Origin of the sequence: Nonomuraea endophytica, from assembly GCF_014203235.1 — a bacterium.
Classification (GTDB): domain Bacteria; phylum Actinomycetota; class Actinomycetes; order Streptosporangiales; family Streptosporangiaceae; genus Nonomuraea; species Nonomuraea endophytica.
Genome location: NZ_JACHIN010000027.1, coordinates 1 through 86900 on the forward strand (window position 1 = coordinate 1; position 86900 = coordinate 86900).

Consider the following 86900-nt stretch of genomic DNA (forward strand, 5'->3'; position numbering starts at 1 on the left):
TCCATCACGCTCGTCACGGCCGCCGCCAGCGCGGCGTCGGCCTCGGCCTGCGAGTCGCGCCAGTCCAGGCACCACCGGCGGTGGCGGACCCAGGAGGCGTAGGCACGCTGGTAGGGCTCGGCGAAGGAGCCCGGCCCGCCGCCGTAGGCCTGCTCGCGGACGACCTGGGCCAGGTCGAGGTCGGCCAGCGAGGTGGCGCCCGCGTCGAGTGCCGCGCGCACCGCCGCGCCGACCTCGCGGTGCGCGGTGCGGAACGGCACGCCGTCCCGGACCATCCGATTGGCCAGCGCGGTCGCGGTCGTGAAGCCGCCCGCCGCGCGGTCGGCCATCCGGTCGGCGTTGGGCCTGGCCCCGCCGACCACGACCTGGGCGAGCTGCACCGCCTGCTCGACGGCGGCCAGCCCCGGCCATACACACTCCATGGCCTCGGTGCCGACCTCGATCGTGTTGGTGAACGGCGTCGCCGCCATGGCCGAAGCCGCCCCGGCCCACGCGGCGATCGCCCGTCCCGGCTTGGCCTTGAGGTGTTCCAGCAGGAAGGCGTTGCGCTTTTGCGGCATGGCGGAGCTGCCTCCCACCAGCCGGTCGGGGAAGGCGATGAAGCCGAACTCGGCCGTGCTCCACAGCTGCAGGTCGGTGGCCAGCCTGCTGAGCACGACGCTCAGCCCGGCCGCCGAGGCCAGCATGCGCAGCACGGCGTCCCGGCTGGCCACGGCGTCGAGCGCGTGCCGGCTGGCGTCGATGTAGCCGAGCAGGCTCGCGGTGCGCGACGGGTCGATGGGCAGGTCAGTACCGGCGACGGCGCAGGCCCCGAGAGGGCAGATGTGCAACCCGCCTGCCGCGGCCGCCAGTGCGTCGATCTCCCTGCCCACCGCCCGCGCCACTCCCAGGAGGTAGTAGCCGTACGTGATCGGCATGGCCGCCTGGAAGTGCGTGTACACCGGCATGACCACCGGCTGGTGGGCGCGGGCCCGCGCCAGCAGGATCGCCTCCAGACGGATGGCCTGCTCGGCGAAGTCCAGCAGCCAGGCGCGGCACCGGAGCGAGGTGATGGTGGCCTTGAGGTCGTTGCGCGAGCGGCCGGTCTGCAGGACGCCGCCGACGTCGGGGCCGAGCCGCTCGATCAGGTATCCCTCGTACATCAGGTAGGCGCCTCGGGGGGCCGGGCGCTCGCTCAGGTCGCCGGGGTTCAGGCTCTCCAGGCAGCGCAGCAGGGCCGCCGCCGCCTTCCTGCCGATGAGCCGCCGCTCGGCGAGCATCACCAGGTGGGCCCGGTCCACCTTCATGATCATCGGGAGCTCGTCGGGGGCGGCGGTGCCGTACACGACCTGTCTGGTCCTGAGTCCGAGCTCGCCGAGTATGCGCCCGGCGTCGTTGTTCACGGCCCCACGACCTCGCCGTAGGAACGCCGTCCCCAGGCGAACCCGGTCCAGGCGGCGTCCGCCGCGGCGGCCAGGTCGACGATCTTGGGTTCGGCGGGCAGGAGGAGCCGGTCGTGGCGGTGCTCGGCCAGCCAGGCGTCGTCGTAGACGGTGTCCTGGTAGCGATAGCCCTCGTCCGGCATCATCACGACCGTGAGCGCGTCCGGGTTCTGCTGCGCCCACCAGCGCGCGGTCAGGTACGCGGCGCCGCTGGTCGGGCCCATGAACAGGGCGTGGCTCTGGTGGAGTTCGCGCGTGGCCTGGTAGGCGGCGGCCGCCGAGCACCAGTGCACGTCGTCGAAGACGCGGTGGTCGAGGTTGGCGGGCAGCACGCTCATGCCGAGCCCGCGCAGCTCCCGGTGTCCCTCGGGCTGGCCGAACAGCACGCTGCCGTGGGTGTCCACGCCGATGGCGCGGCAGTGCGGGTCGCTGCGGCGCAGGTGGGTGACGGTGCCGCACATCGAGCCGCCCGAGCCCACCGGCCCGACCACGCAGTCCACCCGGCCCAGCCGCTCGCGCAGCAGCTCCGAGACGATCGCGTAGGAGCGCGGGTTGTCCGGGTTCGTGTATTGCTCGGGGCAGAAGGAGTGCTCCAGCCCCGCGCGTACCTCGGCCAGCCGGTTGAGCCGCGCCGTCTGGAACCCGCCGGGCCCGTCGCCCGCCTCCTTGGGCACCCGGTCCACGACCGCGCCCAGGTCGGTGAGCCGCCGATACAGCCGCTCGTCGATCGCCGGATCGCTGACCAGCACGAGGCGGCGGTCGAGGTGCACCGCCTGCATCGCCAGCGCCAGCCCGAACGTGCCGGAGGTGGTCTCCACGATCACCGTGTCCGGCGTCAGCAGTCCCTGCTCGGCCGCCCGGCGCAGGATGTAGCGCGCCGGGATGAGCTTCATCAGCGTGAAGCACGCAGCCCACAGGTTCGGTCCCAGTCGTACCAGGCGGGGGTTCTGGTATGCCGCAGTCGCTTCGGTCAAGGCCGGCCTCCATCCCGTGATGAGGCCACTACGCCAAATGCCGCTATTGCCGCCCTATCGCCTGGCCATTGCACGACAGGCGATCTTCGTGAAACCCTGCACCGATGTCGCGCGCCTACTGGCAGCTGTGGACCTCATCCGGCCTGTCCAACCTCGCCGACGGCATACTCAAGGTCGCGCTGCCCCTGGTCGCGGTCCAGTTCACCCGCTCCCCCACGCTCGTGGCGGGCCTCGCCGTCGCCGTCACCCTGCCCTGGCTCGTGTGCGCGCTGCCGGTCGGCGCGCTCGTCGACCGCCTCGACCGCCGCCGCGCCATGCTCGCCGCCAACCTGGCGCGCGCCGTGCTCCTCGCCGCCGTGACCGCCGCCGTCCTGCTCGGCTGGGGCTCCATCTGGCTCCTGTACGGCGCCGCCTTCCTCATCGGCACCGCCGAGACCGTCTACGACACCGCGGCCCAGTCGATCGTCCCCCAGATCGTCCCCCGCGAGCGCCTCACCCAGGCCAACGGCCGCCTCTACGCCGCCGAGCTGACCGCCAACCAGTTCGTCGGCCCGCCGCTCGCCGGCCTGCTGGCGGCGGCCGCGGCGGCGCTCGCCTTCGCCACCCCCGCCGCCCTGTGGCTGCTGGCCGTCGCCGCCCTGTTCCTCGTGCGCGGCTCCTACCGGGTCGAGCGCGCCGAGCCCGCCACCCTGCGCGCCGACATCGCGGCCGGGCTGCGCTACCTGTGGCGGCAGAAGGTGCTGCGCCGGCTGGCGGTGCTGACCGGCCTGTTCAACTTCGCGAGCAACGCCACCTCGGCCGTCCTCGTCCTCTACGCCACGGGCCCGATGAACCTGCCGGAAGCCGGATACGGCCTGCTCCTGGGCACCATCGCCGCGGGCAGCCTGGTGGGCTCGCTGGCGGGGGCCTGGCTGGAGGGGCGGCTGGGCCGTACCAGGACACTCGTCGTGGCCCTGCTGGCCGGCGCGGTGCTCATCGGCGTCCCCGCGGCCACCACCAGCCCTTACCTCGTCGGCGCGGGCTTCTTCGTCGGCGGGATCGGCATCGTGGTGGCCAACGTGGTCATGGTCTCGCTCCGCCAGCGCATCACCCCGGACGCGATGCTGGGCCGGGTCAACAGCAGCTACCGGCTGATCGCGTGGGGCACGATGCCGCTGGGGGCGCTCGTGGGCGGCCTGCTGGCCCAGCAGATCGGCCTGCGGCCGCTGTTCGCCGTCATGGCGCTCGTCGCGCTGACCGGCCTGGCCTGTGTACGCGCCCTGGACACCTAGCCCCCAGCTCGCGGAGCGCGGCCTCGACACCTAGCCCTCCAGCTTGCGGAGCGCGGCCTCGACGCCTAGCCCTCCAGCTTGCGGAGCGCGGCCTCGATCCAGGTGTAGGCGATCGTCTGGTCCGCCGGCCAGGGCGTCTTCTGGATGATCGCCACCAGCTCCCACAGCCTGGCCGCCCGCGGATCGTGCTCGTCGAACACGCGCAGCATCTCCTCCCGGGTCTGCCCCATGGCCGTCAGAATCCGCTCGACGACCACCGCAGACTCGGCCGAGCCGGGCTCGACGCCGGCCCGCGCCGCGGCCAGCCCCTCCCGCATGACCTTGGTGTTGGTCTCCTGCCAGGACTCAAGGTCGATGTCCGCCTCCCAGAAGTCCTTGCTCTGGCTACGCAGGCTCTCCCGGTAGTCCTCGTCTGCCAGCAGGTCGGCCAGCTCCATCCAGGCGTCGAGCTGGGCGGTGGTCGGCTCCTCCGGCAGTTCGGGCAGCATGCAGTCGCGCATGTTGGCCAGCCACTCGTGCCGGGCCTCGATGCCGCCGCCCACCTCGTCGACGAACTCGTCGAGCAGCAGCCCCATCTCCGCCCCGCCGACCCGGCTGAGCGCGTGCAGCCTGCGCAGATCGTCCTCGGCCGGATCGCCCTCCTTGCCGAGCGTCGCCTTGAGCACCGCCCTGGTCCGCTGGAGCGATCTGAGCTGGGTCTCGACCGCCTTGAGGTGCAGGTCGAGCACGCTTCTCAACCGGCGCTCGCCGAGCGAGCGGATCGTGGCCAGATCGACCCCGATCTCCCTCAGCGTCCGGATCAGCTCCAGCCGGGCGCGGTCCTCGTCCCCATAGATCCGGTAGCCGGAGGCGGTCCGCTCCCGCTCGGGCAGCACGCCCGAGTCGGAGTAAAAGCGGATCGTCTTCACCGGCATGCCGGTCAGCTTCGACAGGCGGCCGATCGTGTACGTCATAATTCCCTTGAGTCTCCAGTTGCTGGAGACTTTAGCGTACCCGACATGGCGAAGAACAAGGTGACCAGAGTCGTCACCATGCACCTGGAGGCGGGCGGCGCTAACCCGGCGAGCGTCGGCAAGGACCTCGGCCCGCTCGGCATCAACCTCATGGAGTTCTGCCGGCAGTACAACGCGCAGACGCAGGATCGGCGCGGCTTCGTGATCCCCGCGGTCATCACCGTCTACGAGGACCGGTCGTTCGAGTTCGCCACCAAGCAGCCGACCACCGCCTCGCTGATCCGCCGCGTCACCGGCCTGGACGGCGGCAGCCCGCGCCCCGGTCACGTGAACGGCGGCTCGATCACCCGCGCCCAGCTCCGCGAGGTCGCCCAGGCCAAACTCCCCGACCTCAACACCTCCGACCTGGACCAAGCTGAGAAGATCATCGCGGGTACGGTCCGCTCCATGGGCCTCACGGTCCGCGACTAGGCCCTTCCTACGTTCCCATCGCGACGGCTAAGCCCTTCGTACAGTCCTGAGCAGGAAGACCACCACGACGGCCAGCACGAGCAGGACGGGGACGGCGAGAGCCGAGGTCAGCCGCAGCCCGTCGGCGAACGCCTCCCGGGCGAAGGCGGCGAGTTCGTCACCGGCCGGCCCGGGAAGCGACCGGGCCACGGCCAGGGCGGCCGGCAGTGTCTCCGCGGCGGCGGGCAGGTGGTCGGGGGCGACCGCCGTCATGCGGCCGTGGTAGACGGCGTTGACCAGGCTGCCGAGCAGGGCGATCCCCAGGGCGCCGCCCAGTTCCTGGATGGTCTCCCCGGCGGCGGCCGCCGCTCCTGCCTGCGGGGGCGGAGCGGCGCCCACGATCATGTCGATGCCCAGCCCCGACACCGGCATGAGCCCCGCGAACAGCAGAACAGACCCGGTCACGACGACCGGCAGCCCGGCCGCCGCGTCCGCCTGGGTGAGCACGGCGAACCCGGCGGCGGCGACCACCAGCCCGGTCCCGAAGATGTAGGCACGGTGGATCTTCGCCGCGAGCGCCGACGCGACGAAGATCGCCACGGTCCCCGCGATGACCAGCGGCAGCCCCCACAGCCCGGCCCTCAGCGGGGACAGGCCCAGCACCATCTGCATGTACTGCGCCATGAGGAACTGCGTGCCCAGCATGAAGATCACGGTGATGGTCAACGCGCTCAGCGAAACGGTGAAGGCCCGGTTGGCGAACAACGACAGATCCAGCAGCGGATCGGCCAGCCGCCGCTGCCGCAGTACGAACAAAAACCCGACGACCAGCCCCAGCACGACGGCGACCACGGGCACCGGCGCGAAGCCGTCCTTGGCCATCTCCTTGATGCCGTAGACCACCGCCAGCGCGGCCGTCAGCGACATCGCCGCGCTGGGCAGGTCCAGCCGGGCGGGCCGGGAATCGCGGTACTCGGGCAGCAGGATCGGGCCGAGCACCACCAGCAGCACCATGACGGGCACCGCCGCCAGGAACACCGATCCCCACCAGAAGTACTCCAGCATCACGCCGCCCACCAGCGGGCCCACGGCCCCGCCCGCCATGAAGCTGGCCATCCAGACGGTGATCGCCGTCGTACGCTGCCGTGGGTCGTGGAACATGACGCTGATCAGCGACAGGGTGGACGGGCCCAGCGCCGCCCCGGCGAGGCCGAGCAGCGCGCGGGCGGCGATCAGGGTCTCGGCGGTGGGCGCGTAGGCGGCCAGCACGGAGGCGGCCCCGAACGTGGCCGCCCCGACGAGCAGGACCCGCCGCCGCCCGACCCGGTCACCGAGCGCGCCCATGGGGATCAGCGCTCCGGCGATGAGGAAGCCGTAGATGTCGGTGATCCAGAGCAGTTGGGAGGCGCTGGGGTCGAGATCGGCGCTCAGGCGCGGCATGGCCAGGTGCAAAACGCTCATGTCGATCATCACGAGCATGGCCGGGAGCGCGAGGACGGCCAGACCCGCCCACTGCTTCCATCCAGCCCGTGCGGTCTCCTTGGATGTGTCAGGCATGGCCCAGACCCTAGGAACGGGGCTTACTCAAGGTAAGGACGTACCTGCGGGTAAGGCACCTGCTCCGAAGGTAGGAGACCTGGAAGCGCCCGGCATGCCCGGCCTGGCGAGTGACGCATTCAACAACGTTTTCGCCTCGGCCGCACCACCGAAGCCGCCGCCGCGTACGACGAGGCCATCGCCCTGGCCACCAACGACACCGAAAGAGCCTTCCTGCGCACCCGACGAGCACGCCTGACCTGAAAGGCACCAAAGACCATGAAGCTCACCACCACCACGATGCTCACCCTCGACGGCGTGATGCAGGGACTCGGCGCACCGGACGAGGACCGCAGAGGCGGATTCGAACGCGGCGGATGGCAGGCGCCGACCTGGGACGACGAGGCCGGAACGTTTCTGAACCAGGTCTACGAACGCGCCGACGCGTACCTGTTCGGCCGGTGGACCTACGAGGTCTTCGCCCGACACTGGGGCCCGATGACAGCCGGCCCCATCGCGATCGCCCTGAACAGCAAACCCAAATACGTGGCCTCGACCACCCTCACCGAAGCGAAATGGCCGACCACCACCATCCTGCCCACCGACCTAATAGCGAACCTGAAGGCCAGGCCAGGAGGCGAGCTGCAGGTGCACGGCAGCGGCACCCTGCTCCGCTGGCTCCTCGCCAACGAGCTCATAGACGAGATGAACCTGCTGATCAGCCCCGTGATCCTCGGCCAGGGCACCCGCCTGTTCCCCGACACCGGCCCGGACCTGGCCCTGGACCTGGTGGAATCACGCTCCACCCCAAAGGGAATCACCATCCAGACCTACCGCCCCAACGGCCGCCCGCAGTATGCAAGAGCCGACGCCTGAAACCCCGCTCTACTGCCCTTGCCTGCTCAACACCGCACGCCCCTCCCCATCGCCATAAGTGTAGTAAAGAGTTCCATTCGCCTGATATTTCAGCGTTACCAGATCGTCGTCGCACTGCTCGGTGGCCACGGTAAGACTTTCCTGGACCGAGAGTTTCCGCGATGAGACCTCAAAGAGCCGGACGACACCCGCACACTTGAGCGACTCGTAGCGGACTTTCCCCACGATCTGGCCAAGCCCACCCCGCCGAAGGAGAATCTCCACCGGAAATGGCGTATCCATGTCCTCGTCGTCGACCAGTCCGATCCACGTCCCGATGAAACGGTCCGGGACCGCCGCCGCACGAGGCTTGGCAACGCCCGCCCCCGGACTGGCAACCTCCATGGGTGTGGGGGACGGTTTACGCGCGTCCGCCCGCCCTATCTCATCACCCACCAGGCTCAACAGCGCGAAGACCGCCGAGAAGGCCCCGGCGGCAACTCCAGCGATCTTCAGCCAGGGCGGATCCCACGGCCGTTGCAGCCGTCTGCGTCTGCTCACGTAGCACCTCAAACACCGCTTCGTTAACGTGTCCGCACCCGAGCCAACCTAATACGAACCCACGTGACGCCTGATGCGTATGAGCAATCTCGCCCAGGACGTCAAGCGCCTGATGGGTGCCTACGTACACCAGATTCATCCCACGACTCAAGAAGCCCTCACCATTCCGGCACAGACCCAATTACCACTTACTCAAACCCGAAATCCCCGTGACTCATATGGACCTTGGTCACTACGGCGGCGCGTGCTGGATCCGGCTGAATGAACACGACAGTCGTCATACCCGACGAGAAGGCGTCAGCTGGACCGAGCGAAAGGCGCCCGCATGGCGGCAAGCTGTTCACGAGCAGCCCGCATTCCCTGAGCCCCGGCCCATCGGGCAGACGCGTCCAGAATCTCCCCGACTCGACTGTTCACCCTCGCGGAAGAGACAAACGGAATGGCCCGCGCCAGCTCATTCATCCGATCACCGGCGAACTCCACGTCGCCGGCCCGAAGCGTCGTGATGATCTGCCTGCCGAGATACTGAGCCCGAAACAACGGCGACCACTGACCGATCCGGTCCGCAGCATCCCCAAGGAGACGGTTGGCCTCATCGAACCGATCCAGCTGCCCCATCCCGATCGCCACGTCTCCGGCCATCGCCGCGGCCGCGAACGACCCCAGCCCGCTCACACCCAAGGCCCGATCCAGAGCCGTTCTAGCCTCGTCCGCACGCCCGGGGACAGCGGCCAAACAGCGCCCCAGCCGCATGTTCAGCGACGCCACCCGGCTCCCCGGCAACTCCCGCAGCCCCAGCCCTTTCCGCGCGAAGGCAGCCGCCCTCGCATGGTCCCCCCGCTCAAGACAGACGCGGCTCAAGGCATCGAAGGCCCGGGCCTGCCCGTCCACATCCGCCCCGAGAACCGCCATGTCAAGCGCGACTCGACCAGTGTGCTCAGCGTGCCCGGTCCTCCCCGCGTCATAAAGCACAAGCGTCGCCTGATACATCAGGTTGGAGATCGCCTGCTGAAGCCGGGCGCCCCGCACCCGCTCGACGAGTTCCCTGACCCGGTGGACATGCCCAAGGGCATTGGCCACCAGCGGCACACCACCCAGCTCATAACGCCCACGGGCCATGCTGTCGGCAAGGGTGTTCACATACGCCGCGTCCTCATAGGGATTCGCACTCGCCCTGCCACTCGGCACGAATATCACCGACGCCGCAGCGGTCAGAAATTCCCGACGCTCCACCGGCTCCTCCACTTCCGGCGACATCCGAACCTGCCAGCCGACCCGGGAAAGCAGCTCTATCGCCTTCCCCATGGTCGTGTCCTTCATTCCCCTGGACACATGAGAAACCCAGGTCTGAGATACCCCGAGCGCTTCGGCCAGCTGCGCTTGGGTCCATTGGCGCTGTTCCATGATCGCCTTCAGGGCGGCGGGGAGCGTGCGCACGTCCACGTTTTGAGCGTATAGCCGAGAGCAATGCGAATCCATCGCCCCATTGCTCTGAGCAATCGCCTTGCTGGCCCACCGAAAACGACTCTCCACCATGGGCCCGTAACAACCCTGCCCGCCAGCCGTCGAGGAGAGACCATGTCCGCAGACATGTGGAACATCGTGGGCAACACCATGGCGCGTCGCACCTACCAAGGCCGGGTCGTCGTCTTGACCTTGGGCAGAAGCCATCGCACCATCGAGCAGACGATCATGGAGTGGGAACAGCGGGAGCGCCAACGGCTGATTAGTGACCTGTCCGCCCTCGGCGACCTCGTGGACACCGCACTGAACCGGCTCCTATCGAGCGGCCCACGACCGGGTCAGGCCGGTGGGCGCGATCGCTTCAGACGGACGGGCCCACGCCGCTGACCTTCAGTGCCTTCTGTGGGCGAAAGCGCTTTGGGAAGGCAGCCCGAGCGGAGCGAGGTCCGGCGCGGGGTCGAGCCCCCGGCTCGACTGGAAGAGCGTGTGGAGCGAAGCGGAACTCCATGCCCTTAGCGGAGCGCGACTACAGGAGATCGGGTGGAATAGCCGGTTAGTGTGTGGAAGGCGTCGCTCAGGGTGTCCAGGAGGCGTTCTATGTGGGGCAATGCGACTGGGTCTGTGCTTTCCAGGGCCAGCCACCGTTCCTCGTCGCTTTCGCCGTACAACATGCTGGTCGCCGCGCGGAAGCGGAGCGCACTTGGGTCGTCGCCGAAGTGGTGGCCGCCCAATACCGCCACGCCTACCCGGTCCAACAGATGGCGTTCCAGGGTGGCTGAGTCTCGGATGCCCATCTTGGCCAGTCTGCCGCGGATGGGGGCGAAGTCCGGGTAGACGTAGAAGCCTCCTGTGGGTGGGCGGCTGGACGCGCCCGCGCCTGTCATCACCTCGTGTACCGCCCCTGCCACCGCTCCGTGCAGGCGGGTGCTGGCTGCCAAATGTCGTCTCAGCTCCGGTGGTTCCGACAGGGCGTATCGGGCCACCTCCTGCATCGGGCCGGCCAATGACGACCAGATCTCGCTGGCCAGCCCGATGACCCGGCTCTGCAGCGCCAGCCCGTCCACCGTGTCCGGGAAGCGGGCGAAGCCTATTCGCCATCCGCCCAGCGCCAGGCTCTTGCTCAGCCCGGAGGTCACTACGGTCCGGTCGGGGATGAACTCTGCCGGGCTGGTGATCGCGTCGCCGGGCGGGTGGACGATGTCGCGGTAGATCTCGTCGGAGATGACCAGCAGGTCCCAGTCGTCGGCGATCTCCGCCAGCCTGCGCACCACGGCGGCGGGCGCGTGTGTGCCGGTCGGGTTGTCGGGCAGGGTGAGCACGATGGAGCGGGGTCGCAGACCGGCTCGTCGTGCCGCCCGCAACGCGGGGACGAGCCGGTCCGGGTCGGGTACCCCACCGCACTGGGGCGGCACGGGCACGCCGACGACCTCGCGTGCGAACAGCCGTGCTTGTGGCTCGTAGGTGACCCAGCAGGGCCGGGGCAGGACGACGGCGCCGGGCAGGGCGGCCATCAGGGCGAGCAGGACGGGTTTGCTGCCGGGGGCCATGACGACCTGGTCGGCGTGGGTGCGCAGGCCGCGGCGGGTGAAGTAGCCGGCGGCGGCCTCGCGGCAGTCGATTTCGCCGCCGATCTGGCCGTAGCGGTTCCTGGCAGCGCCGGCGTGCAGCCGGTCGGCGAGGAAGTCGGGCACGGGCAGCTGCGATTCTCCGAACCCCAGGTGAATCAGCGGCTGCCCGGCCCGACGTCTGTGGTTGACGAGTTCGTCGAGGGCCAGGTTGGGCGAGGGCGGGAAGGCATGGGCGCTCATATCGTCCCTAGGTCCGGCGACGTGCTCGGTGTGCCGCCGCGTGGGCGCGGTTTCCGCAGGTACGGCTGTCGCAGTACACCCGGCAGCGGTTGCGCGAGGCGTCCACGAAGACCCGGGAGCAGCCTTCGGCGGCGCAGGTTCGCAGCCGGGTCTGCTCGCCGTGGACGAACAGGTACGCGAGGGCGAGCCCGCAGTCGGCGGTGAGCTGTTCGGCCACCGGTCCCTCCCCCGCGTGGTGGTGCAGGCGCAGCCGCTGGCCGTCGTGCTCGGACAGCCGCAGGGTGAGCCTGGTCCGCCCGAGCAGCTTGTTGAGGCGCTCGACGCCCTGGTCGGGCGCGATGAAGACGTGGTGGAACTCCTCCCGCGAGCCGCGCACGGCTTCGAGGTCGGCCCCGGTCAGCTCGTCGGGGTTGCCGACCTGGCGGCGCTCGACGAGCGCGACCAGGTCGGCGACGGTGACGAGTTGGGTGTTGACCAGGTCGACCGCCGTGGCCAGCGAGCGGATCAGGTCTTGGCTAAACAGCATGCGTGCTCCCGGCCGGCGAGGAAGGTTAGGAGATGTAGGTGAAGTACGACCGGAGGGCCGGCATGAGCACCTTGAGCGGCACCCGGCCGTAGACGCCGAGGGCGAGCAGCAGGTTGTAGCGCAGGTTCTGGCGGGGCATGCCGTGGCGTACGGCGGCGATGCCGCGCAGGGCGCTGACCTTGTCGTGCCAGTCGATGTTGAACGACACCGACGAGCTGAGCGACGAGACCTGGTGCAGGGTGCCGGGCGGCATGTAGAACAGGTCGCCGGCCTGGACGTGCGCCTCCATGACGCGCACGCCGCGGAAGTCGGGGTGGCGGTCGTAGTCGGGGTCTTCGGGGTTCACTTCGGCCCAGCGCCAGTTGTAGGTGTAGCAGCGGTCGCGGTCCTCGTTGGCGACCATGACGAAGCGCTTGCTGCCGTCGAGCTGGAAGAACAGGTTGTGGGTGAGCAGGGTGTCGAAGTGCAGCGTGGTGACGGCCTGCGAGGGGCCGACGAAGAACTGCGGGAAGACGGCCCAGTTGTCGCGGAAGAACGCGGGGAAAAGGTGGCCGGGGAAGGGTTCGAGGTCCTGCCGCAGTTCGGGGATGAACGTGAGCAGCGGCACGTCGTGCAGGTACGCGGGCCGTTCGACGTCGTCGGATCCGCGCTGCTCCCAGGCGGTGACGGTCTTGGAGTAGTCGTCGAGCCGGACGGTGGTCGTCTTGCCCTCGGCCACGCGCCCGGTCTTGAGCCGCACGGGCAGGTCGGGCGCGATCGAGGCGAGGTAGGGCAGCGACCAGCGCTGGGCGGCGGGAAGCTCGGCGAGGGCGCCGGGCATGAGGACGGGCTTCTTGTTCACGTACTCGGCGTAGAACTCCTCGGCGGAGAGCTGCGGCCGGACGTCAACCGGCGAGTACGGGCTTGTGATCGGCATGGCTCCTCCTGGTGGAGTCGGTGAGGATCGAACGGATCACGTCGAGCACGTAGCCGATGTCCTCGGGCTCGACTCCGTAGTGGGTCACGGCCCGGATCTGCCCGTGGCCGAGCTCGGCCAGCGCCACGCCCTGGGCCTGCGCCGCGGCGATGAACGTGGGGTTGTCCATGCTGAGGACGCGGAAGAAGACCATGTTGATGCCGGGTTCGGCGCGGTCGACCGCGATGCCGGGGATTTTCTCCAGGCCGTCGGCGAGCTGCCGGGCGCTCTGGTGGTCCTCGGCCAGCCGGCCCCTGTTCTCCAGGGCGACGATCGCGGCCCCGGCCAGTACGCCGGCCTGCCGCATCCCGCCGCCGAGCATCTTGCGCAGCCGGCGTACGTCGCGGATGAACGGCCCGGTCCCGACGGCCATCGAGCCGACCGGCGCGCCGAGCCCCTTGGACAGGCAGAACATGACGGAGTCGGCATAACCCGCCAGTTCGGCGACGGGCACGTCGGCGGCCAGCGCGGCGTTGAAGATGCGCGAGCCGTCCATGTGCACGGTCAGGCCGTTCTCCCGGGCGAAGTCCGTGACCTCGCGCAGGTACGCCGCCGGCAGCACCTTGCCGCCCCGGTGGTTCTGCGGGTTCTCCAGGCAGAGCAGCGCGGGCAGGGCGAACTGCGGGTCGTCGGAGTCGGGCGGGAAGGCGGCGGCGATGGCGTCGAGGTCCATCGTGCCGTCGATGTTGTTGGGGATCGGGTGGTAGATCACTCCCCCGCATACCGAGGCCCCGCCGGCCTCGTACACGTAGATGTCGGATTCTTCGCCGACGATGACCTTCGAGCCGCGCGGGCAGTGGGTCATGATACTGGCCAGGTTGGTCATGGTGCCGCTGGGCATGAAGCAGGCGGCCTCCTTGCCGAGCAGCCTGGCCGCCAGCGCCTCCAGCGCGTTGACCGTGGGGTCCTCGCCGTAGACGTCGTCGCCGAGTTCGGCGGCCACCATCGCCTCCAGCATCCGCGGCGAGGGCAGGGTGAAGGTGTCGCTGCGCAGCTCGACTCGCCGCTTGGTGGAACTCACGTCGGCCTCCTAGCCGGGCGGGCGGTGCGGAAGAGGTGGGAGCCGCCGGCCAGCGCGGTGCATTCGCCGATCGCCTTGCCCAGCTTGGCGGTGTAGTCGGGGTCGGCCTCGTCGAGCAGGATGCCGAGCATGGTGCCGCTGTGCGCGGTGACGACGCCGAGGCCGCCGACGACGCCGCAGATGCCGAGGACGTCGCGGAGCATGCGCTTGGGGTGCAGCCGCTGGTGCATGGCGGCGCTCCTGCTGGCCACGTGGCCGATCTCGGCGGTGTCGCCGGCCGGGACCGCGACGCGCAGCGAGTCCAGGAGCCGCTGGTACTCCTGCCGGGCGGAGTCGGAGAAGCGCCGGTGTCCGCGGTTGAAGGCGACGGTGTCCACGCTGCCGCCCTCGTCGACGCCGACGATGGTCATGTCGGGCAGGTAGCCGAGCCGTTCGAGCAGCCGTACGTCGCGGTGGCGGAAGGCGACGGTGCCCGGGTACATCACGCCGTCGGACGGCTCGATCCTCCGCATCAGCTCTTCGATCTCACCCGGTGTGGGTAGTTCGCCGAGCGCCCGGCCGACGGCCCACGCGGTGGCCACGAGGTCGGCTGAGGAACTGGCGAGCCCTTTGCCGATGGGCAGTTCGGTGTCGACGTGGAGCTCGCCGCCGCCGCTGAAGCCGCGGATGGTGAGCATCGAGCGGGCCAGTGACCTGGCCTTCTTCCGGTCTCCGGGGACCACCCGGATGTCGGTGGTCCGCCGGTCGTAGCGGAAGCGGGCGGTGCTGCCCGCCTCGATCGGCAGCGTGACCAGAAAATCGACCTGTGGGTCTGCCAGTGCGCCTTGGAGCAGTTCGCCGAAGGTGCCGCACGCCTGTCCGGTTCCGAGAGTCTCGGAGGTCGCCGGCGCCTCTACGTGGATCGACACCTTTATTCCCAGGGGTTGTTGGCGGAGCGCCGCGATACCAGAAGCCGGAGAGTCCGAGTCAATTTGGCGGTGAACATGGCCTGCGTCTCCTTCGCCTCACCCGTTTTGGGCTGGTTCCTGTGGATCAACTGGCCTCAGGCTCAAGCGGGCGGGCATCGTCCCACTACCGTTTCGCTATCGCCCCGAACGCGCGGCGATAGTCGCAGGTCAACGTGGGTTTGGGGGGTAGGTTGCGAGATCCGGCTATCCGGTTCCGCGGGCCGTACTCCTGCTGTGGAGCAAGTCGAAGAGGGCGGCGGCGAGTGCCACGGCGACGAAGGTCATGACCACCACGAGCCCGTGCCGGAACGCCGACGGCCACCCGGCGTGGAGCGCGCCGAAGAAGATCGACCCGGTGGCGGCGATGCCGAAGGCGGAGCCCAGCCGCTGGCCGGTCTGGAGTACGCCGGCGGCGCTGCCGCCGTGGACCGGCGGCACCTCCGACAGGCTGATCGCCTGGTTGGGCGCGATCACGAGCCCGCTGCCGAGTCCGGCGAGCAGCAGGGTCGGCGCGTTGGCCCAGCCGAGTTCGGGCCCGGTCCAGATCCCGGTGACCACGAAGGTGGCGGCGAGTCCGGCGATGACGACGGCCAGGCCGACGGCGACGAGCAGCCGACCGGCCCGCCCGACCAGGCGTCCTCCGGCGATGGCGGCCAGGGAGGAGCCGATGGCGAACGGGGTGATGGCCAGTCCGGCCTGGAGCGGAGTGTAGTGCAGGCCGTTCTGCAGGTAGAGGGTGTAGATGAAGAAGATGCCGGTGAATCCGGCGAAGTAGAACAGGGCGATGACGGCGCCGAGGCTGTAGGAGTGTTTGGCGAACAGGCCGAGCTGGATCAGCGGCTCACGCTTGTAGCGGCGTTCCCAGCCGACGAAGAGCGCCAGTACGGCCAGCGCGGCGGGCACGAGCAGCCATTTGGCCTGTCCCTCCCACTGGTGCTGCTGCACGAACGGCAGGAGCAGGCCGAACACGCCGATCCCGAGCAGCAGCACGCCGACGGGGTCCATGCTCTCCTGCCGCCCCTTCACGCCGGGCGGCAGCAGCTTCCAGGCCAGCGGCAGCAGGATGACGCCGATCGGCAGGTTGACGAGGAACACCCACCGCCAGCCTTCCTCGTGCCCGAACGCGGTGACGAGCGCACCGCCGATCGTGGGCCCGGCGGCGGTGGCGATGCCCATGGTGGCGCCGAACGCGCCGAAGGCCCGGCCCCGCTCCTGGCCCTGGAACATCTGCTGGATCAGCCCGGACACCTGAGGGTTGAGCATGCCGGCGGCGACGCCCTGGACCAGCCGGGCGGCGATCAGCAGCGGCATCGTGGGCGCGAATCCGCAGGCGGTGCTGGCCAGCGTGAACAGGGCGACGCCGACCATGAAGACGGCCCGCCGGCTGCGCGCGTCGCCGAGCCGTCCGGCGGGCACGAGCAGCAGGCCGAACGTGAGCGCGTACCCGGACAACGTCCACTGCAGGCCGTCCTCGCCGGCGTGCAGGCTCTCCTGGATGGACGGCAGCGCCACGTTGACGATGCTCACGTCGAGGCCGGACATGAACGCGGCAGTCAGGCAGACACCCAGGGCGGGCAGTCGTCTCACGCTGGGCCTGTGTCCGCCACAGACCATCGGAAACCTGACATTCTCTCCGTTGGCTGAGCCGTGAGGTTGGCCTTACCGCCGGGCGGCAAGGTTCGACAGGTGAGCTCACGACAGCATGGACTGCAGGCGGTTCTCGGGCCGCTGAGCAGGGCGGCCGTCTTCACCGTGGCGACGGTGAAGCACGACGCCGCGGCCCGCGAGGCGGTCAGGTCGCTCTGCGGCGACCTGGCGGCGCTGCGGCGCACGGTCGGCTTCCGCAGCCTGGACGGGAACCTGTCCTGCGTGCTCGGCATCGGCGCCGAGGCGTGGGACCGGTGGTTCGACCTGCCGCGCCCGGCCATGTTGCGCCCGATGCCCGAGGTCCGCGGCGTCCACCACGCGCCGTCCACACCCGGCGACCTGCTGCTGCACCTGCGGGCCGACCGCATGGACCTCTGCTTCGAGCTGGCCGCGCTGGTCATGGACCGGCTCGCGGGCGCGCTGTCGAGCGTGGACGAGGTGCACGGCTTCCGCTACTTCGACGCCCGCGACCTGCTCGGCTTCGTGGACGGCACGGAGAACCCCGAGGACGAACTGGCCGCCGACTCGGTGCTGATCGGCGACGAGGACCCGCTGTTCGCCGGCGGCACGTACGTCACCGTGCAGAAGTACGTGCACGACCTGGCCGCCTGGAACGCGCAGCCCGTCGAGTACCAGGAGCGCGTCATCGGCCGTACCAAGCTGGCCAACGTCGAGCTGGACGACCAGACCAAGCCGACCTGGGCGCACAACGCGCTGACCGTCATCGAGGAGGACGGCAGGGAGCTGAAGATCGTGCGGGACAACATGCCGTTCGGCAACGCCGCGGCCGGCGAGTTCGGCACCTACTTCATCGGCTACTCCAGAACACCGGACGTCCTCGACCAGATGATCACGAACATGTTCGCCGGCGACCCGCCCGGCAACTACGACCGGATCCTGGATTTCTCCACCGCCTTGACCGGCTCGACCTACTTCGTCCCGACGCCCGACCTGCTCGAACGGCTGGCCGAACCACCGGCGCCGGGCGCCCTGGAGATCGGCAGCCTCAAAGGAGTCCCGCAGTCATGAACAACCTGCACCGCGAGCTCGCCCCGATCTCCGACGCCGCCTGGGCGCAGATCGAGGAGGAGGTGGCCCGCACGTTCAAGCGCAACCTCGCCGGCCGCCGCGTGGTCGACACCCACGGACCGACCGGCGCCGGAAGCTCGGCCGTCGGCACCGGCCACGTCACCGGGATCCAGCCGCCGGGCGACAGCGTCGAGGCCCGTCAGCGGGGGGTGGCGGCGCTGGTGGAGTTGCGCCGGCCGTTCGAGCTGAGCCGGGAGGCGATCGACGACGTCGAGCGCGGCTCCGGCGACTCCGACTGGCAGCCCGCCAAGGACGCCGCGACCGCCCTCGCCATCGCCGAGGACCGCGCGATCTTCCAGGGGTACGGCGCCGCCGGCATCACCGGCATCGTCCCGGCCAGCTCGCACCGCCCGATCCCGCTGCCCACCGAGTTCACCGGCTACCCGGAGGCGATCGCCCAGGCGCTCAGCGCCCTGCGGGTGGCCGGCGTGGACGGGCCGTACACGGTGCTGCTGGGTCCGGAGGCGTACACGGGCGTCACCGAGACCAGCGACCACGGCTACCCGGTGCGCTCGCACATCGAGCGGATGGTGGACGGCGACATCATCTGGGCGCCCGCGCTGGCCGGCGCGCTGGTGCTGACCACCCGCGGCGGCGACTACGACCTGCACCTGGGCGAGGACCTGTCGATCGGCTACCTGTCGCACACCGCCGACACGGTGCGGCTCTACCTGCAGGAGTCGTTCACGTTCCTGCCGTTCACGAGCGAGGCGGCGGTCCCGCTCGCCCGGCAGGCGTAGTCATCTCCCGTAGGCGGCCAGGAAGACGCGCACGCCCTCGTCGGCGTAGTGGTTCAGCTCCTTCTCGTCGTAGAGCGCCGCCTCGACCGGCAGGGACATCGCCCTGTTCAGCGGGATCGACAGCACCAGCCAGTTGAAGTGCTGGGCGGCCAGCAGCGGGTCCGGCACGTCGAGCAGCCCGCGCCGCCCGAGCGCCTCGAACCACCCGGCGAACAGCGCGCTCGACCGCACCGGCCCGTTCTCGTACCAGGCCCGCGCCAGGTCGGGGAAGCGGTCCGCCTCGCCGATGAGGACGCGGCGCATGCGCAGTAGGTGCGGCTGCATGACCACGGCCAGGTGCATGCGGGCGTACTCCCGCAGGTCGCGCTCCAGGTCGTCGGTGCCGGGCATGGCGGCTTCGAGCGGGTGCACCTCGACCTCGATCTGTGAGATGTCGAGGGTGATCAGCTCGGTGAACAGCCGCTGCTTGTCGGCGAAGTGCTTGTAGACGGTCTGCTTGGAGACCTCGGCCATCGCGGCGATCTCGTCCATGCTGGTGCCCGCGTAGCCGTTGCGCAGGAAGAGGGTGCGCGCGGCGTCGACGATCGCGCGGTGCTTCCTGGCGGTGCGTCCGTCCTGCTGGGGGTTCTCCATGAAGAAATGGTACTGGACTGTCCAGTACTCAAGCGAGTACTGTACCGTCCAGTACTGAGACTGGGGAGATGAACATGACCACCTTGAAGACCCCCGACGGCACGCTGCACTACGAGGTGCGCGGCCAGGGCCCGCTCGTCGTCCTGTTCGGCGCGCCGATGGACGCCGGGGCGTTCGCGCCGCCGGCCGACCTGCTGGCCGCCGACCACACCGTGCTGACCACCGACCCGCGCGGCATCCACCGCAGCGTGCTCGACGACCCCGGGCGCGACTCCACGCCCGCCCTGCGCGCCGCCGACCTCGCCGTGCTGCTCGCCGAGGTCGACGCGGGTCCCGCTGTGGTGTTCGGCAGCAGCGGCGGCGCCGTGAGCGTGCTCGCCCTCGCCCAGGCCCACCCCGAGCGGGTACGCGCGGTGATCGCGCACGAGCCGCCCCACTACACCCAGCTACCGGATCGGGAGAAGCTCGACGCCCGGATGGAGGACATGGTCGCCGCCTACGCCGCCGGCGACACCGCGACCGCCTGGGCGATCTTCTTCGAGAACGCCGACATCCACCTGCCGGAGGGCGCCCTGGAGCACATGTTCCCCGCCGAACCCGACCCCCAGTACGTCGCCGACGAGCGCTACTCCTTCCTGCACATGATGCGCGGCACCGTCCGCTGGGAGCCCGACGTCGCCGCGCTGCGCGACGGACCGGTGCGCGTGCTGGTCGGGCTGGGCGAGGACTCCACCGGCCAGCTCTGCGACCGCTCGTCCAGGGCGCTGGCCGCCTCGATCGGCACCGAGCCCACGATGTTCCCCGGCGGGCACGTCGCCTGGACGGAGGACGCGGAGGGCTTCGCCGTACGGCTGCGCGAGGTCCTGCGGGAGCTCTGACTTCCGCGCGGTTACGACGGGCGGAAAAGATTCGGTAAGAGTGATCCGGCACAGTTACCTCATCAACCAAGGAACAACCCCGAAAGAGGACGCCGGACATGCGTAAGCTCATCGAATCCACCTTCATGACCATCGACGGAGTCATCAGCTCGCCCGAGAAGTGGAGCTCCCCCTACTGGGACGAGAGCTACGAGGGATACGCCCGCGACCTGCTGTTCGGCGCCGACACCCTGCTGCTCGGCCGGGAGACCTACGAGGGCTTCGCCGAGGTCTGGCCGATGATGGAGTCCAGCCAGGGCGAGTACGCCGTGCGGATGAACGCCCTGCCCAAGTACGTGGCCTCCAGGACCCTGAAGGAGACCAAGTGGAACGCCACCCTCATCGAGGGCGACGTGGCCGAGACGGTCGCCAAGCTGAAGCAGGAGCCCGGCCAGAGCATCCTGAAGTACGGCACCGGCGAGCTCGACCGCACGCTGCTGGAGCACAAGCTGGTGGACGAGTACCACCTCTGGCTCATGCCGGTCATCGGCGGTGAGGGCACGCGGGTGTTCGACGGCCTGGACATCACCCACCTGGACTTCGTGAAGTCGACGCCGCTCAGCTCGGGCGTCCAGGTGCTCGTCTACAAGCCCAAGGCGTAGCAAGCCGCTTGGGCGAATACGGCAGCGTTGCTGGCTTTGCCCCGAACCGGTCGCGGCAACGACCTCCCCATGAAGGTCATGCCGCGCTCCGTTCGGGGCCGGGTGACGCTGGCCGCCACGCTCGCGGCCGCGATCGCGCTGGGCGTCGCCGCGGCCGTCATCGCCACGACCATCCCCCGGGCGCTCGAAGCCCAGCTCGCCTCCCGGGTGAACCAGGCCGTGCAGGCACAGGCCGCCGACGCCCGCCGCGGCGACCTGCCCGCCGAGCTGTCCACCCCGCCCGGCATCGACCTCCTGCAGGTCATCGCCGCCGACGGGACCGTGCTCGGCACCTCGACGCAGGCCGGCGACCAGAACCGGTTCAGCGCCCTGCCCACCCCTGCGGCGGAAAGCATCACCACCACCTACGGCCGGCCGGACCTGCCCGGGGCGAGCGAGGAGTACTACATCGCCGCCCTGCGCACCACCACCCCCAACGGCCAGATCACCGTGTACGGCGCCGAGGACGTCTCCGCCACCCGGCAGGCGGTCCGCCTGCTCTACTTCACGCTCGCGGTCGCGCTGCCCGCGCTGTTGTTCATGGTGGGCCTGGCCGCCTGGACCGCGGTCGGCCAGGCGCTGCGCCCGGTGAAGCGGATCCGCACCCAGCTCGCCACCATCACCGCCGGTGACCTGGGGCAGCGGGTGACGGTGCCGGGGACGGGCGACGAGATCGCCGCCCTGGCCACCGCCACCAACGACACCCTCGGCCGCCTCGAACGCTCCACCGAGACCCAGCGCCACTTCGTCAGCGACGCCTCGCACGAGCTGCGCAGCCCGATCACCGCGCTGCGCACCCAGCTGGAGCTGGCCGTCGCCTATCCGCAGGACACCGACTGGCCCGAGGTGGGCGCCCGTTCGCTCGAAGCGGTCGACCGGCTGTCGGGGATCATCGACGAGCTGCTGCTGATGGCCAGGCTGGACGCGGGAGCCGTACCGGACAGAAGGCGGGTGGACCTCGGCGAGCTGGCGCGCGGACAGGCGGCCCGGCGGGAGGGTGTCCACGCGGAGGTGGCGGACGGCGCCTTCGTGGACGGCTCCCCCATCCAGCTCGACCGGCTGCTGACGAACCTGCTCGACAACGCCGAGCGGCACGCCCGCTCGCGCGTCGACCTGTCGGTGGCCGTGGCCGGCGGCGAGGTGGTGCTGACCGTCACCGACGACGGCAACGGCATCGCCCCGCAGGACCGGGCGCGGGTCTTCGAGCGCTTCACCCGGCTGCGCGAGGGACGCGAGCGCGACCAGGGCGGCAGCGGGCTCGGGCTGGCGCTGTCACGACAGATCGCCGCCGTCCACGGGGGCAACCTGACCATCACCGACCACGGGCCTGGCGCGCAGTTCCGCGCCGTGTTCCCGCCGGCGCCGTAAAGGCTCAGTCGTCCAGGCCGCGGGCGCTGAGGGCCTCGCCGAGCGCGTCGGCGTGCCGCAGCGCACCCACCACCAGGGGTACGGCGAAGGCCCGCACGCTCCACGAGACCCCGCGCGCCCGCTGCGCCTCCCTGACCCGGCGCGCGAGGTCGGTGAGCAGGGGCACGCTGCGCAGGGTGAGCGTGAGCATGAGCGAGACCCGGAACGGGTCCACCCGCACCAGCCGCAGCGGCGCGAGCCCGCGCTCCAGGGCGGCGAGCATCACCGAGGCGGGCGTGGTGAGCGTGACCAGCCCGGCCAGCGCGACCATGAGCACCACGCGCATGGTCGTGACCGTCGCGGCGGGCAGGTCCGCCAGCAGGAGCTGCGTGACGAACAGCGCGAGCGCGAACCAGCGCACCGGCCGGATCTGCCCCCACGCCGCCGCCGGGCGCACCCGGGCCACCGCGTACAAGGCGAGGACGACGGCGGCCGCGCCGGCCAGCGCCGCCGGGGTCTGGAGCAGGACCAGCACCGTGCATCCGGCGGCCAGTCCGAGCAGCTTGAGACCGGTCACGCCATCAGGTCCCGGTAGTGGCCGAGCGCGGGCTCCGGCGGGCCGTCGGCGACGAGCTTGCCCTGGTCGAGCACGAGCACCCGGTCGAAGTCGGCCAGCAGCGCGAGGTCGTGGCTGACGACCACGAGCTGCTGGGGCAGGTCACGCAGGATGCGCGCCACCTGGCGGGAGTTGCGCAGGTCGAGCAGGGTGGTGGGCTCGTCCATGACCAGGATGTCGGGTTCGAGGACCAGCACGGAGCAGAGGGCGAGCAGTTGCTTCTGGCCGCCGGACAGCTGGTGCGCGGGGTGGTCGGCGTGGGCGGCCAGGCCGTAGCGCGACAACACCTCCTCCACCAGCGCGGCCACCTCGGCCTTGGGCAGGCCCCTGCGGCGCAGGGAGAAGGCCACGTCCTCGGCCACCGTCGGCATCACGATCTGCGCGTCGGGGTCGGTGAACAGGAATCCGACCCGGCGTCTGATCTTGGCGGCTTCGCGGCGGGTGTCCATGCCCAGGACGCGGACGGTGCCGGTGGTGGGGAGGGCCAGGCCGTTCAGGAGGCGGGCGAAGGTGCTCTTGCCGGAGCCGTTGGCGCCGGCCACGCCGATCCGCCGCTCGGGCAGGGTCAGCGTCAGTCCGTCCAGGACGTCGCGCTCGGCCAGCCGTACCCCGACGCCGGTCAGCTCGATCATCTACACCACCTCGAACAACGCCGCGACCCCGAGACCACCGCCGACCGCGGCCGTCGCCAGCCCCAGCGTGCCACGCGGCGCGCCCGCGCCGACCAGCCGGTGGAACAGCCGGGTGACCACGACCGCGCCGCTGGCCCCCCACGGATGGCCGAGGGCGAGGGCGCCGCCGTCCGCGCAGACCCGCGTGCGATCGGCGCCCAGGGGGTCGAGGCCGAGCGCGTCGGTCACCGCGAGCACCTGCGCGGCGAACGCCTCCACGATCTCCACCGCCGCCACCTGCCCGAGCTCGGCCCCGGCCCGGCGCAGCACCCGCCGTACGGCCGGCACCGGCCCCCAGCCGGGCAGCTCCGGGTCGCATCCCACGACGGAACCGGCGACCAGCCGCAGACCCGGCAGCCCCAGCCGCTCGTCCGCCACGGCCACCGCCGCCGCGCCGTCGCTGATCGGCGAGGAGTTGCCCGCGGTGACCGTGCCGCCGGGCACGAACGCCGCAGGCAGCCTGGCCAGCGACCGCTCCCGCAGGACCCGCGGCCGCTCGTCGGTCTCCCGCTCGCCGACCGCGACGATCTCCCGCGCGAAGTCACCGGCCAGCGCCTTGGCGTGGCTGTCGATCGCGTAGGCGTCCTGCCGCTCGCGGCTGACGCCGCGGGCGCGGGCCAGCGCCTCGGCCGCCGGTCCCATGTCGGGGTCCGGGTGCCCGTCCGGGGTGAAGGGCGCCCGCTCGTACGGCTCCGCCGCCCCCCGGCGGGTGCGCAGCGGCGCGGTCGAGGCGCTCTCGGCCCCACCGGCGATCACGAACTCCGCCTCACCCGCGCTCACCGCCTGCCCGGCCAGCAGGATCGCGGCCAGGCCGCTGCCGCACTGCCGGTCGACGGTCAGGCCGGGCACCTCGTGCCCGAACCCGGCGGCCAGCGCCGAGACGCGGGCCAGGTTGCCGCCGGGGCCCATGCAGTTGCCGAGCACCACGTCGTCCACGTCCGGTTGCCCGCCGCCCGCCTTGCGCACGTCGGCGAGGACCGCCGCGAGCACCGGGGCGGCGAGCCGGTCGGCGGTGATGTTCTTGAAGGCGTGCCCCGCCGTGCCGATCGGAGTACGCCGGGCGGCCACCACCACCGGCCTCACCCCAGCCTCCGGAACCCGGTCAGCGTCTCGGCGATCAGCGCCCTGGCCGGCTTGCCGGTGGGGGTGCGGGGCAGGGTGTCGGCCGTGTACCAGCGTCTCGGCCGTTGCACCCGGTCCAGTCCGGCGCGGGCCGCCGCTTCCAGGTCGGCCCGCCGTACCGGACCCTCGACCACCGCGCACACGAGCGCGCCCAGGTCGGGGTGCGGCGCGCCCACGACCACCGCGTCGGCCACGCCCGGCACCCGCCGCAGCACCGCCTCGACGTCCTCGGGCACGACGGTCGCGCCGCCGGTCTGGATCGCGCCGTCGCCTCTGCCGCGCACCCGCAGAACCCCGCCCGGCAGGTACGGCTCCGCCAGGTCGCCGACCGTCGCCCAGCCCGCGGCGTCCCGGCGCAGGGGGCCAGGGGCGCCCGCCAGGTAGCCGTCGGCCAGCCAGGGCGAGCGCACCCACACCTCGCCCGCCCTGACCTCGATCTCCACCTCGGGGAAGGCGCGCATGCCGGTGCCGTCGGCGTCGGCGGCGACGAAGGAGAGCTCGCTCGACCCGTAGTAGGACAGCACTCGGAGGCCTCCGGCTTGGGCGCGTTCGCGGGCGGCGGGGTCGAGCGCGGCGCCGCCGACGAGGGCCACGCGCAGGGCTGCGGGCTTGGGCAGGACCTGCGGGAGCTGGTGGGGCACCAGGTGGACGGCGGTGGCCGCGTCCAGGTGCTCCAGGGACCACCGGCCGGGGACGATCGCGGTCGCGCCAGTGCCCAGGGCGTGGGCGGCGGCGAAGGCGTAAAGGGAGGTGACGAGCGGGCCGGGGATCAGCACCACGTCATCTCTGCCGATGCCGGACAGGCGGTCGAGGTGCCGGAAGGAGTCGGTCCAGGAGGCCCGCGAACGGACCACCGCACGCGGCCGGCCGGTGCTGCCGGAGGTGAAACAGGCCCACCCGCCCTCGGCCAGAGGAGCGGGTGGGATGTCCGCCAGCAGGCGGGCGGCGCGCTCGTCGCAGACCAGCGGCGTGATCCCGGCCAGGTCGGCGGCGAGCGCCTGGGTGAGGGCGGCCACCGGGTCCTTCACGCTGATCACGGCCGGACCGGCGGCGGCGCGCACGTCGCGCGCCTTGATCCGCTCGGCCAGCTCCGCGTAGGTGACCTCCTCCTCAGGGCCGACGAGCGCGATCCTGTCGGGGTCGCGCGCGGCGTGCTCCAGGACGTGTGCCGCTACCGCCACGTGTGCCGCTCCTGCCACGTGGCCGGCACGGCGTCGGGGTAGGCCCGCTGCACGCCCCTCGCGACGAGGGCGGCGAGCACCGCCTTGATCAGGTCGCCGGGCAGGAACACCGCGCTGAGCAGCATCGTCTTCCCGAGGGGGATGCCGGTGACCAGCGCCTGCACGGGGATGCCGCACAGGTAGATCACCCCGATGCCGCCCGCGACGCAGGCCAGCAGCAGCCGGACGATGCCCGGGTTGCGCCCGCCGCGTTGCACGATCCAGCCGGTGAGGGCGGCGCCGGGGATCCAGCCGATCAGATAGCCGGCCGAGGCGGCGGCGAACACCCCCAGCCCGCCCCGTCCGCCCGCCAGCAGCGGCAGGCCGACCGCGACGAGCACGAGCAGCACGACGACCGCCAGCGCCGCCCGCCAGGTGCCCAAGATGGCACCGGCGAGCATGACGCCGAACGTCTGCAGGGTGATCGGCACGGCGTTGCCGAAAACGTTGAGCGTGCCCGGTAGTCCGAGCACGGCGATGAGCGCGGCGAACACGCTCACCCTCGCCAGGTCTCCCGCGTTCTTCATGGCATCGATCCCACATCACATTCCGGCGATCCAGGTATGGAGGTATACGACAAGATCCACCCCAAGGAACCGGCGGGGTCGTCGTGGCGCGCCACCCCGACTCTAGAAGAAGCCGGTCAATGCCCTAACCGCACTCCTACCCCTAATGACCCATTACTCCTCGGTGGTGTAGCGGTTGGTGGTGCCGTGCCATTCGAGGCCGCCGCCCAGCCAGCCGCCGAGCGCCCACAGGAAGTGGTGGAGCTCGGGTGAGGGTATGGCCCGCAGCTCGTGGCAGTCGGCCTCGAAGGCCGCGACGATGTCGTTGTGCAGGGCGACGGCGCGTTCCGCCGCCTCGCGCAGGGTGCAGCCGCGCTCGGCGGCCACCAGCAGCACGATGTTGCAGTCGGGCAGCTCGTCGGCGGCCTCGCGGATCGCGGAGTGCAGGTCGTTGACGATGACGGCCGCGGTGCCCGCCCGCATGACGGCGCGGTGCACGCGATCCTCGTAGAAGAGGTTGCCCGGCACCTCGTAGCCGCCCACGATGTCGGACAGGGTCATCGAGGTGTAAAAGCTGTCGTGCTGGCGGGCGGCCAGGTAGCGCCAGGCCTCCACGGGTTCGCCGCTTTGCCTCCAGGCGCCGTAGGCGTTCCAGCTGACCCACATCTGGAAGGACGTCAGGTTGACGCGGGCGAGCTGCGACGGCGTCGAGTGCACGGCCACGTGGTCGCGGGCCGAGGTCAGCGAGACGAGCACCGGGTCGCTCTTGAGCTGCGCCTCCAGCTCGTCGCCGAACTCGTCGGCCGGCGGCGGCGCGTCCAGGGCCGACATCGCCAGGGCAAGGCGGCTGGCGAGCAGCTGGGGGTCGGCGCCGAGATCGGTCTCGTCGGCGTAATAGTCGTCGCAGGCCCACCATGCGGCGTTCATCTGCCCGGCGAGCAGCAGCCGGTCGGGGTCGTCGACGTCGGGGTGGGCGAGGGTGACCAGGTGGCCGAAGCCGGTCTGCCGGAACGTCTCGATGCGCCCCTCGTGCAGGCCGATCTTCTCCGCCCACTCCACCAGCCGCTCGTTGACCAGCTCGCCGAGCGCGTGGTCCACGCGCACGGCGAGCGGGCAGTAGAGCGCGGGCATGCTCCCGTCGGCCCAGGGCCGCTGCGCGAACACCAGCGGCGGCTGTCTGACGGTGCGTGGACCCGGCACACACCCGAGGTCCTGCGGTACGGCGAAGCCGCCCGCCGGCTGGGCGAACAGGCGGGCGGCTGAGGTGCCGAGCCCGGTGGGCCCGGGCAGGAACGCGGAGGGGTTGGGCATGACGTTCCTTTCGCTGGCGGAGGGTCAGACGCGGTCGGCGGCGATGAGCAGATACTGGAAGCTGCCGTCCTTGTACGCCGTCAGGAACGCGTCCTCGATGCCGGTGACCACGGACGAGCGCGCGCGCAGCTCCCAGTAGGGGATGGTCGCCTCGGTCAGGTCGATCACGTCGATCGGGACGAGATGGTTGTCGGCCATGGCCCTGAAGTAGGCGCTGCGGGGGTGGATGTCGCAGACGTAGTGGGCGTTGATCTCGCTGACGGCCTTGGAGGGCAGCCCGTAGACGTCGTTGTAGCAGCCGGTGATGGTCACGTAGCGGCCGCCGGGCGCGAGCAGCTGGGAGTGGGCGGCGAACAGCTTGGAGAGGTTGACGTACATCGTGCTCTCGTTGTTCCAGATGCCCTTCAGGCTGCCGGGTTCGAGACCGGTCTGCAGCATGTTGCGAAAGTGGAACTCCACCTTGTCCTGCACGCCGCGCAGGCGGGCCTGCTCGTTGGCGAAGTCGACCTGCTTCTGCGAGATCGAGACGCCGTCCACGCGGCACCCGAAGCGTTCGTGCGCCATGAAGCTGCTGCCGCCGCGGCCCGATCCGGCGTCGAGCAGCCGGTCGGTGGGCTGGACCTGGCCGAGGTGGTCGAGCAGCAGTACAGCCTGTGCGGTCTCGAGCCGGTGCATCTCGGCGATCATCCGCTCTTCGCGGGTCTCCTCCGGCTCGTCCAGCACGGACCAGTCGACGGCGCCGATGCCGTAGTGGTGGTGGTAGGTGCCGGAGACCTCGCCGAGGCGGAGGTTGACGGCGTTCTTCTCGCGGTTCCAGTAGTCGGCCACGGAGTGCTGGTAGGGGCTGGTGATGACCACGGACATGAGGCCTGCCTTTCGGAGAAGGAGTGCGACGCGAAGTTATCTCCCGGCTACCGAAAGTGAAATGTGGCGTTCCGGTATCCGGAACCGCCGTTTCTCCCGTGCGGGTGGCGGGAACGAGGTGCGGCTTGCCGGGGCCGTATCCGATCGTCTAGATTTCATTGAGTAAACGTTTATTCAATGAAATGCGGGGATCATGGCGACGCGCAGGGAACAGGCGGAGTGGCGGCGTGAGCAGCTGCTCGACGCGGCGTTGCGGGTGTTCGCCGCCAAGGGCGTGGACGGGGCGTCGGTCAAGGACCTCGCCGACGCGGCGGGGGTGACCGCCGGGCTGCTCTACCGGTACTTCGACAGCAAGGAGGCGCTGGTCGAGACCGTGCTGAGGGAGCGCGGGTTCCTGTCGCAGCTGCGCGAGCTGCTGACCGCCGACCGCTCCGGGCTCCCGGCGCGGGAGGTCCTGGCGGAGCTGCTCGCCGCCTTCGACGGGCTGCTGGCGGGCAACGCCGAACTGGTGGCGGTCTTCTTCAGCGCCACCCGCGCCCGCGCCGCGCTGGCCGAGCTGACCGGCGAGGGGCAGCGGCTCATCGGCGCGTTCCTGGCCGACCGGGTCGCGGCGGGCGAGCTGCCGCCGCACGACACCGGGACCGCCGCCAGGACGTTGTTCGCCGCGGTGGCGGTCGGCCGGGCCACGGGCTCGCCGATCGACGTCCCCGCTCTGGTCGGCCTGATCTACCCCACCTGATCTACCCAACGGGAAGGTGACACGACGTGCGTACCAGAGTGCTCGTCGCCGGCGGCGGACCCGCCGGCATGATGACCGGACTGCTGCTGGCCCGCCGGGGAGTCGAGGTGGTCGTGCTGGAGAAGCACGCCGACTTCCTGCGCGACTTCCGCGGCGACACCGTCCACCCGTCGACGCTGGAGATCATCGCCGAGCTCGGCTGGAGCGGCGAGTTCCTGAAGCTGCCACATAACAGGATGAGCGAGGTGGCGGTCCGCATGGGCGGCCGGAGCGTCACCTTCGCCGACTTCACCCGGCTCAAGGTGCGCCACCCGTACATCGCGTTCATGCCGCAGTGGGACCTTCTCGACTTCCTGTACGGCAAGGCCGCCTCCTATGCAGGTTTCCGGCTGATGCGTTCCACCGAGGCGACCGGTCTGATCGTCGAGGACGGCCGGGTCGCCGGTGTGCGGGCCACCGGTGAATCGGGTCCGGTCGAGATCCGGGCGGACCTGGTGATCGTCGCCGAGGGCCGGCACTCCGTGCTGCGCGCCCAGGCCGGGCTGCGGCCGGTGGCGGGCTCGCCGCCCATGGACGTGCTGTGGTTCCGCCTGCCTCGGCGGGAGGGTGAGCGGGTGCCGTTCTTCCAGGGCGGGAAGGGCTCGCTGGTCGCCATCGACCGGGGCGACTTCTGGCAGTTCGCCTACACGATCCCCACCGGCGCCTACGAACGGCTCCAGGCGAGCGGGCTGCCGGCCTTCCACGAGCGGATCGCGGCCTTCGTCCCCGGCCTGCGCGAGCGGGTCGGGGAGATCGGCTGGAGCGACGTGCGCCACCTGGCCGTCCGGGTCGACCGGCTGCGCCGCTGGCACCGGCCCGGCCTGCTGTGCGTCGGGGACGCGGCGCACGCCATGTCGCCGGCCGGCGGCGTGGGCGTCAACCTGGCCGTGCAGGACGCGGTGGCCACCGCCAACCTGGTGGGCCCGGCGCTGCGCCGTTCCGGGCCGCCGCCCGAGTCGGTGCTGGCGGCGGTGCAGGCACGCAGGCAGTTCCCGGCCAGGGTCACGCAGGCGTTCCAGACGACGATCCTGCGCGACCTGTATCCGAAGCGGCTGTCGGACGACACGACCGAGCACGTGCCCGCGGTCTTCTCGCTCTTCCGCGCCGCGCCGCCGCTGCGCCACCTGATGGGCCGCTTCGTGGGCCTGGGCGTACGACCGGAGCACGTCCGCGACTAGGCATCTTCATCGGCGGACCAGGAGGCGGGCCAGCAGGTCGTCGAGGCTGACCATCCCGAGCAGGACCCCTGAGGCGTCGCGGACCGGGGCGAGCTGGCTCCTGGCGGCGCGCAGGGTGGCGACGGCGGCCGACTGCGCGGTGTCCGGGGCCAGGGTCGGCACCGGGTGGGCCAGCCGCTCGGCGGTGCTCGCGGCGCCCCGCATCCTGGCCAGGTAGGCGTCGCGCACGTGCACGACGCCCAGCGGCTCGCCGTCCGCCCAGACCACCAGCCGCGTGCGGCCCGTGCGGGCCGAGGTCTCGACCACCTCCCCGGCCGTGGCGTCGGCGGGCACCCCGACGATGTCCGCGACCGGCGTGATCAGCGGCTCGATCGGCTCGACCGGCAGGTCCAGGGCGCGGGTGAGCACGCCGTGGTCGTCGGCCTCGATGAGACCGAGCCGCCGCGACTCCTCCACCAGCCGCTGGAGCTGGGCGGGGGTGCGCGGATGGCCGCCCGCCCCACCCGGCTGGACGCCGAACAGGCGCAGGAGCAGGTTGCTGACGCCGTTGAGAAGCTTCAGCAGCGGCCGCACCGCGACCGTGAACCCGCGGAACGGCAGCGCCAGCAACACCGCCGAGTGCTCCGGATGGGCGATCGCCCACGACTTGGGCGCCATCTCGCCGATCACCATGTGCAGGAAGGTCACCAGGCCCAGCGCGAGCACGAACGCCACCGCGTGGGCGGCGGCGTCCGGCAGCCCGGCGGCGTGGAAGAGCGGGGTCAGGGTTCCGGCGATGACCGGCTCGGAGACCACGCCGAGGCCGAGCGAGCACAGCGTGATGCCGAGCTGCGCCCCGGCCAGCATCAGGGACAGCTCCTTGATGCCGCTCACCGCGGCGCTCGCCGCGCGGCTGCCTCGGGCGGCCTGCTTCTCCAGGCGGTGCCGCTTGGCGGCGACCAGGGCGAACTCGGCGGCCACGAAGAAGCCGTTGCCCACCAGGAGCGCCAGGGTGACCGCGAGGCCGGTGAACAGGTTCACGGGGTCGCCTCCGGCGTGAGCCGTACCCGGTCGGGCACGTGGTGGTCGAGGGTGAGCACTTCGAGGCGGGCGCGGGCGGGCGCGTCCTCGTCGAGGCTCGGCGGCAGCTCGACGGTGATCACGTCTCCCGGTACGGCGAAGCGGCCCAGCCGGTAGAGGATGAGACCGGCGAGGGTGTCGTATTCGTCGTCCTCGGGTAGTTCCAGGTCGGTGGCCAGGGCGATCTCGTCCATGCGGAGCCTGCCGTCGAGGTCCCAGGCGGGGCCGTGCCGTACCACGGAAAGGTCGTCGAGGTCGTTCTCGTCGGCGATCTCGCCGACGAGCTCCTCGGCCACGTCCTCCCAGGTGGCGAGGCCCGCCATGCCGCCGTGCTCGTCCACGACGATCGCGATCTCCTCGCCTCGGGCGCGCATCTGGGCGACCAGGTCCGGCAGGGTGATGGAGAACGGGACGGCGAGGACCTCGCGCGCGAGGTCGCCGACGCGGGTGGTGGCGGCGTCGCCGGGTGGGACGCGGGTGAGCTCGCGCAGGGACACGACTCCGGCCACGTCGTCGAGGCGGTCGCCGAGCACCGGGTAGTGGGTGTGGCCGTAGGTGGCGATCAGCCGGTCGAGCGCGGGGACGGTGGCATCGGCGCTGATCGCGATCACGTCGACGCGCGCGACCATGACGTCCTCGGCGGTGTGGTCGGAGAAGGCCAGCGCGCGTTCGAGCACGTCGGCCTGGCTGCCCGGCAGGTGGCCGTGGGCCTCGGACTCGCCGATGATGTGGCCGAGCTCCTCCAGCGTGGCGCCGTGGTGGAGCTCCTCGACCGGTTCGATGCCCACCGCGCGCAGCAGCCGGTTGGCGGCGGCGTCGAAGAGCCGGATGACCGGCCCGGCCACGGCCAGGTAGACGATGGTGGATCCGGCCAGGGCGCGGGCCACGGTCTCGGCCTTGGCTAGGGCGAGGTTCTTGGGCGCGAGTTCGCCGAGGACCATCTGGATGACGGTCGCGGCGACGAAGCCGAGCGTGAGCGCGATGCCGCCGACCGCCCCCGCGGGCACGCCGAGCGCTTCCAGGCCGGGGGCGATGAGCTCGGCGAGGGCGGGCTTGGCGATGAAGCCGACGACCAGCGCGGTCACGGTGATGCCGAGCTGCGCCCCCGACAGCATGAACGACAGCCGCTCCATGACCCGCACCGCCTTGGCGGCCTTCCTGTCGCCGTCGGCGGCGCGCTGCGCCAGTTGCAGCCGGTCGGCGCTGACGTAGGCGAACTCCTGGGCCACGAAGTAGCCGGTGGCCAGCGTGAGCACGAAGACGGCCAGCAGGCTTGTCGCCTGATTTACGGACATTTCAAGATCCCCCCTGGGATGATCTTTATGGCAGTCTTCCTACCCCCTGGAGCGGTACAGGTGACAAGGCGAGCGCAGGTGCGCGCCTTTCTCGAACGACAGGTCGTCCAACGGGCGATCATTCTGGTCATCATCGTCAACGCGGTCACCATCGGCTGCGAGACCAGCACCTACCTGATGCGCCACATCGGCGGCGTCCTGGTCACGATCGACCACATAGCACTGGCGATCTTCACGGTCGAGATCGCCGCCCGCCTCTACGCGAACGGGCGCTCGTTCTTCAAGGACCCGTGGAACTGGTTCGACGCGGTGATCGTGATCGTCTCGCTGATCCCGGCCAGCGGACCGACCTCGATCCTGCGCGCGCTGCGGATCCTGCGGGCGCTGCGGCTGATCTCGGCGGTGCCGAGCATGCGCCGCGTGGTGCACGCGCTGCTGGCCGCCGTGCCCGGGATGGCCTCCATCATGGGCCTGCTCGTCCTGCTGATCTACATCGCCGCGGTCATCTCGACCAAGTTGTTCGGCGAGATCATGCCGGAGCGCTTCGACGAGCTGCCGCGCTCGTTGTTCACGTTGTTCCAGATCATGACCGGTGACGACTGGGGCAACGTGGCGCAGGAGGTCATGGATCACAAGCCGTGGGCGTGGCTGTTCTTCATCGCGTACATCCTGATGTCCACGTTCGTCGCCCTGAATCTCTTCATAGCGGTGGTGGTGAACGCGATGAACGACGCCGAGGCCTCCCCCGCCGAAGCCGAGACCCAGGAGGAGCTGAGGGCGGTGCGGGAAGAGCTCGCCGCCCTGACCGCCAAACTGGACGTCCTGGTCACCCGCGAGCTCACGACGTCAGGAGCGTCAGCCCGAACGTCTGAAGGATCGGGATGATCGGCTGGTAGAACGTACGCCCGCCGCTCGCGCAGTTGCCCGTGGAGCCGACCAGGATGCCCTGGACGTGCCCGTTCCACAGCAGCGGCCCGCCGCGGTCACCGGGCTCCGCGCAGATGTTGGTCTCGATCAGCCCGTGGACGGTCCCCTGCGGGAAGGTGATGGACGCGTTGCGCCGCAGGAGGGTGCCGCAGCGCCACCCGGTGGTCGCGCCCGAGCGGCAGACCGTGGACCCGACCGGCGCCTGCTGCGCGCCGGCGACCCGGATCTCGCCGCCCCGGCCGTCGCTGACCACGCCGCGTGGCGTCCAGTTGGCGTTCACCCGGACCCAGCCCATGTTCTTGCCGGGGAAGACCACCCCCTGGACGGTGCCCTGGGCCACCCGGTTGAGCCCGGTCACGGGGGTCCCGGCGGGCGCGCAGTCGCCGGTGGTCACATAACCGCCCTGGACGGACGCGCCGATCGTGCAGCGCGTCGGCCCCGCGTAGAACGCGTCGCCACCTCGGACGCTGTAAGCCGCCGGCGCGCTGATGAGCCCCAGGCCCAGCAGAAGGCTCACGGCGATGCTCCGTAATGCCATGCCTTCGACGGTACGGCGGCCGCCCGCCTCCAACAATGCGCAACCAGCTATAACGCCCGCGTTATGCCTCAAGCGCGCGGGCCGCCTCGATCCAGGAGGCGAACAGCTCGGCGTCGATCTCCTCGGCGCCCTGGAGCTTGACCACCGCCATCTGCCGGCTGGCGGCCGTCAGCCGACCTGACGGGTCCTCGACCTCCTGGCCGCGCCACAGGCCGAAGGTGACGTAGTTCTTGTAGGCCTTGAAGAACGCGACCGGCGTCTTGCCGGGCGCTCCCCCGAGGCTCCAGACCGGGTGCCCGTGCCAGACCGCGCCGGGCTGGGGCATCGCGGCGTCGATCAGGGCCTGCAGCTTCTCCGCGATCTCACGCAGCGGCTGGTCGAGCTTGGCGGTGTAGTCGTTGACGGTCATCTCGGTGTTTCCCTTCAGTTCGTTGACATCTACGCGTCGAACGAACGATGTGACAGGGAACGCGTGTGCGTTGGTGGTCGGGGCCGGACAATGGGCGGGTGACCGAGGTGAACTTAGTCCCCGCGCCCGTGCGGGTCGACTGGACCGGCGAGGTCGGGCCGCTGGGCGGGGACGTGCGGACGCGGGTGGATCCGGGCCTCGGGGCCGAGGCGTACCGGCTGAGCACCTCCGCGCTCGGGGCGGAGATCGTGGGAGGCTCACCGGCCGGGGTGTTCTGGGGGCGGCAGACGTTGCGGCAGCTCCAGGGGCCGGACGCGTTCCGGCGGGCGGCGATCGAGCCGGGGCCCGCCGTCGTTCCCTACCTGGTCGTGGAGGATGCGCCGCGGTTCGGCTGGCGGGGGTTCATGCTGGATGTCGCCCGGCATTTCCTGCCCAAGGATGACGTGCTGAGGTATGTCGATCTGCTGGCCGTACACAAGCTGAATGTCCTTCACCTGCACCTCACCGATGACCAGGGGTGGCGGGTGCAGATCCGGCGCTATCCGCGGCTCACCGAGGTCGGGGCGTGGCGGCGGCGGACGCGGATCGGGTGGGGCGAACCCGTCACATGGGACGAACGCCCGCACGGCGGCTTCTACACCCAGGACGACCTGCGGGAGATCGTGGCCTACGCGGCCGAGCGCCACGTCACCGTCGTCCCCGAGATCGACCTGCCCGGCCATTCGCAGGCGGCGATCGCCTCCTACCCCGAACTGGGCAACACCGACGTGATCGACACCTCCGCCCTGGAGGTGCTCGGCGACTGGCTGATCAACCCCAACGTGCTGGCCCCCACCGAGGCCGTGCTGCGCTTCTACGAGAACGTCCTGGACGAGGTGCTGGAGATCTTCCCGAGCCGGTTCGTGCACCTCGGCGGCGACGAATGCCTCAAGGACCAGTGGCGGGCGTCGGCCACCGCCCAGGCGCGCGTCCGCGAACTCGGGCTGACCGGGGAGGACGAGCTCCAGTCCTGGATCGTGCGGCACTTCGACCGCTTCCTCACCGCGCGCGGGCGCCGCCTCATCGGGTGGGACGAGATCACGCAGGGCGGCCTGGCCGAGGGCGCGGCCGTGATGTGCTGGCGCTGGTACGCCGGCGGTATCGCCGCCGCCGAGGCCGGGCACGACGTGGTGATGTGCCCGCAGCAGGAGGTGTACCTGGACCACGTGCAGGCGGCCGGCGAGGACGAGCCGGTGCCCTTCGGCTGGGTGCACACGCTGGAGGACGTCTACCGCTTCGAGCCCGTACCACCCCGCCTGTCCGGTACGCCGCACGCGGCCCGGGTGATCGGCGCCCAGGCCAACCTCTGGACCGAGGTCGCCGAGAACCGGGGGCGCGTGGACTACCAGGCCTTTCCCCGGCTCGCGGCGCTGGCCGAGGTGGCCTGGTCACGGCTGCCGGGGCCGGACGAGCGCGACTTCACCGACTTCGAACGCCGGATGCACGCCGCCCACTACGCCCGCCTGGACGCCCTGGGCGTCGCCTACCGCCCACCCACCGGCCCCCTCCCCTGGCAACGCCGGCCCGGAGTTCCTGGCCGCATGCACAACAAACCCCGCAAAACCTGGCACATGGCCAAATAGCCCCCCACCCCACGTGCGCGCCCCACCCACCCAACGCACCGTCCCCGCCCTCTGCGCCCCGACAGCGGCCGGACGGCACCACCGACCCACCGGCCAGACCACAAACAGCTGCTCCACCAGCACGACCACCACGCCGGGCGGGCAGGCACCGCTGGGCGGCGGGCGCGTGGTGTGACGCGGCGGCGGCGCTTCCGCTAACCCGGCAGTAGACCGCCAGGCCGGGGTGGCGTCAGGGGGTGTCGAGGTGGTGGAGGAGGTGGGCGAGGACGCGGAGGCAGGCTTCGACGTCGGCGTCGGTGAGGTCGCGGCCGACCTCGCGCAGGACCGCGCGTTCCCGGCCGACCAGGGCGTCGACGGCGGCGGCGCCCTGGTCGGTGAGCCGGATGAGCGAGGACTTCCTGTGTGCCGGGTTGGGCACGGGCTCGACCAGGGAGAGGGCGGCGCCGTCGTTGATGGTGCGCTGGACGAACTGGCGGCTGAGGGCCAGTGTGCGGCCGAGGTGGGGCACGGTCATGGGGCCGTGCTGCCTGAGCATGCTGAGCACCGCCCGCAGCCCCACCGTCAGCCCTTCGACGGGCGCGTCCTGCTCAACCTGCCGCCAGGCGCGCCGGTACAGCGGTCCGACGAGGTCGAACACCGCCACGAGCCGCTCGGCCCTCTCCGTCTCACTCACCTCCCCATGATGACACCTGAGTTGTCATTCTCATGCAAAAATGACACCTTAGGTGTCATGAATGACATCTTCTGGACCGACCAGGGCAAGGGCCGCCCGCTCGTCCTGTTGCACGGCGGCTTCCTCGACCACCGCATGTGGGACGACCAGATCCCGGTCTTCGCCGCCGGTCACCGCGTCATCGCGCCCGACGCCCGGGGGCACGGGCGTTCGGCCAACGCGGCGGAGCCGTACCGGCAGACTGATGATCTCGCGGCGCTGCTGCGGCACCTCGGCACCTGGCCTGCCACGTTGGTCGGCGTCTCCATGGGCGCGGGCATCGCGGTCGACACCGCGATCGAGCATCCCGACCTGGTCAGCGCGGTGGTGGTGAGCGGGGCGGGGACGAGCGAACCGTACTACTCCGATCCGTGGACCACGCGGGAGTGGGCGGCTTGGCAGGAAGCGATGGCCGCGGGGGATCTGTGCGGGTCGATCGAGGGGTTCATGACGGTGTCGGCCGGTCCGCACCTCGGGCCCGACGGCCTCGACCCGGAGGTCGCGCGGCGGCTGCGCGAGATGGCCAGGGGCACCATGTCCAAGCACAGCGCGGGCGAGCCGAACCTGCTCGTGCCGGTGCGCGACACCTGGGAGCGGGCTGCCAACATCAAGGTCCCGGTGCTCGCGATCAGCGGGGCTCTCGACTCGCCCGACCTCGTGGGGATGGCGGAACGGCTCGCCGCGAGCGTCCCGGACGGCCGCGCGGTCAGGATCGACGACGCCGCGCACCACCCCAACATGGAACGGCCGGCGGCCTACAACCAGGCACTCAAGGACTTCCTCTGAGTCAGGACAGCAGCCGCCTGGCCTGGGCCCAGACGCCGTCCAGGAGCGACGGGTCGTTGCCGAGCTTGGCGAACAGGACCATGCCCTCCAGCTGGGCGACCATCGCGCGGGCGGTCTCCGGCGAGCCGGTCGGCCCGAGGGCGGTCCGCACCAGTTCGACCTGTTCGTCGAAGATCTGCCGCAGCCGGGTCCTGACCGTCTCGTCCTGGTTGCTGAGCTCCAGGGCGAGGTTGGCGAGCAGGCAGCCGTTGACCACGCCGGTGCTCTGCTTGGTCTGGCGCTGGGCGTCGGCCTGAGAGCTGAAGAGGCGTTCGAGCCGGTCCTCGACCGGGGCCCGCGCGGTCAGGATGGCCTGCCAGGAGGTGCGCTGGCCGGCCCAGTGGGCGTCGATGACCTCCAGCGTGAGCGCCTGCTTGGAGTCGAAGAAGTGGTAGAAGCTGCCCTTCCGTACGTCGGCTTCCACGCAGATCTCGGCCACGCCGATGCTGGAGTAGCCCCGGCTGTGGATCAGCCGGCAGGCCGCGCCGAGGAGGCGTTCGCGAGCGTCACTCTGTCGTCCCATGCGAGGAGTCTACTTGAAAAATAGTTGACCGGTCGTCTAGTGTCCGCCTCATGACGACAACAGTGGCGATCGCCTACCACAGCGGCTACGGCCACACCGCCCGCCAGGCCCGCGCCGTGGCCGCCGGCGTGGACTCCGTGCCCGGCGCCCGCGCCGACCTGCGCGACGTGAGCGTCCTGGATGAAGCGCTCTGGCAGGCCCTGGCCGGCGCGGACGCGATCATCTTCGGCACTCCCACGTACATGGGCAGCCAGTCGGCGATCTTCCAGGCCTTCGCCGAGGCCAGCGTCAAGGTCTGGAGCGAGATGGGCTGGCGGGACAAGATCGGCGCGGGCTTCACCAACTCCGCCGGCGTCAACGGCGACAAGCTCAACACCCTGACCTCCCTCGCCCTGTTCGGCGCGCAGCACGGCATGCACTGGGCGACGCTCGGGCTGCCGCCCGGCTGGCTCTACACCTCCGGCGGCTCCCCGCAGGACCTCAACCGGCTCGGCGGCTTCCTCGGCGCGATGGCGCAGTCGCCCTCCGACCTGGGCCCCGACGCGGCCCCGATGGAGTCCGACCTGCGCACGGCCGAGCACCTCGGGCGGCGCGTGGCCGCGACCGCCGCGCAGTTCGCCCGAGGCCGGCACGAGCGGGCGGTGGCCTGATCATGGGCAGGCTCCAGGAGTTGCTGGGCATCGAGCATCCGGTCGTGCAGGGGCCGTTCGGCGGCGGGCTGTCGTCGGTCGCCCTGGCCTCGGCGGTGTCGGAAGGGGGCGGGCTCGGGTCCTACGGCGGGCACATTCTCGGCGGCGACGAGCTCGGGGCGCTGGTCGGCGCGTTGAAGGCGGCCACCGGGCGGCCGTTCGCCGTCAACCTGTGGGTGCCCCAGCCGGAGGAGGAGGGGCTGCGGGCCGTACCGGCTGACGTGGAGCGGCTGCGGCCCTACTACGAGGAGCTGGGGGTCGGGCCGCCCGCGCGGGCGGATCATCCCGGCTTCGCCGAGCAGGCGGAGGCGTTGCTCGCGGCCGCTCCGCCGGTGATCAGCTTCGTGATGGGCGTGCCGCCCGCCTGGGTTCTGGAGGGGGCCAGGCGGTCGGGCATCGTCACGATCGGCACCGCGACCACGGTCGAGGAGGCGGTGGCCCTGCGGGAGGCGGGGCTGGATGCCGTCGTCGCCTCGGGCAGCGACGCGGGCGGGCATCGGGGCGCCTTTCTGCGGCCTGTGCGCGAGTCGCTGGTGGGCACGTTCTCGCTGGTGCCGCAGGTGGCCGACGCGGTGGACATCCCGGTGATCGCCGCCGGGGGCATCGCCGACCGGCGGGGGGTGCGCGCGGCGCTCGCGCTCGGGGCCGACGGTGTGCAGGTCGGCACCGCGTTCCTGACCACCGAGGAGTCGGGCGCGAGCCGTACGCACAAGGACGCGCTGCTCGGGCCGGACGCGCGGGTGACGGTCCTGACGCGCCTGTTCTCCGGCCGTACGGCCCGCGCCATCCCCAACCGCTTCCTGCGCGAGATGGAGACCCACGAGCAGGACGTCCCGCCCTACCCAGTGCAGAACGCCCTGATGCTCCCGATCCGCCGTGAAGCAGCGGCCAGCGGCCTGCCCGGCCTGGTCAACCTGTGGGCGGGCCAGGCGGCCCCACTGGCCCGCGCGGCCAGGGCGGCCGACGTCCTGATCGCGCTGACAAGGGACTGAGCCTGGCTCAGCCCCGTGTCAGCAAGCTCGACGGGGTCCGCCGGGTGACCTGCTCCACCTCCTGCGGGTTCAACGCCTCCGCCAGGTAGGAGACCGCGCCGGTGAACAGTTCGCCCTTCAGGAACGGGAAGTCCGTCCCCAGGACCAGCCGGTCGGCCCCGAACGTCTGCGCCGCCGCGCGCAGGGCCGGCGCGTGGCCGTGGGAGACGGTGTCGTAGAACATCCGGCGGGCGGTGACGCTGGGCGGCTCCGCCAGCCCGGACACCTGGTGGTCGGCCCGCTCGGTCAGCATCGCCAGCGCCCCGCCGAGGTGCGGGACGACGATGCGCATCCCCGGGTAGCGGAGCGGGACGCCGTCGACGATGAGCCGCATGGCCGCGACCGTGTCCTCCACCGGCGCGCCGACCGCCCACCGCAGCCGGGGATCGGCCGCGAACTCCCCCGCCGGGTGCACGAACAGGACGGCGCCGCGCCGGTCGAGCTCGGCGTACACGGGAAGGAGCGAGGTGTGGCCGAGCGCGCTGGAGTTGATCGCGACGCCCGCCGCGCCCAGGTCGTCCATGGCCCGCGCCAGCTCGGCCGAGGCCAGGTCGGCGTGCGGGAGCGGGAGGGCGGCCAGCATGGCGAAGCGGCCCGGCCACCGCCGCACCGTCTCGGCGTACAGGTCGTTGACGTGGCGGGCGGCGGTCAGCGCGTGGGCCGGATCGGCGAAGTCGGCCGCCTGCGGGGTCGCCGACAGCACCTGCAGGCCGATGCCGGCCGCGTCCATGAGCGAGAAGCGCGCGGACATCTCGGCCGGGGAGGTGCCGGCTCCGGTGCCGCGCTGGGTCGCCGTGGCGGCGCGGCCGTAGGAGTCGAGCAGGTCGAGGTAGTCGTCGGTCCACAGGTGGGCGTGGAAGTCGACGCGCATCAGTCGTGGCTGGGGAACTCGGCGAGCACGTGCGCGCGGGCGGCGTCGATGAGCGCGCCGGACCGCTCCGGGTCGAGCCCGACGTGCTGTCCTGCCCGTTTGCGCACCTCGCCCGCGACCAGGACGGTGTCCACGTCCCGTCCGTTGCACTGCATGAGCACGTGGGCGGCCGGGTCGGCCAGTGAGCCGCCCTTCACCAGGATGACGTCGGCCTCCTTGCCGGGGGTCAGGCTGCCGATCCGGGCGGACAGGCCGAGGGCCCGCGCGCCGTACACGGTGGCCATGCGCAGCACCTCGCGCGCCGTCAGCGTCGGGATGCCGGGACGGCGGCGGCCGTCACGGCCCTGCGAGCGCTCCTCCTCGCTGTCGAGGTAGCAGGTGAGCTGGTAGCCGAGGCGCATCTGGCCGAGCAGGTCGGCGTCGGTGTAGGTGACGATGTCGCAGCCCCAGCCGACCCGCAGCCCGAGCTTCACCGCCCTGCGCACGATCGAGAACGAGGAGCCGAGGCCGATCTCGACCGCCGGGGTGGACGACAGGGTGGCGTCGGCGTCGGCCAGCATCCTGATCTCGTCGTCGGTGACGACGTTGCCGTGCACCGGCACGAGGTCGGGGCCGAGCAGTCCGGCCTCGTGCATGGCGGTGATCTGCCCCGCGTAGTTGGAGTGGATCGTCATCCCGAGGCCCCGCTCGCGGGCGAACGCCACCTCCTTGGCGCTGGTCGCCAGGTCCACGGTCTCCAGGTCGCTGAGCGCCAGCATGAGCGAGACCCGGTCGTGCCCCAGCCCTTCCTGCACGCGTACGGCGTCCGCGAGCCGCTGGTCGTGGGAGGTGAAGTGGCCGGGCGGCTTGTCGCGCAGGCTGTAGCCGTGCACGCCGCGGATGCCGGAGTCGATCAGCCCGGCCACGGCCATGTCGGAGTGCCGCGGCGTCGCGATGCAGTGGCAGAAGTCGAGCGCGGTGGTGACGCCGTTGCCGAGCAGTTCCCTGCCTCCGGCGAGGCCGCCCGCGTACACGTCCTCGGGGCGGAACCTGGAGCGGTAGGGCAGCACCGACGTGAAGTACTCGCCGTGCCACAGCTCCGAGGCCAGCCCGCGCAGCACGGTCTGCCACAGGTGGATGTGGGTGTCCACGAAGCCGGGCAGCACGATCATGCCGGTCGCGTCGATCACCTCATCCGCCTGCGCCCCGGGGTTGGACGGGCCGGCGGAGACGATGGTCGAGCCGTCGATGAGCAGGTCGCCGCCGGGCACGTCGCCGATGGCGTCGTCCATGGTCAGCAGGTGTCCGCCCCTGATCAGGATCGTCATGCTTCCTCTTCCGTGAGTTCCTGCGGCGCGCGCCTGCGGGCGCGCCGCTCCCGCTGGACGACGGGGTCGGGCACCGGCGCCGAGTCCAGCAACATGCGGGTGTACGCGTGGCGGGGCCGCCGGTAGACCTCTTCGGCGCCGCCCTGCTCGACCAGGCTGCCCAGGTGCATCACGCCGACCTGGTGGCTGATCCGCCGGACCACCGCCAGGTCGTGGGAGATGAACAGCAGGCTCAGCGAGAGCTCTCGCTGCAGCTTGAGCAGTAGTTCGATGATCTGGCTCTGGGTGGAGACGTCGAGGGCGCTGACGGCCTCGTCGCAGATGACCAGGCGGGGCCGTACGGCCAGCGCCCGCGCGATCGCCACCCGCTGGCGCTGGCCGCCGGACAGCTCGGCCGGGTAGCGTCCGCCGAGCTCGCGGGCCAGGCCGACCTGGTCGAGGAGCTCGTCGACGCCGCCGGTGCCGCCGTCGTTGCCCGCGCGCAGGGCCAGCGTCAGCGTCTTGGCCACCAGGTGCCGGGGGTTGAGGGAGGCCAGCGGGTCCTGGAAGACGACCTGGACGGCCTGCCGGTACCAGCGGGGCGTACGCGGGCCGAACGCGCCGAGGTCGTGGCCGTCGAACTCGATCGTCCCGGCGGCCGGGCGCACCAGCCTGAGCACCGCCCGGCCCGTGGTGCTCTTGCCGCTGCCGGACTCGCCGACCAGGCCGAACGTCTCCCCGGCGGCGACGGTGAAGCTGACGTCCTTCACCGCGTCGAAGCGGCGGGCCTTCCACAGGGTGCGGCCCATCTCGTAGCTCACCCGCAGGTTCTCCACCCGCAGGAGCGGCCGGTCAGGCATGGGCACCTCCGGAGGCGGCCAGCAGGGCGGCGGTGTAGGGGTGTTCCGGCGTGGTGAACAGTCCGCCGACGGGCGCCTGCTCCACGATCCTGCCCGCGCGCATGACCGCGACCCGGTCGCACACGTCGGCCACCACGCCCAGGTCGTGGGTGATGAGCAGGATCGTCATGCCGAACCGTTCGCGCAGGTCGAGCAGGAGGTCGAGCACCTGGCACTGCACGGTCACGTCGAGCGCCGTGGTGGGCTCGTCGGCGATGAGCAGCCGGGGGCCGGCGGCCAGTGCCCTGGCGATGACCACGCGCTGGGCCATGCCGCCGGAGAACTGGTGGGGGTGGTCGCCGAGCCTGCGCCGGGCGTCCGGCACGCCGACCAGGGTGAGCAGTTCGGCGGCCCGGTCGAGGGCGGCTCTGCGGGACAGGCCCTCGTGGGTGCGCAGCGGCTCGATGAGCTGCCTGCCGATGGTGTGCACCGGCGACAGCGCCGACTGCGGGTCCTGGAAGATCATGCCGATCTCCGGGCCGCGCAGGGCGGCCAGCTCGTGGTCGGGCAGGCCGAGGAGCTCGCGGCCGGCCAGCCGTACGCTGCCTTGGGTCACCGCGCCCGGCGGCGGCAGGAGGCCGGCCAGCGCGAGCGCGGTCATCGTCTTGCCCGAGCCGGACTCGCCGACGAGGCCGAAGACCTCGCCTTCGGCGATGTCGAAGCTGACGTCCTCGACCACGGTGGCCGCGCCGGGGAAGGCGACGGTCAACGAGCGCACCGAGAGCAGCGCCCGCGTGGGCTCGGCGGGCACGAGCCGGACCGGCGGCGGCTTCCAGGTCGGCGCCGGCGCCCGCGCCCCGCTCATGGCGTCGCGCAGGCCGTCGCCGATCAGGTTGAACGCCAGCACCGTGAGCATGATGGCGAGACCGGGGAAGACCGGCAGCCACGGCTGGTCGCCCACGTAGGCCCGCGAGCGGTCCAGCATCTGCCCCCACGAGGCGTCGCCCACGTCCACGCCGAGCCCGAGGAAGCTGAGCATGGCCTCGAAGAGCTGCGCGAAGCCGAGGTAGATGGAGGACTGCACGATCAGCGGCCCCGCCACGTTGGGCAGGATCTGGCCGAACATGATGCGTGGGGCCGACAGCCCGAGCACCCGGGCCGCGTCCACGTACGGCAGCTCGCGCTCGGCCAGCACCATGCCGCGGGTCAGCCGGAGCAACTGGATGGCGAAGATGACGCTGACGCCCAGCATCGCGTTGGTGAGGCCGCGCCCGAGCAGCGCGATGACGCCGAACGCCAGCAGCAGCGCCGGGATCGAGCTGACCGCGTCGACGACCCGCATGGCCACCCGGTCCCACCAGCCGCCGAAGTAGCCGATGACCAGCCCGGCGGGCACGCCGAGCACGAGGGCCAGGCCGACCGCCTGCACCGAGGCGCGCAGCGCGATCCTGGTGCCGTAGATGAGCCGGGAGAGCTGGTCGCGGCCCAGCTCGTCGGTGCCCAGCCAGTGCGCGGCGCTCGGCCCTTCCAGCCTGCCCGTCACGTTCACGGCCGACGGGTCGTACGGCGCCAGCCACGGCGCGGCCACCGCGGCCACGACGAGGAGCAGCAGGAACGCCAGGCAGACGAGCGTGGCTGGCTGCCTGAGCAGCCGGGAGACAGTGATCACTGCGGCCTCGCCTTCGGGTCGAGCAGCCCGTAGCCGACGTCGACGGCCAGGTTGATCAGCACCACGAGGCAGGCGACCAGCACGATCCCGCCCTGCAGCACGGGCACGTCGTTGCGCACCACCGCGTCCAGGATCAGCGTGCCGGTGCCGGGGATGGCGAACACCCGCTCGACCACGAAGCTGACCGCGAGCAGTACGACGACCTCGTGGCCGGCCGCGGTCAGGATCGGCACCATGGCGTTGCGCAGCGCGTAGCGGTAGACGATCCTGCGGCGTGGCGTGCCGACCGCGCGCAGCGCCCGCACGTACGGCGCGCGCAGCGTCTCGGCCATGGCGCCCCTGGTCTGCCGGGCGATCACCGCGGCCGAGTGCAGCCCCAGCGCGACGCACGGCAGCACCAGCCCGTACGCCCACATGCCGGGCCCGTCGGCGAACCGGGTGAACCCGAGCACCGGGAACCAGCGCAGTTCCACCGCGAAGAAGAGCATGAGCAGCAGCGCCAGCCAGAACCCCGGCATGGCCAGCCCGGCGGAGGTGACCGCGGTGATCATCCGGTCGATCGCCGAGCCGGCCCGCAGCGCGCCCCAGATGCCCGCGGGCACGCCGACGGCGATCGCCAACAGGGTGCCGCCGGCCACCATCGCCAGCGTGACCGGCAGCCGCTCGGCGAGGCTGGACACGATCGGCTGCTGGGTGAAGAACGAGGTGCCGAGGTCGCCCCTGAACACCTGGCCCAGCCACGACCCGAACTGCACCACCAGCGGCTGGTCATAGCCCAGCTGCTGGCGCAGCGCCGCCCGCTGCGCCTCGCTCGCCCCTTCGCCCAGCATCTGCCGGGTCGGGTCGACCCCGACCCGGGTCAGCAGGAACACCACGACCGACACCAGCAGCAGCATCGGCGGCAGGGCGACCAGCCGGGAGAGGATGAGCTTACGCATGGATGCGGGCTTCCTTGTAGCGGAAGACCGACGGCTCGAACCGGGTCGGCACGATGTTGTCCACCTTGCGCGGGTCCCAGATGAAGGTGATCGGGCGGCTGAAGAAGCCGCAGTCGAGCGCCTGGTCGTGGATGATCTGGGTCATCCGCCGGTAGAGGACCTCGCGCTCGGCGTCCGTGCCGCCCTCCAGCGCCTGCTCGGCCAGCTTCTCCAGCTCAGGGGAGCCGGTCTTGTAGGGGTTGCCGCCGCCGTCCGGGGCGAACCTGTAGGAGTAGTAGTCGAGCGGGCCGGTGCTCTCGCTGTTGCTGGTGTTGTACGCCGCGGGGTATCGGTCGAAGGTGGAGAAGTACTGCGGGATCGACATCTTCTCCACCTTGACCGTGATCCCGGACTCGGCCAGCTGGCTGCGGACCAGCTCGCCCAGCAGATCGGTGCCGGGGAAGACGGGGAAGGTGAAGGTCACGTCCTTCTTGCCGCTCTCGGCCAGCAGGGCGCGGGCCTTGGCCACGTCACGGGTGTAGCCGCGCACCTCCGGGTTGTAGCCGGGCTGGCCCTCGCTGAAGCGCTGCGGGTAGCTCTCGCCCAGGCCCTCGAACTGGCCGTCGAGCAGGGCCTTGGTGTCCAGGGAGTGGCAGACGGCCTGCCGTACGCGGGGGTCGGCGAAGGTGTCCTTGCGGTCGAAGAACAGGAAGTGGTAGCGCAGGCCGGGGTACCACAGCGACTTCAGGCCCTGGGTGTCGGCGCGCTTCTTGTACTGCGCGGCCACGGAGACGACGTCCACCTGGCCGGTGACCAGCGCGTTGTAGCCGCTGTCGTCGTCGGCGATGGTGTGGATCTCCAGGCGGCGCGGGCCGACCTTGTCCGGCTCGTAGTACTTGTCGAAGAAGTCGAAGACGACCTTGGAGTCGCGGATCGACTGGGCGGCGTTGTACTTCCACGGGCCGGTTCCGGCGGGCTGGGTCTTGAACGTGCCGTCCTTGATGGTCTTGGGGCTCAGCATGTAGCCGCCGGTCCTGGCCAGCTGCGCGGGCAGTGCCGGGGCGGGGCGCTTCAGCTTGAGCACCACGTGCGAGGCGTCGGGGGTGAGGATCTCCTCGACCGGCTTCATGATCGTCGCGAACTCGGTCATGCTGTCGCGGATCCGCTCCAGGTTGACCTTGACGGCCTGCGCGTCGAACGGCGTGCCGTCGTGGAAGACCACGCCGGTCCTGAGCGTGAACTCCACCTGCTCGCCCGTCGCCTTCCACGAGGTCGCGAGCCTGGGCAGCAGTTCGATGCCGTCCGGCGCCTGTTCGACGAGCTGCTCGAAGAGGACGGAGACGTAGGTGTTGTTCGGCTTGTTGAACGGCTCCCAGTCGTCGAGCGTGAAGCCCACGCCGAACCTGAGCGTTCCTCCGGCCGCCGCCGCGGGAGCGGCGGACGGGCCGGGGTTCCCGGCCGAGCACGCGGTGATCGCCGCGGCCACGAGTGCCGCCGCGACGAGCTTGCGGTAGGACATGACGGCTCTCCTTCTCTAACGGAACGCGGGACCGGCCCAGACGGGCACGCCGCCGACCACGGTCAGCTCGGCGCCGATTCCGGGGATCTCGTCCTCTGGCACGGTGAAGTAGTCCTTGTCGAGCACCACCAGGTCGCCGCGCAGGCCCGGCTCCAGCCGTCCGCGCTGGTGCTCCTCGAAGCTGAACCAGGCGCTGCCGCCGGTGCAGATGCGCAGCGCCTCGGCACGGGTGAGCAGGTTGTCGGCCGCCCTGATCCGCCTTCCGCCGATCTCGCGGCCGGAGACGTACCAGTGCATGGCGGTGAAGGGCCGGTAGGAGGCCACCCGCATCGCGTCGGTGCCCCCGCCGACCGGCACGCCCGCGTCGAGCAGGGCGCGCAGCGGCGGCGCCTGGAGCACCGCCTCCTCGCCCCACGCCTCGATCAGTTCCTCGCCCTCGAACCTGAGCATGGCCGGCACGAGCACGCCGGCGCCGAGCCTGGCCATCCGCCCGACCGTCGCCCGGCTCATGCCTTCGCCGTGCACGATCGCCCAGCGCAGCGGCGCGAGCGGGATCTCGGAGTCCAGCCGCTCCCACAGGCCCACGATGGCCTCGATGGTGTCGGCCCTGATGGCGTGGATCTGCACCGGCCAGCCGCGGCGGGCGCAGTCGGCGAAGGTCGAATACAGGGCTTCGAGCGAGCCTTCCGACAGGTCGGGGCTGCGGGAGAAGCCGTCGTGCACGTTGTAGTGGATGATCTCGCCCATGCCGAGGACCCTGAGCATGTCGTCGCCGAAGCCCGGCGCGAGGTAGCGGAGGTAGCCGGGTAGTTCTTCCGGCTCGGCGTGCGGGCGTGAGGCGTGCACGGTCGTGCGCACCCGGACGGTGAGCAGCCCGCGCCGCCAGGTCTCGTAGAGGGCGGAGTAGACGTCGGGGCCGGTGTTGGCGCCGCCGCCGTCGATGAGCCCGGTGATCCCGGCGGCGCTGAAGGCGAGGGAGGCGGCGGCCGTGGAGGCCACCTGCTCCTCCGGCGAGGGCACGGGCAGCTGCCAGTAGAGCCAGCGCATCGCCGCCATGCCGCGCAGCACGCCGGACGGGTCGACGGCGCCGGCGTCCAGGCCCTCGGCGGCCGTCTTGCCCAGGTCCACCGCGCGCAGGGCGGCGGTGCTGAGCAGGCCCCACGAGTAGCCGAGCTGGACGAAGACCGGATGGTCCGGTGCGGAGCGGTCCAGTTCCTCGCGCGTGGGCGCCCGACGCTCGGCGAACTGCTCGGGATGCCAGCCGCCGATGACCTTGATCCAGGTGCCCGGCGGGCGCTCGGCGGCGGCCTCGGCGATCCGTTCCAGGGCTCCGGCGAGCGTGGGCTCCCGGCCCCACTGGACCTCGTCGTTCCAGGTCAGTCCGGCGCGGACGAAGTGGGTGTGCCCGTCGATGAGACCGGGCACCACCCTGCGCCGCCCGGCGTCGATCACGGGGACCGCCGGGCCGGCCATCGTTCTGGCGACCGCGTCCTCTCCGACGTATGTCACGCGTCCATCCCTGATGAGCACGGCGGAGGCCTCGGAAGACGTCCTTCCGTCCTCGGCGAGCGTGGTCACCAGGGCGTTCATCAACAGCAGGTCCGAAGTAGCCAACTCGGAGGTCCCTTCACACCGACGTTGCGGCTGAGTGTCCATGTGAAGCGAGAGGATGTCAATCGTTTGCTCTGAAGTAGCCGAAAATCTGACTAGTACCCCCTTCCGACAGTGCGTTTCTTCAGCGAAATCGATTGCGCAATCACAGCCGAATACGTAACTCATCCGATGCGAACGCGGTATTTGCGGTGTTACCTTCCGCGGGAGGTGAGGCCCGATGCGCAAGCTGGCTGTGCTGCTGGTGATCCTGCTCCTGACCGCGATCCCCGCGCCGCTCCACGCGGCCGCGGGCGCGAAACCGCCCCCGGTGGTCTACCAGCGGGCGGCCCTGCGCGCGGGCACCGCCGAAGGCGTCGCCACCGGCGCCGCCCTCAGCTTCGCCGCACCCGCCGGGGTGACCGAGTACGGCGGCGCGAGCTGGGAGTACGCCCGCTGGACCAGCCGCGACACCCGGGTCGGATTCGACGCCACCGAGCTGATCGGCTCCTGGACAGCCGACACCCCCGCGGGCACCTGGATCCAGATCGAGCTGCGCGGCACGTCACCCCGCACCAAGTGGTACGTCCTGGGCCGCTGGGCCTACGGCGACGCCGACATCCGCCGCACCTCCGTGTCCGGCCAGGCCGACGCGGACGGCACCGTCAACGTCGACACGTTCGCCGCCGCGAAGGGCCGGCCGGTCGACTCCTACCAGCTCCGGGTCACGCTCTATCGCAAGCCCGGCCAGGCGGGCGGGCCCGTCGTGCGCACCCTGGGGGCGATGGCGTCCGCGGTGCCGAAGCGGGCGAGCGTGCCCGTCAGCCCCGGCGGCGGGGCGTGGGGCGTCGAGCTCAAGGTGCCGCGCCGCTCGCAGGGCATCCACCTCGGCCACTATCCCGAGTGGGACGGCGGCGGCCAGGCGTGGTGCAGCCCCACCTCGACCGCGATGGTGCTGGGCTACTGGCGCAAGGGGCCGAGCCCCGCCGACCTGGCCTGGGTCGATCCCAGCGACCCGAGCCCCGAGGTCGACTACACCGCCCGCTACGTCTACGACCTGGACTACGAGGGCGCGGGGAACTGGCCGTTCAACACCGCCTACGCGGGCCGCTACGGGCTCGACGGGTTCGTCACCCGGCTGCGGACGCTGACGGAGCTGGAGCGGTTCATCAAGGCCGGCATCCCGGTGATCACCTCGCAGTCGTTCAAGGAGGAAGAGCTGCCCGGCGCCGGGTACGGGACCGACGGCCACCTGTTCGTCGTCATCGGCTTCACCAGGACCGGCGACGTGATCGTCAACGACCCGGCCAACTCGCCGACGAACGACGACGCCCGCCGGGTCTACCCCCGCGCCGCCTTCGAGAACGTCTGGCTGCGCAGTTCCAGCAGCGCCGGCATCGCCTACGTGATCCGCCCGCCCGCCCACCGCCTGCCCGCCCACACTCCCGGCCTGCCCGCCAACTGGTGACCCGGCGCAGGTTCAGTACCGATGACGGATACCGGTACGTAGCACGTTCGGGGTTAGCCTCGGCCAACCGTCTTCCCCCCAGGCGGAGGTGTCATTGGCATGAGTCACAAGCCCTGGACTGCGATCGTGGCCTTAGCCGCGATCCTCGCGACGGCCGCACCGGCCGCGGCAGCCGTACCCCAGCAGCAGGCAGCGACCCCACCACCGGCCCAGCAGCAGGCAGACCCGGTCACCCCCGCCGGCGAGCAGCACGCTGCCGACCTCAAGCTGCGCTACGGCGCGGCAGAGCACACGACGCGGATCCGGCGACCGGGATCCAGTTACATCAAGGTCCACTTCGCCGCGCTCAAGCTCGTCCCCGGCGACTACGTCACCGTCGCCGGCCCCGACCGCCGTGAGGTCCACACCTACTACGGCGACCCGACGCTCGGCGCGAACGCCCGCGGATCCGGGCACACCGTCCACGGCACGCCGGGCTTCGCGGCGATGTCCGTTGACGGCGACACGGCCGTGATCACCCTGCACACCACCGGCCGGCGCTCGGCCGCGCGGCTCGCCGGGCTGGGCTACGGCGCCGTCATCAACCGCTACTACCGCGGCTTCACCGGCGACGAAGCCGCCGCCCGCGCACCCAAGAGCTTCTCGGTCTGCGGCACCGACGCCCGGCGCGACGTCGTCTGCTACCGCGACAGCCACCCCACCGAGTACGCCAGGGGCAACGCGGTCGCCCGCCAGCTCCTCGACGGCCTGGGCCACTGCACCGCGTGGCGGGTCGGCAACACCAACCGCATGCTGACCAACAACCACTGCATGGAGAACGCCGCCGACCTGGCCGCCAGCGAGTTCCAGTTCGACTACCAGTGCGCGACCTGCGGCGGCAACGACCCTCGGGCCGGCACCAAGGTGGGCGGCGGGCAGTTCCTCAAGACCAGCGTGCTCAACGCCCTGGACTACACCCTGTTCAGCGTCGCCGACTTCGCCGCCATCCAGCAGTTCGGCACGCTGTATCTCGACCCGCGCCCGCCGGTCGCCGGTGAGCGGATCTACATCCCCGGCCACGGCGACGCGCGGCCCAAGCGGCTGTCGTTGTTCGAGGAGACCCAGGGCGGCGCCACCTGCAAGATCGACGTGGTGTCCTCCGGCGTCAACACCGGCTACCGCTGTGACACCTCGGGCGGCAACTCCGGCTCGCCGGTGCTGGCCGCCTCCAGCCACAAGGTGATCGCCCTGCACCACCTGGGCGGCTGCCCGAACTGGGGCACCAGGATCACCGAGGTCTACAACGAGATCTCCGGCATGATCGACAACAACCCGCCCACCGGAGGCAACGACTTCTCGCTGGCCCTGTCCCCGTCCTCGGCCACCGTGCAGCCGGGACAGACGACCACCTCGACCGTGTCCAGCGCGGTGACCGGCGGGAGCGCGCAGCAGATCACGCTCGCGGCCACCGGCCAGCCGGCGGGCGTCACCGCGTCGTTCTCGCCCTCGGTCATCCAGGCCGGCGCGTCCTCGACACTGACGCTTGCCACCACCGCGCAGGCGCCGACGGGCAGCTACACGGTCACCGTCGTGGGCACCGGCGCCTCGGTGACCCGCTCGGCGACGTTCACCCTGACTCTCGGCAGCGGTCCGCCGCAGGGCTGTCCGGGCTACGAGACGACCAAGACCGGGTCGCTGACCAGCGGCGCCAGCCAGTATCAGCCTGACGGCCAGTACTTCCAAACCACCACGACCGGACCCCACCGCGCCTGCCTGGACGGGCCGGCGAGCACCGACTACGACCTGTACCTGCAGAAGTGGAACGGCTCCAGCTGGGCGAACGTCGCCCAGGGCGCCACCGCGGGTCCCGACGAGACGCTCACCTACACCGGCACTGCCGGCTACTACCGCTACCGCGTCCACGCCTACCAGGGCGCCGGCGCCTACACCCTCGGCTACGACGCCCCCTAGGCGATCCCGCCAGACGGCCGCGCCCGGCCTGCCCCGGGCGCGGCCGTCCCTTCTCATGTGATTAGGTTAGCCTTGCCTAAATTCACCGAGAAGGGAACGGACTCGTGAAACGGATCGACGACCGTGAGCGGTATCTGGAACGTATCGCGGAGGTCAGAGCGGGCACGATCGCCCGCAAGGTGGCCTACCCGATCCGGATCCGCGAGGTCGAGGTCCTGCGCACCGCCATGGTCGGCAGCGGACTGATCCGGGTCACCCTGGGCGGCCCCGGCCTGGCCGGGTTCGAGGCCCACTCCCCCGACGAGCACGTACGCCTGATCTTCCCCGAGACCGACGGCGCCCTTCGCCTGCCCGAGCCCGACGGGCACATGCTGAGCTGGCCGCGCCCGTTCCCCACCACCCGCAAGTACACGGTGCGCCGCTACGACCCGGCGGCCGGCGAACTCGACCTCGACTTCGCCCTGCACGGCAAGGGCGTCGCCGCCGACTGGGCGCGTAACGCCGCCCCCGGCGCGACCGCCCACGTCGCCGGCCCGCCCGGCGGGCTGATCGTGCCGCACTCCTACGACAGGTACCTGCTGGCCGGCGACCTCACGGCGCTGCCCGCCATCGCCCGCTGGCTGGAGGAACTGCCGGACAGCGCCGCCGGATGGGCGTTCATCGAGGTCGCCGACGCCGACGAGGAGATCGAGCTGACCGCCCCCGAGGGCGTCGAGATCCACTGGCTGCGCGACGGCGACCTCGCGCGGGCCGTCCAGGAAGTGACGGTGCCCGAGGGCGAGCGGGTCTTCGCCTGGATGGCCGGCGAGGCCGACACGCTGAAGCCGCTGCGCCGCTGGGTCCGCGACCACCTCGGGCTCGGCCCCGACGACCAGGACATCACCGGCTACTGGAAACGCGGCGCCGCCGACTACGACGACCACTGATCCACCCATGTGTAAGGAAACAGCCATGTCTACTGGCCGCACGCTCGGCTCCGTCATGCTCGCACTCGCCGTGGCCACCGCGGGCTGCGCGTCCGGGAGCCAGCCGCCCGCCGCCAACACCGCCACCCGCGTCTTCAAGGCCGCCAACGGCGACATCACCATCCCCGCCGACCCCAAGCGCGTGGTCGCGACCGGCTACGCCGTACCCGTGCTGATCGAGGCGGGGGCGCCGCTGACCGGGATCTCGACGTGGAAGCGGGGCGTGCCGCTCATGGACGCCAAGACCCGCGCCGCCTACGACAAGCTGCCGAAGGTCGCCGGGGACACCGCGGCCGAGACCAACTACGAGGCGATCGCCAACGCCAAGCCCGACCTCATCGTCATCGGCGTGCCCACGCCGGTGCTGGCCGACATCGACCTCAAGCGGCTGCGGTCGATCGCGCCCGTCGTGGCGATCGGGCCGACGGTTCCCTCGGCGTGGCGGGAGCTGTCGCAGCGCCAGGCCGACGCCGCGGGCGCGCTGGAGGGCTTCGACACCGCCAAGACGACCTACGAGGCCAAGGCCGCCGAGCTGCGGACGAAGTACGAGAAGGTCCTGCCGGGGCTGAAGCTCGCCCACGTCGGCGCGTACGGGGAGGTCGGCAAGGGCACCTTCCAGCGCGAGTTCGACCGGTCGTGGGGCACCAACATCGCCAACGACATCGGCGCCGCCTACTACGGCCAGGTGAAGGTGAAGGGCGGCGGCAGCAAGGACGTGAGCGAGTACCCCTCGATCGAGGAGTTGCCCACGGCGCTCGCCGAGGCCGACGCGGTCACCTACTCGGTCGGCCCGGACGGCGCGCCGCTGCAGGCCGTCAAATACGTGCTCGACTCCGAGCTGTGGAAGAAGCTGCCCGCGGTCAAGGCGGGCAAGGCCTTCGCGATCCGCTACACCGAGGCCGCCACCTACGGTCAGGCGCTGCTCACCCTGGACGCGCTCGACAAGTCGCTGGCGCCGCTGGCCGCGAAATGACGCTCGCCGCACGCGCCGGGACGATCACCGGGCGCGGCGCGGTGCTGGTCGCCGGGGTGGTCCTGCTCGCGCTGGTCGCCGTCGTGAGCGTCGGCATCGGCGCCCACGCCGTCGCGCCCGCCGAGGTGGTGCGCGCGCTGTTCGCCTTCGACGGCTCGCCCGACCACTCGATCGTGCGCGACGTACGGCTGCCGCGTGCGCTGCTCGGCGTCGGGGTCGGCGCCGCGCTGGCGGTGGCCGGGGTGCTCATCCAGACGCTCTCTCGCAATCCGCTCGCCGAGCCCGGCGTCCTCGGCGTCACGGCCGGGGCCGGCTTCGCGATGACCGTGGGCGCCGCGCTCGGCCTGGCCACCACACCCGCGTCGGAGCTCGTGCTGTCCGGCGGCGGCGCGGCGCTGGCCGCCGTCCTGGTGTACTCGGTCGGCCGCGCGTCGCCTTTGCGCCTCGTGCTCACCGGCGTCGCGCTGAGCGCGGTGCTGGCCGGGCTGTCGCTGGGGCTGCGGCTGATGCTGCCCGACGTCTTCGACCGCTTCCGGTTCTGGTCGATCGGCTCGCTGGCCGGGCGCGAGAAGGACCCGTTCACACTCACGCTGGCGCTCATCGTCCTCGCCGTCGCCGGGGCGCTGCTGCTCAGCCGTCCGCTCAACGCGGTCGCGCTCGGCGAGACGGTCGCGCGCACCCTGGGCGCGAGCGTCACCCGGGTACGGCTGGCGGCGCTCCTGTGCATCACCGTGCTGGCCGGGGCGGCCACCGCCGCGGCCGGGCCGATCCTGTTCGTCGGCCTGATCGTGCCGCATGTGGTCCGGCCGCTGGCCGGGGGTTCGGTGCCGTGGCTGACCGCGTACTCGGCGGTGCTCGGGCCGATCCTGCTGCTGGTCTCCGACATGGGCTCGCGGGTGCTGCTGCCGACGGGCGAGGTGCCGGTGGCGATCGTCACCGCGTTCCTCGGCGGCCCGGTGCTCATCTGGGCCGTCCGGCGCTACGGGGCGGGCACGCTGTGAAGTGCTTTGGGGCGGGGGCGCTGTGAGCGTCGTTGTGGTGCGCGCGGGCGGGTGGTTGGTCCGGGTTGAGCGCCGGACGCTGGTGTTGTCGGCGGCGCTGGCCGCCCTGATGCTCGGGGCCGGGCTGCTCGGGCTGTGTTACGGCGCCTCGTGGGCGACGCCCGGCGAGGTGCTGGCCGCGCTCGGCGGGCAGGGCGAGTCCGTGGTGGTGATCAGGGACTGGCGGCTGCCCCGGGTGCTGGCCGGCATGGTCTTCGGCCTCGCGCTCGGCGTGGCCGGGGCGATCTTCCAGAACCTCACCCGCAACCCCATGGGCAGCCCCGACGTGATCGGCCTCGACGCCGGCGCCTACACCGGCGCGCTGGTCGCGCTCACCGTGTTCTCCGGCGGCTCCGTCGTGCTCGCGACCAGCTCGGTGGTCGGCGGGCTGGCCGTGGCCGCCATGATCTACCTGCTGTCCTCGGGCGGCGGGCTGTCGGGGCTGCGCCTGGTCGTGATCGGGATCGCGGTCAGCGCGATCGTGACCGCGTTCAACTCGTGGATCGTGCTGCGCGCCGAGCTGGAGGTCGCGATCGCGGCCGTGGGCTGGAGCGCCGGTTCGCTGAACGGCGTCGACTGGGCTGACCTGCCCGTTCCCTTCACGATCATCGCGGTACTGCTGGCGCTGATGGCGGCCTGGTCGCACACCATGCATCAGGCGGCGCTCGGCGAGGCGGTGGCGAGCGCCACCGGTGTCGGGCTGCACCGGCTGCGGCTGCTCATGGTGCTGGTCGGCGTCGGGTGCACCGCGACCGTCACCTCGGTGGCCGGGCCGATCGCGTTCATCGCGCTGGCCGCTCCCCAGATCGGGCGCCGGCTGGCGGGGGCGGCCGGGGTTCCGCTCCTGCCGGCCGCGCTCACCGGCGCTGTCCTGCTGCAGGGCGCCGACCTGGCCGCGCAGATGCTGCTGGCCCCCGAATCCCTGCCGGTCGGTGTCGTCACCACCGCGATCGGCGGCTGCTATCTGATCTGGCTCCTGGCCAAGGAAGTGAGGAGAGCGTGACCAGCGTGCGTCTGCGGGCTCAGGATCTGGAGCTGCGTTATGCCGACCGGGTGGTCTCGACGCGGTTGAGCCTGGACGTGCCCGACGGCGCGTTCACCGCGATCGTGGGCGCCAACGCGTGCGGGAAGTCGACGCTGCTGCGCGCGCTCGTGCGGCTGCTGCGCCCGGCCGAGGGAAGCGTGCTGCTGGACGAGCGGGACGTCGGCTCCTACGCGGCGAAGGCGCTGGCCCGCTCGCTCGGGTTCCTGCCGCAGGATCCGCTGGCGCCCGAGGACATCCGGGTCAGGCAGCTCATCGGGCGCGGGCGCTTCCCGCACCAGCCGATGTTGTCGCTGTGGTCGGCGGAGGACGAGAGCGCGGTCAGCGAGGCCATGACGACCGCGGGCGTGGACGGCCTGGCCGACCGGCCGGTGAACGAGTTGTCAGGCGGGCAGCGGCAGCGGGTGTGGGTGGCGATGGTGCTCGCGCAGCGCACGCCGTACCTGCTGCTCGACGAGCCGACCTCGTTCCTGGACATCGCGCACCAGTACCGGCTGCTGGCGCTGCTCTCGCGGCTGCGGGACGAGGGGCGCACGGTCGTCGCCGTGCTGCACGACATCAACCAGGCGTGCCGGTTCGCCGACCATCTGATCGCGATGAAGGACGGGCGGGTCGTGGCCGAGGGCGCGGCGGCCGACGTGGTGGACGCGGCGCTGATCAAGGATGTGTTCGACCTGCCCGCCGTCGTCGTGCCGGACCCGGTGACCGGCACGCCGATGGTCGTGCCTACCCTCGACGGCCGAACAGGGCCATCCGGCTGATCATCGCGTCGGCGGCGAGGTGGTAGCAGACGCTCACGCAGCCGAGCAGCTCGGCGGGCGTGGTGAAGGTGCCGGCGAGGGTCTTGTCGGCGATCCTGCGCACGCCCGGGATCAGCGCGCCCAGCTCCGCCGCGGGCGTGCTCGGCATGTCGATCTCCAGCTCCAGCGTGTCGGGCATGCGCAGCGGCGCCAGCTCTCCTGCCCCGCGTACGGTCGCCGCCGCCGCCTCCCTGATCTGCCGCCTGGCTTCCGACGGGGAGAGGCTGTCGGCCGCGGTGTGCCCGTGGGCCACCTTGACCGCGACGGTGCGTACGCCGGGGAAGGCCTTTTCCGCGACCCCGCAGATGACGTCGTCACCGGTGAGCAACCCGATCGGGACGCCGACCGCGGCCGCCTGCAGCGCGTTGACCTCGGCCTCCGAGACCAGGCTGCCGTTGAGCCGCACCTCGTAGAAGTGCGAGGAGTAGGTGTGGGAGAGCACGCCGGGCGAGCCGGCGGCGGCGTGGTAGCCGAGGAACATGGCCACGTCGTGCTCGGCCGAGACGCCCTCGGCCATGCAGTCCAGCTTGGGCGTGCCGAAGATCAGCCGGGCGCGGGGGTCGAGCTCCTCGTGCAGCAGGTTGTCCATGGTGCCGTGGCTGTCGTTGATCAGGACGCTCTCGGCGCCCGCCTCGAACGCGCCCTCGATCGCGGCGTTGGCCTCGGCGGTCATCAGGCGCTGCGCGCGCGGATAACCGTGGCCGCCGCGGACGATCTGGTCCATGGTCGCGATGCCGGAGATGCCCTCCATGTCGATGGAGATGTAGACCCGCACTGACTGCTCCTTTCGTTGGCCGCTGTGGCAGCGTGTCACCCTAGAAGGCGGCGGGCTTTGGCGCGTTGGCCGAACCTTCGCGCGCGGCTTCGGCGTACCGCACAGCGCCGGGGATCACGAACGCGGCGGCCACGGCGAGCAGCCCGAGCAGCGCGGACAGCAGATACGTGGAAACGAAGCTGCTCTCCGCGGGGATCCCGGCGACGCTGCCGCCGGCCAGCACCATGGCGCCCACCTGCGCCCCGAAGGTGCCGCCGATGCTCTTGGCGACGAAGACCACGCCGCTGACGCCGGCCGCCCGCTCCCCCGGCACGTCGGCGGCCACGACGTTGAGCACCGCGGTGAGCCCTATGCCGCCGCCCAGGCCGGTGACGGTCACCCCGGCGACGATCTCCCACGGGGAGCCGTGCAGGAAGGCGAGCATGGCGGTGCCCACGGAGACCAGGACGGCGCCGAGCACCAGCACGGTACGCCGCCCGAGCAGCCGGGTCATCGGCCCGACCAGCGGCGCGATGACGGTGCCCGCGACGCCCAGCGGGAACATGTAGAGCCCGATCCACAGGGTGTCGGCGCCCATGCCGTACCCGGTGCCCTCGGGCAGCGACAGCATCATCGGCAGCGCGACCAGCAGCCCGAAGGAGGCGAAGCCGAACACGAACCCCATCGCGGTCACTCCGGCGGATGAGCGCCCGGCCAGCAGGCGCAGGTCCACGAGCGGTTCCCGGCTGCGCAGTTCGACGAACGCCCACAGACTCAGCGTCAGAGCCGCGGCGGCGAACAGGGCGAGCGCGGCCGGATCGGTCCAGCCCCAGCTCGACGAGGTGGTCAGGCCCAGCATGAGCAGGGCGATCCCGCCGCCGAGCAGCAGCCCGCCCGGCCAGTCGACGCGGCCGCCGGCGGCGCGGGCCGTGGCGGGGACGGCGATCCAGGCCCAGATCGCGGCCACCAGCGCGCCTCCCAGGGTCAGGAAGAACAGGCTCCGGTAGCCGAGCGCGGCGATGAGCGGCCCGGACAGGATCAGGCCGATCGCGCTGGCGAGCGCGGCGGTGCCGATGACCAGGCCGTTGCCGGTGGCGCCCTGCTCGGGTTCGAGGGTGTCGCGGAACAGCCCGACGGTCAGCGGCAGTACGCCCAGCCAGACGCCCTGTACGGCCTGGCCGGCGATCAGCACCTGCACGTTGGGCGCCAGGCCCGAGATGAGGGCGCCGGCGCTGGTGATCGCCATCAGAATGAGCAGCACGGTCCGCTTGTCGTACATGTCGGCCAGGCGGCCGGAGATCGGCGTGCTGATCGCCGAGCTGATCAGGCCGCCGGTGAAGATCCACGCGATCTCGCCGGGCGAGGCGGACAGCTCCCTCTGGATGAGCGGGAGCGCGGGCGAGAGCATCGTCTCCAGCAGTTGGAAGACGCCGATGAACAACACCGGTGGGCCGATGATGCCGAAGCCGGATCTGGACATGGTCCTGCCTTTCGGGGGGTGACCTGGCTATGCCGGGCCGAGCACCCTGGCGGTGACCAGGGAGCGGGCGGCGTCGGCGAAGAACTCCTCCGAGCCGCCGTGGACGCCGAGGATGACGGCCTGGCCGAGCCCGGACAGCAGCGCCTTGAGCGCACGGGCCAGGCGTAGCGCCTGCTCCGCGGTGACCGGCACGCCGTCGTGCTCGCGGCCGGCGAGGTGGCGCACCAGGTCGGCCTCGGCGGTGTTGATCGCCGCGTTGAGCCTGGCCAGCAGGTTCGCGTCGTTCAGCACGAGCTCCAGCACCCGGACCTCGAACAGCAGCAGCCCGGCGGCCTCAGGGTCGGCCGACATCCGCCAGTACTGCCGGGCGATGGCGGCCACGGCCTCCTCCAACGGCCGGCTGGACGGGATCCGCTCCACCGGCTCCCGGTCGAGCGGGCCGGTGTAGTCGTCGATCATCGCGACCATCAGCCCGTCCTTGCCGCCGAACAGCGAGTAGACGGCGCCGGTCGTGAGCCCGGCGAGCTGCGTGATCTCTTCCAGCTTCGCCCGCGCGCCGTCCCTGCCGACGACCTCCCGCGCGGCGTCGATCAGCGCGCGCTTGTTCGCGGCCTTGCTTTCCGCCCTGGTCAGTCGCATGGTGCCGGGTCTCCCGCAGTCGAGTGAACGAAACGATAATCTAGATTATTAGAATAATCCAGATTATCTTTGCGTGCATGAACGTCGACTCTTACATGAACCAGGTGCCCGACCACGCCGCGTTCCCGGCCGTGGACGAGATGCACGCCGAGCTCGACCACCTCGCCGCCACCCACCCCGACCTGGTACGGCTCCGCCACATCGGCGCCTCCCGCCTGGGCGAACCGCTCCGCGTGGCCACGATCGGCGCCGGCCCCCGCGACGCGGTCATCATCGGCGGCCCCCACCCCAACGAGCCCATCGGCTCCCTCACCGTGAGCAACCTGCTGCGCCGCCTCATCGACGACCCCTGGCTGCGCGAGGAGTTCGGCTACCGCTGGCACCTCATCCCCTGCGTCGACCCGGACGGCGCCCGGCTCAACGAAGGCTGGTACGCGCGGCCCGGCGACCGGCGGGCGTACGCCGAGCACTTCTACCGCCCGTGCGAGGCCGACCAGGTCGAATGGACGTTCCCGCTGACCGGCGACGGCTACACCTTCGAGCGCACGCTGCCGGAGACCGAGGCGCTGATGCGGCTGATGGACGAGGTGAAGCCGGCCTTCGTCTACTCCCTGCACAACGGCGAGCTCCAGGGCGCCTTCTACTACCTCAGCCGCGAGGTGCCCGGCCTCGCGGAGAAGCTCGCCGCCATCGCCTCCGGCCGGGGCCTGCCGCTGCACATGGGCCCGCCGGAGATCCCAAGCGCCAGGCAGATCGGCCCGGCCGCCTACATCACGCCGCGCGGCGCCGAGCTGGGCGAGGTCTACGGCATCGGCGGCGGCAGCGTCGACTACGCCGACCGCTTCGGCGCCCTGCACCTGGTGACCGAGCTTCCCTACTGGGCCGATCCGGCCGTCTCCGACCAGACCCCGACCGGCCAGGTGTACGGCGACACGATCGCGGCCCATTTGGCGGCGCAGCGCGACCTGATCGCCGAGCTGGGCCGGTCCATGGCCGCCGTCCAGGCCGACCTGACCGTGGCCTCGCCGTTCCGCCGGTCGATGGAGGACTTCCTCGGCACCTACGAGACCTACATCGCCGAATGGGAGGGCTTCCCCGGCGCCGACCGGCCGGCCACGGTCGCCGAGGTCGTCGGCAACGAGCAGCTCAAGCACAGCATGCGGCTGCGCTACTGCGGCACCCTGCTGCGGCTGCTGGACGCCGAGCTCGCCGCGGGCAACCCGACCCCGGCCATCCGCGCGGAGCGGGCCCGGGTGCGGACGCTCTTCGACGCCTGGTTCACCGAGGCCGACACCGGGTTCACCGCCACCCCGATCCCGATCCGCACGCTGGTCGCCGTCCAGCTCGGCGCCGCCCTGCTGGCCGCGGAGGCGGCCAAGAGCCCGGACCCGGCGTAATGACCGATGTTGTCGAGGTTCTGTGCGGGTGAACGGGGCCGATATGTCTTGCGATGCGACCCAGAGCTACGGAAGGATCACACAACCTTAGTAAGACCAGCAGCGAGGAGGCTGTTGTGGACCCCCAGGCCGGCATCGACCGTTTCGGTTACCAGCAGGAATTACGCCGCGGGGTGGGGCTCGCCGACCTGGTTTTCTACGGCCTGGTGATGATGGTGCCCATCGCACCGTTCGCCATCTTCGGCCTCGTCTACTCCCGATCGGGCGGCATGCCGGTCATGGCGTACCTGGTCGGCGTGGTCGCGCTGCTGTTCACCGCCATCTCCTACGCCCAGATGGTACGGGCGTTCCCGCTGTCCGGATCGGTCTACAACTACGCCGGCCGAGGCATCGCCCCGCCCGTCGGCTTCATGACCGGATGGGCGATCCTGCTGGACTACCTGCTGGTGCCGAGCCTGCTCTACCTGGTCGCCTCGATCGCCATGAACTCCAGCCTGCCCGGCGTCCCGGTCTGGGCCTGGCTGATCTTCTTCGTCGCCGTCAACACCATCATCAACCTGCGGGGCATCCGCATGACGATCACCATCACCAAGGTGATGATCGTCGCCGAGCTGGCCGTGCTCGCGCTGTTCCTGACCGCCGGGGTCTGGGCCCTCACGCAGGGGTACGGGCGCGGGTTCAGCCTGGCGCCGCTGTTCAACCCGGACACCTTCTCCTGGCCGATCGTGTTCGCCGCGGTGTCGGTGGCGGTGCTGTCGTTCCTCGGCTTCGACGGGATCAGCATGCTCGTCGAGGAGTCGACCGGCGGCTCCGAGCAGGTGGGCCGGGCCATGCGCATCGCGCTGCTGCTGGCCGGGGTGCTGTTCATCGCCCAGGTCTGGGTGGCGGCGCTGCTCGTACCCGATCCGCAGGGTCTGCTGACCAGCGCCAGCGGCACCGCCTTCTACGACTCGGCCCAGGTGGCGGGCGGCGAGTGGCTGCGGCAGGTCACCTCGACCGCCACCGCCGTCTCGTGGGGCATCGCCAACACCCTGGTCGCGCAGGTCGCGGTCTCCCGGCTGCTCTACGCCATGGCCCGCGACCGGCAACTTCCCTCGTTCCTGGCCAGGATCTCGGTCAAGAACGCCGTGCCCGCCAACGCCATCCTGCTCATCTCGGCGCTCTCCGTGGGTCTCGGGCTGTGGATGTCCACCCGCCCTGACGGCGTCGACTTCCTCAGCAGCCTGATCAACATGGGCGCGCTGGTGGCCTTCATCGTCCTGCACCTGTCGGTGATCGTGCACTACACGATCCGAGGCCGGTCCAAGAACGTCTGGTCGCACCTGATCGCGCCGCTGATCGGGTTGAGCGTGCTCGTCTTCGTGGTGATCCACGCCAACGTGATGGCGCAGGTCGTCGGCCTGATCTGGTTCGTGGTGGGCGGCGTGGTCCTCGGCGCCCTATACCTGCTCGGCCGGCCGCCCACCCTGCGGCCGAGCGCGCTGACGAAGGAGCCGGTGTGAGCGCGGACGTCCCGCCGCCGCTCTACCAGGACCTTTTCATCGTGTGCCACCACGAGAACGGCAAGCCGCTCATCCACCGCTCCTCCATCTCCCTCGGACTGGCCGGAGCGGTGCTGATCGACCTGGCCCTGTACGGGCGCGTCCGGCTCAAGGGCCGCGCCGTCGTGGTCACCGACCCCACCCCCACCGGCGACCCGGTCGTCGACGCGTACGCCGGGGCGTTCCAGCGCGACCGGCCCGAGCTGGACGCGGTGACCTGGGCCAAGACGGTCTCGGCCGACAGCTACGACCGGGCCAGGCGGCAGCTCGTCCGCGTCGGCCTGCTGACCGAGGTGACCGGGCGCCGGCTGGGCATGCTGCCGTACACGCGCTACCGGGCCGACATGGCCGCGATCGTGCGCGCCTCGACCGACGTGCGCTCGGCGGTGAGCGGCTGGCGGGAGATGGACGCGCGCGGCGCCGCGCTCTGCGGCCTCGTGCTGGCGCTGCAGGTGCACACCGAGCTCTACATCGGCCAGTCGTCGGCCCAGCTGACCACGACCCTGCGGACCATCGTCAACGAGCACTCGCCGCAGGTGAAGGAGCTCGTCGGCCTGTTCGAGGCGCTGATCGGCGAGGCGGCCGTGGCCGTGTACCGCTGAGCGGCGCCGCCGTACGATCTCTTCACGCGAAACCCCTCACAGGAAGCCCGCCCATGAACCACGAGCGTTCCGACCTCGCCGCGAAGATCCAGCCCGACGTCCCGCACGCGGCCCGCATCTGGAACTACTGGATGGGAGGCAAGGACAACTTCGAGGCCGACCGGGCCGCCGGCGACGCGGTGGCCCAGGTGTATCCGGACATCGTGAAGATGGCCGTGCAGTCGCGCGGGTTCCTGGTCCGCGCCGTCAGCCACCTGGCCGGTGAGGCCGGGATCAGCCAGTTCCTCGACATCGGCACCGGCCTGCCGACCATGCAGAACACCCACGAGGTCGCCCAGTCGATCAACGCGGCCGCGCGCATCGTCTACGTCGACAACGACCCGCTGGTGCTCGTGCACGCCCGCGCCCTGCTGCGCAACACCACCCCGGAGGGCGTCACCGCGTACGTGGACGGCGACTACCACGAGCCGGAGCTGATCGTCTCCGACGCCCACAACGTGCTCGACTTCACCAAGCCCATCGCGGTGATGTTCATGGGCGTGCTGGGGTACGTCGAGGACTTCGAGCTCATGCGCTCGATCGTCAGCCGGGTCATGGACAGCGTGCCCTCGGGCAGCTACCTCGTGCTGTGGGACGGCACCGCCACCGGCGAGGCCGTCGCGGAGGGCAGCGACAAGCTGGCGGAGAGCGGCGCGGTCCCCTACTACCTGCGCTCGCTCGACGAGATGGCCAGTTGCTTCGAGGGCCTGGAAATGGTGGAGCCGGGGCTGGCCCCCATCTCGCAGTGGCACGACGAGGCGGGGCCTTTCATCGACGCCCACGGGGCGGTGGCACGCAAGCCTTGACGGCGGGAAGGCGCCGGCCGACGTAAACTCGTCCCGCTCGCCCACCTCTGGAGGACCAGCGCATTGGACGTCCACGTCCCCACCCGGATGCTCGTCGAGGCGCTCGTCCGCACCGACCTCACCGTCGACGCGGGCGAGCTCTACGCCACCGCCCAGCAGCTGCGCATGACCGATCAGCAGGTGCGCCTGTGCGTCAAACGGCTGGTCGCGGAGGGGCGCTTCGTCCAGGAGGGCCGCGGGCGCAAGGCGGTCCTGCGGGCCACCGGCAGCGCCGAGCGGGCGATGGGGCTGGACGTCGAGTTCGTCGCCCACGCCTACCGGCAGGACGCCGGGCTCGCGCCCTGGGACGGCACCTGGCATCTGGTGGGCTTCGCCGTACCGGAGAGCGAGAGAACCGCCAGGGACGCGCTGCGCGCGGCGATCACCGCGCTCGGCGGCGCGCCCGTGCACGGCGGCCTCTACGTCAGCGCCAACGCGTGGGAGCCCTACGTCGAGGAGCACGCCCGCCGCCTTGACGTCCTCGGCCACGTCACCTTCCTGACCAGCCGCGACCTGCGCAGGGGCGAGCAGGACGACCCGGTCGCCCTGGCCCGCGACCTGTGGCCGCTGGAGAAGATCGCCGAGCGCTACGACCGCCTCGCCGAGGTCGCCCGGCCCCGGCTCGACCTGCTGCGCGGCGCGGACCCGCTCACCCCGCAGGAACGGCTGACCTTCGCGGTGGAGCTGGCCGCGGAGTTCACCCGCGCGCTGGAGGACGACCCGCTCCTGCCTCCGGAACTGCTGCCGCGGCCGTGGCCGGGCACGCTGGCCCGCGAGCTGTCCGCAGACTGCTTTTCCCTGCTGGACCAGGGCTCCGACATCCGCCTGTTCAAGCTCTACCGTGATCGTTGACATTGGAGGTAGCTGTGGTCAGGAGCTTCACCTCGCGGGCCGCGGGACCGTACGAGCGTGGTCTTGAGTTCGGTACGGCACACGCCCGCAAGATCGCCGACACCGTGACCGGATACCGGATGATGTTCGACGGCCTGGCCGAGGCGCCGGTCCCCATCACCGAGCCGGGGGCGCGGGCGTTCACCGCGATCGAGAAGTGGGCGCCCGACCTCGCCAGGGAGATCGAGGGCATGGCGGCGGGCGCCGGGCTGCCGGTCGAGGACCTCGCCGCGATCAACGCGCGGACCGAGATCCTCGCCACCCTGCCGGCGCCGCCGCGCGGCGAGTGCTCGGCGGCCGTCGTGCTCGGCGAGCCCACCAGGGCCGGGCAGACCTGGGACTGGGCCGAGGCGATGGCCGGCAACTGGCTCGTCTGGACCATCCCCCACCCGTCCGGGCACGTCGTGCGCACGATGACCGAGTACGGCATCGTCGGCAAGATCGGCGTCAACTCGGAGAAGGTCGGCGTGCTGTTCACGTTCCTGGCGCACGCGCGCGACGGCGGGGCGATGGGCGTGCCCGTCCACGTGGTCGCCCGGCGGGTGCTCGACGAGGCCCGCGACCTGTCCTCGGCCACCGGCCTGCTGGTCACGCCCGAGGTCTCCGCCTCGACCTCGGTCACCGTGGTCACCCCGGACTCCGCGATCACCGCCGAGCTCCATCCGGGCGGTCCCGCGTGGGCGCTGCCCGACGACGACGGCGTCCTGGTCCACACCAACCACTTCCTCGACCCGGTCGCCGCCGTGGGCGACCAGGTGCCGAGGGAGTACCCGGACACGTTGCTGCGTCACCAGACGCTGCGCCGGCGGCTGCGCTCCGGCGGCCCGCTGACGGAGGCCATGGCCGACCACTCATCGGGCGCCAAGAGCATCTGCTGTCACATGCCGGCCAATGCTGAACTCCCGGAGTGGGAGCAGCGCACGCTGGCGACGATCGAGCTCCACGTGGACCGCGGCGACCTCACCGTCCACGCCGGCGGCCCCTGCGGCGTGCGGCCGGGCGATCCCGTCTAGGTCAGTTGGGAGAGGACCTCCTCGGCTATCAACTCCAGGTGGTCGAGGTCGGCCGGGTCGCTCAGCCGTACGTACACGCGGGTGGCGCCGACGGCGGCGAGTTCGCCGATCCGCTGCACGAGCAGGCCGGGCGGGCCGATCACCGGGTCCTCCGGCGGCAGCGCGCTCGGCGCGTGCAGCGGCGCCGACCTGCGGCGGATCTGCGCGGCGTCGCGCCCGACGGCGACCACGATCCCGGCCGAGAGCACCAGCGGGGGTAACGCGCCGCGCGCCCGTTCCACCCGTGCGAAGGCGTCCGCGGTCTGCTTCACGGTCGCGAATGGCATGTTGAACTCGTCGGCGTAACGGGCGGCCAGCTCCGGGGTACGCCGCGGGCCGCGGCCGCCGACGATGATCGGGGGCCGGGTGGACGCGGGCCAGATCCGGGTGATGGTCGCCAGCTGGTGCTCCAGCATGTCGAAGCGGGCGGCTCTGGGCGGGAACGGGATGCCGTACGCCAGGTGCTCGCGCTCGTACCAGCCGGCGCCGATCCCCAGGTCGATCCGGCCGCCGCTCATCCGGTCGACCTGGGCGGCGAGCATCGCCAGCGCCCCGGCCGGGCGGAACGTCGCGCAGGAGACCAGCGTGCCGAGCCTGATCCGCGAGGTCTCCCTCGCCAGGCCCGCCAGCGTCACCCACGCGTCCGTCGGGCCCGGCTCGCCGCGGGAGCCGACGTCGGTGGTCTGGTAGTGGTCGGCGCGCAGCCAGCCCTCGAACCCGCACCGCTCGGCCGCCCTGACCATGCGCAGCTGGTCGTCGTAGGTCGCGCCGCGATGCGGCTCGGCGAAGAGGCTGACCCGCGTGCTCACCTGCGTACCAGAAGTTCGTGCAGGTCGGCGCTGCAGCGGGCGACGTCGGCCAGGTGCGCGTTACGGCCCAGCGTGCGCGGCCGCGGGATGCCGACCTCGACCACCTCGCGGATACGGCCGGGCCGAGGCGTGAGCACGGCCACCCGGTCGGCCAGCAGCACCGCCTCGTCGATGGAATGGGTGACGAAGACGACGGTGGCCGAGTTTTCCATGTGCAGGCGCTGGAGTTCGACCGACAATTCCTCGCGGGTGAGCGCGTCGAGCGCGGAGAACGGCTCGTCCATCAGCATTACCCGCGGATTGCCGATGAGCGAACGGCACAGCGCCACCCGTTGCCGCATGCCGCCGGACAGTTCGTGCGGCAGGCGTTTTTCCGAACCGGTCAGCCCGGTCATGTCGAGGAGTTTCCGCGCGCGTTCGCGGTGCTCGGCCCGCCGCCAGCCGAAGATCTCCACGGGCAGCAGCACGTTGTCGAGCACCGTGCGCCAGGGCAGCAGCGCGGGGCGCTGGAAGAGCATCGCGATGTCGCGCCGCGCCTTGGTCACGCGCTCGCCGGCCACCGTGACCTCGCCTTCCGTGGCGGGCAGCAGCCCGGCGACGATCCTGAGCAACGTCGACTTCCCGCAGCCGGAACGGCCGATCACCGCGACGAACTCCCCCTCGGCCACCTCCAGGTCGATCTCGCGCAAGGCCTCGACGGTGCCCGACCGCCCGGTGAAGGTACGGCTCACGCCGGCCAGTCGGATCATCGAACAGGCTCCCGGACTCGGTGTTGTCCTCGACGTTACTCTCGTGTTTCCTAGGTCAAAAGGCGGTGATCCAGATGAGAGTTCTCGCCGTTCTTGTCCTGGTGCTTTCCTTGACCGCATGCGGTGATTCCGGTGGGTCCCAAAAGGTGACCTACTTAACGTCCTTCGGAAACTTCGGCAGGGACGCGTACGCGTGGGTCGCCCAGGACAAAGGCTATTTCCGCGAGGCCGGCCTGGAGGTGGACATCAAGCCTGGCGCCGGCAGCGGCGACAGCATCGCGAAGATCGAGGCGAGCACCGCGATGTTCGCCCCGGTCGACATGACCGGGCTGCTGCTGGCCCGCGGCAAGGGCGGCGCCCGCGGCATCGTGGCCGTCGCCGCCATCCAGCAGCGCACGATGGCCGCGATCATCGCCCTGGAGGGCAACAAGATCTCGGCGCCCCGCGACCTTGAGGGCAAGACGCTGGCCGACACCCCGGGCTCGGCGGTGCGCAATCTGTTCCCCACCTACGCCAAGCTCGCCGGGATCGACGCGTCGAAGGTCACCTGGGTCAACGGCGCTCCGGCCAACCTCATCGGCCTGCTGGCCAGCGGGACGGTGGCGGGGATCGGCCAGTTCGTGGTGGGCAGGCCGACCGTGGAGGCGGCGGCCAAGGGCCGTAAGGCGGTGGTCCTGCCGTACAGCGACGTGATCAGCGACCTGTACGGCAACGTGCTCGTCACCTCCACCAAGATCGCCAAGGATGACCCGGACACGGTCCGCCGCTTCAGCCAGGCACTGACCAAGGCGCTCGTCTACGCCATCGACCATCCCGACGAGGCCGGCCAGATCCTTCAGAAGAACGTGCCGTCCGCCGCGGCCGCTCCCGCCGCCGCGGAGATCAAGCTGATGGCCGGCTTCGTCAGGCCGGCCGGCGGCAGCGTGGGCGCGCTCGACACCGCCAGGCTGGCCCGCTGCATCGCCACGCTGAGCGGCGCCGGCGCGATCCCGGCCGGCCTGACCCCCGAGCAGGTCGTCGACACGAACCTGGTGAAGGGGTCCTGACCGTCGTGCGCGCGGCGACCTGGCCGGCGCTCGGACTGGTCGTCGCGCTCGCCGTGTGGTGGCTGGTGACGGCGGCGTTCCCGCTGGTCCACCCGGCGGTGCTGCCGCCGCCGGGCGAGGTGCTCGCCGCCTTCTCCGCCAGGCCGGGCGAACTGCTCGGCGGGCTCCTGGCGACCACCGTCGAGACGGTCGCCGGGTTCGCGATCTCCGTGGTCGCCGGGGTCCTGCTCGGGCTGGCGCTGGCCGCCTCGCGGGTGGTGGAGCGCATGTTCTCGCCGCTGCTGGTGGCGGTCAACGCGGTGCCGAAGATCGCGCTGGGGCCGCTGCTCGTGGTCTCGCTGGGCTGGGGTCAGCGGCCGATCCTGGCGATGGTGTTCCTGCTCTGCTTCTTCCCGATCGTGCTCTCCACCGCCACGGGCCTGACCACCACCCCCGCCGACCTGGCCGAACTGGCCCGCTCACTCGACGCCTCGCGCTGGCAGGCCTTCCGCAAGGTACGCCTGCCGGCCGCGCTGCCCCAGATCTTCGTCGGTCTGAAGGTGGCCATGCCGCTGGCCGCGATCGGGGCGGTGATCGGCGAGTTCCAGGCCGGAGAGGGCGGTCTCGGCTACCAGATCGTCCAGTACAGCGGCATCGCCGACGTCGCCACGGCCTGGGCGGCGATCATCCTGGTGGCGGCGATGAGCATCGTCCTCTACTTCGGGCTGCTGGTCGTGGAACGGCTGGCGCTCCCCTGGGTCCGCGAGACCACCTCAAGCCGGTGACGGGGACGCCGGTCCGGCATCCCCGCCGCCGAGGACGGTTCAGGCCGCGGCGTTCTGGTGGTTGCGCTCGGCCTGCTGCTTGACCTGCTGGATCTGCTCATCGGTGACGCGCAGGTCGCCGAGTTCCTTGACCGCCTGGTAATAGGTCCAGGCCAGGCCGTTGCAGGTGGAGCGGGAGAGCCCGGAATATCCGGCGCACACCTGGCGCATGTCGAAGTAGAAGGCGTCGTCGATACGCGGCTTGTTGGCCGGGAAGACGTTCATCGCCTTGTAGTTGCGGTAGCCGAAGTCGTGGCGCCGGCAGGACATCCTGAAGTCGAAGCCGAGCGGCTGGTCGGGGCTGCTGGAGCACAGGTCGGTCGACCAGTCGAAGTTGTAGTCGGCCCACGCGGCCTGGTTCTGCCAGGCGGCGCGCCAGGCGGAGGCGCTGCCGGCGTTGGGCTGGGAGAAGGTGGAGAGCGCGGCGAGTTTCTGCTCCGGCGTCACCGCGTGGGCCGGCAGCGCGAACCCGAAGAAGGCGGCCACGGACAGGAGGGCGGATAACGCGAGTAAGAGGGACCGTCTGACCATGAGAACCTGCTTTCACTGCACGGGGGGTGCGGAGGAATGCGGTGGCAAGGTTCGCCCGACGACCTAACAATGAAGCGAAGGCGGGAAAAACTAAAAGCAGATCTTGTCCAATTTTTCCGGCAGGGTTTGCGGAGAGTCGCCGTTTACGGTCAGTCGAATCTCGGGTCAACGGGTCAGCAGCAGCCGCGCCGACCACCCGGCCGACCACAGCAGGAGCAGGCCGACGACCACGCCCCCGCCGACCAGGGTGAGCCCGGCCCCGATGTTCGCGCCGATCGTGCCCGCGGTCACGACGCGCGCCCCCGCCCCCACGATCGCCCCCGCCACCAGCGCGGGTACGAGCGCCGCCCACCACCGGCCGTCGAACCGCCGCCCCCGCGCGGCCCAGATCAGCACGCCGAGCGTGAGCACCACCACGACCACCGCGCCTATGCCGGCCACCCGCTCCACCACCGGATCGACGTCCGGCGGCCGGAACGCGTAGTCGAGACCGGTTCCCTGCGGCACGTCCACGCTCAGATCCCCGACCAGCCACCACACGGCGACGGGGGTGGCCAGAACGCAGCCCGTGGCGGCGATCGCGAGACCGCCTGCTCTGATCGACATGCCTACCAATGTGGGGTGCGCGCGAGCTTCGCGTCCAGCCCTTCTCGGCTGCCGCGGGGGCGGCACCCGCCGGCCGGGCATGACTTCCCGGATCCGGCCAGCGGGCCCGCGTGGAAGGTCAGCGCGCGGACTTGCCCGCCGCGACGCGCGGCTTGGCTGCGGGAACGGCACGGCGCTTGGGCGTCGGGACGCGGAAGACGGCGCCACGGTGGTCGTACTCCTCGGCGCCCTCGTCGTCGAACCAGCGGCCGCCATCGCCCAGGTACCGGAAGGCGAACGCCTCGCCCTGCGGTACGGCTACCGCCACCCTGTAGCGACCGTCGTCGCCGAGCTGCATCGGGTGCGCGAGCGGGTCCCAGCCGTTGAAGTCGCCGACGACGGAGACCGGCCCAACTTCACCGGGAAGGGTGAAGAGAACCTCCACCTGCCCCCTCCTGTTGGGTTTGCTGTGAGTGAACATCTTTCTCCCCCGAATAAGATGATTCAGACGATTGCGCGTTCAGCCATACCCCGGCCGAGGGTGGGAAACGGGCGATCTTCGCAGTTTTTAGTGTTTACGAGAGGATTCCGCTCCGGGAATTTCCTCATCGAGCTAGTGACGCGATCCGGTCGGCAGGCCGCCGGCCGTCTCGATCCGGGTCTCGCACCGGCGGGCGCCCTCGCTGCCGACGACCACGATCCCTTTCTCGGTGACCGTGTAGAGCTCGCGATCCAGTTCGGGGTCGAGGCCGATCCTGGCGCCGTCCGGGATGATCGCGTCGCGGTCCACGATCGCCCGGCGGACGATCGCGTCCCGGCCCACCCGCACGTTCTCCATCAGGATGGAGTCGGCGACCTGGGCGCGGGCCCCCAGCGTGACCTGCGGGGACAGCACCGAGCGCTCGATGTCCGCCTCGGCGGCGACGGCGACGCCCGGCGAGAGCAGCGAGTCGACGGCGCGCCCCGGCCGTTCCCTGCCGAAGGTCACCGGCGCGAGCAGGTCGTGGAAGGTGCGGATCGGCCAGTGCGCGTTGTGCAGGGTGAAGGCCGGGTCCGGTCCGATGAGGTCCATGTGGGCTTCGTAGTAGGCGTCCAGGGTGCCGACGTCACGCCAGTAGCCGCGTTCGCGTGGGCTGACGCCGTGCACGTGGTTGCGCGCGAAGTCGTAGACGTCGGCCCGGCCCTCGCGTACCAGCATGGGGATGATGTCGGCGCCGATGTCGTGGCGGCTGGACACGTCCATCGCGTCCTCCTCCACCGCGTCGATCAGCGCCTGTGTCCTGAACACGTAGTTGCCCATGGACGCGCGGATCTCCTCCGGCGAGTCGGGCAGGCCGGCCGGATCGCCGGGCTTCTCCACGAACCGGGCTATCCGCCGGCCGCCCGGCGCGCACTCGATCACCCCGAACTGGTGCGCCAGCGCCCTCGGCTGCCGGATCGCCGCGACCGTGACGTCCGCCCCGGACTCCAGGTGCTGGGCGAGCATCTGCGCCGGATCCATCCGGTAGACGTGGTCGGCCCCGAACACCAGCACGTGCTCCGGTGGATCATCCCGGAGCAGGTGCAGGTTCTGGAACAGGGCGTCGGCCGAGCCGGAGAACCACTGCGGCCCGAACTGCTGCTGTGCCGGTACCGGGGCGATGTAGTGCCCCACCTGAGAGGAGAGTTGCCAGCCGCGCGCGATGTAGCGGTCGAGACTGTTGCTCTGATACTGGGTCAGCACCACGATCTTGAGATAGCCGGCGTTGGTCAGATTGGAGAGCACGAAGTCGATCAGCCGGAACATCCCGCCGAACGGGACGTTCGGTTTGGCCCTGCCCATCGTCAACGGCAGTAGTCGTTTTCCCTGTCCGCCGGCCAGCACCACGGCCATAACTCTGCACGAGGTCATAGGAATGACGCTATCTTCGCCTTTCACAGCTCCATTGCAAGAAGGTTCGTCATACCCCCAAAGAATCGTTATGCCGCGCATGAGCAAAGACCTGCCGTTCGGCGGAAGGGAACCGGCGTGATCGAGCTTGAGGTCATCGACGGGATCGGCGTCGTACGGCTGGCCCACGGCAAGGTCAACGCCCTGGATCTTGAGCTGTGCCAGGCGATCGAGGCGACGCTGCGCGACCTGGACACCGGCGGGGTGCGGGCCGTCGTGCTCACCGGTTCTGGACGTGCCTTCTCGGCCGGGGTCGACCTGGAGCGCATCGTCGGTGGCGGCGCCGGCTACGTGGCCAAATACCTGCCGGCGCTGAACGGCGCCTTCCGAGCCGTCTTCGACCTGGGCAAACCCGCCGTGGCCGCGATCAACGGCCACGCGATCGCGGGCGGCTGCGTGCTGGCCGCCGCCTGCGACCACCGCGTCATGGCCACCGGGCCGGGCACGATCGGCGTGCCCGAGCTGCTGGTGGGGGTGCCGTTCCCGGAGGTGGCGCTGGAGATCATGCGATACACGCTGGGGCCGGTCGGCGCGCGGCGGGCGATTCTGGACGGCCGCAACCATCCGGCCGCCGATGCGCTGGCGCTCGGGTTCGTGGACGAGGTGGCCGAGCCCGGGGACCTGCTCGACCGGGCGTTGTCGGCCGCCGACCGGCTGGCCGAGATCCCCGCCGACACCTTCCGGCACACCAAGGGGCAGTTGCGCGGCGAGGCGGCCGACGAGCGGGAGACGCTGCGTCTGTGGCGGACGGCCGCGGCCGATGGGCGGATCGAGTCCTTCATGGCCCGTACAGTCACCTCCCGCCGCCGCCCATAAGGCGCTATACGCGCATATGGCAGTCGCGCCCAGGCCGTTCCAGCTGGCCGTGGAGTGGCCCGCGGCCGGTGTCGAGCTCACCATCGCCGACGTGGACGGCGCCGCCATCGCGTCGGCCGCCGAGCGTTCGCTCCCTTACTGGAGCTGAGTAGCCCCGTACTCATGTGGCGGACCCGGTGCGCTGAGAACGTCGGTGCATGGCGCGAATTCCGCAGGTGCGCAGGGTCCTGTTCAACGACGAAGAGGTCGGGATGGGCTTCAACAGCGAGTCCGGCCTGGCCGTCGGGACCGCGCTCGAAGGCTTCACCGTCTCCTCCGACCCGGACGCCGACGGCCAGACGGTGACCTCGTCGATCACCATCGTCAGCACCCACGAGGAGCTCCAGGAGACCCTGGGCATGTCCTTCGAGGCGCAGGGCCGCTACGGGTTCTTCTCCGCCTCGGCGAAGACGACGTTCTCGGAGTCGTCCAACTACAACTCCACCTCCACCTTCCTGGTGGCCCGCGTCGTCGTCGAGAACGCGCTGCGCCGGGGCCGCGGGTTCAAGGTCACCACCGACGCCAGGGCGCTGCTCGACTCCCTGCGGTTCGAGGAGTTCAACCGGGCCTTCGGCGACAGCTTCGTCCGGGGGTTGCAGACCGGCGGCGAGTTCTACGCGGTCATCCGCATCACGTCGGTCTCGACCACCCGCCAGACCTCGCTGGCCGCCACCCTCCAGGCCGAGGCGAACGGGCTGGTCGCCTCCGGCAGCTTCAAGGCCTCGTTCGAGGAGGCGAACAGGAGCGCCAGCTCGCGTTCGGAGTACACCGCGACGATGTTCCAGAAGGCGGGCTCCGGCGCGACGATCTCGCCGACCGTCGAGATCGGCGAGGTCATCACCCGGTTCAAGCAGTTCCCGACCATCGCCTCCGACAGCTCGGCCGCCTACGAGGCCGAGGTCGTCACCTACGACACGCTGCCGCTCCCGGTCCCCACGCCGGAGGAGCAGGAGGCGTTCCTGCTGGCGCTCGCCGACGCCCGCGAGCGCAAGCTGCGCTTCATCCAGACGCGCAACGACCTCGAGTTCGCGCTCCGGCAGCCGGAGTTCTTCCGCGGCCTGCCCTCCGGCGACGTCCTGCTGACCGTGATCTCGACCTACACCAAGCTGATCAACGCGGCGATGCAGCACGCCATCAAGCTGTCGCGGGGGCAGATCTCGCCGCCGCGCCTCTTCGACCCGAGCGAGCTGGTCCCGCCGCTGCGCGAGCCGGAGCCGATCCCGCTGGTGCGCGTGCCCGTCGACGCGGCCGCGGCGACGCTCCGGCTGGTCTCGCTGCTCTGCCGTACGCCCTCCGACCGTGACCCGGACGCGGGCGACGAGGTCGTCATCCGGGTCGGTGGCGCGGACGTCGCCGGAGCTCCGTACGAGTGCGAGGAGGGCACGCGGATCGAGCTCGGGCACACCTTCCCGGTGGGAGCGCTGGCCACGAAGATCGAGGTCATCGAGTTGGACGGCGGCTTCGCCGGCGTGGACGACTACATCGGCTCCGTCGTCGTGACCGGGGCCGACCGCGCCGCCGGGCGCAAGAACGCGGTGCTGAGCGACGGCCAGGCGGTCTACGAGCTGGTATACGAGGTGGTGTAGCGAACCGTTCGGGGTCCGCCGTACGTCGTGAGGTCATGATGCTGCGATTGCTCGTGGTCACCGCGCTGGCGGCCGCCGTGCTGGCGGGCACGACCACCGCCGCCTGCGCCTGCAGTTGTGTGGAGTTCAAGCCGGCGCAGGCCGTACAGAACGCGACGGCGGTGTTCACCGGCACGGTGGTGGCGATCCGTACGGTCAAGGGCCCGCCGAACGCCCAGAAGGTGTACACCTTCCGCGCCGACAACGTCTACAAGGGCGCGCCCGCCGCCGAGTTCCAGATCGGCGCCGACACCGACAGCCCCGCGTGCGGCTACGTGTTCGACCAGGACACCCGCTACCTCGTCTTCGCCGGCCCGGCCGAGCGGGTGCCGGGCGTGAGCCTGTCCACGTCGCTGTGCTCGGGAAACGTCCCGATCCGTGCGGGCACGGGCCCGCTCCAGGTCGGCGACGAGCGCGAGACCGCCCCCGAGACCCTCGGCGGTCCGGTGACCACCGAGCTGATCACCGCCCTGGGCACACCCGCGCAGCCCGGCAAGTCCGGCACGCCCGGCACGTCGCGATCCGCTGTCCCCTGGCAGTGGGTAGCCGCCGTCGCCGTCGTCACGGCGGCCACCCTGGCCTGGTACGCCCGCCGTAACAGGGCCAAGTAGGTCACATCCGGGACAGCAGTTCGGCCTTCTTGGCCTGGAACTCCTCCGGAGACAGCAGCCCGGCGTCACGCAGTTCGCCCAGCTTGGCGATCAGCTCGGTGATCTCGGCGGCGGTGTGGCGGGCGGCGAGCGGTTTCGGCCCGCCCCCGGCGGGGATAGCGGCCAGGACGGCGGCGGCGAACGGGAGCGACTTGTGCGTGGCGCCCCAGCCGAGGCCGAACATCACCGAGGCCGGGTCGTCGTTCGGGTCGGACGGGGCCACCCGGTCGCGCACCTTCAGCCTGAGCGAGCCGCTCGCGCGGATCGGCGCGTGCCACTCCACGCCTTCCAGGTCGGCGACGCGGAAGCGCTGGTCACCGGCGCTGTACTTGGCCGTCGACGCGCCCGACCAGAACCAGGTGAACGTCACGTGCTCGCCGTCGAACGTGGCCGCGCCGTCCCACGCCTTGAAACTCCGCGGCACGGGCGGCGCGGCGACCAGGAAGTGCTCGACCGGCTCCCGGCTCGTGATCGCGGACCTGAGCTCGTCGGCGTAGTAGTCGGCCAGCGTCTCCTTGTCGGCGGGCAACACCAGCCGGTACGGGTCCAGCGCCTCGGCCAGTTGCCCGGCGGCGACGCTGGTCACCGGATCCGCCCCACGCCTGAGCGTCACCCGGAGCACGACCGTGCCCCGCCTGCCCGGTTCGAGCGACACGTCGGCGATCGCGCTGTGGGGAACGACGCGTTCGCCGAGTTCGGCGAGGAGTTTGTTCGGCTTGGACCCCGGCCGGATGCGCAACGCGTCACGCTCGAAGCCCCATATGACCTCAGGGCCCGCCAGAACATCCTCCACGCCCACAGGCTAGGCCATACCGGCGAGGCGTACGCGGGATCAGCGCCGTCGACGCTCCATGACGAGCGCCAGCCCGAGCCCGAGCGCCGCGTAGGCGCACAGCACCGCGAACCCGGCCCACGGCGCCAGCGGGAAGTAGCCGGTGACCGCGATGTAGAAGCCCTCGACGTGCGCGTACTCGCGGGCGCTCTGCTGGATCGCGAAGCCCGCCGCCGGGGTGACCGCCAGCGGCCACTCCCCCAGGCCCGCCAGCGCCAGCGCGTACGGAACAAAAGCCACGACGACGGCGGCGACGATCCCCACGGCGGCCCGCTTGAACAGCGCGCCGATGCCCAGGGACAACACCGCGACGGCGGCGTACAGCAGGCCGGTGCCGACGATCACCTGCAGGTGCGTCAGCAGGCCGACCGGGAGCGGATGGATGCCGTTGGACGGGAGCATCCGCAGGGCGATCGGCACCACGACGGCGGCGGGGATCACCCCGCTGAGGAAGGCGACCGTGCCGATCACCACCGCCTTGGGGACCAGGCGGCGGCGGTCGGCCGTCCCGAAGGCGACCGCCACGACGATCACCGCGATCAGGCCGAGGAACACGCCGATGAGCGTGCGCTCGATGGGCTGCTGGTCGGTGCTGGGCGCGATGTCACCGGTCCCGGTGACGGTGAAGGTGCCGCCCGAGCGCGAGAGGGCTCCGGGGTGGTGCGGCGTCACGCCGTCGGGCTCCATCTGGACGCCGATGTCGTCGGTCTTCCACTCGCCCTGTAGCGGGCTGACCTGGTCGAAGACGGCGGTGGCCTCGGAGAACCTGGACTCGGGCCCGCCGCCGGCCATCGTCAGCGCGCCGGGCGAGGCGGCGAACAGCCCGATCTCCACCGTGTCGGGCAGCCCGCCGAGGTAGGCCCTGCCCACCTCGGTCCACTGCTCGCCGTCGGCCGACTCGTGGCCGGTGAGAGTGTCGCCGGTACGCGTCAGCCGCAGCCAGCGCGGATACCCGCCGGCCGAGCCCGCGACGTCCTCGGTGAAGTCGTGCTGCATGCGCACCCCGTGCTCGGCGGTCACCATGATCGCCGCGTACCGCGCCCCCTGCCGGACGCCGTCCTTGACCATGAGCCCCGCCTTGGCCCACGGCACCAGCCCGGGCACGGGCGGCGGGCCCGCGCCGGCCCCGGGCGGCGGCGGCTCCTTGATCCGTCCGGTCATTCCGTTCACCCGGGCGGTGATGCTGCCGTCGCCGCGCAGCGGCTGGTGGACGAAGTAGAACCTGTCCTCCACCGCCTGCCCGGAGGGCCCCAGGATGGGCGCGGGGCAGGGCTCCTCGGTGGTCTGGGTGCCGCACGTGGCGCGGGAGGTCGCGACGAGCGTGAGCCCGGCCAACACCGGGATCAGCGCCGCGACCACCATCCCGATCACCCAGCGGCGGGTCTTGCCGAACCTGGTCCATTCGGATTCCATGGCGGGCAGGCTAGGCAGCGCGACCCCGCGCGGGCGTCACGCAGGGGAGCGACCTTTCCCGTCCCTGACACCAGGGACACACGATCCCCCACACGATGGACGCGGCAGAAATCCACAGAAGGCAGGATGATGACCCCCACCTTCGACCACATCTCCGCCGGATACCACCCCGACCCCGCACTGTCGATGTCCTTGCACGCCGACGCCTACACCGATCCGGCCTGGTTCGACGTCGACCAGCGGGCGATCTTCGCGCGGACGTGGCAGTGGTTGTGCCACGTGGAGAAGCTGCGCGAGCCGGGCAGCTACGTGAGCGCCACCGTGGCCGGCATGCCCGTCGTCGCCGTCCGGGACGAGTCCGGCACGCTGCGCGCGTTCTACAACGTGTGCAAGCACCGGGCGCACGAACTGCTGTCCGGATGCGGCGTCCGGCGCAGCATCGTCTGCCCGTACCACGCCTGGACCTTCGACCTGACCGGCCGGTTACGGCGCGCCCGCAACACCGGCGACCTGCCGGGCTTCGACCCCGATCTGGTACGCCTGGACCGCGTCCAGGTCACCGAGTTCGCCGGCATGGTCTACGTCAACCTCGACCCCGGCGCCGCCCCGCTCGCCGAGAAGGCCGGGGACCTGGCGGCGGAGATCGAGGCGCGCGCGCCTGACGTGGCCAAGCTGACGCTCGCCCGCCGCCTCACCTACGACATCGCCTCCAACTGGAAGAACGTCGTCGACAACTTCCTGGAGTGCTACCACTGCCACGTGGCGCACAAGGACTTCGTGTCGCTGGTCGACATGAGCACGTACAAGGTGACGACCCACGGCATCTGGTCCAGCCACATGGCTCAGGCGGGCACGGCGGAGAACTCCGCCTACGACGTGTCGGGCGCGACCGTGACCGAGCACGCGGTCTGGTGGTTGTGGCCCAACACCTGCCTGCTGCGCTACCCCGGCCGGGGCAACTTCATGGTCCTGCAGATCATCCCGGCCGGCCCGGAACGAACCCTGGAGACCTGGGACTTCTACCTGGAGACCGCCGAGCCGAACGAGCCGGAACTCGACGGCATCCGCTACATCGACGAGGTTCTCCAGGTGGAGGACATCGCCCTGGTAGAGAGCGTCCAGCGCGGCATGCGCACGCCCGCCTTCACCCAAGGCAAGATCGTGTACGACCCCGCGGGCTCCGGCCTGTCGGAGCACGCGCTCCACCACTTCCACGGCCTCGTGCTCGACGCCTACCGCGACGCCCTGAAGTGACGCTCAGGCCAGACCGGCGAGCTTGGCGCTGTCGTCCCAGAGCGCCTGGGCCAGCTTGCCGCCCCTGGCCGGCTCCGACGGGTCCGGCCAGGTGAGCCCGCCCCGGCGCAGCGCGGCGTACGAGCGGCCCGCCGGGGGCCCGGCCAGGCCGAGTGCCAGGTCGGCCAGGGCGTTCCCGGCGGCGGCGCGGCTGTTGAGATGCGGGTTGAACCTGCTCACCACCCAGCGCGGAACCGGCGTGCCCAGCAGCGACCACGCCACCCGCAGCGGGAACGACAGGTCCTTGGCCAGCCCCGTGCCGAACACCTGACCCGGGTCGTAGGCGACGGCCGTGACGCCGCGCCCGGCCAACACCCGCGCGGTCAGCACGGCGCACAGCTTGGACGCGGTGTAGGCGTGCTCGCCCGCCTTGCGCGGCCGTGGATCGCGGCCGGGGTCGCGGTCCGGGTGAGCCAGCAGGTCCGCGTCGGCGTGCCTCGGCGGCGTCAGGCCCGCGCCGGTGGCGGGGTCGTGGGTGCCGCTCGTGGTCAGGACGACGATGGCGCCGTCGGCCAGGGTGGGCAGGAGCAGGCGGACGAGCAGGTAGTGGGCGAGGTGGTTGACGGCGAACGTCGTCTCGAAGCCGTCCGCGCTCCGGCCGCCGGCGTCGGGGCGGATCAGGCCGGCGTTGAGCACCAGGGCGTCCACGGGGGTGCCGCCCAGCCGTTCGCGCACCGAGGCGGCGAAGGCGCGTACCGACGCCAGGCCTGTCAGGTCGAGCGGGATCTCCTCGCCAGCGGGCCGGCGGGCGCCCAGGATCAGGCGGGCCCCGGCGCGGGTCAGCCGTCCGGCGGCGGTCGCGCCGAAGCCCGACGTGCCGCCGGTCATCACCATCGTGGACATGGTGCCCTCCTAGGAGATGGTCTTCACCACGTGGCGCAGGGTCTCGCCCAGTTCGGTCGGGCAGGTGACGGTCCGGTCGCCTCGGGGTGCGAGCAGGTGGCGCTGCTCGGCCTCGTACAGGCCGGCGAGCTCCTGCGCGATGGGCCGAGGCAGGCCCGCGTCGACCATCGTGCCGACCCAGCCCGGCTGCGGGATCGTGACCACCTGCAGCGTCTTGCCGAGCGCCGCCGCCAGTTCCTCGGCGACCTGCCGCTCGGTGTAGCTGTGGCCGTCCAGGTCGACGACCTCGCTGCTCGCGGGCGGCTGCGTCAGCGCCCGCGCGACCACCTCGCCGATGTCGCGGGTGGCGACCATGCAGGTGGGCTCGTCCGCCGACTCGCCGAAGACCGGGTAGACGCCGGCCCCCGTGGCGGCGTCCAGCACGGTCTCGACCTTCTCCTGGAAGTGCGGCGAGCGGATCGCGGTGAGGACCGTGCCGGTCTCGCGCAGCAGGTTCTCCAGGTGGTGCAGCCAGCGGATGGGGCCCGTGCCCTCGGCCAGCTCCGCGCCGACCGAGGACAACATCGCCACGTGCGGTACTCCGCTGTCCTCCACCGCTCCGGCGATCGACGCGGCCAGGCCGCGGTGATAGGCGTCGGGGTCGTCGGCCGCCAGGTCGGTCGGCAGCATGACGAACGCGCCGCGGCAGCCGCGCAGCGCCGCCGTCAGCGCCGCCCGGTCGCCGAGATCGGCGACCTCCGCCCGAGGCCAGTCGCGGCCCTTCGCCGGGTCGCGGACCACCGCCCGCACCGCCTCTCCCCTGGCCAGCAGCTCCTGGGCCACCGCGCCGCCGACGTGGCCTGTCACACCTGTGATCGCGTACATCGGACCGCCTCTCTGAATTGGGTTACCTCCAGTGAAGTGGCCCGCGGTGAGACGATCCATATTCGGTACGCTCGCTTCCATTTCTGTCCGTCTAAGCTGAGGACGTGGACCCCCTCGCCGACCTTCTTGACGGAGTCCGTGCCCGCAGCGCGGCGTTCTGCCAGGCGATCCTGGAACCACCCTGGTCGCTGCGGATCGCCGACGGGGCGATGCTCGCCCTGGCCACCGCGCTGCGCGGACACGCCTGGATCGTGCCCGACGGGGGCGAGCCCGTGCTGATGCGCACCGGTGACGTGGCGATCATCAAGGGGCCCGCGCCGTACACGATCGGCGACGACCCGGCCACCGCCCCCGACACCGTCGTCCGCCCCGGCAACCGCCTGACCACCATGGACGGCGTCGACATCACCGACGAGCTGCGGCTCGGCCCGCGCACCAGCGGGCTCACGCCCGACGGCTCGGCGATCGTGGCCAGCGGCACCTACCAGGTCAGCGGCGAGGTGGGCGACCGGCTGCTCAACGCCCTGCCCGCGGTCGTGCTCGTGCCACGGGCGAGCACGCCCTCCCCGGTCATGGAACTGCTCGCCCAGGAGGTCAACGGCGAAGGCCCCGGCCAGCAGGTCGTGCTCGACCGGCTCCTCGACCTGGCGCTGATCGCGACGCTGCGCGCCTGGTTCGCCCGCCCCGAGGCCCAGGCGCCCGGCTGGTACCGGGCGCAGAGCGACCCGCTGATCGGCCCCGCGCTGAAGCTGATCCACGGCGACCCGGCCCGGCCGTGGACGGTGGCGCTCCTGGCCGAGAAGGTCGGCGCGTCGCGGGCGGCGTTCGCCCGCCGCTTCGCCGGCCTCGTGGGCGAGCCGCCGATGGCCTACGTCACCAGCTGGCGGCTCGCGCTAGCCGCCGACCTGCTGCGTTCCTCCGACATCACCATCGACTCGGTCGCCAGGCACGTCGGCTACGCCAACGCGTTCGCGCTGAGCGTGGCCTTCAAGCGGGTACGCGGGCTGACGCCGAGCCGCCACCGCACCGGCGCCTAGAGGAAGGGCGCAGCCAGAAAGCTCGGCCTGAACGACCGCCTCGACCTGACCCGCTACGCCATAAGGGCCGGACTGGTCGAGCCCTGACCCCGACCGGCGATGTCCGGTATGGTGCGGCCCTGGACCCTGCAAACGATCAAGAAACGGAGACCCCCCATGGAGATCGAGCAGACGGCGCTGCCCGGCATCGGGCTAAAACACGAGTTCACCTCCCGCGCGGGACGCAGGATCGGGGTGGTCTCCCACCGCACCGGCCGCCGCGACCTGATCATCTACGACCCCGACGATCCCGACAGCGCCTGCGAGGACATCGTCCTCAACGACGACGAGGCCGACGCCCTGGCCGAGCTCCTCGGCGCGCCCCGCATCGTGCAGCGGCTCAACCAGTTGCACAAGCAGGTCGAAGGCCTGGTCAGCGTCCAGCTGCCGATCACCGACGCGAGCCCGTACGCCGACCGGCAGATGGGTCAGGCCCGCGTGCGCACCCGCACCGGCGCGTCCATCGTGGCCGTCGTCCGCGCCGGCCAGGTCATCACCAGCCCCGCCCCCGACTTCGCCCTGCTGGCGGGCGATGTCATCGTCGTCGTCGGCACGGCCGAGTCCACGGCGGCGGTCGCCGAGATTCTCGCCACCGGATAGAAAAGGCACCGCGTGCACCACACCGCCATCCTCATCCTCGAACTCGGCGCCATCATCCTCGGCCTCGGCGTGCTCGGCGCCTTAGCGGTACGGGTCGGCATCTCCCCCATCCCCCTCTACCTCGTGGCCGGGCTCGCCTTCGGCCAGGGCGGCATCCTCCCCCTCGCCACCAGCGGCGAGTTCATCGCCACCGGCGCCGAGATCGGCGTCATCCTCCTGCTGCTCACCCTCGGGCTCGAGTACAACGCCTCAGAGCTCGTCACCTCCCTGCGCAGCAACGCCCGCGCCGGCCTGGCCGACCTGGTGCTCAACGCCGCACCGGGCGCGATCGCCGCCCTGCTGCTCGGCTGGGGTCCCGTCGCCGCCGTCGCGATGGCCGGCGTCACGTACGCCACCTCCTCCGGCATCACCGCCAAGGTCCTGTCCGACCTGGGCTGGATCGGCAACAGGGAAACCCCCGTCGTGCTGTCGCTGCTGGTCTTCGAGGACCTCACGATGGCGCTCTACCTGCCGATCCTCACCGCGATGCTGGCCGGGGTCAGCTTCGCGGGCGGCGCGGTGACCGTCGGCATCGCGCTGGCGACCGTCAGCGTCGTCCTGCTCATCGCGCTGCGGTTCGGCCGGTTCATCGAGAAGTTCGTCGCCAGCCCGTCCAGCGAGGTGCTGCTGCTCAAGGTGATCGGGCTCGCGCTCCTGGTCGCCGGCGTCGCCACCAAGCTCCAGGTCTCCGCGGCCGTCGGCGCCTTCCTCGTCGGCATCGCGCTGTCCGGCGAACTCGCCCACGAGGCCCGCACGCTGCTCGCCCCGGTGCGCGACCTGTTCGCCGCGGTGTTCTTCGTCTTCTTCGGCCTGCAGACCGACCCGGCCGCCATCCTGCCCGTCGCGGGGCTGGCCGTCCTGCTCGCCGTGGTCAGCATGATCACCAAACTGCTCACGGGCGCGTACGCCGCCCGCCGCGCCGGAATCGCCAAAGCAGGTCAGGCCCGAGCCGGGATCGCGCTCATCCCCCGAGGCGAGTTCAACATCGTCATCGCCGGGCTGGCGGTGGCGGCGGGGGCGCATCCCGATCTGGGGCCGCTGGCCGCGGCTTACGTGCTCATCCTGGCCGCCTTCGGGCCGCTGGCCGCCAAGCTGGTCCAGCCGCTGATCACCGCCATCGCCCGCCGTACCTGAAATGAGATGACGTCTGTCATGAACGGCCGGTGACAGCGGCCTCTACTCCGGCCGAACCCCTCTGCCCGATGATCGAAGCATGACGAAGAACTCCCCCAACTGGACGGTCGGCCTCTCCGCCGGACTCGCCATCGGCATGGGCCTCGCCGCCGCCCTGAACGACATCGTCCTGGGAATCGCGCTCTCGCTGTGCTTCGGAGTGGCTCTGTCGTACGCGCTGGCGCCCAAGAAGGACGAGGCATGAGCATTTGCGTTCGAGCGCGCTCGAAGGCATAGCGTCCCCGGCATGACGACGAAGACCTGGATCATTACCGGCGCCTCCCGCGGTTTCGGCCGCGCCCTGGCGGAAGCCGCGCTCGCGGGCGGCGACCACGTGGTGGCGGCGGTGCGGCGGCCCGAGAGCGTCGCCGACCTCGCCGCCGCCTACCCGGACGACTTCATGGCCGCCGCGTTCGACGTCCGCGATGTGACGGCGGCCGAGGGCCTGGTGCGTACCACTCTCGACCGCTTCGGCCGGCTCGACGTGCTCGTGAACAACGCGGGCCGGGCCGTGGTCGGCGCGGTCGAGGAGGTCGCCGACGCGCAGCTGCGCGAGCTCATGGACCTGCACCTGTTCGGCCCCGCCGCGCTGGTCAGGGCGGCGCTGCCGGCGATGCGCGCGCAGGGCGCCGGGACGATCGTGCAGATGAGCAGCCAGGGCGGGCGGATGTCGTTCCCCGGCGTGTCCACGTACTCGGCGTCGAAGTTCGCCCTCGAAGGCTGGTCGGAGGCGCTGGCCGGGGAGGTCGCGCCGTTCGGGATCCGGGTGATGATCGTGGAGCCGAGCCGGTTCAGGACCGACTTCAACGCCGCCGACGTGCTGGAGTTCACCGAGACGTCGCCGACGTACCGTGATGTGCTCGCCAGGGTGCGCGCGGACATGGCCGGGACCGACGGCCGTCAGGAGGGCGACCCCGCGCGCGCGGCCGAGATCATCGTCTCCCTCACGCACGGTGACGACGTGCCGCTACGGCTGCCGCTCGGACGTGAGGCGGTCGAGCGCATCTCCGGCGTCCACCGGCGCGGCCTGGCGGAGGTCGAGCGGTGGGCGGAGACCGCGCGCAGCGCCGACTTCGAGGACGTTCCGGTAGCGGTCCGGCCGATTTAGGCTGGTTGTCATGGCCACCGATGACCTGATGACCAGGGCGCTCGAGATGCTCGGGGACGACGGCCCGCCGTCGGTCGAGGCGATCCACCGCCTCGCCGACCTGGCCGACGTGCCCACGTCGATGACGATCGTGGAGGTCGCCGACCTGCTGGACATCTCGCCGCACACGCTGCGCTACTACGAGCGCGCCGGGCTGGTGGAGGTGGCCCGCGACGCCGGCGGCCACCGGGTGTACGACGACCACGCGGTGCGGCGGCTGGTGTTCCTCACCCGGATGCGGCTGTCCGGAATGCCGATGCGCGACCTTCAGCACTACATCGCGCTCGTCGACGACGGGGCCGAAACCGTACCCGAGCGACTGGACATGCTGCTGGAACACCGCGACACCATTCGCCGCCGGATCAGGGAGCTGACCCTCTCCCTCACCGCCGTCGAATACAAGATCGCCACCTACGGCGGCGAAACCGGCCCCGACGTCCAGTCCCGCTGAACGTGGAATAGCCAAGGCTTGAACGACGCCTCAGGCTAGCCAGCCACGAAACAGGGCAGATCACCCCCGCGCCGGCAGGGGGAGATCACAGTGCGTCCCATCAGATATTCGGCCGAGCTCGAGCCCCCGGAGCCGGGCTTCGAGGAGAGCCAGCGGCAGGCCATCGACATCGTCACCGAGTTCGAGCGGCACTCGGTGGCCGGGGAAGGCGCCGACCGCGCCGTGCGGTTCGCGCACGCCAAGGCGTACGGCCTGGTCAGGGGCACCTTCGAGATCCTGGACGGCCTCCCGGCCGAGTACGCCCAGGGCGTCTACGCCCGCCCCGGCAGCCACGACTGCGTGGTCCGCTACTCCAACGGCCTGTCCCACCTGGGGATCGACCGGGCCCTCGGCAACGTGGTCGGGATGGCGACCAAGGTGTTCGGCATCGAGGCGGAGACCACGCTGGAGGACGAGCGGCACACCAGGACCATGGACTTCAACATGATCAACGGGCCGTTCTTCTTCTGCAACACCGCCCGGCACTACCGCTTCCTCGCCAAGCTCTTCATCGACATCCCCAAGTACCACGCCGGCGGGAAACAGGGCACGCACCAGATGTTCCACGACTGGGTCACCGGCTACGGCACACTGCGGCCGGAGGACTGGGCGTGGGACGAACTCGGCGCGTTCATCCGGCTCGGCGCGCAGGCCCGCTGGCAGAACCTGCTGCTGTCGACCTTCTGGACGATGTGCGCGGTGCGGCACGGCGACTACGTCGCGAAACTCCGCATCACGCCCACGCCCGCCTCCGCCCAGGCCATCACGGAGCGCGACCTCGACCCGGCCGCGCGCGACGAGGTGTTCCGCCCCGCGCTCGTGGACGAGCTGTCCGGGCACGGCGCCGAGTTCGACTTCCAGGTGCAGCTGTGCACGTCGCCAGCGGAGATGCCCATCGACGACCTGACCGTGGAGTGGCCTGAACGGCTCTCGCCGTTCGTCACCGTCGCCCGCATGCGCTTCCCGAGGCAGGACATCGGCGGCGCGGCCAACCTCGCGGCGGCCGACGCCGTCTCGTTCACGCCGTGGCGCTGCGCCGCCGAGCACGTCCCGGTCGGGAGCCTGCAGCGCCTGCGCCGGGAGGTCTACCGGCTCTCGTCCATCGAACGGCACCGCCTCAACGACCAGGTCCGGGCGGAACCGGACAGCGTCGCCGACGTCCTCCCGCCGACACCCTGAGGGAAAGGATCCCGATCATGCAGCAGGACTATGTCCCGATCTCTCCGGACGTCACCGCCGAGGAGATCGGCAAGTGGACCCAGCCCACCCGGCGGCAGACCGACGGCGTGGGCCTGCGGGTCGGCAACAAGGCCGAGTTCACGCTGGTGGCGCCGGTGAAGCCGGGCGGCGCGGAGATCTTCCGCGAGCGGGTCAAGAAGGCCCAGGTCGAGGCGGCCTACTGGGAGGGCAAGCTCGGCACCGTCCACGACCTGCGGGTCGCCCTGATCAACGACGGCACGCAGATCCTGTTCGCCGCCAGCTACAGCGACGAGTTCAAGCCTTACGTGGTCGACGTCATCAACTTCGCCACGCCGTGGATCGACCACATGTTCACCGACGTGGCCGAGGGCTATCCGGGGCTGCGCTCGCCCGACGCGCTGGCGTACATCGCGAAACACCAGGTCGAGGCGAGCGTCTGGTACGCCTCGAACGAGCAGGCCACCGTCCGTGACATCGCCCGCGGGCAGAAGGCGCTCACCTCGCTCAACGAACTCCTCGACGCCAC

At 71.3% G+C, this 86900-nt stretch carries 90 protein-coding genes; 44 read left to right on the forward strand and 46 right to left on the reverse strand.

Translation table 11 applies throughout. The features are described 5' to 3' along the window. Positions 1-1382: argininosuccinate lyase (locus tag HNR40_RS51085; protein WP_184975531.1), on the reverse strand; the 1382-nt coding region annotated here is incomplete at its 3' end. Further along, positions 1379-2395, reverse strand: coding sequence for a cysteine synthase family protein (locus tag HNR40_RS51090; protein ID WP_221341855.1), 1017 nt, complete (start codon positions 2393-2395; stop codon positions 1379-1381). The genes HNR40_RS51085 and HNR40_RS51090, both read right to left, overlap by 4 nt. A 104-nt stretch (positions 2396-2499) precedes the next feature. Here HNR40_RS51090 and HNR40_RS51095 point away from each other — a divergent pair, with 104 nt between their 5' ends. Continuing rightward, positions 2500-3666 (forward strand): MFS transporter, encoded by a 1167-nt coding sequence (locus HNR40_RS51095; protein ID WP_184975534.1) that lies wholly within the window; start codon positions 2500-2502, stop codon positions 3664-3666. 65 nt (positions 3667-3731) lie between these two features. Here HNR40_RS51095 and HNR40_RS51100 read toward each other — a convergent pair whose 3' ends face one another. Beyond that, positions 3732-4619: a MerR family transcriptional regulator gene (locus HNR40_RS51100; RefSeq protein ID WP_184975537.1), complete on the reverse strand. Its 888-nt coding sequence runs from the start codon at positions 4617-4619 to the stop codon at positions 3732-3734. 45 nt (positions 4620-4664) lie between these two features. Between HNR40_RS51100 and rplK the strand changes: the two genes are divergently transcribed. Next, positions 4665-5090 carry a 50S ribosomal protein L11 gene (rplK, locus tag HNR40_RS51105; RefSeq protein WP_184975540.1) on the forward strand — a complete coding sequence of 142 codons (426 nt, stop codon included), beginning with the start codon at positions 4665-4667 and terminating at the stop codon, positions 5088-5090. A gap of 27 nt (positions 5091-5117) precedes the next feature. Here rplK and HNR40_RS51110 read toward each other — a convergent pair whose 3' ends face one another. Continuing rightward, positions 5118-6626 (reverse strand): MFS transporter, encoded by a 1509-nt coding sequence (locus tag HNR40_RS51110; RefSeq protein ID WP_184975543.1) that lies wholly within the window; start codon positions 6624-6626, stop codon positions 5118-5120. 258 nt (positions 6627-6884) lie between these two features. On the opposite strand from HNR40_RS51110, the gene HNR40_RS51115 reads away from it, so the two are divergent. After that, positions 6885-7481 (forward strand): dihydrofolate reductase family protein, encoded by a 597-nt coding sequence (locus HNR40_RS51115; RefSeq protein WP_184975546.1) that lies wholly within the window; start codon positions 6885-6887, stop codon positions 7479-7481. Positions 7482-7490: 9 nt separating this feature from the next. Here the strand turns inward: HNR40_RS51115 and HNR40_RS51120 are convergent, their stop codons facing one another. Next, the gene (locus HNR40_RS51120) at positions 7491-8021 is read right to left on the reverse strand and encodes a hypothetical protein (RefSeq protein ID WP_184975549.1); all 531 of its coding nucleotides are present in this window, start codon (positions 8019-8021) and stop codon (positions 7491-7493) included. 297 nt (positions 8022-8318) lie between these two features. Beyond that, positions 8319-9464, reverse strand: coding sequence for a helix-turn-helix domain-containing protein (locus HNR40_RS51125; RefSeq protein ID WP_184975551.1), 1146 nt, complete (start codon positions 9462-9464; stop codon positions 8319-8321). 135 nt (positions 9465-9599) lie between these two features. Here HNR40_RS51125 and HNR40_RS51130 point away from each other — a divergent pair, with 135 nt between their 5' ends. Continuing rightward, complete coding sequence (locus tag HNR40_RS51130; RefSeq protein ID WP_184975554.1) at positions 9600-9872, forward strand: hypothetical protein; 273 nt, start codon at positions 9600-9602, stop codon at positions 9870-9872. Between the two features lie 125 nt (positions 9873-9997). On the opposite strand, the gene HNR40_RS51135 is transcribed toward HNR40_RS51130, so the two are convergent. The 6 genes from HNR40_RS51135 to HNR40_RS51160 form a co-directional block, all read right to left on the reverse strand. After that, positions 9998-11293: a pyridoxal phosphate-dependent aminotransferase gene (locus tag HNR40_RS51135; protein ID WP_184975557.1), complete on the reverse strand. Its 1296-nt coding sequence runs from the start codon at positions 11291-11293 to the stop codon at positions 9998-10000. Positions 11294-11300: 7 nt separating this feature from the next. Beyond that, positions 11301-11819 carry a CGNR zinc finger domain-containing protein gene (locus tag HNR40_RS51140; RefSeq protein WP_184975560.1) on the reverse strand — a complete coding sequence of 173 codons (519 nt, stop codon included), beginning with the start codon at positions 11817-11819 and terminating at the stop codon, positions 11301-11303. Between the two features lie 25 nt (positions 11820-11844). Then, positions 11845-12735: a cupin-like domain-containing protein gene (locus HNR40_RS51145; RefSeq protein WP_184975563.1), complete on the reverse strand. Its 891-nt coding sequence runs from the start codon at positions 12733-12735 to the stop codon at positions 11845-11847. Further along, positions 12704-13795, reverse strand: a complete 1092-nt coding sequence (ltaE, locus tag HNR40_RS51150; RefSeq protein ID WP_312896856.1) for a low-specificity L-threonine aldolase — start codon at positions 13793-13795, stop codon at positions 12704-12706. Before ltaE ends, HNR40_RS51145 begins: the two co-directional genes overlap by 32 nt. Continuing rightward, the gene (locus HNR40_RS51155) at positions 13792-14703 is read right to left on the reverse strand and encodes a GHMP family kinase ATP-binding protein (protein WP_184975566.1); all 912 of its coding nucleotides are present in this window, start codon (positions 14701-14703) and stop codon (positions 13792-13794) included. Before HNR40_RS51155 ends, ltaE begins: the two co-directional genes overlap by 4 nt. Positions 14704-14946: 243 nt before the next feature. Further along, the gene (locus tag HNR40_RS51160; protein ID WP_312896857.1) at positions 14947-16329 is read right to left on the reverse strand and encodes an MFS transporter; all 1383 of its coding nucleotides are present in this window, start codon (positions 16327-16329) and stop codon (positions 14947-14949) included. A gap of 99 nt (positions 16330-16428) precedes the next feature. On the opposite strand from HNR40_RS51160, the gene HNR40_RS51165 reads away from it, so the two are divergent. Further along, on the forward strand, positions 16429-17418 hold the full coding sequence (locus HNR40_RS51165) for a Dyp-type peroxidase (RefSeq protein WP_312896858.1): 990 nt from the start codon (positions 16429-16431) through the stop codon (positions 17416-17418). Beyond that, positions 17415-18218 (forward strand): family 1 encapsulin nanocompartment shell protein, encoded by an 804-nt coding sequence (locus HNR40_RS51170; RefSeq protein ID WP_184975571.1) that lies wholly within the window; start codon positions 17415-17417, stop codon positions 18216-18218. The genes HNR40_RS51165 and HNR40_RS51170 overlap by 4 nt, the downstream gene beginning before the upstream one ends. Here the strand turns inward: HNR40_RS51170 and HNR40_RS51175 are convergent, their stop codons facing one another. Then, positions 18219-18851, reverse strand: coding sequence for a TetR/AcrR family transcriptional regulator (locus HNR40_RS51175; RefSeq protein ID WP_184975574.1), 633 nt, complete (start codon positions 18849-18851; stop codon positions 18219-18221). Positions 18852-18925: 74 nt separating this feature from the next. Between HNR40_RS51175 and HNR40_RS51180 the strand changes: the two genes are divergently transcribed. The 3 genes from HNR40_RS51180 (at position 18926) to HNR40_RS51190 (ending at position 21777) form a co-directional block, all read left to right on the forward strand. After that, positions 18926-19729, forward strand: coding sequence for an alpha/beta fold hydrolase (locus tag HNR40_RS51180; protein WP_246510844.1), 804 nt, complete (start codon positions 18926-18928; stop codon positions 19727-19729). A 98-nt stretch (positions 19730-19827) separates the two neighbouring features. Continuing rightward, complete coding sequence (locus tag HNR40_RS51185; protein WP_184975580.1) at positions 19828-20370, forward strand: dihydrofolate reductase family protein; 543 nt, start codon at positions 19828-19830, stop codon at positions 20368-20370. A gap of 78 nt (positions 20371-20448) precedes the next feature. Continuing rightward, positions 20449-21777 (forward strand): sensor histidine kinase, encoded by a 1329-nt coding sequence (locus tag HNR40_RS51190; protein WP_184975583.1) that lies wholly within the window; start codon positions 20449-20451, stop codon positions 21775-21777. Positions 21778-21781: 4 nt separating this feature from the next. Here the strand turns inward: HNR40_RS51190 and HNR40_RS51195 are convergent, their stop codons facing one another. From HNR40_RS51195 to HNR40_RS51225, 7 genes are all read right to left on the reverse strand, one after another. Continuing rightward, on the reverse strand, positions 21782-22333 hold the full coding sequence (locus HNR40_RS51195) for an energy-coupling factor transporter transmembrane component T family protein (RefSeq protein ID WP_184975586.1): 552 nt from the start codon (positions 22331-22333) through the stop codon (positions 21782-21784). Continuing rightward, positions 22330-23004: an energy-coupling factor ABC transporter ATP-binding protein gene (locus HNR40_RS51200; RefSeq protein WP_184975589.1), complete on the reverse strand. Its 675-nt coding sequence runs from the start codon at positions 23002-23004 to the stop codon at positions 22330-22332. Before HNR40_RS51200 ends, HNR40_RS51195 begins: the two co-directional genes overlap by 4 nt. Then, positions 23005-24126, reverse strand: coding sequence for a thiolase family protein (locus HNR40_RS51205; protein WP_312896859.1), 1122 nt, complete (start codon positions 24124-24126; stop codon positions 23005-23007). Then, positions 24123-25346, reverse strand: coding sequence for a class I adenylate-forming enzyme family protein (locus HNR40_RS51210; protein WP_184975592.1), 1224 nt, complete (start codon positions 25344-25346; stop codon positions 24123-24125). Before HNR40_RS51210 ends, HNR40_RS51205 begins: the two co-directional genes overlap by 4 nt. After that, positions 25337-25912, reverse strand: a complete 576-nt coding sequence (locus HNR40_RS51215) for a biotin transporter BioY (RefSeq protein ID WP_184975595.1) — start codon at positions 25910-25912, stop codon at positions 25337-25339. Before HNR40_RS51215 ends, HNR40_RS51210 begins: the two co-directional genes overlap by 10 nt. A 153-nt stretch (positions 25913-26065) precedes the next feature. Beyond that, entirely contained in the window at positions 26066-27202 is a 1137-nt protein-coding gene (locus HNR40_RS51220) for a family 2 encapsulin nanocompartment cargo protein terpene cyclase (RefSeq protein ID WP_184975599.1), read from the reverse strand. A 24-nt stretch (positions 27203-27226) separates the two neighbouring features. Beyond that, a complete protein-coding gene (locus HNR40_RS51225; protein ID WP_184975602.1) occupies positions 27227-28066 on the reverse strand; it encodes a geranyl diphosphate 2-C-methyltransferase in 840 nt (279 codons plus the stop codon). Positions 28067-28259: 193 nt separating this feature from the next. Between HNR40_RS51225 and HNR40_RS51230 the strand changes: the two genes are divergently transcribed. Together HNR40_RS51230 and HNR40_RS51235 are read left to right on the forward strand one after the other, a co-directional pair. After that, positions 28260-28805: a TetR/AcrR family transcriptional regulator gene (locus HNR40_RS51230; protein ID WP_184975605.1), complete on the forward strand. Its 546-nt coding sequence runs from the start codon at positions 28260-28262 to the stop codon at positions 28803-28805. Positions 28806-28831: 26 nt separating this feature from the next. Continuing rightward, positions 28832-30022, forward strand: a complete 1191-nt coding sequence (locus HNR40_RS51235) for an FAD-dependent oxidoreductase (RefSeq protein ID WP_312896860.1) — start codon at positions 28832-28834, stop codon at positions 30020-30022. Between the two features lie 6 nt (positions 30023-30028). Here HNR40_RS51235 and HNR40_RS51240 read toward each other — a convergent pair whose 3' ends face one another. Then, positions 30029-31042 carry a hemolysin family protein gene (locus HNR40_RS51240; protein ID WP_184975607.1) on the reverse strand — a complete coding sequence of 338 codons (1014 nt, stop codon included), beginning with the start codon at positions 31040-31042 and terminating at the stop codon, positions 30029-30031. Then, the gene (locus tag HNR40_RS51245) at positions 31039-32376 is read right to left on the reverse strand and encodes a hemolysin family protein (RefSeq protein ID WP_184975610.1); all 1338 of its coding nucleotides are present in this window, start codon (positions 32374-32376) and stop codon (positions 31039-31041) included. Before HNR40_RS51245 ends, HNR40_RS51240 begins: the two co-directional genes overlap by 4 nt. Before the next feature lie 60 nt (positions 32377-32436). Here HNR40_RS51245 and HNR40_RS51250 point away from each other — a divergent pair, with 60 nt between their 5' ends. Beyond that, positions 32437-33261 carry an ion transporter gene (locus HNR40_RS51250; protein ID WP_312896861.1) on the forward strand — a complete coding sequence of 275 codons (825 nt, stop codon included), beginning with the start codon at positions 32437-32439 and terminating at the stop codon, positions 33259-33261. On the opposite strand, the gene HNR40_RS51255 is transcribed toward HNR40_RS51250, so the two are convergent. Further along, on the reverse strand, positions 33215-33841 hold the full coding sequence (locus tag HNR40_RS51255) for a S1 family peptidase (protein ID WP_184975616.1): 627 nt from the start codon (positions 33839-33841) through the stop codon (positions 33215-33217). The two genes, HNR40_RS51250 and HNR40_RS51255, sit on opposite strands and share 47 nt — an antisense overlap. Positions 33842-33902: 61 nt before the next feature. Further along, positions 33903-34250 carry a DUF1801 domain-containing protein gene (locus HNR40_RS51260; RefSeq protein ID WP_184975620.1) on the reverse strand — a complete coding sequence of 116 codons (348 nt, stop codon included), beginning with the start codon at positions 34248-34250 and terminating at the stop codon, positions 33903-33905. 107 nt (positions 34251-34357) lie between these two features. On the opposite strand from HNR40_RS51260, the gene HNR40_RS51265 reads away from it, so the two are divergent. Continuing rightward, entirely contained in the window at positions 34358-35872 is a 1515-nt protein-coding gene (locus HNR40_RS51265; RefSeq protein WP_312896862.1) for a beta-N-acetylhexosaminidase, read from the forward strand. A 229-nt stretch (positions 35873-36101) separates the two neighbouring features. Here HNR40_RS51265 and HNR40_RS51270 read toward each other — a convergent pair whose 3' ends face one another. Further along, complete coding sequence (locus tag HNR40_RS51270) at positions 36102-36545, reverse strand: MarR family winged helix-turn-helix transcriptional regulator (protein WP_184975626.1); 444 nt, start codon at positions 36543-36545, stop codon at positions 36102-36104. 57 nt (positions 36546-36602) lie between these two features. Between HNR40_RS51270 and HNR40_RS51275 the strand changes: the two genes are divergently transcribed. Beyond that, entirely contained in the window at positions 36603-37370 is a 768-nt protein-coding gene (locus tag HNR40_RS51275; RefSeq protein ID WP_184975629.1) for an alpha/beta fold hydrolase, read from the forward strand. 1 nt (position 37371) lies between these two features. Here the strand turns inward: HNR40_RS51275 and HNR40_RS51280 are convergent, their stop codons facing one another. After that, a complete protein-coding gene (locus HNR40_RS51280) occupies positions 37372-37932 on the reverse strand; it encodes a TetR/AcrR family transcriptional regulator (RefSeq protein WP_184975632.1) in 561 nt (186 codons plus the stop codon). Between the two features lie 50 nt (positions 37933-37982). On the opposite strand from HNR40_RS51280, the gene HNR40_RS51285 reads away from it, so the two are divergent. Further along, positions 37983-38582, forward strand: coding sequence for a flavodoxin family protein (locus HNR40_RS51285; protein WP_184975635.1), 600 nt, complete (start codon positions 37983-37985; stop codon positions 38580-38582). A 2-nt stretch (positions 38583-38584) separates the two neighbouring features. Then, positions 38585-39613: an NAD(P)H-dependent flavin oxidoreductase gene (locus tag HNR40_RS51290; protein WP_184975638.1), complete on the forward strand. Its 1029-nt coding sequence runs from the start codon at positions 38585-38587 to the stop codon at positions 39611-39613. 7 nt (positions 39614-39620) lie between these two features. Here the strand turns inward: HNR40_RS51290 and HNR40_RS51295 are convergent, their stop codons facing one another. Genes HNR40_RS51295 through HNR40_RS51325 form a run of 7 tightly spaced genes read right to left on the reverse strand, consistent with a single transcriptional unit; the run spans position 39621 to position 48262 of the window. Beyond that, complete coding sequence (locus HNR40_RS51295; RefSeq protein ID WP_184975641.1) at positions 39621-40523, reverse strand: amidohydrolase family protein; 903 nt, start codon at positions 40521-40523, stop codon at positions 39621-39623. Further along, complete coding sequence (locus HNR40_RS51300) at positions 40523-41830, reverse strand: amidohydrolase family protein (protein ID WP_184975644.1); 1308 nt, start codon at positions 41828-41830, stop codon at positions 40523-40525. Before HNR40_RS51300 ends, HNR40_RS51295 begins: the two co-directional genes overlap by 1 nt. Next, positions 41827-42669, reverse strand: a complete 843-nt coding sequence (locus tag HNR40_RS51305) for an ATP-binding cassette domain-containing protein (RefSeq protein ID WP_184975647.1) — start codon at positions 42667-42669, stop codon at positions 41827-41829. Before HNR40_RS51305 ends, HNR40_RS51300 begins: the two co-directional genes overlap by 4 nt. Then, positions 42662-44317: a dipeptide/oligopeptide/nickel ABC transporter permease/ATP-binding protein gene (locus HNR40_RS51310; protein WP_184975650.1), complete on the reverse strand. Its 1656-nt coding sequence runs from the start codon at positions 44315-44317 to the stop codon at positions 42662-42664. Before HNR40_RS51310 ends, HNR40_RS51305 begins: the two co-directional genes overlap by 8 nt. After that, on the reverse strand, positions 44314-45255 hold the full coding sequence (locus HNR40_RS51315) for an ABC transporter permease (protein WP_184975653.1): 942 nt from the start codon (positions 45253-45255) through the stop codon (positions 44314-44316). The genes HNR40_RS51310 and HNR40_RS51315 overlap by 4 nt, the downstream gene beginning before the upstream one ends. Continuing rightward, positions 45248-46753 (reverse strand): ABC transporter substrate-binding protein, encoded by a 1506-nt coding sequence (locus HNR40_RS51320; RefSeq protein WP_184975656.1) that lies wholly within the window; start codon positions 46751-46753, stop codon positions 45248-45250. The genes HNR40_RS51315 and HNR40_RS51320 overlap by 8 nt, the downstream gene beginning before the upstream one ends. Before the next feature lie 15 nt (positions 46754-46768). Then, positions 46769-48262 carry an amidohydrolase gene (locus HNR40_RS51325; RefSeq protein WP_184975659.1) on the reverse strand — a complete coding sequence of 498 codons (1494 nt, stop codon included), beginning with the start codon at positions 48260-48262 and terminating at the stop codon, positions 46769-46771. 322 nt (positions 48263-48584) lie between these two features. Between HNR40_RS51325 and HNR40_RS51330 the strand changes: the two genes are divergently transcribed. From HNR40_RS51330 to HNR40_RS51360, 7 genes are all read left to right on the forward strand, one after another. Further along, positions 48585-49811: a C39 family peptidase gene (locus tag HNR40_RS51330; protein ID WP_184975662.1), complete on the forward strand. Its 1227-nt coding sequence runs from the start codon at positions 48585-48587 to the stop codon at positions 49809-49811. A 99-nt stretch (positions 49812-49910) separates the two neighbouring features. Then, positions 49911-51761: a trypsin-like peptidase domain-containing protein gene (locus HNR40_RS51335; RefSeq protein ID WP_221341856.1), complete on the forward strand. Its 1851-nt coding sequence runs from the start codon at positions 49911-49913 to the stop codon at positions 51759-51761. A 104-nt stretch (positions 51762-51865) separates the two neighbouring features. Beyond that, entirely contained in the window at positions 51866-52687 is an 822-nt protein-coding gene (locus tag HNR40_RS51340; protein ID WP_184975665.1) for a siderophore-interacting protein, read from the forward strand. 25 nt (positions 52688-52712) lie between these two features. Beyond that, entirely contained in the window at positions 52713-53699 is a 987-nt protein-coding gene (locus HNR40_RS51345) for an ABC transporter substrate-binding protein (protein ID WP_184975667.1), read from the forward strand. Next, positions 53696-54700 carry a FecCD family ABC transporter permease gene (locus tag HNR40_RS51350; RefSeq protein WP_184975670.1) on the forward strand — a complete coding sequence of 335 codons (1005 nt, stop codon included), beginning with the start codon at positions 53696-53698 and terminating at the stop codon, positions 54698-54700. The genes HNR40_RS51345 and HNR40_RS51350 overlap by 4 nt, the downstream gene beginning before the upstream one ends. 22 nt (positions 54701-54722) lie before the next feature. Next, positions 54723-55742: a FecCD family ABC transporter permease gene (locus HNR40_RS51355; protein ID WP_312896863.1), complete on the forward strand. Its 1020-nt coding sequence runs from the start codon at positions 54723-54725 to the stop codon at positions 55740-55742. Beyond that, entirely contained in the window at positions 55739-56542 is an 804-nt protein-coding gene (locus tag HNR40_RS51360; protein ID WP_184975673.1) for an ABC transporter ATP-binding protein, read from the forward strand. Before HNR40_RS51355 ends, HNR40_RS51360 begins: the two co-directional genes overlap by 4 nt. On the opposite strand, the gene HNR40_RS51365 is transcribed toward HNR40_RS51360, so the two are convergent. From HNR40_RS51365 to HNR40_RS51375, 3 genes are read right to left on the reverse strand one after another with little or no spacing between them, the layout of a single operon-like run. Then, positions 56508-57356: a M55 family metallopeptidase gene (locus tag HNR40_RS51365; protein ID WP_184975676.1), complete on the reverse strand. Its 849-nt coding sequence runs from the start codon at positions 57354-57356 to the stop codon at positions 56508-56510. The genes HNR40_RS51360 and HNR40_RS51365 overlap by 35 nt on opposite strands. A gap of 40 nt (positions 57357-57396) precedes the next feature. Beyond that, positions 57397-58815: an MFS transporter gene (locus HNR40_RS51370; RefSeq protein ID WP_184975679.1), complete on the reverse strand. Its 1419-nt coding sequence runs from the start codon at positions 58813-58815 to the stop codon at positions 57397-57399. Between the two features lie 27 nt (positions 58816-58842). Beyond that, on the reverse strand, positions 58843-59454 hold the full coding sequence (locus HNR40_RS51375) for a TetR/AcrR family transcriptional regulator (protein ID WP_246510845.1): 612 nt from the start codon (positions 59452-59454) through the stop codon (positions 58843-58845). Positions 59455-59531: 77 nt separating this feature from the next. On the opposite strand from HNR40_RS51375, the gene HNR40_RS51380 reads away from it, so the two are divergent. The 6 genes from HNR40_RS51380 (at position 59532) to HNR40_RS51405 (ending at position 65782) form a co-directional block, all read left to right on the forward strand. After that, positions 59532-60851 carry a M14 family zinc carboxypeptidase gene (locus HNR40_RS51380; RefSeq protein ID WP_184975682.1) on the forward strand — a complete coding sequence of 440 codons (1320 nt, stop codon included), beginning with the start codon at positions 59532-59534 and terminating at the stop codon, positions 60849-60851. A 116-nt stretch (positions 60852-60967) separates the two neighbouring features. Continuing rightward, complete coding sequence (locus HNR40_RS51385; RefSeq protein WP_312896864.1) at positions 60968-62353, forward strand: APC family permease; 1386 nt, start codon at positions 60968-60970, stop codon at positions 62351-62353. After that, a complete protein-coding gene (locus tag HNR40_RS51390; protein ID WP_184975690.1) occupies positions 62350-62994 on the forward strand; it encodes a GOLPH3/VPS74 family protein in 645 nt (214 codons plus the stop codon). Before HNR40_RS51385 ends, HNR40_RS51390 begins: the two co-directional genes overlap by 4 nt. Positions 62995-63047: 53 nt before the next feature. Next, on the forward strand, positions 63048-63839 hold the full coding sequence (locus tag HNR40_RS51395) for an SAM-dependent methyltransferase (protein WP_184975693.1): 792 nt from the start codon (positions 63048-63050) through the stop codon (positions 63837-63839). Positions 63840-63902: 63 nt separating this feature from the next. Next, entirely contained in the window at positions 63903-64730 is an 828-nt protein-coding gene (locus HNR40_RS51400) for a PaaX family transcriptional regulator C-terminal domain-containing protein (RefSeq protein ID WP_246510846.1), read from the forward strand. A 14-nt stretch (positions 64731-64744) separates the two neighbouring features. Continuing rightward, complete coding sequence (locus HNR40_RS51405) at positions 64745-65782, forward strand: C45 family autoproteolytic acyltransferase/hydrolase (protein ID WP_184975696.1); 1038 nt, start codon at positions 64745-64747, stop codon at positions 65780-65782. Here HNR40_RS51405 and HNR40_RS51410 read toward each other — a convergent pair. Both HNR40_RS51410 and HNR40_RS51415 read right to left on the reverse strand, forming a co-directional pair. Beyond that, entirely contained in the window at positions 65779-66630 is an 852-nt protein-coding gene (locus tag HNR40_RS51410; protein ID WP_184975699.1) for an LLM class flavin-dependent oxidoreductase, read from the reverse strand. The two genes, HNR40_RS51405 and HNR40_RS51410, sit on opposite strands and share 4 nt — an antisense overlap. Beyond that, positions 66627-67379: an ABC transporter ATP-binding protein gene (locus HNR40_RS51415; protein ID WP_184975702.1), complete on the reverse strand. Its 753-nt coding sequence runs from the start codon at positions 67377-67379 to the stop codon at positions 66627-66629. Before HNR40_RS51415 ends, HNR40_RS51410 begins: the two co-directional genes overlap by 4 nt. Before the next feature lie 146 nt (positions 67380-67525). On the opposite strand from HNR40_RS51415, the gene HNR40_RS51420 reads away from it, so the two are divergent. Both HNR40_RS51420 and HNR40_RS51425 read left to right on the forward strand, forming a co-directional pair. After that, positions 67526-68425 (forward strand): ABC transporter substrate-binding protein, encoded by a 900-nt coding sequence (locus tag HNR40_RS51420; protein ID WP_221341857.1) that lies wholly within the window; start codon positions 67526-67528, stop codon positions 68423-68425. A gap of 5 nt (positions 68426-68430) precedes the next feature. Then, the gene (locus HNR40_RS51425) at positions 68431-69189 is read left to right on the forward strand and encodes an ABC transporter permease (protein WP_221341858.1); all 759 of its coding nucleotides are present in this window, start codon (positions 68431-68433) and stop codon (positions 69187-69189) included. Positions 69190-69228: 39 nt separating this feature from the next. Here the strand turns inward: HNR40_RS51425 and HNR40_RS51430 are convergent, their stop codons facing one another. The 4 genes from HNR40_RS51430 to HNR40_RS51445 all read right to left on the reverse strand — a co-directional run bounded on the left by HNR40_RS51430 (position 69229) and on the right by HNR40_RS51445 (position 72235). Further along, on the reverse strand, positions 69229-69759 hold the full coding sequence (locus tag HNR40_RS51430) for a phospholipase (protein ID WP_184975708.1): 531 nt from the start codon (positions 69757-69759) through the stop codon (positions 69229-69231). A gap of 165 nt (positions 69760-69924) precedes the next feature. Next, on the reverse strand, positions 69925-70365 hold the full coding sequence (locus HNR40_RS51435) for a hypothetical protein (protein ID WP_184975710.1): 441 nt from the start codon (positions 70363-70365) through the stop codon (positions 69925-69927). A gap of 118 nt (positions 70366-70483) precedes the next feature. Further along, entirely contained in the window at positions 70484-70789 is a 306-nt protein-coding gene (locus tag HNR40_RS51440; RefSeq protein ID WP_184975713.1) for an isoamylase early set domain-containing protein, read from the reverse strand. Between the two features lie 168 nt (positions 70790-70957). Further along, positions 70958-72235, reverse strand: a complete 1278-nt coding sequence (locus tag HNR40_RS51445; RefSeq protein WP_184975716.1) for a glucose-1-phosphate adenylyltransferase — start codon at positions 72233-72235, stop codon at positions 70958-70960. A gap of 117 nt (positions 72236-72352) precedes the next feature. Here HNR40_RS51445 and HNR40_RS51450 point away from each other — a divergent pair, with 117 nt between their 5' ends. Genes HNR40_RS51450 through HNR40_RS51460 form a run of 4 tightly spaced genes read left to right on the forward strand, consistent with a single transcriptional unit; the run spans position 72353 to position 75365 of the window. Beyond that, positions 72353-73090 (forward strand): enoyl-CoA hydratase/isomerase family protein, encoded by a 738-nt coding sequence (locus HNR40_RS51450; RefSeq protein WP_184975719.1) that lies wholly within the window; start codon positions 72353-72355, stop codon positions 73088-73090. Between the two features lie 16 nt (positions 73091-73106). After that, positions 73107-73238: a hypothetical protein gene (locus HNR40_RS56955; protein WP_281395891.1), complete on the forward strand. Its 132-nt coding sequence runs from the start codon at positions 73107-73109 to the stop codon at positions 73236-73238. Positions 73239-73287: 49 nt separating this feature from the next. Beyond that, on the forward strand, positions 73288-74715 hold the full coding sequence (locus HNR40_RS51455) for a hypothetical protein (RefSeq protein ID WP_184975722.1): 1428 nt from the start codon (positions 73288-73290) through the stop codon (positions 74713-74715). A 35-nt stretch (positions 74716-74750) separates the two neighbouring features. Continuing rightward, positions 74751-75365: a hypothetical protein gene (locus HNR40_RS51460; RefSeq protein ID WP_184975725.1), complete on the forward strand. Its 615-nt coding sequence runs from the start codon at positions 74751-74753 to the stop codon at positions 75363-75365. 1 nt (position 75366) lies between these two features. Here the strand turns inward: HNR40_RS51460 and HNR40_RS51465 are convergent, their stop codons facing one another. Together HNR40_RS51465 and HNR40_RS51470 are read right to left on the reverse strand one after the other, a co-directional pair. Beyond that, positions 75367-76197: a DUF4429 domain-containing protein gene (locus tag HNR40_RS51465; RefSeq protein WP_184975729.1), complete on the reverse strand. Its 831-nt coding sequence runs from the start codon at positions 76195-76197 to the stop codon at positions 75367-75369. A 39-nt stretch (positions 76198-76236) separates the two neighbouring features. After that, positions 76237-77649: a DUF1349 domain-containing protein gene (locus HNR40_RS51470; protein ID WP_184975732.1), complete on the reverse strand. Its 1413-nt coding sequence runs from the start codon at positions 77647-77649 to the stop codon at positions 76237-76239. A 126-nt stretch (positions 77650-77775) separates the two neighbouring features. On the opposite strand from HNR40_RS51470, the gene HNR40_RS51475 reads away from it, so the two are divergent. Next, positions 77776-78903, forward strand: coding sequence for an aromatic ring-hydroxylating oxygenase subunit alpha (locus HNR40_RS51475; RefSeq protein ID WP_221341859.1), 1128 nt, complete (start codon positions 77776-77778; stop codon positions 78901-78903). 3 nt (positions 78904-78906) lie between these two features. Here the strand turns inward: HNR40_RS51475 and HNR40_RS51480 are convergent, their stop codons facing one another. Further along, positions 78907-79785, reverse strand: coding sequence for an SDR family NAD(P)-dependent oxidoreductase (locus HNR40_RS51480; RefSeq protein ID WP_184975735.1), 879 nt, complete (start codon positions 79783-79785; stop codon positions 78907-78909). Between the two features lie 9 nt (positions 79786-79794). Continuing rightward, positions 79795-80649 (reverse strand): NAD(P)H-binding protein, encoded by an 855-nt coding sequence (locus HNR40_RS51485; protein ID WP_184975738.1) that lies wholly within the window; start codon positions 80647-80649, stop codon positions 79795-79797. A gap of 104 nt (positions 80650-80753) precedes the next feature. Here HNR40_RS51485 and HNR40_RS51490 point away from each other — a divergent pair, with 104 nt between their 5' ends. From HNR40_RS51490 to HNR40_RS51525, 8 genes are all read left to right on the forward strand, one after another. Continuing rightward, complete coding sequence (locus HNR40_RS51490; RefSeq protein ID WP_184975742.1) at positions 80754-81686, forward strand: AraC family transcriptional regulator; 933 nt, start codon at positions 80754-80756, stop codon at positions 81684-81686. A 156-nt stretch (positions 81687-81842) separates the two neighbouring features. Next, complete coding sequence (locus HNR40_RS51495) at positions 81843-82325, forward strand: cation:proton antiporter regulatory subunit (protein WP_184975745.1); 483 nt, start codon at positions 81843-81845, stop codon at positions 82323-82325. 12 nt (positions 82326-82337) lie between these two features. Then, positions 82338-83498 (forward strand): cation:proton antiporter, encoded by a 1161-nt coding sequence (locus tag HNR40_RS51500; protein ID WP_184975749.1) that lies wholly within the window; start codon positions 82338-82340, stop codon positions 83496-83498. A gap of 79 nt (positions 83499-83577) precedes the next feature. After that, on the forward strand, positions 83578-83742 hold the full coding sequence (locus HNR40_RS51505; RefSeq protein WP_184975752.1) for a glycine zipper domain-containing protein: 165 nt from the start codon (positions 83578-83580) through the stop codon (positions 83740-83742). 42 nt (positions 83743-83784) lie between these two features. Continuing rightward, the gene (locus HNR40_RS51510; protein WP_184975755.1) at positions 83785-84645 is read left to right on the forward strand and encodes an SDR family NAD(P)-dependent oxidoreductase; all 861 of its coding nucleotides are present in this window, start codon (positions 83785-83787) and stop codon (positions 84643-84645) included. A 10-nt stretch (positions 84646-84655) separates the two neighbouring features. Then, positions 84656-85135, forward strand: a complete 480-nt coding sequence (locus HNR40_RS51515; protein WP_184975758.1) for a MerR family transcriptional regulator — start codon at positions 84656-84658, stop codon at positions 85133-85135. Positions 85136-85225: 90 nt separating this feature from the next. Further along, complete coding sequence (locus HNR40_RS51520; RefSeq protein WP_221341860.1) at positions 85226-86353, forward strand: catalase family protein; 1128 nt, start codon at positions 85226-85228, stop codon at positions 86351-86353. A 17-nt stretch (positions 86354-86370) separates the two neighbouring features. Further along, positions 86371-86900 (forward strand): hypothetical protein (locus HNR40_RS51525; protein WP_184975761.1); only part of this gene is annotated, 530 nt, incomplete at its 3' end.

Excerpts from the sequence above, each read along its gene's own strand:
- HNR40_RS51095 (WP_184975534.1), top strand. The coding sequence starts at position 2,500 with ATGTCGCGCGCCTACTGGCAGCTGTGGACCTCATCCGGCCTGTCCAAC.
- HNR40_RS51100 (WP_184975537.1), bottom strand. The coding sequence starts at position 4,619 with ATGACGTACACGATCGGCCGCCTGTCGAAGCTGACCGGCATGCCGGTG.
- rplK (WP_184975540.1), top strand. The coding sequence starts at position 4,665 with ATGGCGAAGAACAAGGTGACCAGAGTCGTCACCATGCACCTGGAGGCG.
- HNR40_RS51110 (WP_184975543.1), bottom strand. The coding sequence starts at position 6,626 with ATGCCTGACACATCCAAGGAGACCGCACGGGCTGGATGGAAGCAGTGG.
- HNR40_RS51115 (WP_184975546.1), top strand. The coding sequence starts at position 6,885 with ATGAAGCTCACCACCACCACGATGCTCACCCTCGACGGCGTGATGCAG.
- HNR40_RS51130 (WP_184975554.1), top strand. The coding sequence starts at position 9,600 with ATGTCCGCAGACATGTGGAACATCGTGGGCAACACCATGGCGCGTCGC.
- HNR40_RS51135 (WP_184975557.1), bottom strand. The coding sequence starts at position 11,293 with ATGAGCGCCCATGCCTTCCCGCCCTCGCCCAACCTGGCCCTCGACGAA.
- HNR40_RS51140 (WP_184975560.1), bottom strand. The coding sequence starts at position 11,819 with ATGCTGTTTAGCCAAGACCTGATCCGCTCGCTGGCCACGGCGGTCGAC.
- HNR40_RS51145 (WP_184975563.1), bottom strand. The coding sequence starts at position 12,735 with ATGCCGATCACAAGCCCGTACTCGCCGGTTGACGTCCGGCCGCAGCTC.
- HNR40_RS51170 (WP_184975571.1), top strand. The coding sequence starts at position 17,415 with ATGAACAACCTGCACCGCGAGCTCGCCCCGATCTCCGACGCCGCCTGG.
- HNR40_RS51175 (WP_184975574.1), bottom strand. The coding sequence starts at position 18,851 with ATGGAGAACCCCCAGCAGGACGGACGCACCGCCAGGAAGCACCGCGCG.
- HNR40_RS51180 (WP_246510844.1), top strand. The coding sequence starts at position 18,926 with ATGACCACCTTGAAGACCCCCGACGGCACGCTGCACTACGAGGTGCGC.
- HNR40_RS51185 (WP_184975580.1), top strand. The coding sequence starts at position 19,828 with ATGCGTAAGCTCATCGAATCCACCTTCATGACCATCGACGGAGTCATC.
- HNR40_RS51190 (WP_184975583.1), top strand. The coding sequence starts at position 20,449 with ATGCCGCGCTCCGTTCGGGGCCGGGTGACGCTGGCCGCCACGCTCGCG.
- HNR40_RS51200 (WP_184975589.1), bottom strand. The coding sequence starts at position 23,004 with ATGATCGAGCTGACCGGCGTCGGGGTACGGCTGGCCGAGCGCGACGTC.
- HNR40_RS51215 (WP_184975595.1), bottom strand. The coding sequence starts at position 25,912 with ATGAAGAACGCGGGAGACCTGGCGAGGGTGAGCGTGTTCGCCGCGCTC.
- HNR40_RS51220 (WP_184975599.1), bottom strand. The coding sequence starts at position 27,202 with ATGCCCAACCCCTCCGCGTTCCTGCCCGGGCCCACCGGGCTCGGCACC.
- HNR40_RS51225 (WP_184975602.1), bottom strand. The coding sequence starts at position 28,066 with ATGTCCGTGGTCATCACCAGCCCCTACCAGCACTCCGTGGCCGACTAC.
- HNR40_RS51230 (WP_184975605.1), top strand. The coding sequence starts at position 28,260 with ATGGCGACGCGCAGGGAACAGGCGGAGTGGCGGCGTGAGCAGCTGCTC.
- HNR40_RS51245 (WP_184975610.1), bottom strand. The coding sequence starts at position 32,376 with ATGTCCGTAAATCAGGCGACAAGCCTGCTGGCCGTCTTCGTGCTCACG.
- HNR40_RS51255 (WP_184975616.1), bottom strand. The coding sequence starts at position 33,841 with ATGGCATTACGGAGCATCGCCGTGAGCCTTCTGCTGGGCCTGGGGCTC.
- HNR40_RS51260 (WP_184975620.1), bottom strand. The coding sequence starts at position 34,250 with ATGACCGTCAACGACTACACCGCCAAGCTCGACCAGCCGCTGCGTGAG.
- HNR40_RS51275 (WP_184975629.1), top strand. The coding sequence starts at position 36,603 with ATGAATGACATCTTCTGGACCGACCAGGGCAAGGGCCGCCCGCTCGTC.
- HNR40_RS51280 (WP_184975632.1), bottom strand. The coding sequence starts at position 37,932 with ATGGGACGACAGAGTGACGCTCGCGAACGCCTCCTCGGCGCGGCCTGC.
- HNR40_RS51285 (WP_184975635.1), top strand. The coding sequence starts at position 37,983 with ATGACGACAACAGTGGCGATCGCCTACCACAGCGGCTACGGCCACACC.
- HNR40_RS51290 (WP_184975638.1), top strand. The coding sequence starts at position 38,585 with ATGGGCAGGCTCCAGGAGTTGCTGGGCATCGAGCATCCGGTCGTGCAG.
- HNR40_RS51295 (WP_184975641.1), bottom strand. The coding sequence starts at position 40,523 with ATGCGCGTCGACTTCCACGCCCACCTGTGGACCGACGACTACCTCGAC.
- HNR40_RS51300 (WP_184975644.1), bottom strand. The coding sequence starts at position 41,830 with ATGACGATCCTGATCAGGGGCGGACACCTGCTGACCATGGACGACGCC.
- HNR40_RS51305 (WP_184975647.1), bottom strand. The coding sequence starts at position 42,669 with ATGCCTGACCGGCCGCTCCTGCGGGTGGAGAACCTGCGGGTGAGCTAC.
- HNR40_RS51315 (WP_184975653.1), bottom strand. The coding sequence starts at position 45,255 with ATGCGTAAGCTCATCCTCTCCCGGCTGGTCGCCCTGCCGCCGATGCTG.
- HNR40_RS51320 (WP_184975656.1), bottom strand. The coding sequence starts at position 46,753 with ATGTCCTACCGCAAGCTCGTCGCGGCGGCACTCGTGGCCGCGGCGATC.
- HNR40_RS51330 (WP_184975662.1), top strand. The coding sequence starts at position 48,585 with ATGCGCAAGCTGGCTGTGCTGCTGGTGATCCTGCTCCTGACCGCGATC.
- HNR40_RS51335 (WP_221341856.1), top strand. The coding sequence starts at position 49,911 with ATGAGTCACAAGCCCTGGACTGCGATCGTGGCCTTAGCCGCGATCCTC.
- HNR40_RS51345 (WP_184975667.1), top strand. The coding sequence starts at position 52,713 with ATGTCTACTGGCCGCACGCTCGGCTCCGTCATGCTCGCACTCGCCGTG.
- HNR40_RS51350 (WP_184975670.1), top strand. The coding sequence starts at position 53,696 with ATGACGCTCGCCGCACGCGCCGGGACGATCACCGGGCGCGGCGCGGTG.
- HNR40_RS51370 (WP_184975679.1), bottom strand. The coding sequence starts at position 58,815 with ATGTCCAGATCCGGCTTCGGCATCATCGGCCCACCGGTGTTGTTCATC.
- HNR40_RS51375 (WP_246510845.1), bottom strand. The coding sequence starts at position 59,454 with ATGCGACTGACCAGGGCGGAAAGCAAGGCCGCGAACAAGCGCGCGCTG.
- HNR40_RS51380 (WP_184975682.1), top strand. The coding sequence starts at position 59,532 with ATGAACGTCGACTCTTACATGAACCAGGTGCCCGACCACGCCGCGTTC.
- HNR40_RS51395 (WP_184975693.1), top strand. The coding sequence starts at position 63,048 with ATGAACCACGAGCGTTCCGACCTCGCCGCGAAGATCCAGCCCGACGTC.
- HNR40_RS51415 (WP_184975702.1), bottom strand. The coding sequence starts at position 67,379 with ATGATCCGACTGGCCGGCGTGAGCCGTACCTTCACCGGGCGGTCGGGC.
- HNR40_RS51430 (WP_184975708.1), bottom strand. The coding sequence starts at position 69,759 with ATGGTCAGACGGTCCCTCTTACTCGCGTTATCCGCCCTCCTGTCCGTG.
- HNR40_RS51435 (WP_184975710.1), bottom strand. The coding sequence starts at position 70,365 with ATGTCGATCAGAGCAGGCGGTCTCGCGATCGCCGCCACGGGCTGCGTT.
- HNR40_RS51445 (WP_184975716.1), bottom strand. The coding sequence starts at position 72,235 with ATGACCTCGTGCAGAGTTATGGCCGTGGTGCTGGCCGGCGGACAGGGA.
- HNR40_RS56955 (WP_281395891.1), top strand. The coding sequence starts at position 73,107 with ATGGCAGTCGCGCCCAGGCCGTTCCAGCTGGCCGTGGAGTGGCCCGCG.
- HNR40_RS51455 (WP_184975722.1), top strand. The coding sequence starts at position 73,288 with ATGGCGCGAATTCCGCAGGTGCGCAGGGTCCTGTTCAACGACGAAGAG.
- HNR40_RS51460 (WP_184975725.1), top strand. The coding sequence starts at position 74,751 with ATGATGCTGCGATTGCTCGTGGTCACCGCGCTGGCGGCCGCCGTGCTG.
- HNR40_RS51470 (WP_184975732.1), bottom strand. The coding sequence starts at position 77,649 with ATGGAATCCGAATGGACCAGGTTCGGCAAGACCCGCCGCTGGGTGATC.
- HNR40_RS51475 (WP_221341859.1), top strand. The coding sequence starts at position 77,776 with ATGATGACCCCCACCTTCGACCACATCTCCGCCGGATACCACCCCGAC.
- HNR40_RS51480 (WP_184975735.1), bottom strand. The coding sequence starts at position 79,785 with ATGTCCACGATGGTGATGACCGGCGGCACGTCGGGCTTCGGCGCGACC.
- HNR40_RS51485 (WP_184975738.1), bottom strand. The coding sequence starts at position 80,649 with ATGTACGCGATCACAGGTGTGACAGGCCACGTCGGCGGCGCGGTGGCC.
- HNR40_RS51495 (WP_184975745.1), top strand. The coding sequence starts at position 81,843 with ATGGAGATCGAGCAGACGGCGCTGCCCGGCATCGGGCTAAAACACGAG.
- HNR40_RS51505 (WP_184975752.1), top strand. The coding sequence starts at position 83,578 with ATGACGAAGAACTCCCCCAACTGGACGGTCGGCCTCTCCGCCGGACTC.
- HNR40_RS51510 (WP_184975755.1), top strand. The coding sequence starts at position 83,785 with ATGACGACGAAGACCTGGATCATTACCGGCGCCTCCCGCGGTTTCGGC.
- HNR40_RS51515 (WP_184975758.1), top strand. The coding sequence starts at position 84,656 with ATGGCCACCGATGACCTGATGACCAGGGCGCTCGAGATGCTCGGGGAC.